Source organism: Rhodococcus sp. AH-ZY2 (assembly GCF_030916465.1).
Lineage (GTDB): Bacteria > Actinomycetota > Actinomycetes > Mycobacteriales > Mycobacteriaceae > Rhodococcus > Rhodococcus ruber.
Map to the genome: position 1 here is coordinate 3,426,297 of NZ_CP126458.1, position 110,792 is coordinate 3,537,088.

The window sequence follows — 110,792 nt, forward strand, 5'->3', positions numbered from 1 at the left end:
CGGGGTGATCTGCACGGCTTTGGCGTCGGCGGGGATGTCGACGCCGCGGTCGACACGCATGTCCACCCGCACCTGGTCCCCTTCCGGGACGACCGCGGTGACCTTACCGACCTCGACGCCGAGGACCCGGACGTCGGACCCCTCGTACACGCCGACGGCCTTGTCGAAGTACGCGGTGATCTCGGTGGTGCCCATGCGGTTGAAGACCCACCACAGCACGCCCGCGATCAGCACCACGGCCGCGACGATCGCGGCGATCAGCACGATCGGGCCGCGCCGTGAGCCGCCACCGGACTCGGCATGCGACATCAGTTCTCTCCCAACGTGCGAACCGGATCGCGGTATCCGGGGATCTCGGGCAATCCGGGCGGAATGAGGTTGACGACGACCTGGTCGAACCAGCGGCCGTTGCCGACGACGTTCGAGTACAGCCGGACGAACGGCTCGTACAGCTTCATCGCCCGGTCCAGATCGTCGTTGCGGTCCTGCAGGATCTGGACGACACCCCGCAGCTGGTCGAGCGCCGGACCGATCGTCGCCTCGTTGTCACGGACCAGGCCGGTCAACTCCGCCGACAGCCGCTGCGTCCCCGTCAGCAGCTGTGAGATGGCCTGCTGGCGGTTGTTGAGTTCGGCGATCAGCAGCGCTCCGTCGCTGATCAGCCGGTTGAACTCCGCGTTCCGGTCCGCGAGGATCTGCGACGTCCGGCCGGTCGCCTCGAGCAGCCGCTTCAGTTCCTGGTCCCGGCTCGCCACCGTCTGCGACAGCCTGGTCACGCCGTCCAGCGAGGCCCGGATGTCGTCCGGTGTCTCGGAGAACGCCTCCGAGAGGGTGTCGAAGCTCGTGGCCAGCTGCTCGGAGTCGATCTCGCCCAGAGTGGTGGCCGCCGACGAGAACGCCTCGATCACGTCGTACGGGGCGACGGTGCGCGACAACGGAATCCGATCGTCCGGATCGAGCACCTCCGTGCCCCGCGGCTCCAGGGCGAGGTACTTCTGGCCCAGGATGGTCTTGATCTGGATCGAGGCGGAGGTGTCGTCGCCGAGCCAGGCGTCCTTGACCTTGAACGACACGAGCACCCGGTCACCGTCGAGCTCGATGTCGGTGACTTGGCCGACCTTGACGCCGGCGATGCGCACCTCGTTGGTGGGTTTGAGGCCGGCCGCCTCGGTGAACTCCGCGCGGTAGGTGGCGCCGGCCCCGATGATCGGCAGCGAATCCAGGAAGAAGGCCGACAGGGTGGCCAGCAGGACCACGAGAATCCCGAGGGCGCCGGACACGGCCGGACTGCGACGTCTGCTCATCGTCCCTGCAACTCCTGCATCCCGTCCTGCGTACAGCGCTTCGCGGCATTGGTGTAGATCGGCTGGTTCACCGTGGGAAGACCCGTCGGCAGATTCAGGTACGGAACCGAACCCGGACCGGCGATCACGTCGATGCCGCACAGGTAGAACTGGAACCACGACCCGTAGCTCGCGACCCGGCCCAGCTTCTCGAGCTTGACCGGAAGGGTCGCAAGGATCTCGTCGACCGCGTCGCGGTTGTTGTTCAGGTTCGCCCCGAGCTGCTCGACCGCCGTGATCGAACCGGCGATCGCCGGCCGGGTCGGCTCGAGCAGATCGGCCGTCGCGTCCGTCAGCCCGGCCAGCGACTGTACTGCCGCACCCACCGTGTCGCGGTCGGCGGCCAGTCCGCTCACCAGCGCCTGGGTGTTGACGAGCAGCGAGTCGAGCTGCGCGTCCCGCTCGTTGATGTTGGTGAGCACCGAGTTCAGGTTGTCGATGACCGCGCCGATCACCCGGTCCTTGTCGGCGATCGTGTTGGTCAGGCTCGCCGTCGTGCGCACCAGGTCGTCGATGGTCCCGGATTCGCCCTGGAACACCTGGACGATCTGCGAGGACAGCGTGTTGACGTCCTCGGCGCTGAGGGTCTGGAACAGGGGGCGGAAACCGTTGAACAGGGTGGTCAGGTTCACGGCCGGTTTGGTGCGTTCCAGCGGGATGGTGTCGCCGTCGGTCAGCTTCATCCCCTGCATGCCCTCACCCTGGTCGAGAGCGATGTACCGCTGGCCGACGAGCGTGCGGTAGCGGATCGTCGCCGTGGTCGCGGCGGGCAGCCAGTCCCGATCGGACACCGAGAACGTCACGCGCGCCTCGCTGCGGTCCACGATCTCGATCTCCTCGACCTGGCCGACGCGGACGCCGGCAATGCGGATGTCGTCACCCTCGTTGAGCGAGGTCACATCCGAGAAGATGGCGTGGAACTTCGTCCCGCCCCCGCCGCCGAGGCTCGCGATGGTCGCCGCGAGCATCCCGGTGGCGAAGATCGTGACCACGGCGAAGACGATCAGCTTGATCAGTGGTGCTGCCAGGCCTCTCATCGGAAGCTCACCTCCGTTCCACGCAGTGCGGGCGCACCCAGGCGCGTCGTCCAGGTCGGCACGTCCTCGGGCGCGATGCCCGTCGCCTCCCCGTACACGACGTCGAGGGCGTCCTGCTCGGCCCGGGACCCGGAGTACGCGACCTGCGCCGTCGCCGGGGTCGTCCCGATCAGCTCGCCGACGTCGTTCGGCACCCCGGACCCCTCGGGCGCCGGGAAATACGACATGGACTCCGGCCCCGGATTCCGGGACGGCACCTGGTAGGAACCGTCGTTGATCGAGCCGCCGGGGTACTGCGGGAAGAACCGTCCCGGGGCCGTGACGTTGTCGTAGCAGGTGGGGCCACGAGTGTCGAGCAGGCGCGGCTCGTCCTGGTTCGGCAGGTACCGGCCCTTCGGATTGACGAACTGGATGCTCGCCCGGACGCCGGGGAACGGGTCGTCGGCCGCGAGCACGCCGGCGGCGGCGGGCGCCGCGTCGGCGAAGCCCTTCAGCATGCACGGGTACGACGGCGAGTACCGCGCCAGCAGCTGCAGAGCCTGCTTGGAGTCGGCGGCGATGCTGATGATCGAGGCGGCGTTCTGTTCGAGCAGCCCGGCGGTCGCCGACGACGCTCCCGTCGCCGTGACGAGCAACGTCTCGAGCTGGTTCTCCTGCTCGACCACCGTGTTGCCGGTGGTGCGCAGGTTGTCGAGGGCACTGATCAGATCGGGCGCGGCGTCGGAGTAGGTCTGGGAGAAGTCCGCGAGTCCGCGCAGATCCTCCTGCACGGCCGGGAGTTCCACGTTGACCTCGCGGAACACCTGTTCGAGCCGGTCCACGGTCTGCCCGAGGGTCTCGCCGCGTCCGCTCAGGCCCTGGGCCAGGGCGCCCAGGGTGTTCGCGAGGTCCTGCGGCGGGATGGCCTCCAGGAGGGGCAGCAGGCCGTCGAGCACCTCGCCGAGTTCGACGGTCTCGGCGCTCGTGTCCTGCACCAGGGTGTCCCCTGCCTGGACCGGGCGCGCCGGCTGGTCCGGCAGGATCAGCGAGACGTACCGTTCGCCGAACAACGTCTTCGGCAGCAGCTGAGCGGTCGCGTTCGCGGGGATCAGGGCGGCCTTGTCCGGTTCGAGCGCGAGATGCGCGGTCACCGTCCCGCCCTCGGCCGTCGTGCCGCGCACCTCGCCGACGATCAGCCCCCGCACCTTGACGTCCGCGTTCATCGGCAGCGCGTTGCCGATCTCGTCGGTCACGAGGTCCACCTCGACGACCTTCTTGAAGGTCTTGTTGTACATAGCGATCGTGACGAACAGGAACAACCCCAGCACGACGAAGAACATGAGGCCGAGGACCCTCCGCTTGAGGGTCGAGGGAGTCGGGTTCATCCGGCCACCCTCACGGTCGTGGAGGTGCCCCAGATGGCGAGGCTGAGGAAGAAGTCGAGCACGGCGATCGTAACGATCGCGGTGCGGACGGCACGGCCGACAGCCACGCCGACGCCGGCCGGACCACCGCTGGCGTTGAAGCCGTAGTAGCAGTGGATGAGGATCAGGAAGAACGCGAAGACGAGCACCTTCGCGAACGAGTACAGCACGTCCTCCGGTGGCAGGAACAGGTTGAAGTAGTGGTCGTACGAACCCGACGACTGCCCGTTGAACATCGTGCTGATCACGCGTGTCGCGAGGTACGCGGCGAGCAGGCCGATGATGTAGAGCGGGATGACGGCGACGAAACCGGCGATCATCCGGGCGGTGACGAGAAACGGCACCGACGGCACCGCCATCACCTCGAGCGCATCGATCTCCTCGCTGATCCGCATCGCACCGAGCTGGGCGGTGAAACCACAGCCCACCGTCGCCGACAGCGCCAGCGCCGCGACGATCGGCGCGAGTTCGCGCGTGTTGACGTATGCCGACAGGAAGCCGGTGAGCACCGAGGAGCCGAGTTGCTCGAGGGCGGCATAGCCCTGCAGACCCACGACGACGCCGGTGAATCCCGACATCATCGCGATCACGCCGATGGTTCCGCCGATGACGGCGAGCGCGCCGCTGCCGAAGGTGACCTCGGCGAGCAGCCGCAGCACCTCCTTGCGGTAGTGGACGAGGGTGCGTGGGGTCCAGGCGATGGCCCGCGCGTAGAACGACATCTGGTCGCCTGCCCGATCCAGCATGTCGAGAGGAGCGCGCACGATTCTGCGCCCGCGGAGCCAGATGACATCTCCGCGGCCCTTTGCGATTGTCATCGAGTCAGGATCCCTTCGCCGGAACGATCTGCAGGTACACCATCGTCAGGATCAGGTTCGCGAAGAACAACAGGAGGAAGGTGATGACGACGGTCTGGTTGACGGCCTCACCGACACCCTTCGGTCCGGCGCCGGGGTGCAGGCCCTTGTAGGCCGCGACGACGCCGGCGATGACACCGAAGATCGCTGCCTTGATCTCGGCCACGTAGAGGTCGGGTAGCTGGGCCAGGGCCGAGAAGGATGCCAGGTAGGCGCCCGGAGTTCCGCCCTGCAGGATGACGTTGAAGAAGTAGCCGCCGGCGATGCCGACCACGGACACCAGCCCGTTGAGCAGCAGCGCGACGAGCACCATCGCGAGCACGCGCGGGACCACGAGGCGTTGCACCGGGTTGATACCGAGCACCTCCATCGCGTCGATCTCCTCGCGGATCGTGCGTGACCCGAGGTCGGCGGTGACCGCGGAACCGGCCGCGCCGGCGATCAGCAGCGCGGTCACGATGGGACTGCCCTGCTGGATCACCGCCAGTACGCTGGCGGCGCCGGTGAACGACTCCGCGCCGAGCTGCTTGATCAGCGACCCGGTCTGCAGCGAGACGACGGCACCGAACGGAATCGCCACGAGGGCGGTGGGCAGGATCGTCACGCTCGCGATGAACCACGCCTGCTCGATGAACTCGCGGAACTGGAACGGCCGGCGGAACAGGTTGCGCACGACGTCGACGAACAACTCGACGATGTTTCCGGCCTGGGTGAGTGCACCGTGTATCGGACGCACGAACGAGCTGGTGCCCGAACCGACCCCCATGTGTTCTCCTAGCTGGTGTGGTGGCGGGCGGACTCGTCGTACCCGTCACCGGGGTACGCCGGAATGACCTGCGTGTCGTCGTCGCGGTAGGAATGGTCCTGATACGCCGGTGCCGCGTGCGATCCGTTGCTCTCCTCGAAGGATTCGAGGATGGCGTGCTGGGCGGGCTCGGGCAGGGTGTGGAGGATGTGCCGCACCCGGTCCTGCCGGCGGCGCACCGCCTGCCGCTCGGGCATCCCCGGGGTGGCTTTCATCTGCGGGACGATGCCCTCGATGTCGTCCACGCCACCGGCGTGATGCCCGGCCTCGACGAGCGCCTGTTCCTGCGCCATCGTGGCCTCGTCCTTCTCCTCCGACATCCCGATCGGCCCGATCATGGTGCCGTTGAGGAACTGCTTGACCACCGGCTCGTCGCTGGTGAGCAGCACCTCACGCGGACCGAACATCACCAGTTCGCGCCGGAACAGCATGCCGATGTTGTCCGGCACCGTGCGCGCCAGGTTGATGTTGTGCGAGACGATCAGGATCGTCGCGTCGATCTCGGCGTTGATGTCGATCAGTGTCTGGGAGATGTAGGTGGTCCGTACGGGGTCGAGTCCCGAGTCCGGCTCGTCGACCAGGATGATCTGCGGGTCGAGCACCAGTGCCCGCGCCAGCCCGGCGCGCTTGCGCATGCCGCCGGAGATCTCGCCGGGCAGCTTGTCCTCGGCGCCGAGCAGACCGACGAGCTCGAGCTTGTCCATCACGATCTTGCGGATGTCGGACTCGGACTTCTTGGTGTGCTCGCGCAGCGGGAACGCCACGTTGTCGTAGAGGTTCATCGACCCGAACAGCGCGCCGTCCTGGAACAGCACCCCGAACAGCTTGCGGATCTCGTAGAGCTCCTTGCTCGAGCACTGCAGGATGTCGGTGCCGTCGATGACGATCGAGCCCTGCTCCGGCCGCAGCAGACCGATCAGCGACTTGAGGAACACCGACTTGCCCGTGCCGGACGGGCCCAGCAGGGCACTCACCTCGCCCGCCGGGAGGGTCAACGTCACGTCCTGCCAGATCCGCTGAGACCCGAAGGACTTCGTCAAGCCCTCGACAGCTACTTCGACTCCCACCATTACCTCCGCACGGCTCGATGCTGTTCCCCACTGTGGATTGCGTCACTGTAGCGCATCGAAGTGTTACCTGTGACACGGGATCCTACTAGCGAGTAAGAACACAGGTCAACTCGGGCATAACACCCGTCGATCAGGGTGATGACCTGCGTCTTTGCCGTCCCCGTGCGGCATTGACGTCAACCTATCGCGGATGCATTCCGCGTGCCCGCCGAACCGGTCACGAATGCGCGAAAAGGCCGCTGCCCACGGACGTGAATCCGTGGGCAGCGGCCTTGCCGGATCGCTCGACCGGGATGCGGTCGGGCAGCCTCGTTCGTCTTACTTGACGGTGACCTTGGCGCCGGCCTCTTCGAGCTTCGCCTTGGCGGCGTCGGCAGCGTCCTTGGCGACCTTCTCCAGGATCGGCTTCGGAGCGCCCTCGACGAGGTCCTTGGCCTCCTTCAGGCCGAGGCCCGAAACGATCTCGCGGACGACCTTGATGACCTGGATCTTCTTGTCGCCGGCACCCTCGAGGATGACGTCGAACTCGTCCTGCTCGGACTCGGCCTCGGCGGCAGCGGCCGGGGCGCCGGCAGCGGCGACGGCGACCGGAGCGGCAGCGGTGACCTCGAAGGTCTCCTCGAAGGCCTTCACGAACTCCGAGAGCTCGAGGAGGGTCAGTTCCTTGAACGCGTCGAGCAGCTCTTCGGTGGTGAGCTTCGCCATGGTGGCGGTCCTTCCTTGTGGATCCCATGTCGCTGATCCGCGACCGGATGGGATACGCGCCGGGGCGCGCGGGGTGGGTGGGTCAGTGATTCGCGAGGGTGCGGATCAGCTTGCGGCAGACTCCTGGTCCGCCTTCTTCTCCTGCAGAGCGGCCGCGAGACGGGCCACCTGCGAGGCAGGAGCGTTGAACAGGCCGGCGGCCTTTGCCAAGTTGCCCTTCATCGCGCCGGCGAGCTTGGCCAACAGCACCTCGCGGGACTCGAGGTCCGCGATCTGGTTGACCTGTTCCACGGACAGCGCAGCGCCGTCCATGTAGCCGCCCTTGATGACGAGCGCCTTGTTGTCCTTCGCGAAGGTCTTCAGGGCCTTCGCAGCGTCGACCGGCTCGCCCTCGATGAACGCAATGGCGGTCGGTCCGACGAACAGGTCGTCAAGGCCCTCGACGCCCGCCTCTGCGGCGGCACGCTTGACCAGGGTGTTCTTGGCGACGGAGTAGGTGGCACCCTCTCCGAGAGCGCGTCGCAGCTGCGTCAGACTGGTCACCGACAGACCACGGAACTCCGTGATCACGGCGGCAGTCGAGTCCTTGAACTGCTCGGTGATCTCCGCAACCGCGGAAACCTTCTCAGGCTTTGCCATACTTCGCCTCCTCTCAGTAACAGTCGTTTTCCCGCTCGGGAAGTTCCACTCGAAATCCGTAAAATGCAAAACGCCCCGGTGCAGGGCACACGGGGCGTACAGAGAGAAGGACGGCATCGCGAACGATGTCGTATCTCCCCTACCTCGTCCTCCTGCGTGGGCCGCCGGGCAATCCCGGACCTTCAACCGAATCCGCACGCGGACCCGGTGACCAACGGTCTTGGGTAGAACATGATCGGGGTGAAGATCGGCACGCGCCGAACTCCGCGAGCCAGCGTACCCGACGGGACGCGCCGACGCAAAACGGCCGGCACGGAGCAGTTCCGTGCCGGCCGTTCGTGCGTTGCCTGCGAAGACCGGGTACCGGTCTCCTTACTCGGCGTCCTCGAGGAGGTTCCGGGTGCGCGACGGATCCACCGGGATGCCCGGGCCGGTGGTGGTCGCGATGGTGACCTTCTTGACGTAACGCCCCTTCGCGGTGGACGGCTTCGCACGCAGGACCTCGTCCAGCGCGGCAGCGTAGTTCTCCACCAGCTTCGCGTCGTCGAACGACGCCTTGCCGATCACGAAGTGCAGGTTCGAGTTCTTGTCGACGCGGAAGTTGATCTTGCCGCCCTTGATGTCGGCGACGGCCTTCGTGACGTCCGGGGTGACCGTGCCCGTCTTCGGGTTCGGCATCAGACCGCGCGGACCGAGGACACGCGCGATGCGGCCGACCTTGGCCATCTGGTCCGGGGTCGCGATCGCGGCGTCGAAGTCCAGCCAGCCGCCCTGGATCCGCTCGATCAGGTCCTCGGCGCCGACGGCGTCCGCACCGGCGGCCTCGGCCTCGGCGGCCTTCTCGCCCACCGCGAACACGATGACGCGGGCGGTCTTACCGGTGCCGTGCGGCAGGTTGACCGTGCCGCGGACCATCTGGTCCGCCTTGCGGGGGTCCACACCGAGGCGCATGGCGACCTCGACGGTGGCGTCGTAGTTCTTCGACGAGGTGTCCTTCGCGAGCCGAGCGGCCGCGAGGGGGCTGTAGAGCGTCGAGGCGTCGATCTTCTCAGCGGCGGCGAGGTACGCCTTGCTGCGCTTTGCCATTGTTCTGTCCTAACTTGTCACCGGAAGGTGAACGGTTCGGTCGTGGTTGTCGAGCCTGGCCGGCCCTCCCACGGATTACTGCTGCCGGGCACTGGGCCCTGCGGGTCCCGAGCGGCGCTGCGCTCAGCCCTCGACCGTGATGCCCATCGAACGCGCGGTGCCGGCGATGATCTTCGCGGCGGCCTCGACGTCGTTGGCGTTCAGGTCTTCCTGCTTGGTCTTGGCGATCTCGCGCACCTGGTCCATGGTGACCTTCGCGACCTTGGTCTTGTGCGGCTCGCCGGAGCCCTTCTGCACACCCGCGGCCTTCAGCAGCAGCTTGGCTGCCGGCGGGGTCTTGAGCTTGAAGTCGAACGAGCGGTCCTCGTAGACCGTGATCTCGACCGGCACGACGTTGCCGCGCTGCGACTCGGTCGCCGCGTTGTACGCCTTGCAGAACTCCATGATGTTGACGCCGTGCTGACCCAGCGCGGGGCCGACCGGCGGAGCCGGGTTGGCCTGACCTGCCTGGATCTGGAGCTTGATGAGCCCGGCAATCTTCTTCTTCTTCGGGGGCATCTCTATTCCTAGTTTCTTGCTCGGTGTGGTTCTTGCGTACTGCTATCGCAAGTTTGAGTGGGTCGGACCGTCAGATCTTCGACACCTGGTTGAAGGACAGCTCCACCGGGGTCTCACGACCGAAGATCGACACCAGGACCTTGAGCTTCTGCTGCTCGGCGTTGACCTCGCTGATCGACGCCGGCAGCGTCGCGAACGGCCCGTCCATGACGGTGACGGACTCGCCGACCTCGAAGTCCACCTCGATGGTGGGCTTGGCAGCGGTCGCAGCGCCTTCGGCGGCACTGGTCGCGGCGGCGGGCTTCTTCTTCGCCTGCTGCGGCAGGAGGAACTTCACGACCTCCTTGATCGTCAGCGGCGACGGGCGCGAGGTGGCACCCACGAATCCGGTGACGCCGGGGGTGTTGCGCACCGCGCCCCACGATTCGTCGTTCAGTTCCATCCGCACCAGGATGTAGCCCGGCAGGACCTTGCGGTTGACCTGCTTGCGCTGGCCGTTCTTGATCTCGGTGACCTCTTCGGTGGGCACCTCGACCTGGAAGATGTACTCCCCGAGGTCAAGGTTCTGCACGCGGGTCTCGAGGTTGGCCTTGACCTTGTTCTCGTAACCGGCGTAGGAGTGCACGACGTACCAGTCGCCGGGCTCGAGCCGAAGCTGCTTCTCGAGGGCCTCCGCGGGATCGACCTCCTCGGCCGGGGCCTCCGCGGGCGCCTCGGGCTCGTCACCGGCCGTCTCGTCGGTTTCGATGCCCGTCTCTGCCGTCTCGTCGGCCGGTTCCCCGGCCGTCTCGTCGGCCGGTTCCCCTGCCGACTCGTCGGCCGCGTCCACGGTCACGGAGTCGTCGACAAAGACCTCGTCCGAAACGCGCTCTTCGGCCGAGGGCTCGTAGGAGTCGTTCTCGGGGGTGCTCACCGGGCACTTTCCTCTCGTCGATCACATTTGCCGGCACGCTGACGCGCTAGCCGAACAACCAGCTGACGCCCTTCACGAACGCCAGATCCAATCCAAAGATGAACGCGGTCATGACCGCCACGAAGACCACGACGACCGTCGTGTACGTGACCAGCTGCTTGCGATTCGGCCAGATCACCTTGCGCAGCTCGGCGAGGACCTCACGGAAGAAGCGCCGCAGGCGCTTGAAGATGTTCTCGGTGCCCTGGGCACCGGAGCGAGCGGCGGACTTGGCCGGCTTCGATTCGGGCCGGCGACCTGCCGCCACCGCGGTCGACGCCGGAGCAGCGGAACGCCGCGGGGACTTCTTGCCGGTGGGGGCAGCGGATGCGGAGGAAGCGCCGGGGGTCGCGTCGGTCGCCGATCCGGCGTCCTCAGGGCTGGAAGTCCCTGCGGTACCGCCGTCGCGCTTACCGCGCTCCTCGCTCACATCGTTCCTCTCGGTCGCTGGCCGTCCGGGGGCAGGGGCGACAGGACTTGAACCTGCAACCTGCGGTTTTGGAGACCGCTGCTCTGCCAATTGAGCTACGCCCCTCTGGTCGATGCCTCCGCCGGAAAACCGGCGTCTCGATCGACCCATCTGCGACCACATGACATGCGCGCCACCCCGTGAGCCGTTACGGCCTTCGAGAGCAGCGCGCTGCGCTATGCGATCCCAGAAGTCTTAGTGTACTTCATAGCCCCGGGACAAACCCAATCCGCCGGCCGGTCAGGCCAGACGGACCGTTGCCGTGGCCCGCCCGAAGATCTTACGTCCCTCGGACTTCGCCACGATCGCGACCACTGCTGTCTTGCTGTCCGCGTCCACCGACTTGACCTTGCCGGAGAACTCCACCTCGGCGGCCCGGTGGGCCTCGACGTAGACCGGACTGGTGAACCGAACGTTGTACTCGGTCACCGCCCCTGGGTCACCGAGCCAGTCGGTGACGAAGCCGGCCGCGATGCCCATGGAGAGCATGCCGTGGCCGACCACGTCGCGCAAGCCGGCGAGCTTGGCGACCTCGTCGCTCCAGTGGATCGGATTGGGATCACCCGACACACCCGCGTAGTTCACGAGGTTGCCACGGGTGAGCGTCACCACCCGCACGGGCAGCTCCTCACCGACGGCGACGTCCTCGAACCTACGGCGCGACATGCATCATCACATCCTTGACTGCGTGGGCGATGTTCTCGTCCACCTCGCCACCGGTGCGGCCCACCAGGGTGGTCCACGAGGTCATCACGAGGTTGTCGTGCTGATCGGTGATGATGTTCTTGGTGGTGATGATGTCGCTGCCGGCAGCCTGACGGAAATCGTCGAGGTACACGTCGCAGAACAACCGATCGCCCACCTGGATGGGCCGGTGGAACACCAGCCGCTGGTCCGTCTGCATGATCTGGCTGAGGTCGTATCCGGTGACGACCTCGTCGAACAGCTTGCGCTGGGCGATCATGCCGACGATGGAGATGAAGGTGAGGGGCGCGACGAGGCCGTCGTAGCCGAGGCCCTTCGCCGCTTCCTCGTCGTGATGTGCCGGATTGTTGTCCAGCACGGCGCGCGCATACTCGCGGACCTTTTCCCGCCCGACCTCGTAGAAGTCCTCGACGCGATAGTGGTGACCGACCATCGAGGCCGCATGTGCCGCTACATCGAACTGGATCCCGGCCTGTTCGGTGCCGTCCACGACCGATTCTTCACTCACGAATGTGCCCGTCATACGCAGAACTCCCGCAACTTCGCCCGGACGCCGGCCGGCGTGGGCGATTGTGCGGGGAGCTCACGCGTCGACGTCGACCCTGTACGACTACTTCGACTCGCGGTGTGCGCGATGAGTGCCGCAGTTGGGGCAGAACTTCTTCAGCTCCAACCGGTCGGGGTCGTTGCGACGGTTCTTCTTCGTGATGTAGTTGCGGTGCTTGCACACCTCGCAGGCCAGGGTGATCTTCGGCCGCACGTCGGTGGAGGAGGCCACGGGATGCCTTCTTTCGCGTCAATCTGATCAACGACGATCAGGGTGGTTCATTCAACTGTGGTAGCGGTGACCGGACTTGAACCGGCGACGCAACGATTATGAGTCGTTTGCTCTACCAACTGAGCTACACCGCCTCGGTGTCGAGTGTCGCGAACAACGGCGGCACCACAATCCAGCGAGCCCCCTGACGGAATCGAACCGTCGACCTTTTCCTTACCATGGAAACGCTCTGCCGACTGAGCTAAGGGGGCGCGACCACCGTGAGCATCTCTGCTCGCTGCGGCCTCCAAAAGATTACACACACTCCTCTGCAGGAACAAAATCGCCAGTTCAGGGGCCGTAAATCGACTTTTTCACCCCTCGGCCGAACACCCGGAGGCGCTCTGAAGTCTGCGCCCGCCGAAACCCGGCGACTGGTCGGTACCGGAACGTCTGCGAACGCAGAACGGCCCCGATCCGTTCGGATCGGGGCCGTTCCGGTGGCAGGTGTAGGATTCGAACCTACGTAGGCGTAAGCCGACGGATTTACAGTCCGCTCCCATTGGCCGCTCGGGCAACCTGCCGGGCGCGATCGGGACCGTGTCCCTGGCGCGTTTGAAACAATACAACGCACACCCCCCTGTTGTGCAAACCGGGTGGACAGCGGCACTGCGCCACCCGATAGCGTCGGGGCGGCAACCCGTACAGAACCGATCCGAAGTGGAGTGCACGTGGCTGATTCGTCGTTCGATGTGGTGAGCAAGGTCGACCGCCAGGAGGTGGACAACGCGCTGAACCAGGCCGCCAAGGAACTCGGCACCCGTTTCGACTTCCGCAACACCGGGGCGGGCATCGAGTGGAGCGGCGAAGAGTCCATCACCCTGACCGCCGACACGGAGGAACGCGTCAAGGCCGCCCTCGAGGTGTTCAAGGAGAAGCTGATCCGGCGCAATCTGTCCCTGAAGTCCTTCGACGCCGGCGAGCCCACCCAGTCCGGCAAGGTCTACAAAATCAGCGGGTCCCTGGTGCAGGGCATCAGCACCGAGAACGCCAAGAAGATCTCCAAGCTGATCCGCGACGAGGGACCCAAGGGTGTCAAGGCGCAGATCCAGGGCGAGGAGCTGCGCGTGACCAGCAAGAAGCGCGACGACCTGCAGGCCGTGATCGCACTGCTCAAGAACGCCGACCTCGACATCGCGCTGCAGTTCGTCAACTACCGGTAGGCAGTGCATCGACTACCAGTGCGTCCGGTAGCCGGTGCGGGCGGTAGGCGGTGCGTCCGGTAGGCAGTGCGGGCGTCAGCCCCCGCGGGCCATGCGCTCGAGCCGGTCGATGCGCTCCGCCATGGGCGGGTGGGTCGAGAACAATCGGCTCACCCGCTCCCCCGGACGGAACGGGTTCGCGATCATCATGTGCGACTGCGCGGCGATCCGAGGCTCGGGGGGCAGGGGCGCCGCCCGGGTGCCCTGCTCGAGTTTGCGCAGCGCCGAGGCCAGCGCCAGCGGATCTCCGGTGAGTTCGGCGCCGGACTGATCCGCCTGGTACTCGCGGGAACGCGACACCGCGAGCCGGACGACGGTCGCCGCGATCGGACCGAGCAGCGACACCAGCAGCAGGGCCAGCGGATTCGTGCCCTGGTCGCGGTTGCCGAACATGTTCGCGAAGAACGCGAGATTCGCCAGCCCCGAGATCACCGCCGCCATCGCACCGGCCACCGAGGAGATCAGGATGTCCCGGTTGTAGACGTGCGACAGCTCGTGCCCGAGCACCGCGCGCAACTCCCGCTCGTTCAGGATCTGCAGGATCCCGGACGTGCAGCACACCGCCGCATGGCGGGGATTGCGGCCGGTCGCGAACGCGTTGGGTGCGCTGGTCGGGCTGATGTACAGCCGGGGCATCGGCTGATGCGCCGTGGTCGCCAGCTCGCGCACGATCCGGTAGATCACCGGCGCCTGTACCTCGGTGATCGGCTGGGCATGCATGGCCCGCAACGCCAGCTTGTCGCTGTTGAAGTAGGCGTAGGCGTTCATCCCGACGGCCAGGACGATCGACCCGATCAGGATCGTCGGGTTGCGGAACAGGGCGCCGATGAACACGATGAGGGCGGACATCCCGATGAGGAGCCCCGCCGTCTTCAGCCGGTTCGCATTCCCGTGCACGTCACGCCTCTTCCCGTCGATCTGGCCCGAGCGTTCAACGAAGCGGGGTGGGGCGCGGGTTCCCCGCCGTCACCGGCCGAAACGGCGTCCCGACGTGCGGGCCCCTACCCCACGCGCGCGATCGTGTAGTCGACGAGCCGGCGAAGGGCCTCGTTCGCCGGACCCTGCGGCAGCGACGCCAGCTCCGCGCGGGCCTTGTCCGCGTACTCGCCCAGCGTCCGCTTCGCCGCAGCCATTCCCGGCGACCGCGCCAGCAGCTCCAGCGCCTCGGTGACGGCGGCTTCGTCCTCGACCGGTCCGGCGAGCAGTTCGCGCAGCCGATCGGCTTCGGGCCCCGTCTCACGGAAGGCATACAGCACCGGCAGGGTGTGGACACCCTCGCGCAGGTCCGTTCCCGGCGTCTTGCCGGACTCCGTCGACGCCGACGAGATGTCGATGATGTCGTCGGCGATCTGGAATGCGGTACCGACGGCGTCGCCGAGCCGTTCCAGATGCGCGATCTGGTCCTGGTCGGCGCCCGAGAACGTCCCGCCGAAGCGTCCGCTCGTCGCGATCAGCGAGCCGGTCTTCTCCCACACGACCTTCAGGTAGTGCTCGACCGGGTCCCGATCCTTCCCGCTGCCGATGGTCTCGCGCATCTGCCCGGTCACGAGTTCGGCGAACGTCTCGGCGATGGTCCGTACCGCAGCGGGACCGAGCGTCGACACCAGCCGCGACGCGTGCGCGAACAGGAAGTCCCCGGCGAGGATGGCCACGCTGTTGCTCCACCGCGCGTTCGCGCTGGGTGCGCCCCGGCGCATGGTGGCCTCGTCCATCACGTCGTCGTGGTACAGCGTGGCCAGGTGCACGAGTTCGACCGCGGTCGCCGCCGTCACGACCGCCGGATCGTTCGGCTTCGGACCGAGCTGGGCGGTCAGGAGGGTGAACAGCGGACGGAACCGCTTGCCGCCGGCCTTGGCGAGATGCAGTGCGACCTCGGTCAGGAAGTCCTCGCCGTCGGAGAGCTCGGAGATCAGCACTTCCTCGACCCGGGCGAGACCGTCCCGGACGGCGCCCGCCAGGACCGGATCGCCGAGGTCCACCCCGGCCACCACCGTGTCCGACGTCGCGCCGGACGGACCGGCGGACTGCGCCGCCCCTTCAGTGCTCACGATGAGGTACCCATCCTGTTCTGTCGACCCGGCTACCGCTGTCCGCTGTCGAATCGGCTCCACGGTAGTGAACCTAGCCGCTCCGCCGGTCGGCTACCTCCCCGAGGCACCGAAGCCGTACCTGGAAGGATGGAGCCGTGGTGGCAGAACACGCTGGGTCCGAACCGCGGCCCGACCTTCCGGAGCTCCCCGACCGTACCGACGTGCTCGTCGTCGGCGCAGGTCCTGCCGGGTCGGCGGCCGCCGCCTGGGCGGCCCGCGCCGGCCGCGACGTACTGCTCGTCGATGCCGCGACCTTCCCCCGGGACAAGACGTGCGGCGACGGCCTGACCCCGCGGGCGGTGGCCGAACTCGACCGCCTCGGCCTCGGCGACTGGGTGCGCACGCGCACCGTCAACCGGGGCCTGCGGCTCGAAGGCTTCGGTCGCAGCCTCGAACTTCCGTGGCCGTCGGGTTCCTTCCCGGCCCAGGGCAGCGCCGTGCCACGCACCGAACTCGACGACCGGATCCGCCGCGTCGCCCTCGAGTCGGGCGCCGCGGCCGCCGAGGGAACAAAGGCCGTCGCCGTCGAGCGCGAGGGAACGCGGGTGACCGCGGTGACCTTCGCGACCGCGCGCGGTCCGCGCACCGTCGGGTGCGAACGACTCGTCGTGGCGGACGGGGTCCGTTCTCCGCTGGGCAGGCTGCTCGGCCGGCAGTGGCATCGCGACACCGCGTACGGGGTCGCGGCCCGCGCCTACGCCACCTCCCCCCGCAGCGACGACCCGTGGATCACGTCGCACCTGGAGCTGCGCGACGACGCCGGCACGCTGCACCCGGGCTACGGCTGGGTGTTCCCCCTCGGCACCGGGGAGGTCAACATCGGCGTGGGCACGCTCGCCACCTCCAAGCGGCCGGCCGTCGGGTCGCTGCGCCCGCTGATCGAGCTGTATGCGTCGCGGCGGCGCGGCGAGTGGGGACTCGGCGAGACGACCCGGGTGGCGTCGGCGCTGCTGCCGATGGGCGGTGCGGTGTCCGGTGTGGCGGGCCCGAACTGGGCCCTGGTCGGCGACGCCGCGGCGTGTGTGAATCCGCTCAACGGCGAGGGCATCGACTACGGCCTCGAGGGTGGGCGGCTCGTCGCCGGCGTCCTGGATGCGGACGATCTCACGCAGCTGTGGCCGGCCCTGCTGCGCGAGCGCTACGGGCGGGCGTTCTCCGCAGCCCGGCGACTGGCCGGGCTGCTGACGTTGCCGCGGTTTCTGCCGGCCACCGGGCCTGTGGGGATGAGTTCGACGTCGCTGATGACGGTGGCCGTCCGGGTGATGGGCAACCTCGTCACCGAGCGCGACGAGGATGTCGTCGCACGGGCGTGGCGGGCCGGGGGCGGCGCGTCGCTGCGCTGGGACCGCCGACCGCTCTTCGCCTGAGCCGCGTCCGGTCAGCGCACCGCCCGGTGCAGGGCCACGATCCCGCCGGTGAGGTTGCGCCACTGCACCGACCGCCAGCCCGCGGCCCGGATCCGCTCGGCGAGCTCGGGTTGCGCGGGCCACGCCCGGATCGACTCGGCGAGATAGACGTACGCGTCGGGGTTGCTGCTGACGGTCCGCGCGACCCGCGGCAGTGCCCGCATCAGGTACTCGAGGTAGAGCACGCGCAGCGGAGCCGAGACGGGTGTGGCGAACTCGCACACCACGAGGCGGCCGCCGGGTTTGGTCACCCGCGCGATCTCGCGGAGCCCGGCCTCGAAGTCGGAGACGTTGCGCAGCCCGAAGGAGATGGTGGCGGCGTCGAAGACCGCGTCGGCGAAGGGCAGGCGCATCGCGTCGCCCGCGACCATCGGCACCTGCCGGAACGCGCCCGCCTGCAGCATTCCCGTGGAGAAGTCGGTGGCCACCACCCACGCACCGGACCGGCCGAGTTCCACCGTCGACACCCCGGTGCCGGCGGCCAGATCGAGGACGCGCTCCCCCGGCCGCAGGTCCAGCGCCGCCCGGGTGGCTCGTCGCCAGCTGCGGTCCTGCCCGAAGGAGAGCACGGTGTTGGTGATGTCGTATCGCTGGGCGACGCCGTCGAACATCGACGCGACCTCGCGCGGATCCTTCGCGAGCGAGGCCCGCGACCCGTGAGTAGTTGCCACGGTCGAAACGTTACCGCTACGCGCTGTGCCGACGTTACCGCTACGCGCTGTGCCGACGTTACCGCTACGCGCTGCGCCGCAGCGTGCCCGGCCGGACCGAGCAGACCTGCTCGTAGTGCCCGAGCAGTTCGTGGCACACCGCGGGCCAGGTGCGGCCGAGCACACCGCGCCGCGCGGCCGCGCCGAACCGGGCGCGCAGCACCGGGTCGGCGAGTGCGCCGACCGCGCCCGGCAGCAGGTCGGTGAAGCCGTCGACCGGCAGCCGATAGCCGTTGCGGCAGTGCGCGACGAGATCGCGTGGGCCGCCCGCGTCGGGCGCGATCGCGGGGACGCCGCTGGCGAGCGCCTCCTGCACGGCCTGGCAGAACGTCTCGTGCTCGCCCGGATGGACGAACACGTCGAGGCTCGCGTAGGCGTCGGCCAGGGCGTCACCGCCGAGGTGGCCGGTGAACACCGCCCCGGGCAGGGCCGTCTCGAGCCGGGCGCGTTCGGGGCCGTCCCCGACGACGACGAGCCGGTAGCGGGGGTCGGCCGACAGGACCGCGAGACGGTCGACGTGCTTCTCCGGGGCGAGCCGGCCCACGAAACCCACCACGAGCCGGCCGTCCGGCGACCAGGCCCGGCGCAGCGCGTCGCTGCGCCGGGCCGGGGTGAAGCGTGCGGTGTCGACGCCCCGCGCCCAGCGGTGCACCCGGGGGATGCCGTGCGCGGCGAGGTCCGCGGCGGCGGCCGTCGACGGCGCGAGCGTGCGGTCACAGGCCCGGTGGATCCGGCGTGTCCACTGCCAGGCGGCCCGGGCCGCGAGGCCGAGACCGTAGCTGGACGCGAATCCGGCGACGTCGGTCTGGTAGACCGCGACGGTGGGCAGGTCGAGCCTGCGGGCCGCGCCGAGGCCGCCGGCACCGAGCAGGAACGGCGACGCCAGGTGCACGACGTCGGGTGCGAATCCGCGCAGGATGCCGGTGAGCGCGGGCTGTGGCAGCCCCACGGGCAGGGAGCTGACCTTCGGCACGTGCACCGCCGGCACCCGATGCACCGGGATGCCGTCGTGATGGGCGGGCGCCGGCGGCAGACCGGCGACGGTGTCGGGAGCGACGACCAGGGCCTCGTGGCCGTGGCGGTCGAGGTGCTCGAGCACGCGCAACACCGAGTTGGTGACGCCGTTGACGTTCGGGAGGAAGGATTCCGCGACGATGGCTACTCGCACCGGCCCAGCATCGCCGTGGCGGCGGTCCGGGCGGGGTGGTCGAGGTGTCCGCCGGGCGAAGTTCCGGCGAATCCTCCCGGCTGCACCGCTACGCGCGCGCCTCGCTGCGCCGCCGGAGATACGTGAGCACGGGGGCCGCGACCAGCCATGTCACCACGATCAGCGAGGCGGCGGGCACGAGGGCGACCCGGGCGTCGCGGCCGGTGACCCGCACGAGGTCGGGGTCACTGCGGGCGTATTCGACGGCGATCCGCTGCCCGGCCGTGAGTCCCGTCGGATACAGCACACCGAGCTCGGGATTGTGGGTGACACCGTCGGGGGTGACGAAGCTGATCGCCGAGCGCAGCGACCCGGCGGAAAGCACCTCTGCCGTGGCGGTGCCCATGTCGGAGGCGATCAGATGGTCGTTGCGCCACGCCGCGAGGACCAGGATCACGGCGAGCACCGAGATGCCGATCGCGACGCCGAGCACCGCCCGGCGTGCCCTGTCGATTCCGCTCATGCGTCCGTCACAGCTGGGCGCGCACGGCCGCGTGCAGTTCCCGCAGGCCGGAACGGTCGGTGATCACCTCGAGCACCCGGATACCGCCGGGGAGCTCGGCCCGGTCGGCCAGCGCGGCGGTCAGTGCGGGAAGGTCCACCCGCTCGTGCGGTACCCGGTACGCGGCACACAGCGCGGCGAGGTCCATGCCGTGCGGGGTGCCGAACACCCGCTCGAAGACGCCGGCGTACTGCGGGTCGCCCTGCTCGAGCAGCTCGAAGATGCCGCCGCCGTCGTCGTTGGCGACGACGACGGTCAGGTTCTGCGGTCGCGGTTCGGCGGTGCCGATCAGCAGCCCCGACGCGTCGTGCAGGAACGTCAGGTCACCCATCAGGGCGACGGTGCGGCCCTGCGGGTAGGCCAGGGCGGCGCCGACGGCGGTCGAGACGGTGCCGTCGATGCCCGCGACACCCCGGTTGGAGAGCACGCGCACCCCGTCGCGCGGGTAGCTCACCAGCGCCGCGTCGCGCACCGGGTTGGAGGCCCCGAGCAGCAGCTGGTCCCCTTCCCGCAGCGCGTCGGTGACCGTCGCCGCGACGTGCAGGCCGGTCGGCTTCGGATGGGCGTCGAGCTGGGCGCGCACGGCCTTGTCGGTGTGGGCGGACAGGTTCCGGCAGCGTTCCAGCCAGGCCGGATCGGGCCGGCCGGTGACGACGGCGCGGGTGCCGGTGGCTAGGACGTTGCCGGACACGTCGGGCCAGCGCGGTCCGGTGGTGAGGGCGTACACCGCCACCGACGGATCGGCGAGCAGCTTGGAGACCGGCCGGTGCAGAGTCGGCCGGCCGGTGATGATCGCCTGCCGCGGCTTCAGATGCGGCAGCGCCATCGGATGCAGCGGGACACCGTGGAGCGGCGCGGTGGGTTCGGCCACGGTCGGCAGTGCCGACAGTTCGGGCCGGTAGGCGGAGCCGTGCCCGGAGATCACCACGGTGTCGGCGGTGATGTCGAGGTCCATCGGCACGTCGAGGGTGGCGTGCACGGTGGTGGTCCAGGCGCTGCCGTCGGGGCGGCCCTCGGGTCCCGGGCCCTGGGCGTGCACGTCCGGGACGAGCGGCTCGCGCAGCGGGATGTCGAAGTGGACCGGACCGGCGTTGCCGGAGCGGGTGCCGCGGGCGGCGGCGAGGACGCGGCTGACCGCGGAGCGCCACTGGCTGTTCTGCTCGATCCCCTCGGCCAGGCCGAGGCTGATGGTGGCGCGGACCTGGGTGCCGAACATGCCGAGCTGTTCGACGGTCTGGTTGGCGCCGGTGCCGAGCAGCTCGTAGGGCCGGTTGGCGCTGAGCACCACGAGCGGCACCCGGGCGTAGTTGGCTTCGAGCACGGCCGGCGCGAGGTTGGCGACAGCGGTGCCGGAGGTCATCACGACGGGCACCGGACGGCCGGAGGCAACCGACAGGCCGATCGCGAGGAATCCGGCGGTGCGCTCGTCGATGCGCATGTGCAGCCGCAACCGGCCCGCATTGTCGGCGGCCTGCAGCGCGAAGGCGAGCGGTGCGTTGCGGGAGCCGGGGCACAGCACCACGTCGCGGACGCCCCCTCGGGCGAGTTCGTCGACGACGGCGGTGGCCTGGGCGGTGGACGGGTTCACGGAACCCAGAGTAGTGCGGGGCGGGCGGCGCGCCCCGGTCCCCCGGGCGGCGCGCCCCGGTCCCCCGGGCGGCGCGGGACGCGGGTCACAGCGACAATGGGCCGATGCGCACCGTCTTCGATCCCGGCGAGCTGGGCACCGGCCGCTTCTACCGACTGATGACCGCCACGATCGTGCCGCGGCCGATCGCGTGGGTGTCGACGGTGTCCGCAGACGGTGTGCCCAACGTCGCGCCGTACAGCTTCTTCACCGTCGCCGCCGTGGACCCGCCGGTGGTGCAGTTCACCTCGGTGGGGCGCAAGGACAGCGTCCGCAACATCGAGGAGACCGGCGAGTTCGTGATCAACGTCGCGACCGTGCCGCTGATGGAACGGGTGAACGCGACGTCGGCGGGATTCGCGCACGACGTGGACGAGTTCGCGACCGTGGGCCTGCGGCCCGAGCGCAGCGAGCGGGTGCATCCACCCCGGGTCGCGGAATCGCCGGCGGCGATCGAGTGCACTCTGCACCGGGTGATCGAGGTCGGGGACTGCTTCGTGGTGATGGGCGACGTGGTGGCCGTGTCGGTCCGGGCCGACGTACTGGCCGAGGACGGGCTGCCGGACGTGGCGGCTCTGGCACCGGCGAGCCGGCTGGGGCGGAACGAGTGGGGTCTGACACCGCGGGTGCGCCACCTCGATCGACCCGAATGATAGGTTAGCCTCCGCTGATTTTATCGTCGACCGAGTGTCGCCGACGACGCCCGGCGTCTCGGGACGGAGGTTATGTATGGCTGCGCGCACCACGACCCGGACGCCGCCCGCCACCCGCGAGATCGTCACCGCCCACGTCCTCGCGGCCGAACCACTCGGGGCGAGCTTCGTGCGCGTGACCGTCGGCGGCGACGGACTCGCCCGGTTCGCGCCGATGGGGTTCGACCAGTGGTTCCGGATGTTCCTGCCCGGTCCCGGCCGGCACGCGCCGACCCTGCCGGGAGCCGCCGACCACAGCTGGTGGCCGCAGATGCAGGCGATGCCGGAACAGATACGTCCGATCCTGCGCAACTACACGGTGCGCGACTACCGGGAGGCGGGCTGCGGCCGCTACGGGCCCGGAGCGGAACTCGTCGTGGACGTCGCGACCCACGGCGACACCGGACCGGCGTCGGCGTGGGCGCGGACAGCGGAACCGGGTGCGGCGCTCGCGCTGCTCGACGAGGGCATCATGTTCCACCGCCCGGCCGGGGCGACTTGGCAGATCGTCGTGGGCGACGAGAGTGCGCTGCCGGCGATCGCCGGGATCCTCGCCTCGTCGGCCGAGCGGAACGACGCGACGGTCACGGAGGTGTTCGTCGAGGTTTCCCACCTCGAGGACGTCGCGGCGCAGAACCTGGTGACGGGACCGCGGACCCGTGTGCATCCGGTGACCCGGACGGATGTGCGGCCCGGAGCGCAGGTGCTCGACGCGGTGCGCGCCGCGGAGCTGCCGGACGGGCCGGGCTACGGATTCGTCGTGGGAGAGTCCGGGTTGGTGACGGCGATGCGCCGTCACCTCGTGCGGGAACGGGGCCTCGAGAAGTCGGCCGTGACGTTCAGCGGGTACTGGAAGTACGGGGCCGCCGCGTACTGAGGCGGCGCCCTTCCGGCCCTGTGTGCGGGGACCGGAAGGGCGCCGTCGACGTCTCAGCCGGCGTGCTTCTGCACCAGCGCGCCCACGCGGGGCAGGGCCTCGACGACGTGCTTCTGCGCCGACGGACGCAGCTTGTCGTAGACCTTCTTGATCGCCGTGCGCGACGAGGCCGCGATGCGCGCGTCCGTCACCCCGAGCAGCGAGTCCGCCACGGTCTCGCCGCGCGCGGTGAGGTAGTCGGCGAAGTCACCGTTGCCGGCGTAGTCCTGCCAGAACGGCTGGATCTTGGCGACGAACTCCGGCAGCAGGCCCTCGACGGCGCTGGGCACGATCGACGGGCCGAGCTTCGTCACCGCCGCGTAACCGGCCTTGAGCGCGAGACCCGACGCGCCCTTCTTGTCCGCCACCTCGGCGTCGATCAGCGCCTCGACGTCGGCGACGACCGCCGGGACCTTGTCGGCGCCGAGCAGGGCATCATCCAGAGCTGCAACCACTTCCACTGCCTCCGTAATGTGACTCGTGAGTACGAACGCCCGGAACGATATACGACGACCCGAGCCGCACCTAGTCGAGCGCGGCGCGGCACCGCCGCACCCGGTCGAACCACCAGCGCGTCCGTTCGGGGTCGGCTCGCACCGTGTCGAGGAGCGCCGGATCCGGCGTCACCTGTCCCACCGGGAGCTGCCCGTCGGCCATCGTCCGTGGCGCTGCCACGTCGGCGGTGAAGAACCCGCCCGTGCCCAGTCCGCACGCGTAGGGCAGCGCGGGCAGCGCGGCCGCGGCGGCCAGTCCGGCCCCCATTCCGACGGCCGAGTCGAGTGCGCTCGACACCACCACCGGCACGCCGTGCCCGGCCAGCTCGTCGGCCAGTGTCAGCAGCCGTCGCATCCCGCCGAGCGGGGCCACCTTGACCACCGCCACGTCGGCGCCGCCGGCCCGGACCACGTTCAGGGGGTCTTCGGCGCGCCGGATGCTCTCGTCCGCCGCGATCGGCACGTCGGGCATGCGGCGACGCACCTCGACCAGTTCGGGCACGGTCGCGCAGGGTTGCTCGGCGTACTCGAGCGGGCCGTCGGCGACGAGTTCCCCGAGCGCCACGACGGCCTCGTCCACACTCCACCCGCCGTTCGCGTCGACGCGGACGTTCGGCACCAGCTCGCGCACGGCCCGCACCCGTGCGACGTCCTGCGCGAGGTCCTGTCCACGTTCGGCGACCTTGACCTTCGCGGTGCGGGCTCCGGGGAACCGGGCCAGGATCTGCGGTACGTCGCCGGGGCCGACGGCCGGGACGGTGGCGTTGACGGGGACGGTGTCCCGGCGCGAAGCCGGAGGCCCGAGCCACGCGGATTCGAGGGCCGAACGCAGCCAGTGGGCGGCCTCCTCGTCGGCGTACTCGGGGAACGGCCCGAATTCTCCCCAGCCGGCGGGACCTCGCACGAGCACGAGCTCACGTGCGGTGATGCCGCGGAACCGCACCCGCATGGGCAGCGACACCACGACGGCGGCATCGAGGATCTCGTCGAGGGGCGGCAGAGCCGCGGCGGTCACGGCTGGCCGGGCCGCAACTGGACCATCAGGGCCTCGCAGTCGGCGAGCAGCGTGCCGTCGACGTCGCGCAGCTCGGCCGAGCAGAACAACTTGCGCCCGTCGACCCGGTCGACCCGGCCCTCGACGACGAGTTCGGTCTCGAGCGGAGTGATCTTGCGGTAGTTCACGTGCAGGTAGGCGGTGCGGGCGATGGGATGACCGGCCGCGTGGACGACCATCCCGAACAGGTCGTCGAACAGCAGTGGCAGGGTTCCGCCGTGCGCCGCGCTGTTGCCGCCGCGGTGATAGACCCGGAACGTGCCCCGCGAGCGAACCGACTCGGCATCGAACTTCTCGAGCATCCACGGCAGCATCAGCAGGCTGCCGCGGCCGGGCAGGTCGACGTTGAAGCCGGCCGGAGACCGGCCTTCGGGCACGACGTGCGGCTCGAGCAGGTCCCCGAGCGCCTCGGCCTGCTCGATGGCGCGGTCGACTACGTCGTCGGGGAGATGGGTGGAGACGGCGAGATCCTGCAGCCGCCGCAGGGCCTCGACGAGGCGGCCGAAGTTCGGTCCGGCCTTCACGGGCGTGTACACCGGGAACCCGCCGTGATGTTCGTACTCGGCGTCCACCGTGCTGTCCGTCTGCTCGCTCATGCCTGCACGGTAACGCGTTCCAGCACGACGGTGCTCCGGCAGGACGGTGTTCCGGTCAGGACGGTGTTCCGGCAGGACGGTGTTCCGGCAGGACGGTGTTCCGGCAGGACGTCGGTGCCGCGGTGGCGCATCGGAGTTCTATGGTCGACGGGTGACTTTCCATTCCGAGCTGTGGCGGCCCGTACCCGGGTTCGAGAACCTCACCGACATCACCTACCACCGGCACGTCACGCAGGGCACCGTCCGCGTCGCGTTCGACCGGCCCGAGGTGCGCAACGCGTTTCGTCCGCACACCGTCGACGAGTTGTACCGGGCGCTGGACCACGCCCGCATGACGTCCGACGTCGGCGCGGTGCTCCTGACCGGCAACGGCCCCAGCCCGAAGGACGGCGGCTGGGCCTTCTGCTCCGGCGGCGACCAGCGGATCCGTGGGCGCAGCGGCTACCAGTACGCGAACGGCGAGACCGCCGACACCGTGGACAGGGCCCGGGCGGGCCGGCTGCACATCCTCGAGGTGCAGCGGCTGATCCGGTTCATGCCGAAGGTCGTGATCGCCCTCGTCAACGGCTGGGCCGCCGGCGGTGGGCACAGTCTGCACGTCACGTGCGACCTGACGCTCGCGTCCCGGGAACACGCCCGGTTCAAGCAGACCGACGCCGACGTGGGCAGCTTCGACGGCGGCTACGGCAGCGCGTACCTCGCGAAGATGGTGGGGCAGAAGTTCGCCCGCGAGATCTTCTTCCTCGGCGAGACCTACACGGCGGAGGAGATGCACCACATGGGCGCGGTCAACCGCGTCGTCGACCACGCCGAGCTCGAGAACGTCGCGCTCGAATGGGCCGCGAAGATCAACGGCAAGTCCCCGCAGGCCCAGCGCATGCTCAAGTACGCGTTCAACCTGCAGGACGACGGGCTCGTCGGCCAGCAGCTGTTCGCGGGCGAGGCCACTCGGCTGGCGTACATGACCGACGAGGCGGTCGAGGGCCGCGACGCGTTCCTGCAGAAACGCGAACCCGACTGGTCGCCCTACCCCTGGCACTACTGAGCGGAAGTTGCCCGCGCGGAGCGGGAGGTTGTCGCCTCGTCGTCCGAGTGCAGTGCACGCCAACCTCCCGCTCGTCGCGAGAACGTCCCGATTGAAACGGTCCGAATCGGGCACACTCCTGACCATGACGGATCGCGAGCAACCACTCCCCGACCACATCCGCCCCGCCGGCGTCTCCGACGAGACGGTCGCGGCCGCCGGCAAACTCTCCGAGGCGCTCGAGACGGTCGAGCAGGCCCGCGGCAACCTGTACGCCTTCCACCAGCTGATGGGCCGCGCCGACCTGCTGCTCGGCGACGCCGTCGACAAGCTCGCCGAAGCCGGTCACCGCGAACTCGCCGACCGGGTCCGGACGGAGATGGTCGGACGCAACGTCATCGAGGGGCGGTGGACCTTCCAGATCGTGGAGGACTTCGACGACGGCTACTGGACGGAGTTCCGTGAGCTCGACCGGCAGGTGCGCGACGAGCTGGTCGCCGGCCGCCGGCATCTGTTCGAGGCCGAGATGAAGGAGGACCGCCGCACCCACGGGCGACGCGGGCACGAGGCCAGACCGGTCGAGGACGGGTGAGATGGAGATTCTCGCCGGCCGGACGATCCTGCGGCCGTCGGACTACGACGTCGCCCTGAGGTTCTACGGCGAAGTCCTGGGTCTGGCGATCTACCGCGAGTATCCCGGCGGAACGGTGTTCTTCGCCGGTCAGTCGCTCCTCGAGGTGGCCGCGCACGGCGGCAGCGCCCGGCCGCAGCACTTCGAGGGCGCACTGTGGCTGCAGGTGCGCGACGTCTACGACGCGGAGGCCGAGTTGGTGACGAAGGGCGTCCCCATCGTGCGGGAGGCCCGGCAGGAGCCGTGGGGACTGCACGAACTGTGGATCGCGGATCCGGACGGCATCCCGATCGTGCTCGTGCAGATCCCGGCCGATCACCCCCTGCGCCGCGACACCCGCTGAGCGGTGTGTCCTTTGGGCTGCCCTGGCAGCCCAAAGGACACACCGGCCGCGTCAGCGGCGGGTCTCGAGGGCGGCCGCGATCTGCTCGGTGTGGGCCTGCGACTCGTAGAGCTGACGCAGCAGCCACAGCCTCAGCACCCGGGCGATCGCGCCGGCGACGTACAGCGCGGCGCCGAGGATCGCGACGATGAGCAACGCCGTGGCGAGGATCTGGTACGACGCGATGTTGCGCAGGTCCGCCTGGGTGAGCGAGGCGAAGTAGACGACGAACGCGGCGACGGCACCGCCGATCATCAGCACGAGCCCGCCGATTCGTGCGGGTCCGTCCCCCTTCGCGGATCCGGTGTCGAGCTTCAGCTCCGCCGCGTCCTGCCGGAACTTGGCGCGCCGCTCCTCGGTGAGTGCGGTCATGGTCATCCTCCTAGATAACTGGTCGAAAGTTCGTTCTCGATGTCGGCCGGATCCCCGATCCGCACGACGCGGCCCTGCAGCATCAGTGCGGCCGACGTCGCGATGGGCAGCACCGCCCGCGCGAACTGCTCGGCGACGAGGATCGACAACCCGTCCTCGACTAGCCGGCCGACGATGTCGTACATCTCGGTGACGATCCGCGGGGCGAGCCCCATGGACAGTTCGTCGAGCAGCAGCACGGTGGGAGCGGTGCCCAGGGCGCGCGACAGGGCGAGCATCTGCTGCTCGCCGCCCGACATCGAACCCGCGAGCTGGCCGCGCCGCTTCCCGAGGATCGGGAAGCGCTCGTAGGCGACGGTCTCGAGGTCCTCGAGCGACACGCCGGTGCCGGTGGCGACCCACAGGTTCTCCCGGACGGTGAGGTTGGGGAAGATCCCCCGCCCCTCCGGGATGGTGCAGACGCCGAGCCGGGCGAGCGCGGCGGCGTCGACACCGTTGACGACGCGGCCGGCGACGCGCAGTTCGCCGTGCTCGACGGGCAGGACGCCCGAGCACACCCGAAGCGTCGTGGTCTTGCCGCCGCCGTTCGGCCCGAGCAGGGCGACCACCGAGCCCGGCTGCAGCGTGAGGTTCACCCCGTGCAGCACTTCGATGGGTCCGTAGCCGGCCCGCACGTCGACCAGCTCGAGCAACGGGGTCGGTTCGTCGCCGGAGATGTCGGCGAGATCGGTGACGGGGGCGTTCATGCCACCTCCTCGGTTCCGATGTATGCGGCGATCACCGCGGGGTCGTTGCGGATCTGCTCCGGGCTGCCCGAGGCGATGAGGGCGCCGTAGTCGAGGACGTGGATGCGCGAGCACACCCGCATCACGAGCGGCAGGTCGTGCTCGACCAGGCAGATCCCGAGGCCGTCGTCGGCGAGCCGGCACAGCAGGTCCGCGAAGTCGTCCGTCTCCTGCTCCGTCTGCCCGGACGCCGGTTCGTCGAGCAGCAGCACGCGCGGCCGGGTCATCAGCGCCCGTGCGACCTCGACGACGCGGGCGCGGCCGGTGGGAATGTCGGAGACATCCATGTCCGCGACGTCGGTGAGTCCGGTCAGTTCGAGCAGCCGGTCGGTCTCGGCGTCGATGTCGTGGCGGGCACGGGTCGCGGTGCGGTGCATGTCGCCGGCGACCCGCAGGTTGTCGCGCACCGACAGCGACAGGAACAGCTCGAGCCGCTGGAAGGTGCGGGCCAGTCCGCGCCGGGCGCGCTTGTAGGGCGCGGCGCGGGTGAGGTCGACGCCGTCGAGCAGCACCTGCCCGGCGGTCGGCTTCTGCAGTCCGGTGACGGTGTTGAACAGGGTGGTCTTGCCGGCACCGTTGGGGCCGATCAGCCCCGTGACGGTGCCCGCGGCGACGGTGATGCTCACGTCGTCGACGGCGGTGTGCCCGCCGAACCGGACCGTGATGCCCCGGGTCTCGAGCAGGGTGTCAGACATGCGCGCTCAGCTCCTTCGCGACGCTCGCGGACGGTTCGGGCGCCGCCGGGGTGGGCCGCGCCGCGGGCAGGCCCAGTTCCCGGTCCAGCCGGTAGCGCCCCTCGGCGGTGTACGGCTCGTCGAGACCGACTAGTTCGGGCGGGGTGGTGCGGCGCCGTTCCACTTCGTCGGCTCCGAGTACCGCACCGGGCATGAGCCACTCGCCGACGACCGGCAGCAGGAACACGATCGTGATGGTCAGGGCCGCGAACCACCAGTTGCCCAGGACGCCCGTCAGGGCCAGGACGTAGAGCAGCGCGATCACGGCGCCGCCGCCGTAGAGCACCGGCCGGGCGGAGAGCAGACGGCGGTAACCCTCGACCATCTGGTGCACACTGCCGGACGGGTTGTGACCCACCCCGATGCCGATCAGCGCGGGGCTGACGGCGGCGATGTTGCCGAGCAGCAGGTACAGGCCCTCGAGTTCGGGCTGCGTCTTGGCGAGGTTGTTGAACGAGACCATGATGACCGCGAAGCCCACGCCGGCCATGACACCGCCGAACAGCGCGCCGCTGACGTATCCGATGCCCGCGACGACCGTGAGCATGAGCAGGGTCAGGCTCACGATGATGTTGAAGTTCTCGCCCGCGACGGCGCCGGTGGCGCTCGACATCAGCACCCCGCCGAGCCCGGCGATGGCGGCCGAGAGCATGAACACGCTCAGCTTGAGGGTGATCAGGTTCTGCCCGAGCATGGCCGAGGCGGCGGGACTGTCCTTCATCGCCGCCAGGCGACGACCGTAGCCCCTGTTGCGCAGTGCGACGACACCGACACCGAGCAGCGCGAACAACACCGTCGCCATCATGAGGAACGTCGTCTCGTCCTGCAGGTCGAGCGGGCCGATCCGCAGCGGCGGGATCACCAGCGAACCACCCGAGAAGATCGAGAACTTCACGCCGAACAGTTCGTGCTCGGTGGTGTCACGCAGCACCATGTTGGAGACGAAGACGCCGAACGCCATGGTGGCGAGCGCGAGGTAGAGACCACGCAGGCGTAGCGCCGGGAGGGCGACGAGCCCGCCGACGAGCGCGGTGACGGCCACGGCGAGCAGCACACCCCACACGGTCAACCGCTGGTCGAGCCCGGTGCCGGTGATCCCGAAGTGGAACACGACGATCGTGGCGATCGCACCGAACGACAGCGGGGCGAGATTCATCTCCCCCGCGTACCCGGTGAGCAGGGTCAGCGACAGCGCGACGATCGCGAAGGTCATGCCGAGGGTGAAGGTGGTGATCGCGGATTCCACCATGAGCAGCCGGATGAGGTAGACGATCGCAACGAGCGCGACCGCCCACACCACGGCCTTGCGCACGCTCGGCACGTGGTAGCGCTCGCGGGTGCGCATCGCTGCGCCGCGCAGCCGGTCCTGGGGCAGCACGATCAGCACCACGAACAGCGCCACCATGGGCAGCGAGACCCGCAGGTTCGACGTCCACGCCCACGAGGAGGGCGCGTAACCGATCAGGTAGGCGCCGGCGAGGCCCAGGACGAGGGCGCCGACGAAGGTGCGCGGGATGGAGCTGAGCCGGCCGAACATGGCGGCCGCGAATGCGTCGATGACGAGCAGGGTGAGCATGTTCGCCTCGAGGCTGCCGCCGCTGATCGGGGTGATCAGCACGCCGGCGAGGACGGCGAGGGTGGAGCCGAGCGCCCACGAGAACGCGGCGATCCGCTCGGGGTTGTGCCCGTTGAGCCGCAGCAGGTCGGGATCGTCGACGACGCCGCGCATCGTGGCGCCGGTCCGGGTGCGCTGGAAGAGCATGCGCAACCCGACCGCGATCCCGACGGCCGCGAGCACGCACAGGATCTCGTGGACCCGGACGAACGCCCCGAGCACCCTGATCCCTGTGTCGTCGCCGAAGAACATGCCCAGCGAGCGGGGCTTCTCGGGATGCCAGAACCACTGGGACAGGAACAGCATCCCCAGCATGATCGAGACGGTCACGACGATCTTGGTGACCTCGGCGGTGTCCCGCAGGCCCCGCATGATCACCACGTACAGCGCCAGGCCCATGAGCGGCCCCGCGAGGAACAGCACCACCAGCAGGGCCAGCGGGACGGGCAGCCCCCAGCCGGCCGTGAGCTGCCAGTAGAGGAATGCGCCGAGCATCGCCTGGGCGCCGTGTGCGAAGTTGAAGATTCCGGAGGTGTTGTAGGTCAGAACGAGCCCGGAGGCCGCGATCGCGTACACGGACCCGAGCACGAGGCCCAGGATCGTGAACGTCACGAATGTGTTCATGGTGAAGCCCTGTCGGTAGAGAACCGGTCGTGTGGAGGCGGGGCGGCGCCGCGCGGGCACCGCCCCGCCGGTCGGAGCAGGCCGGTCAGTCCTGCGGCGCGAGCACGTTCGGGTTCATGAACTTGGTGGCGATCCGGTCCGGACCGAGTTCGGTGCCCCACGTCTCGGGTGCGGTCGCGACGAGGTAGGAGTCGTTGCATTCGAACTCGGCGGAGGACTGCGGGAACGCCTGCGTGTATGCGTCGCCCTTCAGCGAGACCATCAGTCCGCACTTGGCGGGCATGTTGGCGCCGGGATCGGTGACGGCGTGCAGGCCGCCGCCGTCCCACTCGTGGATCTGCGAGAGCTCGTTGATCATGCACTGCCGGGTCAGGTCCGACCCGCACTCCTTCGCCGCGGTGGCCCACAGCAGGAACGAAGAGGTGGCCTGCATGCCGAGCAGCGCGGTCTTGCCGCCCTGCTCCTCGACGAGGTCGACGTACTGCTGCACCGCCGGCACCTTGTCGGCGTTCTCGAGCATCTGGAAGCCCATGCCCGCATACAGGTTGTCGAGCAGGCCACCGGCGTTGGCCTCCTTGACGGTCTCGCCGTACCAGGTGGCCTCACCCATCAGGACGGGATCGATGCCGACCTGCCCGAGCGCCTTGAAGAAGTTCAGCTCGTTCGGCACGGGCGACCGGGAGGTCCACAGGCCTTCGACGCCGCACTCTTTGAACTTCTCGGCGAACGGGACGTAGCTGGCCTCGCCGTCGTAGTTGATGGTGACGCCGCAGTTCTTCAGCTCGAACCCGGCGGCCTCGGCGATCGAGCGCACCTTCGTCAGGGACGTGACGATCGTCGGCATCGTGCTGCCGACGAGGTCGAACTTGTCCTTCAGGTCCGGCCGCAGCTGTGCCAGCTGGAACCAGGCCGAGCCGTTGGCGTAGTCCACGGGGAACGGCACGCCCTGGTAGGTCATCGGGCCGTTGGCCGCTTCCGGTGACACGGTGAACCCGGGCACCGCCGCGAGGTTGCAGGCCACGCGGGTCTGCTCGGCGGTCTGGTCCATCGCGAAGCCGTGACCGACCAGCATGAACTCGGAGCGGCACGCGTCCTGCATGACCGAGTTGGCCTGGGTCATCGCGGCGTCGTAGTCGGTGCCGACGATGGTGCGCCCGTTGATGCCGCCCTGGGCGTTGCACCAGTCGATCATCGCGGAGACGGCGTCGGACATCTCCTTGTTCAGGCCCGGGCTCTTGGCGTAGCCGCGGTCGTCGCCGTAGCCGATCCTGATCTCGGTGTCGGTCACGCCCTGGTCGGTGGCACCCGTGGCGTCGCCTTCGCCGCACGGCGAGTCCAGGGTGCCGAACTTGTCCACCGCGAGGGTGTCGGCCGCGGCGGCTCCGGTGCCGCCGGTGCCGGCCCCGCCCGACGGGTCGGCGCCGCGTTCGCCGGCACAGGCCGAGAGCAACGCGACAGAGGCCGTGAGCGCCAGCACGGTCCTGGCGAGTGTGTGCTTGTTCAAGGTCGGGTGTCTCCTTCGTCACAGCAACCCCTGTCCGGCGTTCGGCTCGGGAGGGGTGGTGCGGCGAAAGCTAGCCAGGGCCGCAGAGGCCGCGACGTGGGATTCCCGGTCAGTGAGACCTGTCGTGAAGTCGGTCACACGTCCATCAGTGAGTGAAACTCCGCACAGCGGGGAACCGGCGCGGGCACGCTGCCACCGGCGGAGCCGTCGAGGTATCGGTGTTCACCGATCCGTCGCTGTACTTTTACCCACCGGCTACCTCACAATCGGCAGATGTGACCGCAGAGCTTGTCGTCCTCCTGGTGGTGGTAGTCACTGCCCTCGCATTCGACTTCACCAACGGCTTCCACGACACCGGGAACGCGATGGCGACATCGATCGCCACCGGCGCCCTGAAACCGAAGGTCGCGGTCGCCCTCTCCGCCTCGCTCAACCTGGTCGGCGCATTCCTGTCGGTCGAGGTCGCCGCGACGGTCGCCAAGGGGGTGGTCAACCTCGACAGCACCGGCGGCGAGGCCCTGTTGCTCATCGTGTTCGCCGGTCTCGTCGGTGGCATCCTCTGGAACCTCGCGACGTGGCTGTTCGGCCTGCCGTCGAGCTCGTCGCACGCGCTGTTCGGCGGCCTCATCGGCGCGGCCCTGGCGTCGCTCGGAATCGGCGGCGTGGTGTGGGACGGGGTGATCGGCAAGGTGATCATTCCGGCGCTGCTGGCGCCGGTGGTCGCGGCACTCGTCGCCACCGTGGGCACCTGGTCGGTGCACCGCATCACCCGCGCGGTGCCCGACGAGACGCGCGGTCACGGCTTCCGCATCGGCCAGATCGGCTCGGCCTCGCTGGTCTCGCTCGCGCACGGCACCAACGACGCGCAGAAGACGATGGGCGTGATCTTCCTGGCGCTCGTCGCGCACGGCAGCATCACCGCCGACGCAGAGATGCCGTTCTGGGTGAAGTTCTCCTGCGCCGTCGCGATCGCCCTGGGCACGTACCTCGGCGGCTGGCGCATCATCCGCACCCTCGGCAAGGGGCTGGTGGAGATCGCACCCCCGCAGGGCATGGCGGCCGAGTCGTCGTCGGCCGCGATCATCCTCACCTCGAGCCACTTCGGCCTGCCCCTGTCGACCACCCACGTGGCGACCGGGTCGATCCTGGGGTCCGGACTCGGCACCCGGTCGGCGAACGTGCGCTGGGGCGTCGCCGGCCGCATGGCCGTCGCCTGGCTGATCACCCTGCCGTCGGCGGCCCTCGTCGGCGCCCTGTGCTGGGGGCTGGCCCACCTGATCGGCGGCCTGCCGGGTGTGGTGGTGGTGTTCGCGGTGCTGTGCGCGCTGTCGCTGCTGATGTACGTGCGCTCGCGCCGGCAGCCGATCGACGCCTCAAACGTCACCGCGGAGTGGGACGGCAAGCTCGCTCCCGCGCAGACCCCGGCCCCGGCCCCGGCGCCCGAGGACGTGCCGGCCGCACCGACCACTCCCACGGAGGGACGCCCGTGACCCTGTTGACGAACACCCTGAGCTCGCTGTGGCAGGTCGTCCTCGTCGGCCTCTTCTTCGGGGCGGGCCTGCCGGCGGTCTTCGCGCTCGGCATGCGCTCGCTCGTGGCGGGTCGCGCAGGTGAGCAGGCCCGGCCGAACCCGCTCGGCATCGCCGGTGCCGTCGTCTGCTTCGCCGTCGTGCTGATCGCGATCGTCGCGGGGATACTGTTGCTGGCCTCGGATTTCCTGTCGAGCACCTTCGGCCTCGACCTCTTCTGAGCCACCGCCCCGCCGTCCGTCCCACGAAAGAACGACATTGTCCAAGTACTCGCTCCGTTCGGTCCTCGACTGGCTGCGTACCGGCTACCCGGAAGGCATCCCGGCCAAGGATCACTTCGCGCTGCTCGCCGTGCTGCGCCGGCGTCTGACGGACGAGGAGATCGCCGAAGTGTGCGAGATGTCGATCGCCACGGCCCACGAGCATCCCGAGCGCCACGTCGACTACGACACGCTCAAGCAGATCATCGCCGGCGTGCTCCACGAGGAACCGTCGGAGGAGGACCTCGAACGAGTCGCCGGGCACCTCGCCGCGGGGGGCTGGCCGGTGGTCGCCGAGGACGGGACCGTGGTGACCGGCGACGACGGGACGGACTGAGGAGGTGCCCCCGTGACGCTTCCGCCGTTCCTCACCTCCATCATCGAATGGCTGCGTGCCGGTTATCCGGAGGGCGTGCCGGAACAGGACTACGTGCCGCTGTTCGCGCTGCTCAGCCGGCGGCTGTCGGAGGACGAGGTCGACCAGGTCGCGCACGCCCTCGTCGACGACGGGGACCTGCCCATCTCGAAGACGGACATCGCCGTGCTGATCACGAAGATCACCAACGAGATGCCGCTCGAACAGGACATCGATCGGGTGCGCCGGCACCTCGAGACCGGAGGATGGCCCCTCACCGGCCCCGCCACATGAACCTCGAGGTGCTGCCAGTCCCCTCCGGCGACGCCGTGCAGGCGGTCCTGCCCGCACTCCGGCGCATGCTCGACGGCGACGGACCGGCCCTGCTCCCGGTGCCGGCCGCCGACGACCGGGAGATCCGGCGACTGACCGGGGCCCTGCGCCCGGGCGAACCCGTCGACGACGGCATCGGTCTCGTCGTCGCCACCTCGGGCACCACGGGCACCCCGAAGGGCGCCCAGTTGACCGCCGCAGCGCTGCGGGCCAGCGGGGACGCCACGCACGAGCGTCTCGGCGGGCCCGGCTCGTGGCTGCTGGCGCTGCCCGCCCACCACATCGCCGGCATGCAGGTGCTGCTGCGGGGCCTGCTGGCGGGAACCAGGCCCGTGGTGATCGACGTCGCCGGCGGCTTCGATCCGGTCCGGTTGCCCGCGGCGATCGCCGCGATGCCCGCAGGACGGCGCTACACGTCGCTGGTGCCCACCCAGCTGATCAAGGCCCTCGATCACCCGGCCGCCGTCGCGGCTCTCGCCGAGCTGGATGCGATCCTGCTGGGCGGTGCCGCCACGCCCGCTCCGGCCCTGCGCCGGGCGCGGGACGCCGGGATCACCGTGGTCCGCACCTACGGGATGAGCGAGACGTGCGGCGGGTGCGTGTACGACGGCGTCCCGCTGGCCGGGACCACGGTCCGGGTCGACGCGCAGTCCCGGGTGTGGCTCGGCGGGGTCACCCTTGCCCGCGGCTACCGTGGTCTGCCCGATCATCCGGCGTTCGCGGAGCCCGGCTGGTTCCGCACGGACGACGCGGGCGAACTCGCCGACGGGATCCTGCGCATCCTGGGGCGCCTGGACGAGGCCGTCTCCACGGGCGGCCTCACCGTCGTGCCGCAGGTCGTCGAGGCCGTCCTGCTCGAGCACCCCGCGGTCCGCGAGTGCGCCGTGATCGGCCTGCCCGATCCGCGGCTCGGCCAGCGGGTGGCGGTCGTCGTCGTCCCGGAGGCCGGCGCCTCCCCCACCCTCGACGAACTGCGAGCCTGGACGAGCGCCTCGCTGGACGTCACCGCGGCCCCGCGGGCGCTGTACGTCGTCCCCGCCCTGCCGTTGCGCGGCCCCGGCAAGGTGGACCGGCGGGCGCTGGTCGCCCGGTTCTCGTAGGTCGACCCGTCACGGCCGAGCGGGCGGATCGGTCATCTCCCTCGGTCGTCTCCTCGGCCCGGCGGGATGCCCTATTCGCTCGATGGCAGGATCGACGCATGGCAACCGCTGGTCAATGGCTCGAAGGCGCCCGTCCGCGCACACTTCCCAACGCGATCGCCCCGGTCGTCGCCGGTACCGGCGCCGCAGCCGCGCTCGACGGCGCGGTGTGGTGGAAGGCGCTGCTGGCGTTGGTGGTCGCGCTCGCGCTGATCGTCGGGGTCAACTTCGCCAACGACTACTCCGACGGCATCCGCGGGACCGACGACGACCGCGTCGGTCCGCTGCGGCTGGTGGGTTCGGGCGCGGCGGCGCCGGCCGCGGTCAAGCGGGCCGCGTTCGCGTGCTTCGGAGTGGGCGCGATCGCCGGGATCGCGCTGGCGCTCACGAGCGCCTGGTGGCTGCTCCTGGTCGGTGCGGTGTGCATCGCCGGCGCCTGGTACTACACCGGCGGCCGCAGTCCCTACGGCTACAGCGGGTTCGGCGAGGTCGCGGTGTTCGTGTTCTTCGGGCTGGTCGCCGTGTCGGGCACGCAGTTCGTGCAGGCCGGCCGGATCGACTGGGTCGGGCTGGCGTGCGCGGTGGCAGTGGGTTCGTTCTCGAGCGCGGTGCTGGTGGCCAACAACCTGCGCGACATCCCCACCGACACCGTCTCGGGCAAGCGCACGCTCGCGGTGCGGTTGGGCGACCCGCGGACCCGGACGCTGCACCTGATCCTGCTGGCCGTGCCGTTCGTGGCGTCGCTGGCCCTGGTGGCGCGCACGCCGTGGGCGCTGGCGGGCCTGCTCGCGCTGCCGTTCGCGGTGCGTGCCCACGCACCGGTGCGATCCGGTGGTCTCGGTATGCACCTGATCCCGGCGCTGCGGGACTCGGGCGTGGCGATGCTGGCCTGGGCCGTCGCGACCGCGGCGGCGCTGTTCGTCGCCTGAGCGGTCGCGCCCGCAAACCTCACTTCCGGTCGGGCACCAGCAGGCCGAGCGCCCAGTTGACGATCGAGATGATCAGGGCGCCCCAGAACGCGGTCCAGAATCCCTCGACGGTCAGACCGTAGTCGGTGAACTCGCTCAGCCATGCGGTGAGCAGGAGCATCAGCGCGTTCACGACGAGGGTGAACAGACCCAGCGTCAGGATGAGCAGCGGTAGCGACAGCAACTGCACGAGCGGCTTGACGAATGCGTTGACGACGGTGAAGACGAGCGCGATCACCAGCAGGGCGATGATCTCGTCGGTGGCGCCGGTGCCGGATCCCGTGAAGTCGATGCCGGAGACCCACTGGGCCGCCAGCCAGATGGCGACGGCGTTGAGGACCAGCCGGACCAGGAAGTTGATCATGCCGACACTGTTCCACATCCGGCCCCCGGGGACGCCGTCGCGAATCCCGGACGGTCAGGCCGCCCGGCCCCGGTAGTCACGCAGACGGTCGCGCAGGACCCTGCGGGGGACGTGTGACTCGACCAGTGTGCGGGCACGATCGTCGTCGGAGCGCAGGATTCCGAGCAGCAGGTGCTCGCAGCCGATGACGCGGTCCCGCCGCGCGAGAGCTTCCCGCAGGGCGAGTTGCAGGGACTTCTTCGCGGCAGGATGGAACGGCAGATGCCGCGCGAACGGTCCCCGCCGGCCGCCGCCTGGTCCCCGATCGAGGACGCCCTCGCCGAAGCTCTCCTCGAGCCTCGCCCGGACGGAATCGAGGTCGATGCCGATGGCGCCGAGCGCGGCGGCGTCCTCGTCGCCGAGCATCCCGGCGTCCCGGACCAGTTCGCTGCGCACGGTCCCGGCGGTGAGACCCAGGTCGGCGAGCAGGTCACGGAGCGTCGTGTCCGCGGTGCCGAGGACGCCGAGCAGCAGGTGGGCCGGCTCGATCCGTCGGGCGTCCAGCTCCCGGGCCTCTTCCTGCGCGGTGACGACGGCGGCTCGCGCGCCGGCGGTGAATCGTTCGAACACGGCGGATCACCCACGCTTCCGGTTGTACTTCTGGTGGACGGCCTGCCTGCTCACCTCGAGCGCATCGGCGATCGCCTGCCACGACCAGCCCTGCCGGCGGGCGTTGTCGACCTGGATCGCCTCGAGCCGCTCGAGCAACCGTCGCAGGGCGCGCACCGCCCGCAGCCCCTCCGCGGGATCGGGGCTTCCGGCGGCGGCGGCGAGCGTGGTGGCCTCGGTCATGCCGTCAATTTACGTTGACAACCGGCGAACGTCAAGACAAGTTGACAGGACGGGTCCGGCCACCCGATCAGTACCGCGCGACGGCAGCGTCCACGGCACGCTGTAGTTCGTCCTGCACCAGGCGCGTGACGTCACGGACCCTGCCGTCGAGGTCGGTGACCGGGCCGGTGAGGAACACACTCGCCGGACGCGACGGGTCCTTGTCCGGCCCGTATCCGATCCCGACGCACACCAGGGCGGGCTGCGCCCCCAGGTCGCGCGCCCGGCGGACGATGTGGCCGATGCCGGTCCCGAGCGGCTGCAACCGCGTGGGGTCGCCCTCGTTGCAGGTGCCCTCCGGGAAGATCGCGACACTGTCGCCGCGATGCAGCCGGGCGGCGGAGACGTCCATCATCCGGCGTCCGGCGTCGGAGACCGCCCGCAGGCCGTGGTTCTTGGCCCGGAAGACCGGGATCCCACCCATCATGTCGACCTTGCGGCGTCGTGACTCGTCGGCGAACAGCTCGTCCTTCGCCAGCACCCGCGTCCTGCCGATCACCGGGCGCAGCGGCGAGCGCCACGCCGTCGCGGCGAGGACGTACTGATCGCTGTGGGTGAGATGGTTGGCGACGATCAGCAGGGGCGTCCCGCCCCGCACGAGTTCGCGGAGACGATCGCGGACGTCCCCTGCGCAGCACACCCGGGGGCGATACCGAGCGGCGAGCAGGGCGTAGGCCGCCCGGGCGACGGGCCGGCTCTGCCGGTGCCCGAGGTAGAAGTCGTACACGGCTTCGTAGTTGTCCAGGGACACGGCGGGGCGCTCCATGTCCTCACGATACCGAACCTACGCACCCGTAGGCTACGGACTCGTAGGGTCCGGGGCGGCGAGGCTCAGGCCGCCCATCTGCCGGTGGCCGCGAACTTCTCGAGCGTCGCGGTCGGGCCGGCGAGGTCCAGACCCTCCCCGGCCACCCACTCGTCGTCGAAATAGGTACCCGCGTAGCGTTCCCCGCCGTCGCACAGGAGGGTGACGACGCTGCCGTGCCGGCCGTCGGCGATCATCGCCGCGATCAGGCCGAACGCACCCCAGAGATTGGTCCCGGTCGAGCCCCCGACGCGGCGGCCCAGCGCTTCGCTCGCGTGACGCATCGCGGCGATCGAGGCGGCGTCCGGCACCCGGATCATCCGATCCACCACCTGCCCGACGAACGACGGCTCCACGCGGGGCCGTCCGATGCCCTCGATCCGCGACGGCATGCCCGTCGTGTAGTCCGCCGATCCCGTCTCGTACCCGCCGTAGAACGCGGAGTTCTCGGGATCGACGACGGCCAGCCGGGTACGGTGCCGGCGGTACCGGATGTACCGGCCGACGGTGGCGCTGGTGCCGCCGGTGCCGGCGCCGACGACGATCCACTCCGGGATCGGATGTTCCTCGAGCTGCAGCTGGGTGAAGATCGATTCGGCGATGTTGTTGTTGCCGCGCCAGTCGGTGGCTCGTTCCGCGTGCGTGAACTGGTCCATGTAGTGACCGCCCAGCTCGGCGGCGAGCCGGCGCGCCTCGGCATAGATCTCCGGCGGCCGGTCGACGAAGTGGCACTGCCCACCCTGCGCCTCGATGAGCGCAACCTTGGCCGGACTGGTGCTCCGCGGCATGACCGCGACGAAGTCGAGGCCGAGCAGCTTCGCGAAGTACGCCTCGCTGACGGCGGTCGAGCCGGACGACGCCTCGATGATCGGGGTGTCCGCACGCACCCAGCCGTTGCAGATGGCGTAGAGGAACAGCGATCGCGCGAGCCGGTGCTTCAAGCTGCCGGTGATGTGCGTGGACTCGTCCTTGAGGTACAGCTGCACGCCCCACTCGGGAGGCAGCGGATAGCGCAGGAGATGCGTGTCGGCGCTGCGCTGGGAGTCGGCCTCGATCAGCTGGACGGCACGATCCACCCACTCCCGCGACGCACTGCGGTCGACGACGCCTTCGCTCACCTAACGATCCTCGCCACGCAGCCGGGACTGGAGGTCGGCCCGGTCGGCGCGTCGGCGCGCGTCGACGGATGCGATGCCCGCGTTCACCCGGCGGCGCAGCGGCGCGAACACGACGAGCGAGAGCGGCAGCGCGATCAGCACCGCGAAGAGCGCGGCGACCAGCAACGGGATCTCCACCCCGAACAGGCGGGGAAGGTAGAGGATCACCACGGCGAGCACGAGGACGAGGCCCAGCCGGGCCAGCGAGTAGAGGGCGACGTCCCGGGCCAGGGTGCCTCTGTCGGTGCCGGCGTTGCCGGGCCGGCCGGGATTTCCGGGCTGGTCAGGACGGTTCTGCGATGCTTCACTCACCCGTCCAGGGTAACCGCCGCGCGCCGCGGCCCATCTGGTCGACCGTCCGTTTTGTCTATTACTTCCGCTTTACCAACCGTAGACCGTTCGAGCAACCAGGGTATTCGGTGTCAACATGGCCACGACGATCCGAACGAGACGAAACACCCGGAAGGACCATCGATGAGCGCACCCGCATTCAACGGCGCGAAGGAATCACTGCTGACCCCCGGCCAGGTCGCGGCGCTGTTCCACGTGGACCCGAAGACGGTCACCCGCTGGGCCCACGCCGGCCGGCTCGGCTCGCTGCGAACCCCGGGCGGGCACCGCCGCTTCCGGGAGTCCGAGGTGCTGGCGCTGCTGCGCTCCCTCACCACCGAAGCCACCCGCTGACCCGGGCCTACGCCGCATCGGGGACCCGGGGCGCACCGGCACCCTCGTCACAACGAATAGACTGAAGGAGCAGGCCCGGCCGGCCGCGGAAACGCCGGCGGACTGCTCGCGGCGAGGAGGTGCGTGGTGCTCTACCTGTTGGCCATAGTCGGTGCCCTCACGATTGCGGTGCTGCTGTGGAAGGCGTTCGGTCCCGGACTTCGCTCCCAGCCCACCCGCGTGATCGGCCCCGACGACGACCCGGACTTCCTCTGGAAGGTCGACCGGGAGTTCCGTCGCAGGTCCACCGACGGCACCCCCGGCCCCGATCAGGACCCCGGAGACTGACCTCGGGCCGCGGCGCCCGCTCCGTCGCTGCGCTCGCGCCGGAGTGATCCCTCGCTGCGCTCGCAGGGGTCATCCCCCGTCGCTGCGCTCGCCCAGGGTCATCCCCCGTCGCTGCGCTCGCCCAGGGTCATCCCCCGTCGCTGCGCTCGCCGAGGCCGCCTCGGCGCGGAAAGTCGGCGGCGACCCCCGCCGCCAGTTCCAGCAGCGCCCGCCGGGTGCGTGGCTGCAGTCGGGCCAGGTCGACCTCCGCGCCCTCCTCGAGGTGCGGATCGAACGGCAGCACGTGGACGGCGCGGCAGCGCCGCGCGAAGTGCTCGACCAACCGGTCCACGTCCACCTTGCCGGACCGGGGCCGCACGGCGTTGACCACAGCCACGGAACGGGCCACGAGGGCCCGGTAGCCGTGGGCGTCGAGCCAGTCCAGCGTCGCCGAGGCGCTGCGCGCACCGTCCACCGAGCCGGAACTGACCACCACCAGTGTGTCCGCGTTCTCGAGGATCGCCCGCATCGCCGAGTGCATCAGTCCGGTGCCGCAGTCGGTGAGCACGATCGTGTGGAAACGTTCGAGGATTGCCAGCGTCCGCTCGTAGTCCCGCGCGCTGAACGCCTCCGAGACGGCCGGATCGCTGTCCGAGGCCAGCACCTCGAGCCGATGCCGATTCTGTGCCGTATGGGCCCGGACATCGCCGTAGCGGCGGATGCTCGCCTCGTCGCGCAGCAGCGTGCGCACCGTCCCCGAGGTCCGGTCGGCGACCTTCTGGCTGAGCGTTCCCCGGTCGGGGTTGGCATCCACCGCGATCACCCGGTCGCCTCTCAGGGACGCGAACGTGGATCCGAGCGTGACCGTGGTAGTGGTCTTTCCCACCCCGCCCTTCAAGCTCAGCAGTGCGATCCGGTAGCAGCCCCGGAGCGGTCCGCGCACCTGCTCTGTCAACTCACGCCGCTGCCGGTCCCGCCGGCCGTCGCCCGGATCGATGCGCCCGCCGGTGCCGCGGTACACGGCCCGACGCCACCCCCGCGCGGGCGCCGACTGTACCCGGTTCACGAGCAGCGACGCGTCCAGATCCCGCGCCGACGGCTGTGCTGTCCCCGCCCGCTCGCCCTCCTGCGGCACCACGCTGTCGTCCCCCGTCCCCGGTCCCCCACGGCCCGGCCGACGCGGACGATAACAGATCAGTTCAGGCCGGCGTACGAATGCAGACCGGAGACCACCATGTTGATGATGAAGAGGTTGAACAGCATGGCGACGAACCCGGCGACGTTGATCCACGCCGCACGGGTGTTGCGCCAGCCCGACGTCGCGCGGGCGTGCAGGTACGCCGCGTACATCACCCAGGTGATGAAGGAGACGGTCTCCTTGGGATCCCAGCCCCAGAACCGGCCCCACGCGGCCTCGGCCCAGATCGCGCCCAGGATGATGCCGGCACCGAACAGCGGGAACCCGATGATGGTGGTGCGGTAGGCGAGACGGTCCAGGGTCTGCGCGTCGGGCAGGCGTTCGGCGATCCGGCCGAACACGCCGCGGCCCTCCTCGCCCTTCGGGAACCGGATGCGCAGCAGGAACAGCAGGCTGGCGACGCCGGAGACCAGGAAGATGCCGCTGCCGACGCTGATGATGGTCACGTGGATGGGCAGCCAGAACGACTGCAGGGCGGGCACGACGGGGGCGGCGTCGGCGTACAGCACGGTCGCCGCGAGGAACATCAGGATCAGCACCGGCACGAGCAGGTAGACCCACATGATCCGGTAGGCCGGCTTGCGCAGCACCACCAGCCCGAACAGCACCGCCGCGGCGCACGCCATGGCCACGAACTCGTACATGTTGCCGAGTGGGAAGCGCTCGGTGGACAGCCCGCGCAGCACGATCGACGTCACCTGCAGGGCAGCCACCACGACGACGAGCGCGCGCCCCATGTTGCCGAGACGCTCGGACAGCGTCCGGCCCCCCACCTCCTCGACCCGGCCCGGCCCGGCCGGCACCGGCGGCGGCTCGGCCGCCGCGCCCACGGCGACGAGTTTGCGCTCGCGCTCGGCGACGAGGTCGGCCCGGTGCGACGCGTACTCGGCGATCAGCAGCACCAGCGCGAGCACCAGTACCGCGAACGCCGATTCGAACGCCCAGTCGCTGTACTGCGCGAGGGTCTCGTTGAGGGTCATGCCTTCTTCTCCTGTGCTGCCTTCGCACGTGCGGTCGTGTCGTCGCCGAGCAGTCGGCCGGTCAGACGCTCGAACTCGTCACCCCATCCGGCCTGGTCGGTCCGGGCGAGACCACCGAGTTCTACTACGGTACGTCGTTCCCCGTCGGCCACTGTACCGGCCGGGTAGACCCGCACCCAGACGCGGCGACGTTTGATCAGCAGCGACACCAGCAGCCCCGCCATCATCGTGACGGCCGACACCAGCACCCACGTCTGCGCCGGGTCGTGGGAGACCTGCAGGTTCACGAAGTCGGTCGCGCCGTCGAACCGGATCTGCGTCCCGTCGGCGAGTGTCACGCTCTCTCCCGCATACAGGTTCACGCGGTCCTGCTTGACGAGCCGGCCCTGGTTGATCAGCTCGCCGTTGAGGGAGAACAGCGACTGCGGAGTGCCGGTGTCCAGGCCCGTGTCGCCCTTGTAGATGTCGATCGCGACGGCGGGATCGGTCAGCGCCGGGTAGCCGGAGGACAACAGGTTGCCGTGGAACACCGCGGTGGGCGCGAACAGCCCCTCGATCGCGATCTGGTTGCGCCGCCGCTCGTCGGCATCCGGGTACATTCCGCCCGGCGGGTCGAACCGCATCGCACCACTGCTGAGGAAGGTGGTCGCGTCGTCCGGTCGCCACTGCAGCGTCTCGGTGCGGGTCTCGCCGTCGGGCCATGTCACCGTGAAGGACGGCGCGAAACCGTGGCCCTGCAGGTAGACGCGGTCGCTGCCGACCCGCAGCGGGTGGTTGACCTTCAGCTGGGCCTCGCGCCAGGTGTTCGTCGCCAGGTCGGCGCCCGCCTGATAGTCGATGTTCGAGGTGAACATCTCCGCCTGGCCGTTGTCGAGATAGTCCGCGGAGAAGTCCTTCACGCGGATGCACATCGGAGTCAGGCCCGTGCCGTCGAGGGTGTTGCCCGCGCGGAAGGAGTCGAACGCCGCCGGCGAGCTGGTGCAGAACTCCTCACCGTCGGCGACCAGGATGCGCTGGCCCTCGTAGCCGAACAGCTTGCCCACCGCGACCGCGGCGAGCAGCCCCACCAGCGCGAGGTGGAACAGCAGGTTGCCGGCTTCGCGCAGGTATCCCTTCTCCGCGGAGAGGGTGAGTTCCCCGTCGCGCGCGCCCCGGCGGGCGGCCGTCTCGCCACGCTCGGCGACGCGCCAGCCCCGCAGCTGGCCCCGCACCCGGGCGAGCACCTCGTCCGGGGCGCCGTCGACCGTGGTCTCGAGATGGTGCGGCAGTCGCGACAGGTTGCGCGGCGCCGGCACGGGCCGGGTGCGCAGCGCCCGGTAGTACTCGGTGCAGCGCGGCAGGATGCAGCCGATCAGGGAGACGAACAGCAGCACGTAGATCGCGGTGAACCAGAAGCTGCCGAACACGTCGAACAGCTCCAGCCGGTCCATCAGCGGACCGAGGGTCGGGCGCGCGGCGATGTACTCGTCGACCTTGCCGGCGTTGAGGCTGCGCTGCGGCAGCAGGGCGCCGGGGATCGCGGCCAGCGCGAGCAGGAACAGCAGCACCAGCGCGGTGCGCATCGACGTCAGGCCGCGCCAGGTGTTGCGGACGAACGCCGCGGCGCGACCGGCCGGGCCCTGCCGCGGCGGGGTCGGTGACGGTGGGGCGGTGGGTGTGTCGGTGGCCGTCATATGGGGAGCGTGACCTCGGAAATGAAGGCGTCCCGGATCCAGGAGACGAACACGTCCCAGGCGCCGGTGACGAGGGCGATTCCGACGGCCACGAGCATGAAGCCGCCGACGAGCTGGACGGTGCGGGCGTGGGCGCGCAACCAGCCCACCCCGCGCAGGGCCCGGGCGGAGCCCAGCGCGAGTACGACGAAAGGCAACCCGAGACCGAGGCAGTACGCCACGATGAGCGCGACGCCCCGGGCGGCGGTGGCGCCCTCGGTGCCGGCGGCCAGGGAGATCACCCCGGCAAGGGTGGGACCGAGGCACGGCGTCCAGCCGAGGGCGAAGACGCCGCCGAGCAGCGGCGCGCCGGCCAGGCCGGAGATCCGCCGGGGTTCGGGGCGGGTGTCGCGCTGCAGCGCCGGGATCAGGCCGACGAAAACCAGGCCCATCACGATGGTGACCACCCCGCCGATCCGCATCAGCAGCTCGCGGTTGACGGCGAGCGCGGAGATCGCCCCGAACACCGACGCGGTGGCGAGGACGAACACCACCGTGAATCCGGCGACGAACAGCGCGGCTGCTCCGGCGACGCGCAGCCGTCCGTCGGCGCGGACGGTGGTGGTGCGTCCACGCGCCTCGGCGGCGGTGACCGCCGGCGCCTCGGCGCCCACGACCCCGGCCAGATAGGACAGGTAGCCGGGCACCAGCGGCACCACGCAGGGCGACGCGAAGGACACGAGCCCGGCCAGCAGGCACGCTCCGAGGGCCAGCAGCAGCGGGCCGGACGAGGCGACCGACTGGAAGGTGTCCCCGATGCCCGCGGCGAGGACGGCTTCGCTCACGAGCGAATTGCTGCTCACGACTGCACCACCCATGTCACTGCTCGGCGGGGGCTTCCGCGGCGACCCGCTCGACGACGGGCTGCAGATCGCTCGCGAGCAGTTCGGTGAGGAAGACCGCCGCGACGCGGTGGTCACGGTCGAGGACGACGGTGGTGGGGACGACCGACGTCGGGTAGTTCGCTCCCAGCGCCAGCAGCGAGCGCATCGACGGGTCGTAGATCGACGGGTAGCCGACCCGGTTGTCGACGACGAAGTCCTGGGCCTTGTCGCGCTGGTTGTCGCGGACGTTGATGCCGAGGAACTGCACGCCCTGGTCCTCGGTGGCCTCGTAGACCTGTTCGAGGTCGTCGGCCTCGCTACGGCACGGGGCGCACCACTGGCCCCACACGTTGAGCACCACCACCTGGCCGGCGTAGTCGTCGAGCGAGATCGTCTCGCCCTCGTTCATCAGGTCCTCCCCCGAGAGCGTCCCGAGGGTGCCGCGCTCGGCGGGCGGGTCGTAGAAGATGCGGGTCTGACCGCCCGGCGAGACGAAGTCGAAGGTGCCGCCGGTGGCGACGGCGTCGTCGCCGGTGGCGCACGAGGTGAGGACGCCGCAGGCCAGCGCCGTCGCCGCCAGCGCCGCCCGTCGCGTGGCCCGGCGACTCATGCGCCGTGGACGGTCGGGTCCGAGGCCCCGGCCGGTTCGGAGTAGACGATGTCGACCAGGGTGTCCCCCTGGTACACCAGCGAGGTCAGCGACGCCAGGCTGCACTGCCGGTGCTGCGGGTTGTGCCACAGCCGTTCCCCCTCGAGGAAGCGGCGGAGGGTCCACACCGGAAGCTGATGGCTCACGCACACGGCTTCGCGGCCCACGGCGGCGACACGAGCGGCGTTGACCGCGGCCAGCATGCGGTGCGCGATCTGCAGGTAGGGCTCACCCCACGAGGGGGTGAACGGGTCGCGCAGCTTCCACCAGTGCCGCGGGCGGCGCAGCGCCCCGTCGCCGACGGCCACCCGCAGGCCCTCGAACTGGTTGCCCGCCTCGACGAGGTTCTCGTCCGTCGCCACCGGCAGGCCGTGCTTGTCCGCGATGGGCTGGGCGGTCTGCTGGGCCCGCTCGAGCGGGGAGGCGACGATGTGCGCGATGTCGTGGTCGGCGAGGGCCGAGGCCACCGACCGGGCCTGCGCCTCCCCGGTCACGGACAGCCGGAAGCCGGGCAGCCGGCCGTAGAGGATGCCGCTGGGGTTGTGCACCTCGCCGTGCCGGAGCACGTGCACGATGGTGCGGGTCTCGGACGGGGCAGGTTCGGTCACGTGGGAGTTCCTCGGGTGTGCGGCGGGTGTGGACGGCCTGGAAGGGGCGCGCTCAGGCGGTGGCGGCGGCCGCCGCCTTCGCGGCGTGCGGCAGTGCGTCGGCGATGCGGGAAAACGCGTCGTCGTCGAGCGCGGACGAGACGAACCACGTCTCGAACGCGCTCGGCGGGGCGTAGACGCCGTGGTCGAGCAGGGCATGGAAGAACGCCGGGAACCGCCACGTCTGCGCGGCCTTGGCCTGCGCGTAGTCGGTGACCGGCTCCTCGGTGAAGAACACGCTGAGCATGGTGCCGGCGAACTGGACCCGGTGGGCCACGCCCTCCGCCGTCAGCGCCTCACCGAGCATCCGTCCGAGGGTGGTGGCGTTGCGGTCGAGCGCGGCGTAGGCGTCGCTGTCGGCGGCGCGCAGGCTGGCGAGGCCGGCGGCGACGGCGACCGGATTGCCCGACAGGGTGCCGGCCTGGTAGACGGGCCCGGCCGGCGCGAGATGGGCCATCACGTCGGCGCGGCCGCCGAACGCGGCCGCGGGCAGTCCGCCGCTCATCACCTTGCCGAACGTCATGAGGTCACCGGCGACGCCGTCGATGCCGTACCACCCGGCCGGTCCCGCCCGGAACCCGGTCATCACCTCGTCCATGATCAGCAGCGCGCCGTGCTCGCGGGTCAGCTCGCGCAGACCGGCGTTGAAGCCGGGCAGCGGCGGGACGGTGCCCATGTTGCCGGCCGCGGCTTCGGTGATCACCGCCGCGATCTTCCCCGGTTCGGCCGCGAACGCCGCGCGCACCGCCTCGAGGTCGTTGTACGGCAGGACGATGGTGTCCTCGGCCTGGGCGCCCGTCACACCCGGCGACGTCGGCAGCCCGAAGGTGGCGACGCCGGAGCCGGCGTCGGCGAGCAGGGCGTCGACGTGACCGTGATAACAGCCCGCGAACTTGACGATCTTGGTCCGGCCGGTGAATCCGCGTGCCAGTCGCACCGCACTCATCGTCGCCTCGGTACCGGAGTTGACGAGCCGGACCTGCTCGACGGGCTCGATGCGGGCCACGATCTCCTCGGCGAGTTCCACCTCACCGGCGGTCGGCGCGCCGAACGACAGCCCGGTCGTGGCGGCACTGCGCACCGCGTCGACGACGGCCGGGTGCGCATGGCCGAGGATCATCGGCCCCCACGAACACACCAGGTCGACATACGAATTGCCGTCCACGTCGGTCAGGGTGCAGCCGGATGCGGAGGCGACGAAGCGCGGGGTGCCGCCGACCGATCCGAACGCGCGGACCGGCGAGTTCACACCCCCGGGAATCACCTTCGACGCCCGGTCGAACAGTGCGGTGGAAACGGAGTCGCGGGCGCGAGATGCATCGGGGGTCGCAGTCACGACCTCCAGTGTCCCAGTTTCGCGGGATTTGCCAAAAGGCGCGGGCCCTGCAACGGCGGTCGTTGCGGTAGGAATGTGACCATGGTCTCGTTCGACGACGTCCGTACCGCCCTCGCCGACCGGTTCCGGGTCGTCACCGCCGCGTTGTCCGCCGACGGTCGTGAGGTACTTCTCACCGGACCGGTGGACGTCGGCCTGGAGGTCGGCGGATTCGCGGTCGTCGAACTCGACGACGAGCGCCGTCTCGCCGTGCAGGTCCGCAGCGTGCGCATCGTCGAGCGCGAGGGCGCGGACGTCGACGTCGCCGTGGACGAACCGGGTCTGCCGGTGCGCTCCGTGCGCGGCCGCGCCATGGTGCGGACGCTGGCGGGGTCCGCGAGTGTGCTGGGCGTGTTCGGCGACGACCGGTTCGCCGCCACGGCGGAAGTCGCCCCGTTTCCCGAGCGGCATGTGCGCCCGGCCACCGCGGCCGAGACGGCGACGCTCGCGGCCGCCCTCACCGGCAGTCTCGACGTCGGCACCCTGCTGCACGCCCCGGCCGTGGCGGCGCGGCTGCACCCGGCGGGCTTCGCCCGGCACACCTTCATGTGCGGCCAGTCCGGCTCCGGCAAGACGTACACCACCGGCGCGGTCCTCGAGCGGCTGCTCGCCGCGACGACCCTGCCGATCGTGGTGCTCGACCCCAACTCCGACCACGTACACCTCGGCCGGCTGCGGGATCCGGAGGACGACTCCCCCGCCGCGCAGCGGCATCGCGGGGCCGCCACCGGAGTGCGGGTGGTACGGGCCCGCGGCACCGGCTCCGACCACCTGCTGTGCCTGGACCTGAGCGACCTTCCCCTCGTCGCGCAGGCGCTGCTGCTGCGCCTGGACCCGGTGCACGATCTCGACGAGTACTCGGCCCTGCGCCGCGTCACCGCTGCCCTCGACGCGCCCTACTCCGTCGCGGACGTGCGGTCCGCGGCGGCGGCGGACCCCGCGACGGAGCGTCTCGCGACCCGCATCGACAATCTGGGGATCGCGTCGTGGGAGCTGTGGCGGCGAGGGGAGGAACGCTCGGCCGCCGAACTCGACGTGCGCACGGGCCGGTGCTTCGTGATCGATCTCGGCAGTCTGAACAGCCCCGGGGAGCGCGCCGCGGTGTCCCTCGGGCTGCTGGGCCGGCTGTGGATGCTGCGACGGCGGCGCCTGCCGATGCTCGTCGTGGTGGACGAGGCCCACAACATCCTGCCGTCGGTCACGGCGGATCCGTTGTTGTCGAGCACCGCGGATCTGGGGGTGCTCATCGCCGGCGAGGGACGCAAGTTCGGGCTGCACCTGTTCGTGGCGACGCAGCGGCCGGGGAAGGTGCATCCGAACGTCGTCTCCCAGTGCGACAACCTGCTCCTGATGCGGATGAACGGCAGCACCGACATCGAGGAGCTGTCCCACCTGTTCTCCCACGTCCCCCCGGCGATGCTGCAACGCGCCACCACCTTCGGACTCGGCCAGGCACTGTTCGCCGGGCCGATCGCCCCGACTCCGCTGCTCGCGCGCGTCGGCACCCGGGTCAGTCCGGAAGGGGGCGCGGACGTGCCGACGGACTGGGCGCATGCCGCAGCCGATACCGACGTTCGCACATACCCACACGACGGGCTCGAATCGTCCTAATGTCGGTCCATGACGACCACAGCTGAGCACATCCGCATCACCCTGGACGGCGCGTGGCGGCAGGCACGCGAGCGGGCACGCACGGACCTGGACCGGCCCGAGTTCGCCCCGCACTACACACCGGACCTGGACGAGGCCCGGGCGATCACGCTGAAGCAGATGCGGATGCTCGCGGAATCCGGCTACGCCCGGGCGGGCTTCGCGAAAGCGGTGGGCGGCGGCGGCGACGCCGGCGGCGCGGTGGCGTCGATCGAGATGCTCGCCATGTCGGACCTGTCCCTGATGGTCAAGGCCGGTGTGCAGTGGGGTCTGTTCGGCGGCGCGATCGAGAATCTCGGCACGGCCCGGCACCACGACCGCTACATCGGCCCGCTCATCGATCTCGATCTGCTCGGCTGCTTCGCGATGACCGAGACCGGCCACGGCTCCGACGTCCAGTCGCTCGAGACGACGGCCTCGTACGACCCGGGCACCGAGGAGTTCGTCGTCCACTCCCCGACCCCGTCCTCGCGCAAGGACTACATCGGCGGGGCGGCACAGCACGCGACGGTCGCCGCGGTGTTCGCACAGCTGATCACCGGCGGCAAGTCCCAGGGCGTGCACTGCTTCGTCGTGCCGATCCGCGACGAGAACGGCGACGATCTGCCCGGGGTCACCACCTCCGACTGCGGCCACAAGGGTGGCCTGCCGGGCGTGGACAACGGCCGGATCATGTTCGACCACGTGCGGATTCCCCGGGAGAACCTGCTCAACCGGTACGCCGACGTCGAGCCCGACGGCACCTACGTCTCGGCGATCGAGAATCCGAACCGCCGCTTCTTCACCATGGTGGGCACGCTCGTGCGGGGCCGGGTCACCGTCGGCGGCTCGGCCGGTGCCGCGGCCCGCGTCGCGCTGTCGGTCGCCACGCGGTACGCGCTGCAGCGCCGCCAGTTCAGCGCCCCCGGCGACGAGAAGGAAGTGCTGCTGATGGACTATCTGGTCCATCAGCGCCGCCTGCTGCCGCTCATCGCCAAGTCGTATGCGCTGACCTTCGCGCAGAACGAGCTGATCTCCACCATGGACCGGATCCAGACCACGCCCGTCGAGGAGGTGGATCCGCAGGAGCAGCGTGAGCTCGAAGGCCGCGCCGCCGGGCTGAAGGTCGCCAACACCGCCCACGCGACGCGCGCCATCCAGGAGTGCCGTGAGGCCTGCGGCGGTGCCGGGTACATGGCCGAGAACCGGCTCACCGCGCTGAAGGCGGACACGGACGTGTTCACCACCTTCGAGGGCGACAACCACGTGCTGACCCAGCTCGTCGCCAAGGAACTCCTCACCGCCTACGCGGACGAGGTCCGCGGCATGAGCCCGGTGGAATGGATGAAGTTCGCCGCGGTCACGGTGTCGGACATCGTCAAGAAGCGCACCGCCGCCCAGCAGATCCTCCAGACGCTCGTCGACACCCGGAAGGACAACGAGGAGGACGGCAGCCTCTTCGATCGGGGCACGCAGATGGCAATGTTCGAGGACCGGGAACAATACCTGCTCTCGACGGCGGCGCGGCGACTGCAGGCCGCGTCGAACCGCGAGGAGAACCTGTTCGACGCCTTCAACTTCGTGCAGGACCACGTGCTGCACGCGGCGCGCGCCCACATCGACCGGGTCGTGCTCGAGGCGTTCGTCGCCGGGATCGAGTCGTGTCCCGACGAGGAGGCCCGCGAGCTGTTGTCGGACCTGTGCGATCTGTACGCGCTCAGCGTCATCGACGAGGACAAGGCCTGGTACATGGAGCACCGGCAGCTGTCGGTGGAACGGGCGAAGGCGGTGCTGCGCGGCATCAACGAGCGCTGCCGGACCCTGCGTCCCCACGTGACGACCCTCGTCGAGGGCCTCGGCGTGCCGGAGCACCTGCTCGGGTCGGCGATGCTCGACGGCCCGGGCACGGACGCCGGTCGCCTCGGCTGACCCGCCGGGCCGGGTGCGGGATTCAGACCAGTGCCAGCACCCGGCACGGCCCACCGGTGCCGCCGGCGTGCTTCGGCGCGCCGACGACGACGGTCGCGCCGCGTGGCGGCACGGCCGCGAGGTTCGCCATCGCCTCGATGCCGTAGCGGCCCGCGCCGAGCAACTCCACGTGGGCGCCGACCTCGCCCGACCGGTCGAGGCTCAGGGTGTCGACGCCGAGCCCCACGACGTTCCGTTCGTGCACGAGCATGCGCACGGCCTCGCGGTCGAAGCCCGGTGCGTGCGGGATGCGCAGTGCGTCGGCGTTGACGAAGCGGCCGGGGTCGGCGAGGCGGGCCTCCCATCCCGAGTGCATCGCGACGAAGGCGGCCGGCGGGATCGGGCCGTGTTGCCGCTCCCACGTCGCCACGTCGTCGACGGTGACCACCGCGTCGTCGTCCTGCGCGGCCTTGCCGGCGATGTCGACGACGGCGAGCGGGGCCACGAAGTCGCGCACCGGCAGCGCCTCGACGGTCGCGCCGCCGCGCACGATGTGGGCCGGGGCGTCGAGATGGGTGCCGGTGTGCTCCCACAGCGACATCGCGTTGACGGCGAACCGTCCGGTGTCGAACGTGGCCACGGGACGCATCGCGAACCGCTCGTTGCCGGGCCACACCGGGAACTGCGGGGTCAGCGTGTGGGTCAGGTCGATCACCGCGTCGGCCCGCGCAGCGGCCGTGTCCCCGCCGGCTCGTGCCGGCGCCGCGGCGGCGGTCGCCGCGCCCAGACCCGCGGCGCTCACGCCCAGACCCGCGGCGCTCACGCCGAGGGCGGCGAGGAAGGACCGGCGGCCGAACCGCGCCCGGCCGTCCTCGATTTCGCGGTACACCCGGTCGAGCACGGTCGGTGAGCACATTCGTCTCGGCCTCTCAGTCGGCGGGTTCCACCAGCAGGACCCGGTCGTCGCGGCCGTTGTCCGTCGTGACGAGCAGCGCCCCGTCGGGTCGTGCGGTCACCGACCGCAGCCGGCCGAACCGCCCCTCGAGCGCCGTCGCGGTCTCGTCCACCGACCGGCCGTCGGCGGTGAGTTCGAGGAACAGCAGTTTCTCCTGCTGCTGGCTCGTGATCACCAGCGCGCCGTCCCAGCCCTGCCAGCCGGCGCCGGAGACGAACGTGCCGCCGGGAGTCGCGAGGGTGGGGGCACCGGAACTCCACACGGCCCCGATCGCTCCCGGCACGCGGGCCGGATCGGTCATGGGCACCGACTCGTCGTAGACGAACGGGAAGCGGTCGGGGCGGTACCCGTAGTTGCCGCCGGGCTGCAGGAGATTCACCTCGTCGTCGCGGACGGTGCCCTGCTCGACGGCATAGAGCTCGCCGCTCCCGGGACGCAGCGCCAGTCCCTGCACGTTGCGGTGCCCGAGAGTGAACACGGGGCTGCCCGGGTCGGGGTTTCCCGCCGCCGGAGTGCCGTCGGGATCGATGTGGAGCACCTTGCCGCCCAGGCTGTTCCGGTCCTGAGGCACCTGGGGGTGGGCGGTGTCGCCCGTCCCGACGAACAGCGACCCGTCGGGATGGGCGAGCAACCGGCACCCGCCGTGCCGGCCGCCCTGCCCGACCGGGATGCCGGCGAGCACCGTGGCGCCGCGGGTCAGCTCCGTCCATCCGGGATCGACCGTCCAGGACTGCACGCGGATGTCGGTGCCGTCGGGGCCGCGGTGGCCCTGACAGCTGTAGAGGGTCCGGCTCGTCCCGAAATCCGGTGCCAGCGCCAGACCCATCAGGCCGGTCTCGCCCTCGGCGTACAGGCTGGACAGGTCGGCGCGCACCTCCCGGATCCCACCGTCCGGATCCCGGACCACGAAGCGGCCCCGCCGTTCCCCGGTCAGGATCGTCCCGTCCGGAGCGGCGACGACGTCCCAGGGCTTGCTCAGCCCCTCCATCAGCGGCGTCACGGTCAGCTCGGGCAGCGCGCCCGCCTCGGGTGGCGCCGCGTGGGCGCTCGGCGTCCCGGCCGCGAGCACGCCGACTGCGATCGCCGCCGCACATCTCCCCGAGATTCGCACGCGCATCTCCTCGTCGTCGGATCCCGGCGATGCTACGGAAGACGATGCGCCGGACGGCGACGACACGCGCGGCGGCGTCAGATTCGTTCGGGTTCCGCTGCGGAGGCGTCCGCGGGTGCCGACCGGTTCCGGTGCGCGCGCGCCGGAACCGCGCGGCGCGCGGCGAGCACGCCGAGCACCGCCACGGCGGCGAACCCGAACAGCAGCAGCCGCGCCGAACGCACGTCGGACGGTTGTCCCGCGTTGACGAGGACTCCGGCCAGTGCTGCGCCGAACGCGTTCGCGATCAACTGGACGGTGTTGATCGCAGCGGACGCCTTGCCGCTGTCGCGCGGGTCGGCGACGGCGTTCATCGCGCCGACCGCGAGGTGCGGCCACGCGATGCCGATGCCCGCGCCCGCGACGACCAGTCCCGTGACCCACACCGTGACCGCAGCCGGTCCGGCCTCGTCACGCACGGCGGCCGCCATGAGCGCGAGACCGAGGCCGACGAGCACCGGAGCGCTCACCACGATGCGGCGCACGGTTCGGGGCGCGGACGCCGAGGCGCTCGGGATCTCGCCGAGCGTCCACCCCACCGCGAGGGCGGCGCCGAGGAAGCCGGCGGCCAGCGGCGCGAGGCCGGCGAGGCGCTGCCCGAACAACGGGACGAACGTCTCGGCGGTCGAGACGACCGCCAGCACTGCGATCGTCAGGTACACCCAGCGCAGCCGGGCGGTGGTGAACGTCGCCGCCGGCAGGATGCCGTGCGGGCTGCGGCGGTCGACGGCGACGAACGCGACCACGGCGGCGGACGCGACCGCGAGCAGGGCGATCGTGGGCGCACCGCCGGTCACGACGGCGGCCACGCCGACCGCCAGGGCCGCGGCGGTGAGCAGGGCCAGCGAAACGAGTGGAATCCTGCCGGCAGCGCGCGATCCGCGGGCGTGCGCCGGCAGGGCGAACGGCACCGCGGCTGCGACCGCGAGCGTGCAGACCAGTAACGCGCCGAACGCCCATCGCCAGGCGTGGAACTGGGCGAACACGCCGCCGACGGCGGGTCCCGCGAAGGTCCCCACACCCCACATCGCCGATACGAGCGCCGCGGCGCGGCTCCAGAGACGTTCCGGCAGAGCACTGTTCAGTACTGCGTAGCCGAGTCCGGCGAGCAGGCCGCCACCGAGCCCCTGGACCGCCCGGCCCGCCAGCAGCGCCTCCATGGACGGTGCGAGCGCGCACACGAGGGTGCCGGCCGCGAAAGACCCGAGCCCCACGAGGTAGGCGCCCCGGGGTCCGCGGACGGCGAGGGTCCGGGCCACGGCCGTCGAGGAGATCACCGACGCGAGCAGGAACACCGTCGCCGTCCACGCGTAGTAGGCGTGGCCGCCGATCTCCTCGACCGCGGTCGGCAGCAGGCTCGTGGTGAGGTACACGTTGGCGGCGTAGAGGGCAACTCCGCCAGCGAGAACCGCTGCCGTACCGAGGTATTCGCGTCCGAGAAGTTCCGACCAGGCGACGGCGCGAGTCGTGGATCCGTGCATGACGGTGACTGTAGAGTCTAAAGTGCACTCGAGATCAAGCGCGGGGAACGGAGTCGTGATGAGCCGCACGAGCGAAGAACTGCTGGCGATCGGTGAAGTCTCCCGGCGCACCGGAGCCGCCGTGTCTGCGATTCGCTACTACGAGTCGCTGGGACTCGTGACCGCACACCGCACCGCAGGCGGCACGCGCCGCTTCCCCCGGCACACGATCCGGCGCATCTCGATCATCCAGTTGGCGACCCGGTTCGGCATTCCGCTTGCCGAGGTGGCCGAGGTGTTCTCGGCGCTGCCGGCCGAACGGCCCCCGACCCGACGGGACTGGATGCGCATCTCACGGGCGTGGCACGAGCGACTCGAGGAGCGCAAGCAGGCGATCGACCGGATGCAGCGCGAACTGGCGGGGTGCATCGGCTGCGGCTGCCTGTCGCTGCAGGCGTGCACACTGTTCAATCCGGGCGATCGGCTGGGCAAGGACGGCGCGGGCGCGCGGCGCGTCGACCCAGGGGCACGTTAGACGGGGGCGATTCGCAGCACCCTGTCGTCGGAGCCGTTGTCGGTGGTGACGAGGAGCGAGCCGTCGGGCAGTGGGGTGAGCGACCGCAGGCGCCCGTACTCCCCCTCGAGCAGGTCGGTCGATTCGGTCACGCTGCGGCCGTCCTCGGACAGGCGCAGCAGCAGCAGCTTCTCGTCCTGCTGGCTGCTGACGACGAGCGCGCCGGACCACGGGCCCCACCCCGGTCCGGCCGCGAACGCCAGCGCGGGGGTGGCGATGGTGGGCGACCCGGAACTCCACACCGCCGGGATCGCGCCGGGGACGCGCTCGGGATCGGTCATCGGCACCGACTCGTCGTACATTCCGGGTTCCCGGTCGGGTCGCCAGCCGTAGTTGCCGCCCGGCACGAGCAGGTTGACCTCGTCGTCGCGGCTGCTGCCCTGCTCGACCGCGTAGAGCCGCCCGGTGCCGGGCTGCAGCGCCAGCCCCTGCACGTTGCGGTGGCCGAGGGTGAACACCACGCTGCCCGGGTCGGGGTTGCCGGGGGCCGGCGACCCGTCGGGGTTCAGGTGCAGCACCTTGCCGCCGAGGCTGCCGGGGTCCTGCGGCGCCGTCGGGCGGGTGGCGTCGCCCGTGCCGATGTACAGGGTGCCGTCCGGGTGCGCGAGGATGCGGCAGCCGGCGTGGCGGCCGCCGCGCGCGACGGGCAGCCCCTCCACGACGGTGCGCTGCCGCGTCATGGTGGTCCAGCCGGGATCGACGGTCCAGGCGTAGACGCGGACGTCGTCGGGGTCGCGGTGTCCCTGGCACGTGTAGACGGTGCGGCTGACCCCGAAGTCGACGGCGAGCGCGACGCCCATGAGGCCGGTCTCCCCCACCGCGTACAGGTCCGACAGGTCGGCGCGCAGCTCCTCGACGCGCCCGTCGGGCCGGCGGACGACGAACCGGCCCGAGCGTTCACCGGTCAGCAACGTCCCGTCGGGGGCCTGCACCACGTCCCACGGATGGTCGAGACCGTCGACGACGGTGGTGACGGTGACCCGCGGCGGGGTTCCCGCGTCGGGGACCGCGGTGGGTGCGCCCGAGAGCACCGTCCGCGCGGGCTCCTCCGACGCGCACGCGGTCAGCGCGCAGGCCAGCGCCGCAGCGCACAGTCCGTGGGCGATCCGCATGCCGATCGGCTCCTCGGTGGTCAGGGTTTGAGGACGAGGCGCGCTATGGCGTCCGAGGCCTCCTGGATCTTCGCGTCGGCCTCGGGTCCGCCCTGCCGGGCGGCGTCGACGACGCAGCCGGCCAGGTGCGCGTCGAGCAGCTTGAGCGAGACCGTCTGCAGGGCCTTGGTGACGGCGGAGACCTGGGTCAGGACGTCGATGCAGTAGCGGTCGTCCTCGATCATCCGGGCGATGCCCGCGACCTGCCCCTCGATGCGGCGCAGGCGCTTGAGCAGGTCCTCCTGGTGCGGGGTGTATCCGGCCATACTCGTATCGTACCCCTAGGGGGTATTAGAGCAAGGGCGGATCGGCGCGCTCGGCCAGCACCGCCTCGAGTTCGGACCGCAGCCGTTCGTGGTCCCGGGCCCACGCCCGCACCAGGGCGCCACCCCGCAACCGCAGGCCGACGGCCGTCCGGCCCCGCGGCACGTTCGCCAGCTCCCCCAACGGCCGGGCGGTCTCCCACCGCTCGGGATCCCGGGCCCGGGGATCGGCCGCGGACAGCACCGCCTCGATCTCCTCGAGCGGCAGTTCCTCGGTCCCGAGGCGCAGCGTCTTCGCGGTCAGCTCCACGCTCACGTGCCGCCGGGCCGCGACGACCATCACGTACGCGAAGCCGCTGAGCACCAGAGCGATCACCGGCAGTGCGACCCAGTGCACCACCGGCCCGGTCGCCAGTTCGACGACGAGCGCGACGAGGCACAGCACCGGCCCGAACGCCACGGTGCGCCAACGGCCACCGGGCTCGTGGAAGCGGGGCTCGGCCGACTCGTTCACGTCGTGATCAGGCGCTGAGCATGCCCGGAACGACGACCAGCACCAGCGTCACCACGCCCAGGACGGCGATGAGGCCGATCAGGACCAGCTCACGACGACGACCGTAGGGCCGGGGCTCCACCTGCATGAAAGTCCTCTTCGCTCGTCGGAAACGACCGCGCGGGCCGTGGGTCGTCAGACACCGTACTCCGCGCGCTCGTCGGGTCAGCTCGGGGGCAACCGGAGGAAGTACAGATTCGGCTCGCGGCGGTGCATGAGCACGATCGCCCCGACCGAACACACCCCCTGCAGGATGCTCACCAGACCGATCACGAGGCCGGCACCGCCGCCCAGCGCACCCACGCCGAACACCGTCGGGATCGCCGTGACGGTCAGGAAGACACCGATCATCGTGAGCAGCATGCGCGCCCAGTTCCGGCCGCGCCGCATCGCGAAGGCCACGAGCAGGAACAGGCCGGTGAACACGAGCCCCAGGACGGCGGTGATGCCGAATCCCAACGGCAGCAACGATTCCACCGTCTCGCGCGGCATGTCCACCGGTGGCGTCTGCCGGGCCAGTTCCGCCGTCATCTGGTCGACGAACTCGTCCCGGCGCTCCCACATCAGCAGCACACTCGCGCCGAGGTACACCAACCCCAGGACCGCGACCGCGCACCACAACTGGAACGCGGTCTCGACGTCCACGGGAGTGGGGCGCCGCTGCGCCGGTACCGGCCCGGGCGGGGTGTCCGGCGGCCCGGGCCACTGCGACGGTTCGGGCGTGCTCACGAGAGCCGGCCCGCGACCTCGGCCGCCCAGTACGTGAGCACGATGTCGGCACCGGCGCGGCGGATGCTCGTCAGCGACTCCAGGATCGCCGTGTCCCGGTCGATCCAGCCGTTCTGCGCGGCAGCGGTGATCATCGCGTACTCGCCCGAGATCTGATACGCCGCGACGGGCACGTCCGAGCGGTCGGCGACCTCGCGCAGCACGTCGAGGTACGACATCGCGGGTTTGACCATCACCAGGTCGGCGCCCTCGGCGAGATCGAGATCGACCTCGCGCAGCGCCTCCCGGCGGTTCGCCGGATCCTGCTGGTAGGTGCGCCGGTCGCCCTCGAGCGAGGACCCCACCGCGTCCCGGAACGGCCCGTAGAACGCGGAGGCGTACTTCGCGGAATACGCGATCTGCCCCACGTCCTGATGCCCCGCGGCGTCGAGCGCCGCGCGGATGGACGCGACCTGACCGTCCATCATCCCGCTCGGACCGAGCAGGTGCGCGCCGGCCTCGGCCTGCGCGACGGCCATCTCCGCGTACCGCTCGAGGGTGGCGTCGTTGTCCACCGCACCCGAGGCACCCAGGACGCCGCAGTGACCGTGGTCGGTGAACTCGTCGAGGCACGTGTCGGCCATCAGGACCGTCGCATCGCCGAGTTCGGCGCGCAGGTCCCGCAGCGCACGGTTGAGCACGCCGTCGGGGTCGGTGCCGCCCGAGCCGCGGGCGTCCTTGTCCTCGGCTCGCGGCACGCCGAAGAGCATCAGCCCACCCACACCGGCTTCGACCGCCGCGGTCGCCGCGGCGGGCAGCGAATCGGGGGTGTGCTGGTACACACCGGGCATCGACGGGATCTCCCGCGGCGCGTCGAGGCCGTCGGCGACGAACATCGGCAGCACCAGATGCCGCGGCTCGAGGGAGGTTTCGGCAACCAGCCGGCGCATGGCCGGGGTGGTGCGCAGCCTGCGGGGACGGACATCGGGGTACATCGGCGGACTCACCTTCCGGGCAAGCCGTGCGCGGTTCCGGTAGCGGGGGCTACCGGAACCGCGCACGGGGGTCAGCGGCGGGCGCGGGACTTCTTGCGGGGCGGCGGCAATGCGCCCTCGGCCCGCAGCCGGGCGGCGTGCTCGGCGAGCGCCTCCACCAGGGGACCGATCTGCGCGGTCTCCGGCTGCACGTCCACCCGCAGCCCGAACTCGATCGCGGTCTCCGCGGTCTTCGGCCCGATGCACGCGACGATGGTGCGCGCGTGCGGCTTACCCGCGATACCCACGAGGTTGCGGACCGTCGACGACGAGGTGAAGCACACCGCGTCGAACCCACCGGTCTTGATCATCTCGCGGGTCTCGGCCGGCGGCGGTGCCGCCCGCACCGTGCGGTAGGCAGTCACGTCGTCGATCTCCCAGCCCCGCTCGCGCAGGCCCTCCGCGAGGGTCTCGGTGGCGATGTCGGCGCGCGGCAGCAGCACTCGGTTGACCGGATCGAAAACGTCGTCGTACGGGGCGAATTCGGCCAGCAGCCCCTCGCTGGACTGTTCGCCCGAGGGCACCAGCTCGGGGGTGATCCCGAACGAGCGCACCTTGTCCGCGGTCGCCTGCCCGACACACGCGATCTTCACACCCGAGAAGGCGCGAGCGTCGAGGCCGAACGCCTCGAACTTCTCCCACACCGCGCGCACCGCGTTCGTGGAGGTGAACACCACCCACTGGTAGCGGCCGTCCACGAGTCCCTTGACGGCCCGCTCCATCTGGGCCGGACTGCGGGGCGGCTCCACCGCGATGGTCGGCACCTCGATCGGGATCGCTCCGTGCGTGACGAGCCGCTCGCTCATCTCCCCGGCCTGCTCCTTGGTGCGCGGCACCAGCACCGTCCACCCGTACAGGGCGCGGGACTCCCACCACGAGAGTTTGCCGCGCTGCGAGACGATCTTGCCGACGGTGACGACGAGCGGACCGACGAGCTCGGAACCGGCGTCGTTGAGCGTGGCGAGGGTGGCTTCGACGGTGCGCTGCTGCCGGGTCGTGCCACGGACGGTGATCGCCGCCGGGGTCTGCGGCGCGAGCCCGTGCTCGACGAGGGCGCTCGCAGTCTCCGCGAGATGACCGGACGTGGCGTGCAGCACCAGCGGGCCGGGCGCGGCGGCGAGCGCCGCCCAGTCCACCTCGCCGCGCACGTCGACCTCGGTGTGGCACGAGCCCAGCGCCATGCCGGCGTAGCTCGGCACGGCGGAGCCGGGGGTCAGGCCCGGCAGGACCTCGAACACCACGTGGGTGCGGGCGACGGCGTTGACCTCGGCGATCACCGAGTCGGTGGTCAGCGGGTCGCCGGCGACGAGGCGCACGACATCGTGGCCGTTCTTCGCCTCCGCGACGAGGGTCTTGGCGACCTCGGTGGGCTCGCCCAGCGCGGGACGCACCTCGGCGACGGGCTCCCCGGTCTCCGCGTCCCGGCCGGCGGTGGTGCCGACGAGCGCCACCACCCCCCTGTCGACGTCGGGGTCGGTGAAGGCGATCGTCGCGCCCGCGAGCACGTCGCGGGCGCGCACGGTCAGCAGAGCCGGGTCGCCCGGCCCAGCTCCCACGAACAGGATCCGTCCGGGATTGTGCTTACGGACTCGGCTCATCGGTCATTCTCCAGTGCGGTCGAATCTGCGGTAAAGGGAAACCTGGGGTGCGGGCGGACGGCGTCAAACATCGGCCGTGCCCTGTTCCGGCGCGTCGTCCCCCCGGCTGGTCATCAGCTCACGCGCACCGAGATCGAGCAACTCGCGAGCCACCGCCCGGCCCAGTTCCTCCGCGCGGGCGGTGGCGCCGACGGCGCTCGCGCGCAGCACATCCGAGCCGTCGAGGGCGGCGGCGCAGCCGCGCACGGACAGTTCCTCGATCACGCGGCCGTCGTCGTCGAGGGATTCGACGACCTCGGCAACGGCCCCGACGGGGGCGGTGCAGCCGGCCTCGAGCTCCGCGAGCAGCGCCCGTTCGGCGACGACCGCCGCGCGGCTGGCGCGGTCGTCGAGACCGGCGAGGATCTCGATCAGTGCGGTGTCCTCCGCGCGGCATTCGACCGCGAGAGCACCCTGGGAGGGCGCCGGCAGCATCTGCACCGGTTCGAGGGACTCGGTGATCCGGTCGAGGCGGCCGATACGCGAAAGTCCCGCGCGCGCAATGACGATGGCGTCCAGTTCGCCGGACGCGACCTTCCCGAGCCGGGTGTCGATGTTCCCGCGCAGCGGCCGGATGTCGAGGCCCAGACCCATGGCGGCGAGCTGGGCACGCCGCCGCGGCGCGGAGGTGCCCACCCGCGAGCCCGGCGGCAGCTCGCCGAGGACCAGCCCGTCGCGGGCGACGAGCGCGTCACGCGGATCCTCACGCGGCGGCACGGCGGCGATCACCAGTCGCGGATCCTGCGCGGTCGGAAGGTCCTTGTACGAATGCACGGCCAGGTCGACGTCGCCGGCGAGCAGCGCCTCACGCAGCTCGGCGGTGAAGACGCCGACGCCGATCCGCTCGACCGGGCCCGCGGTGACGTCACCCTTGGTGGTGATGACGACCAGTTCGGCGGGATGGCCGGCGGCGATCAGCGCATCCCGGACGGTGCCCGCCTGCGTCGTCGCCAGCAGGCTGCCGCGCGTTCCGATCCGCAGCGTGCGGCTGCCGGTTCCGGCTTCGATCCGGGTGTCCGATGCGACCTCGGCGCTCATGCCTGCCTTTCCTCTCGAGAAGCTCCCAGTGCTCCGGGCGACTGCTTCCGGGGCGACCGCAGCTCCGTGGTGACGGCCGGATCCAGCGCGGCCGACAGGTCGGTCGCGCCGGTCACGTCGGGAAGAGCACCGAGTTCCTTCGCCACCGGGGTGGCGACGGCCTCGGCGGCACCCGGCCGCAATTCGAACAGCTCGCGCAGCGCCTCGGCGTACTGGTCGCCGCCCGGGGTGGACGCCAGCTGCTTGACCCGCACCGTCGGCGCGTGCAGCAGCTTGTCGACGACGCGGCGCACCGTGCGGGCCACCTCCCCGCGCTGGCCGTCGTCGAGTCCCGGCAACCGGGACTCGAGCCGCAGCAGTTCGCCCTCGACGACCTCGGCGGCGCGCTGACGCAGCGCGGTGACGGTGGGGGTGACCTCGGCCAGACGCTGGGAGGCGAGATAGTCGGCGAGTTCGGCGGCCACGATCGAACGCGCGGCGTCCGTATCGGAGGCGGCGGCGCCGGCCGCGGGATCGCGCTGCAGCGACTCCATGTCGAAGACGGTGACGCCGGGCAGACCCGAGACGGCCGGCTCCACGTCGCGCGGCAGGCCGAGATCGCAGATCACCAGCGGACGGGTGCCGCGCTCGGGCTGGGCGAGGGCCCGGTGTGCGTCGGCGAGAGTGACGACCGTACCGACCGCACCCGTGCAGGTGACGGCCACATCGGCCTGCGACAACGCGGCCGCGAGCCGGTCGAACGGCAGCACGTCGGCCTCGATGCCGTTGCCGCGGGCGGTCTCGGCGAGCCGCTCGGCGCGCTCCCGGGTCCGGTTGACCACCACGATGCGCGCGATCCCGGCGCGGGTGAGGTGCGCGACGGCGAGCCCGCCCATCGCGCCCGCACCGATCACGGCGGCGGTGCGGCCGGCCAGACCGTCGAGCACGGTCGCCGCCTTGTCCAGCGCCACCGACACCACGGACGCACCCGCCGCGTCGATGCCGGTCTCGGTGTGCACTCGCTTGCCCACGCGCAGCGCCTGCTGAGCCAGCTCGTGCAGGGCCCGGCCGGCAGCCTGCTGAGCGTCGGCACTCGCGTAGGCGGTACGGATCTGGCCGAGGATCTGCTGCTCACCGACCACCATCGAGTCCAGGCCGCTGGCCACGGCGAACAGGTGCTCGGCGGCCGCCTCGCTGTAGCGCACGTACGCGTGCTTGTGCAGATCCACGAGGGTCAGACCCGAGTGCTCGGCCATGAGCTCGCTCACGTCGGCCAGCGCGCCGTGGAACGCGTCGACCACCGCGTAGATCTCCACCCGGTTGCAGGTGGAGACGATCATCGCCTCCGAGATGTGGCCGGAGGCCATCATCTTGTCGGTGAGCTTGGGTCGGTCGGTGTCGGTGACGGCCACCTTTTCGAGCACCGAGACGGGCGCGGTCCTGTGCGAGACCCCGACGAGGAGAACACTCACGGCGCAATCACCGATCCGTTTCTTGTCGCTGCCGAGGCCACTGGGCTCGGCGTTCCTGATGCGGTGAATCCGGTCGCGCCCGGCGCGGTGCGCCCGGTCGCGCTCGGCGCGGTGCGCCCGGTCGCGCTCGGCGCGGTGCGCCCGGTCGCGCTCGGCGCGGTGCGCCCGGTCGCGCTCGCTCTCTGGGCGGTGAGCCGGGACGCGCCGGTCGCGGCCCGTCGTGCTTCGCCCGACGCGACCCGGCGGATGTCGGGCAGACCGGCGCGACCGCCGTCCACCGGCGCGTCGTTGCGGGCGCTGTGAAACGAGAGGACCTGCATTTCCACGGACAGATCGACCCGCCGGACCTCGACATGGTCGGGTACCTCGAGCGGTGCCGCGGCGAAGCTCAGCACGGACCGGACGCCGGACCGCACCAGCAGGTCGCATACGCCCTGAGCAGCGTCGTCCGGGGTCGCGATCACGCCGATCGTGGCGGCGAGTTCGCGGGCGGCCGCTTCGAGTCCGTCGACGTGCCGGATGGTCAGGTTGCCCACCCGGGTGCCCACCCGCGCCGGGTCGGCGTCGAACAGTCCGGCCATCGTGAAGCCGCGGCGGTCGAACCCTGCGTAGCCGGCCAGTGCGCGACCGAGATTGCCGACGCCGACGAGGACCACGCGGTGTCCCCGGTCGAGGCCGAGCGCGTTCTCGATGCGGGCCTGCAGGCGCAGCACGTCGTACCCGACGCCACGCACCCCGTTGGGCCCGAGGAAGGACAGATCCTTGCGGAGTTTCGCGGAACCGACCCCGGATGCGGTGGCGAGTTCCTCGCTCGAGACGATGAGCGTGCCTTCGTCGGCGAGCATTCCGAGGACCCGCAGGTACGTCGCGAGACGCGTCACAGTAGCCTGGGGGATGTCCCGCACGGGGACACCGGGAGACGCACCCCCGTCGACTTCGGCGACGCCGCCGCGGGCGGCATCGCCCTGCGGGGGGTGCAGCTCTGTCACGTTCGTGGCTCCTCGTCCGGCCGACGGGTACACGTCGGTCCTCACGGTGATCCGGGGGATTCGTTCACACCACGGTAACCGCTTGTGAAGCCCTGCACAAAGTTGCTCGAACGGCCCCGAATGTGCTTCTCACCTGCACCACGGTTCCGCCCGACGGTGTTCAACCGGCCAGATCGGCCCGCAATCGTGCCTCGTCGACCTCCCAGTAACTGTGCTCCCGGCTGTCGAGCAGCACCACCGGCAGACGATCGCCGAATTCGGCGCGCAGGTCGGGATCCGTCGAGGCAGCCCGATCGACATCGATGCACGTCAGGCCCGCGCCGAACTCGTCGCACAGCTGCTCGAGCAGCGCCAGCGCGGGAGCGCAGGCGCCGCAGCCGGCTCGGACGAGGAGAGTGATCTCGTGGCGGGCGCCGGGTGTGGCGGCGGGCCCGGACAGGTGTTCGCTCATGAGGTCAACTGTGCGCCATACCCCGCCGAGACGAATGTCACACCCCCGGTCCACATGCGGCAACGCGCGGAGCGGGGCACGGCGCGGGCTAGGCTGAGGCGGTCTGCCACACACGACGGCCGGCCGCCGGCAAACCCGGCCGGCAGCACTCGACGGCACGGCCGTCGCGCAACAGGGAGGTGCAGGTGCCGGAACGTCCAGTGCCACACGGCTGGGGATTCGGCGAGAACCTGGCCGGTCGCGTCAGCGAGACCCTGGCCGGTCTGATCCGGCCGGGCCGGCGCCGGCTGTGGAGCAAGTTCGGCCCCAGCGAGGCCGAGGTCCGCGCGAACCTCGCCGGACAGGCGAGTGCCGATGCCGCGCTCGCCCTGCAGGAGGCCCGCACCGAAGCCGAGCCCGTCGGCATCTCGACGACTCCCGTTCCGCAGGATCTGACCGCGGCCGCGTTCTTCGACGTCGACAACACGATGGTGCAGGGCGCGTCGATCATCCACTTCGCGCGCGGACTCGCCGCCCGCGACTACTTCACCAAGTCCGACCTGGCCGAGTTCGCCTGGCAGCAGGTCAAGTTCCGGGTCACCGGCAAGGAGAACTCGGACGACGTCGCCAGCGGCCGCGAGAAGGCGCTGTCGTTCGTCGCCGGCCGGTCCACGGCGGAGCTGGCCCGCCTCGGCGAGGAGATCTACGACGAGATCATCGCGGACAAGATCTGGCCCGGCACTCGCGCGCTGGCGCAGATGCACCTCGACGCCGGGCAGCAGGTGTGGCTGGTGACCGCCACCCCGGTCGAACTGGCGAATGTCATCGCCGAGCGCCTCGGTCTGACCGGCGCCCTCGGCACCGTCGCCGAGTCGCAGGACGGCGTGTTCACCGGCCGTCTCGTCGGCGACATCCTGCACGGCCTGGGCAAGGCCCACGCGGTGCGGGCCCTGGCGATCCGCGAGGGACTGAACCTCAAGCGCTGCACGGCGTACTCCGACAGCCACAACGACGTACCCATGCTCTCGCTCGTCGGCACGCCGGTCGCCGTCAACCCCGACGCCGACCTGCGGGAACTCGCGAAGACCCGGGGGTGGGAGATCCGGGATTTCCGCACGGCCCGCAAGGCGGCGCGCATCGGCGTTCCGACGGCGCTGGCTCTCGGTGCCGCGGGGGGCGCGCTCGCCGCCGCTCTCGGCCGTCGCCGCGACTCCGCGGCGTGACGGCCGGACTCAACCGAGGAATACGTTGCGCCGTTTGGTGAGCAACCGGTACAGCGTCTGCTGGATGGTCTCCCGCACGTGGTCGGTCACCTCGAACAACACCATCGGATCCTCCACCGCGGCATCGTCGTAGACGTCGGTGGCGATCGGACTACCGAACTCGATGTACCACTTCGAGGGCAGCGGCACGATGCCCAGCGGGCCTAGGGCCGGGAACAACGGGGTGATCGGGAAGTACGGAAGACCGAGGAGCCGGGCGATGGACGTCAGGTCGGCGATCTTCGGGTAGATCTCCTCCGAACCCACGATCGAGCAGGGCACGATCGGTGCCTTCGTCTGGAGCGCAGCCGAGACGAAGCCCCCGCGCCCGAACCGCTGCAGCTTGTAGCGTTCGCTGAACGGCTTGCCGAGACCCTTGTACCCCTCGGGGAACACCGCGACCACCTGATCCTCGCGCAGGAGCCGCTCGGCGTCCGGATGGCACGCGAGGGTGTGCCCCGCCTTGCGGGTGACGCTGCCGACGACCGGCATACCGAAGGCGAGGTCGGCGGCGAGCATACGCAGGGGACGGTGGGCGAGGTCGTGCACCGCGACGGAGGTCATCAATGCGTCCACGGGCAAGGTGCCGGCATGGTTGGCGACGATCAGCGCGCGCCCGTCGGCCGGGATGTTCTCGATGCCCCGCACTTCGACACGGAACCACTTCTCGAACAGCGGCCGCAGCGCCGGCAGCAGGACGTTGTCGGTGAAATGCGGGTCGAAGCCGAAGTCGTCCACCTCGTAGTCGCCGGTGATCCGTCGCCGCAGGAACTCGGCGGTGCCGGTGATCTGCCCGACCAGTTTGTGCCGCAGGTCGTCGAGGAACCCGTCCGCCGCCGTCTCCTGCACCGGCGCCGCGGGCGGTTCGGGTGGGATCGGGGAGCCGTACGTCGACGGGTGACCGGAACCGGCGCCCGGGCGTGCACCCGCCCGTCGTGCCGACCCCGCTCCCCCGTGGAGTGGAATCACCTTGGCCACTTCTGTCATCGCGCCTCCATTCGCTCTCCGAGCGCCGAGAGCAGGATCGACTCGGTTCGATCGACCCATTCCGTCCTGACGACCTGCCGCAGCCCGACGCTGCGAGCGTAGTCGTCGAGGGCCTGCCTCGTGGTCCACCTCGGCTCGAAGCCGAGTTCGGTGCGCATCCGCGTGGTGTCCAGCCCGCGCCCGAAGTGGAAGTAGTCGAGTTCTTCCTTGTTGAACGACTTCATCACCGGCCCCATCAGCGCCTGCCCGACGGTGCGGAACAAGCCGTAGGGCATCGGCACGGTCAGTCCGCCGGCCCGCCGCACGGCCTGCGACATCATCACGATGCCGTCCCCGGCGACGTTGTAGGTCCCGGACTGGCCGGCGACGGTGGCTCGCTCGAGCGCCGAGAGCGCATCCTCCTCGTGCAGCAACTGCAACCGGGCATCGCGGCCGAGAATGGTGGGCACGATCGGGGAGGTGAGGTATCGCGAGACGGAGCCGGGCAGGTGGTTGCCCACCGTCGGGGCCAGGCGCAGGATCGTCGCCGCGATGTCCGGCCGCCGGCGTGCCATCCCGCGCAGGTAGCCCTCGACCTCGATCATGTCGCGGGCGAAGGCGCCGGTCGGACGGCGGCGCGCGCTCATCTCCTCGGTGAACTTCGCGGGGTCCTTCGCGCTCGATCCGTACACCACCGACGACGAGCGCAGCACGACGCGTCGCACGGACGGGGTCTTCTGGCACACGGCGAACAACTGCATCGCGCCGAGGACGTTCATGTCCTTCATGGCGGCGCGACTGCCGGACTTCGGCGCCTTGGTGAGGGTGGACGTGTGGACGACGGTGTCGACGTCCATGTTCCGGATGACCTTGCCGATGAGGGGGTTGCGGATGTCGGCGAGCACGAACTCGGCGCGGCCCATGCGCCGCAGCATGTCCTTGGTGGGCGACTGGGTGTCGACCGCGATGACGCGTTCGACGTCCGGGTGCTGGGCCAGACGGGTGACCAGGTACCCGCCGAGGAATCGGCTCGCGCCGGTGACCAGAGCCACCCTCGGCGGGTCGATGCCGTCGATCTCCGAACTCACCCACTCACCCCCTGCTGTCACTCCGGTCTCTCACGATACGGTGACTCTCGCAACAAAGCATTACACCGGCGTAACCGATCACTGGAAAGACCCGGAGGCGGGACGTTCGTCCTCAGCCACCCGGACTCCGCATACCACCCGGATCGGGCGTTCCGCGGACGACCTCGTGACGGGCCGTCGGCACAGACGCTCGATGCCCGCCACCACACGGGTGACGGGCATCGGGGAATCGATCTACTTGCCGAGTTTACGACGCTGCACTCGGGTGCGGCGGAGCAGCTTACGGTGCTTCTTCTTCGACATGCGCTTGCGGCGCTTCTTGATCACAGAACCCATCTGGGTTTCCCTCACGTTCTCTCTAGCGTTCCTGCGCGCACGCCGGTGACGTACGCCTGTAGTCGACGCTGGGCCGCGTGGTGACGAGCTCAGCGCCTCACGACACCGGGTGGCCGGTACGACGACAAGCAATCGTACCGGGGCGGGTTTCGAGTAGTGAAACCGAGGTCCGCTCCGGGCTCCGATTGCGGCCGTCGACCGCTCAGCCGACGTCGAAGTAGGACGTTTCCAGGTAATCGTGCACGGCCTTGGCGTGCACCCGGAACGAACGTCCCACTCGCACGGCGGGCAGTTCCCCGCTGTGCACCAGCCTGTACACGGTCATCTTCGACACCCGCATCAGCGCCGCCACTTCGGCGACGGTGAGGAACTGGGTGCCGGAGAGAACCGACTGACCGTCCTCGGGTTGACCCTTCGACGGTTTGCTTCCAGATACCATTACACACCTCCGGCACGTCCCGCGCCGCCGGCTTCCCCTCCGGCGGAACAGACACGCACGTGCTCAATCGAGCTTAGCGTGACCAATGGTTCCCGTGCGACGATGCGGACGACCAATTTCCTCAATCGGCGGACGAACCGAGTGCCGCAGAGCGGTCCCGGGCGGCCGCGAGGGCCTCGTAGAACGCCGTCCGCACGCCGCCGCGCTCGAGTTCCCGGATCGCCGCCGCGGTGGTTCCACCCGGCGATGTCACCGCCGCGCGCAGGTCGGCGGCGTTCTCCCCCGACCGGGCGAGCATGGCCGCCGAGCCGGTCATCGTCTGCACCACGAGCTCGGTCGTCGTCGCCCGCGTCAGTCCCAGGGCGACGCCCGCGTCGATCATCGCCTCGGCGACGAGGAAGAAATATGCCGGACCGGAACCGGACACAGCGGTCACCGCGTCGATCTGGGACTCGGGAACCACCGTCACGGTCCCCACCGACTCCAGGACCTCACGTGCCAGCGCCAGGTGGTCGGGCTTGACGTGCCGGCCGGCGGCGATCACGCTCGCGCCCTCCCCCACCAGCATCGGGGTGTTGGGCATGACGCGCACAACCGGCGATCCGGCCGGCAGCCGGTTCTCGTACCGGGACGTGGGCACGCCGGCGACCAGCGACATCAGCAGCTTCTCGCGTTCGCTGTCGAGGTCTGCCTTGCCCAGATCGGCGAGCACGACGTCGACGTCGCCCGGCTTGACCGCGATCACCAGCACGTCCGCACCTTCGGCCGCGTCGGCGATCGAGTCGGTGACCCGGATCGAGTACTCGGCGGTGAGCTCCTCGCTCCGCGCCGGGAACTTCTCGACGACCACCAGATCCTTGGTCGCGAATCCACTCTGCAGCAGCCCCGAGACCAGCGCCTCACCGATCCTGCCGCCGCCGATCACCGCAATTCTCGTCATGGGCAACAGCCTGCCACGGCCGCTGCCGGGGCCCGCATCGCCCCGACGATCAGCGCGGGACCATGGCGAGCTGACGGCTCTGCACGACGACGGCGCCGGTGGCATCGACGACGGTGTGGTCCTCCTCGAACCAGGCGTTGCCCAGGACCGTGCTGTCGGCCATGATCCGCAGCCAGCCGGGCGCCGGCAGTCGCCGCAGGTACGCGGTGAGCTGCACGGTCGGCGCCCAGCCGAACAGGCCCCGGTTCATGGTGACCGGAGCCGAGATGTCCCCGGCCATGAGCGCGAACAGCGCGGCGGTGTCGACGTCGGCCTCGTCCCCCGGCCACGGCCGCGCCCACATCCGCACCACCGGTTCACCCTGCTCTCCCGCGAGGAAACGGGCACTGGTCTCGTCCACCACGAGGTCGGCGCCCCCGCACAGGTTCACCACCTGGGCCATCGGGTGGCCGGGGCCGATCAGCGGCGCGTCCGCGGGCGGCTGCACCGACAGTTCGGCCACCGGATGGGCAGTGGTGTATCGCGGCTCGCCGGTGTCGGGCCGACCGAGCGTCACCGAGGCACGGACCGCGACCCGATCGCCCTGCGAGAGCTCCACGTCGACGAGCCCGACCTGCTTCCCGAGCTTGCGGACGATGGTGGTCAGCTGGACGTCGCCCGGGTCGGGGGCGGCAACGAACCCGGCGCTGACCGCAAGAGGTTGCACCGCCGGATCGGCTCCCGCCGCCTGCGCCGCCGACCGGGCCGCCGCGGCGCACACCGCGAGCATGCAGCCCCCGTGGACCTTGGGGCCGATCGTCCAGACCGGGGCGATGTGCGCGAGCCAACGGTCGTCGCCGGCGGCGTCGAGCGTCGTCAGGTCGCGGAAGGGGTGGTTGCCGGGATCGGGCACGGTGTCGGTCATTGCTGCTCCTGTGAATCGGGGACGGGTCCGTCCGGTGAATCGGGGACGGGTCCGTCCGGTGAATCGGGGACGGGTCCGTCCGGTGAATCGGGGACGGGTCCGTCCGGTGAATCGGGGACGGGCGGGCCGGACTCGGTGAGGCGACGGGCGGCAAGGTGCTGGTGTGCGAGACGGCGCATCGCGGTGAGGACGGGTTCGTACAGGGCGGTGCCGAGGACCGCCGCCTCGACCGTCGCCTCCCGGGAGCGGGTGGGCAGCAGGTCGATGTCGATCTCGGCGATGCCGAGCACGTGCCGTCCGTAGACGTCGATGCGCTCGTCGCTCATCGTCAGGCCGGCGGAGTCGAGGGCGGCGAGGGCCCGCTCGAGCTGTGCGACGGCGGCGAACCGGGGGTCGTAGAGCTGACCGAGCCGTTCGAGGACGTGCCGGGCGCGCGGATAGTCGTGGGGTACGGACTCGCCGTCGCCCGGCGGGTAGGGCGGCAGCGCCGCGATGGCCCGGCCGAGGGCGACGAACAGCGACTCGTCGGTGCCGTCGAGGAGGCGGACGATCTCGCGGATGCGCGGCAGCGGCAGCCCCTGGGCGGCGAGCGCACGGATCAGCGCGAGGCGCCGCACGTGCCGCCCGTCGTACCGGGCCTGGGTGGCGCTGGTCGCCTCGCCCGGCATCAGCAGCCCCTCGCGCAGGTAGTACTTCACGGTCGCCAGCGGGACGCCGGTCCGGTCCACCAGTTCCGAGATCCGCATTGCCACCTCCCCTTGACAGTGGATAGTACAACTATCCAGTATTGGATACTGTAACTATCCAATACTCCGCGAGGAGGATTCCGTGCACCCCGTACTCGTCGTCGCTCTCGGCGCCACCCTGCTCACCGTCACCGGGATCGCCTTCGGCGGCACGTTCCTGCTGCGCGTCGCGGGCGGGCACGTGCCGGCCAACGACCTGCAGAAGTCCTTCTTCCGCGCCGGTCACGCCCACGCCGGCGTCCTCGTCACCTTGGGGTTGCTGGTCGCCGTGCTCACCGACGCCGTCGGCGCCTCACCCGGATGGGCCGCCGCCGGCGCGATCGCAGTGCTCGGCTCGGCGATCCTGATTCCCGCCGGGTTCTTCCTGTCCGTGCTCGGCCCGGACCCCAGGCGGCCGGGCGCCATGATCGCCTGCGTATGGCTGGGTGCCGCCGCCCTCGTCGCCGGCGTGACGATCTCAGGAGTCGTGGTTCTCGGCGCCGGACTCGGTGCTCTGGCCTGACGGGTGCACCTGCTCGATCGTCGTCGCACGCGGATGCTCGGGCCCGGTGGTGATCGCCAGGCGGGGGGCCCGGTGCAGATGCTCGCGCGCGAAGGCCAGCGACCGGGTCAGCGCTCCCGCCCGCGCGGACCGCGTGCGCGCCCCCTGGGTACTGACCTCCAGGACGACGTGCCCGGTGAAGTCGCTCTCGGCCAGTAGCCGGCACACCTGCTCGCACGGCTGGCCGCCGTCGCCCGGGAGCAGATGCTCGTCCGTCGACGCGCCGTGACCGTCCGCGAGGTGCAGATGAGCCAGACCGCCGCCCATCCGCTCGGCGAGGGCCATCGCGTCCATCCCCGCCGTGGCCGTGTGCGACAGGTCCAGTGTGTAGTGCGCGAAGCCGGTGTCGGTGGGATCGATCGACGGGCTGAAGGCCGACACCGCACGGCCGGGCCCGCCACGCCGTCTCATGCGCTGCGCGGTGCGGTCGCGGCCGCCGAAGAACACGTCGGCGCGCATCGGGTACATGTTCTCCACCGCCACGACCACGTGGCTGCGGTCCTCGAGGTCCGCGACCTGATCCGCGAAGCCCTCCGCGTACCGGCGCTGCCATCGGAACGGCGGATGCACCACCACCGACGCGGCCCCGAGCGCTTCCGCTGCGCGCACCGACCGCTCGAGCTTCGCGGCCGGATCCGAACCCCACACACGCTGCGAGATCAACAGGCACGGCGCGTGCACCGCCAGCACCGGTATGCCGTACTTGCGCACCAGCGCCTGCACCGCACGCACGTCCTGGCTCACCGACTCCGCCCACACCATCAGCTCCACGCCGTCGTAGCCGAGTTCGGCCGCATAGCGGAAGGCCGCCTCGGTGTTCTCCGGGTACACCGAAGCGGTGGACAGTCCGACCAGGATCTCTCGCGACAGGGTGCTCATGACGATGTGCCGGGTCAGCCGGTGGGCAGCAGGAACAACAGCGGACCGAACGTCACGAAGGCACCCACGGCGAGGGCGATGAGCTGGCTCGCGATGTCGTCGGTGCGGCGCAGGATGCGCACCATCGCCACCAGGCCGACGATGACCAGCAGGGCGAGTGCGAACGCCACCCACGGCAACGCATCCCACAACTGCTCGAAGCCCTTGAACAGCAGGGCGCCCGCGACGATCGCGACGACACCCTCGCCGATCAACCGGGACCACTGCGCGATCGCGCTGCGGGACTCGCCGGTGCCGGACGGGACGTCGGACTCCGCCGCGGACGGGGTCTCCGCCGCTGCGGCGTCGCTGCGACGGGACGCGGGCTTCTCCCGCTGCTCCACGTCCGGCTCGTCCGCGGCCACGGCCTTGCCGATCGTCTCGGTCTCGCCATCGGCGGTGTCGTCGCCGCTGCCCCGCAGGTCGCTCGCGGGCCCGGACAGCAGCCTCGGCTCGGGGGTATCCGCGGGCCGCGCCGGAGCACTCACGGCCACCTCGGCGTGCGCGCGCGCTCGTCGCGGCAGGACGGCCGGACGGATGATCTCGGTCGGCGACTCGACCTTCACCGGCACCCGCTCGGCCGCCGGCTCCTCGCGCGTCCGGGGCGGGGACGTCGGGGCCGGGGTCCCGGGCCCGGTCGCCTCGGTCTCGGACGGTTCGGGTTCGGGCTCGGGTTCGCGACGGTCCGGCCGCCGCGGCACCGGCGCCAGCGCTTTCGGAGCCACCGGCGCCTGCGTCGTCGAGGGCACCGGCGCCTGCGCCTTCGGCGGAGCGGACACGACGGGTTCGGCCTCCGGGGCCTCGCTCTCCGGGGCCTCGCTCTCCGGAGCCTCGGTCTCGGGGGCCTCGGTCTCGGGAGCCTCGGTCTCGGCAGCCTCGGTCTCGGGGACGTCGGCCTCGGAGACTCCGGTCTTCGGCGCCTGGGCCGGTTCCGGGGCGGTCACGGGAATCTCGCCGGTCAGTTCCGCAACCGAGATGCCGCCGCTGACGCCACGGCGGCGGCGTCCGCCGGCGCGGGAATTCACCTTCTGGCCGTTGCGGGCCAGCAGCTCCGCGACGGAGATCTGCCCGGTGTCGGTGCTGCTGCCGTCCGTCATTGCGAAACCACCATCAGTTCGCCCCCCATCTCGGTGTCGAGCTTGCGGAGAATGAGCCCCTCGCGCAGGGCCCAGGGACAGATATCGAGAGTTTCCACTCCCAGCGCGCGCATGGCGGCCTCCGCGACGAGGGCACCGGCGACGATCTGCTGCGACCGGTCGGAGCTCACGCCCTCGAGCTCGGCACGGTCCGCGGCCGTCATGCGGGAGATGAATGCGATGAGCTGACGCAACCCGGCGGCGGTCAGGGTGCGCCGCACCCGGGGGCCCGCCGACGACGGGGCGGCACCGGTCAGCCGTGCGAGGGTGCGGAAGGTCTTCGAGCTCCCCACGCACAGGTCGGGAACACCGGCCGCCCGCAGCTCCTCGGCGGGCCGGACGAGTTCGGCATCGAGCCAGTCCCGCAGCACCGCGACGCGCCGCTTACCGGGCGGGTCCTCGCTCAGCCAGTCCCGGGTCAGGCGCCCGGCACCGAGCTGCAACGAGAACGCCACGTCGGGGTCCTCGTCGCCGCCGAAGGTCAGCTCCAGGGAGCCGCCGCCGATGTCCAGGCACAGGATGCGTCCCGCGCTCCAGCCGTACCACCGCCGCACCGCGAGGAACGTCAGCCGGGCCTCGTCCACACCGGAGAGCACCTCGAGCGCGACGCCGGTCTCGGCGCGGACGCGACTGAGCACCGCGTCGGAGTTGGTGGCATCGCGCACCGCGGAGGTCGCGAACGCCATCAGCTCCTCGCATCCGGAGGTGCGGGCGATGCCGGCGAAGTCGGCGACCGTCTCGACCAGCCGGTCGGCGCCCTGCGGGGTGATGTCACCGCGGTCGTCCGTGTTCTCGGACAGGCGTAGGGTTGCCTTCGTCGAGCTCATGGGGGTGGGATGGCCACCGCGATGAGCGTCCACCACGAGTAGATGAACGGTGTTGCTTCCGACGTCGAGTACCCCAAGGCGCACATACATACGGTACTGGGTCTACCGTCGGGTCCTGTGACAGCAGGTATGCCCGGTGCCGCACACAAGCAGGTCCCGGCCCCCGAAGTGCCCCTCGATTTCCCGCGCGAATGGGTGGAGTTCATCGACCCGGACAACAGCGAGCACGTCGTCGCCGCCGACCTGACGTGGCTGCTCTCCCGCTGGACCTGCGTGTTCGGCACGCCCGCGTGCCAGGGCATCATCGCCGGCCGGCCGGACGACGGATGCTGCTCGCACGGCGCGTTCCTGTCGGACGACGACGATCGCGCCAAGCTGGACGCCGCAGTGAGACATCTCACGCCGGAGGACTGGCAGTTGATGCCGAAGGGACTCGGCAAGAAGGGCTATCTCGAGGAGGACGACCTCGAGGACGAGCCGGCCCTGCGCACTCGCCGCTACAAGGGGGCGTGCATCTTCCTCAACCGGCCGGGCTTCGCCGGCGGCATCGGCTGCGCGCTGCACAAGATGGCGCTGCGACGCGGCATCGAGCCTCTCGAGGTGAAGCCGGACGTGTGCTGGCAACTGCCGATCCGCCGCACCCAGGACTGGGTCGAGCGTCCCGACGGCACCGAGGTGCTGCGCACCGTCGTCACCGAGTACGACCGGCGCGGTTGGGGCGAGGGCGGCCACGACCTGGACTGGTACTGCTCCGGCTCGCCGGACGCCCACGTGGGGGCCGCACCGGTCTGGCAGTCGTACGCACCGGAACTGCGCGAGCTGATCGGCGACGCCGCCTACGACGAACTCGCGCGGCTGTGCCGTCGTCGCGAGGGGCTGGGCCTGATCGCCGTGCATCCCGCGACGACGGCCGCCGCCGAGCGCACCCCGGGGGCGGGCCCCTACCCCTCGAGCTTGTAGCCGAGGCCGCGGACCGTGACCAGGTGCTGCGGCTTGGCGGGGTCGGCCTCGATCTTCGAGCGCAGCCGCTTGACGTGCACGTCGAGGGTCTTGGTGTCGCCGACGTAGTCGGCACCCCACACCCGGTCGATCAGCTGGCCGCGCGTGAGCACCCGGCCGGAGTTGCGCAGCAGGTACTCCAGCAGGTCGAACTCCTTGAGCGGCAGCGTGACGGGATTCCCGGCCACGTGCACGACGTGCCGGTCCACGTCCATCCGCACCGGCCCGGCCTCGAGGATCCCGTCGTCCTGCGTCGCCTCGGCGTCGTTCTCCCCGCCGCGGCGCAGCACCGCACGGATGCGGGCGATGAGTTCGCGCGCCGAGTACGGCTTGGTGACGTAGTCGTCCGCCCCCAGTTCGAGGCCGACCACCTTGTCGATCTCGCTGTCGCGCGCGGTCACCATGATCACCGGCACGCCGGACCGGTTGCGCAGCTGCTTGCAGACATCGGTGCCGCTCATGCCGGGCAGCATCAGGTCCAGCAGGACGATGTCCGCGCCGGCGCGGTCGAATTCCGCGAGCGCCGACGGTCCGTCACCGACGACGGTGGTCTCGAAGCCCTCCTTGCGCAGGAGGAACGCGAGCGGATCCGCCAGCGATTCCTCGTCCTCCACGATCAGCACACGCGTCACTGCTGGTCCTCCGTACCCTTTGTCACCTGGTGCATCCGGCTCATTTCCGATTCTCGTCGTAGGTGTCGGCATGGTCGCCCCGCTCCACCGTCACCGCTCGCCCGTCACCGCTCCACCGTCAGCGCGGGGCCGCCCTCGTGGCGAGGTGTGGCTCCGTGGGATTCGCGGGGATCGGGCGAACAGGCGGGGATGAGGAGCGTGAACGTCGACCCGGTTCCCGGCTGGCTCCACAACCGGATCTCCCCGTTGTGGTTGGCGGCGACGTGCTTGACGATCGCCAGCCCGAGACCGGTGCCACCGGTGGCGCGGGAACGGGCCTTGTCGACCCGGAAGAACCGTTCGAAGACGCGCTCCTGGTCCTCCTTCTCGATCCCGATGCCGCGGTCGGTCACCGCGATCGCGACCTTGCCCGCGCGCAGGGACCGGCTGACCGACACCGGCGAACCCGGAGACGAGTAGGCGATCGCATTCTCGATCAGATTGGCCAGCGCGGTGACGAGCAGGGTCTGGTCGCCGAGGACCTCGTACCCGCCGGCGGCGTCGGTGGTGACGGTGATCTGCGCGTTCTCGGCGGTCAGGCGGGTGCGGCGCAGCGCCTCCTCGACGACGTCGTCGACCTCGACCACCTCGAGGTTCGGCAGCTTCTCGGCCCCCTGCAGGCGCGAGAGCGCGATCAGTTCGGTCACCATGTTGCCGAGCCGGTTGGCCTCGCTCTGTAGCCGGGTTCCGAAGTGCCGCACGGATTCCGGGTCGTCGGCGGATTCGAGCAGGGCTTCGGCGAGCAGGGCCATCGCGCCCACGGGGGTCTTGAGTTCGTGACTGACGTTGGCGACGAAGTCCCGGCGGGTGGCCTCCATCCGGACCTGCTCGGAGTCGTCGTAGGCGTAGAGCGCGACGAAGCGCGCGTCGTCGTCGAGCAGACGCCGCGCGACGCAGCGCACCGCCACGCGCTCGCGACCGCGGGGCGTCTTCGCGGTGAGGTCGAGCTCGGCGGGTTCACCCGTCTCGAGGACACGGGTGGCGGCGGCCCAGGCCGAGTCCTCGACGAGCCGGTTGCGGACCAGGCCGAGTTCCTCCGCACGCGGATTGAACAGGACGACGTCGTGGAACCGGTCGACGACGGCGATGCCGGTGTCCGCGCCGAAGACCACGCGATCGAGGACCTGCGCCATGGTGAGGTCGGCGTCGGTGCGGTCGGCGGCCCGGCGCCGGAGGAGCCGCATCAGCACGATCGCGGACACGGCACCGAGGACGGCGGCCCCGGCGAGCAGCACGGCCTGCGCAACAGTCACGTCTCGAATCGTACGTACGCGCGGCGCGGCGGTGACAGCGGGTCGGGGCATTCCGCCGCACGTCACACCGCATGTTCGCAGCATTTGCCGCGTGTTCACCGCCCGTTTCCCGGGGCCGCGGACAGTCGCCCGCGGCCCCTGGGAACTACCGGCCGCCCTGACCCGCGACGGCGGCGGCACCCGCCGCGGCCGCCTCGGGATCGAGGTACGTGCCACCCGGGTTCAGCGGGCGCAGGTTCTCGTCGAGGTCGTAACGCAGCGGGATGCCGGTGGGGATGTTCAGCCCGGCGATCTCCTCGTCGGAGATCCCGTCGAGGTGCTTGACCAGAGCACGCAGCGAGTTGCCGTGGGCCGTGATCAGGACGGTCCGGCCGGCCCGCACGTCCTGGGAGATGGTCTCCTCCCAGTACGGGATGAGGCGATCGACGACGTCCTTCAGGCACTCGGTGAGCGGCACCTCGTCGACGTCCGCGTACCGGACGTCGCTGTCCTGGCTGTACTTGCTGCCGGGCTCGATCGGCGGGGGCGGGGTGTCGTAGCTGCGGCGCCACAGCATGAACTGCTCGTCGCCGAACTCCGCCTTGATCTCCGCCTTGTTCTTGCCCTGCAGCGCACCGTAGTGCCGCTCGTTCAGGCGCCAGTCGCGCACGACCGGAATCCAGTGCCGATCCGCGGCGTCGAGCGCGTAGTTGGCGGTGCTGATGGCGCGGCGCAGCAGCGACGTGTAGAGCACGTCCGGCAGGAGATCGTGCTCGGCGAGCAGTTCGCCGGCCCGCTTGCCCTCGGCGATCCCCTTGTCGGTCAGGTGGACGTCCACCCATCCCGTGAAGAGGTTCATCGCGTTCCATTCGCTCTCGCCGTGGCGGAGCAACACAAGTGTTCCGTTGGTCATGGGCCAATCCTGGCACGCCCGCGTGGCAACGCTACGTCGGCACCGTTCAGTGAATTCCCCGCGCGAGACGCACACATCGGATATATGTGACAACGGTTGTTTTCAGAACGACGTCCGGATGGGGGCTTCTCGTGTTCGACACCCGACTTTCCCGCCGCACCTTCCTCACCGCCCTGGGCGCCCTCGCGGTCGCGCCCGCCCCCGCCCACGCCGCCCCGCGCTCCCCGGCGCTGCGCTCGACGGGCCGCCGCGTCGCCGTGCTCGGCGGCGGGGTGGCGGGCCTGACGGCCGCCCACGAACTGATCGAACGCGGCTTCGACGTCACCGTCTTCGAACCGACCGCCCTGGGCGGCAAGGCCCGCAGCATCCCGTCGCCGGGCACCGCGGCCGGCGGCCGCGCCGACCTGCCCGGCGAGCACGGATTCCGCTTCTTCCCGGGCTTCTACCAGCACATCCCCGACACGATGCGACGGATCCCCTTCCCGGGCAATCCGAACGGCGTGTTCGACAATCTCGTCGCCGGCGCCGCCTTCCGGATGGCGATCCCCGGCGGGCCCGACCTCATCGCCCCGGCGTCGATCGCCCCGCTCCCCCACGGCGTCCTCGATCCCGCCTCGCTGCAGGAATCCCTGGCCGCGGCCTTCTCCCTCGGCAACGCCATCCCCCCGCACGAACTGGCCGTCTTCACCCGCAAGCTGGTGATGTTCCTGACCAGCAGTCTCGAACGACGCGACGGCCAGTGGGAACACCGGACGTGGTCGCAGACGCTCGAGGCCGACGGCAAGTCGTCGGCCTACCGCGACATCCTCGTCTCGGCCCTGACCCGTCAACTGGTGGCCGCCCGGCCCACCGTCGCCTCCACCCGCACCATCGGCATCATGGGCCAGGCGTTCATGTGGAACGCGATGGGCACCGTCCCCGCATACGGCCATCTGGACCGGGTCCTGGCCGCTCCCACCGACGAGGCGTGGATCGGCCCGTGGGCCGCGCACCTGCGCGACCTGGGCGTCGTATTCGAAATGGGTTGGGCGGCAGAAGCACTCGACATCGCGTCCGGTTCGATCACCGGAGTGCGGCTGGTGGACGGCAACGGCACCCGGTCCGTCGCCGAAGCCGACTGGTACGTCGCGGCGATGCCCGTCGAACGGGCCGCGCCCCTGTGGTCACCGCGGATCCTCGCCGCAGATCCTCGCCTCGAAGGCATGCGGAACCTGCAGACGGACTGGATGGTGGGCATCCAGTACTTCCTGCGCCGGCCCACCCCGATCGCCGCCGGCCACGTCGCATACCTCGGCTCGCCGTGGGCACTGACCTCCATCAGCCAGGGCCAGTTCTGGCGCGGCGACTTCGCCGGCCGCTACGGCGACGGCAGCGCCCACGACTGCCTGTCCGTGGACATCTCCGACTGGGACACCCCGGGCGTCCTCCACGGCAAGACCGCCAAGGAGTGCACGGCCGAGGAGATCGCCCAGGAGACGTGGGCCCAGATGTCGGCATGCCTCGACGACACCGGCACCAGCGTCCTCGACGAGGACGACATCGTCTCGTGGTTCCTCGACCCCGGCATCCGGTGGGATCCCGCGCAGGGCCGCAACACCAACGCCACACCCCTGCTCGTCAACACCGTCGGCTCCCTGTCCGACCGGCCCGACGCCCGCACCGCGATCCCGAACCTCTTCCTGGCCGGGGACTACGTCCGCACCGACATCGATCTCGCGACCATGGAGTCGGCCGGCGAATCCGCGCGTGCGGCCGTCACCGCGCTGCTCGAAGCCGCCGACTCGCCCGCCGCACCGCCGGCGCTGTACCGACTGCACGAGCCACCCGAACTCGAACCGATGCGCCGCATCGACGCCGACCGCTACCGCGCGGGCCTGCCGCACCTGCTCGACGTGTGACGGCGCGCGTTCCGGCGCCGGGCACCGCTCACGTCGAGGATCCGGATGCGGCGAACAGGCCCGCGCGGCCGCCGAATTCCGACATACTGCCCTCGAACGCGACGAAAGGGCATGCCCATGAGCGAGACCTCGGTACTCGTGGTCGGCGCCGGCCCGGTCGGACTGACCGCCGCGCTGGAACTGCGCCGGCGCGGCGTCGACGTCGTGATCGTCGACCGGCTGCCGGAACCGCCGCAGTACGCCAAAGCGGTCGGCATCCAGCCGCGCACCCTCGAGGTCTGGGACGCGATGGGCGTGGTCCGCCCTTCGCTCGACGTGTCCGCGCCGATGCACGGGCAGATCGTCTACGTCGACGGCCGGCAGGTGATGCGCCTCGAACTCGAACTGCCCGAGGACGTGCCGTACCGGTTCGTCTGCATGCCCCAGTACGCCACGGAACGGGTGCTGACGCAGGCCCTGGCCGAGCACGGCACCGTCGTGCGCCGCGGCATCGAGCTCACCGGGTTCGAGCAGACCGCGGACGGCGTGGTCGCCGACCTGCGCGACGGCGACGACACGACGCGGCTGGCGGCCCGCTACCTGGTCGGCTGCGACGGTGCGCACAGCGCCGTACGGAAAGGACTCGGGGTGTCCTTCGACGGCGACGCGTTCCCCGAGGAGTACATGCTCGCCGACGTCGAACTGGACTGGTCGATGCCGGGCGGCTACGGCATCCGCGCCTCGACGACGAACGACGGCACGACCACGGACATGATGGTGTGCATCCCGCTGCCCGGCACCGGCCGCTACCGCCTGTCGACCTTCGTCGCGCCGGACCTGGCGACCTCCGCGTCCGGCAGCGGAGCCGTGGCGCACGGACTCGAGGGCGGGCGCCGGCCCACCCTCGGCCACATCCAGGCCGTGCTCGACCGGCTGGCGCCCGAACCGACCCGGGCCGGTGCGCTGCGCTGGTCGTCGGTGTTCCGGATCAGCCACCGCCTCGCCGGGAGCTACGGCGGGGGCCGGGTGTTCCTGGCCGGGGACGCCGCGCACATCCATCCCCCGACCGGGGCACAGGGCATGAACACCGGCATCCAGGACGCCTACAACCTCGGCTGGAAGCTCGCCCTGGCGGTGCAGGGACGCGCCGCCGACGGCCTGCTCGACAGCTACGACGCCGAGCGCCGGCCCGTCGGGGCGGAGGTGGTGGGCCGCACCGTGCGGCACGCCCGGCAGGGCCTCGGAGCCGGCGAGACGGACGCCGCGACCGCGATCGCGCGCGAGGCCCAGCTGCTGCTCGGTTACCGGGACAGCCCGCTCGTCGGTGAAGACGTGCCGACCAGCGGCGGTGCAGACGTGCCGACCAGCGGCGGTGCAGACGTGCCGACCAGCGGCGGTGCAGACGTACCGCACAGCGGCGGTGCAGACGTACCGCACGGCGGCGGTGCAGACGTGCCGCACGGCGGCGGTCCGGCTCCCGGCGATCGCGCCCCCGATGCGACGGAGTTGCGGCAGGACGCCGTCGCCTCGCCGCTGCGGCTGCACGAGCTGCTGCGCCATCCCGGTCACACCGTGCTGCTGTGGGCGCCCACGGCGCAGGCGCTGCAGGCGCAGCGAGAGCTCGCCGAGCGGGCGACGGACCGCTTCGGTGACGCGCTGCGGGCGTACGTGCTTGTGGCGGGAAGCACCGGGAGCCCGGCCGACGGCCGGGTACTGCGCGACGACGCGGGCCGCGCCGCGCGGGCGTACGGTTTCGACGGTGCCGCCGCGGCTGTGGTGGTGCGGCCGGACGGCTACGTCGGGTTCCGGGCGCAGGATCCGACGATCGAGGCGCTCGCGGCGCATCTCGGCCGGATCCTGCGGCCCGGGCAATGACCGGCTACGTCGCCGGGGTGCGCAGATCCTTCCGGAGGATCTTGCCGGCGGCGGACTTCGGGACGATGTCGATGAACTGCACCTGCCGCACCTTCTTGTGCGGCGAGACCCGCTCGGCGACGAACTCGACGACCTCGGCCTCGGTGAGTTCGGCGTCCGGCTGACGCACCACGAACGCCTTGGGCACCTCCTCGCCTTCGTCGTCGAGCACACCGATCACCGCGACGTCGGCGATCTTCGGGTGGGTCAGCAGCAGCGCCTCGAGTTCGGCGGGCGGCACCTGGTAGCCCTTGTACTTGATCAGCTCCTTGAGCCGGTCGACGATGGTGACGTTGCCGGCCGCATCGACCGTGGCGATGTCGCCGGTGTGCAGGAACCCGTCGGCGTCGAGGGTCTCCGCGGTGGCCTGCGGGTTGCCGAGGTAGCCGACCATGACGTTGGGGCCCTTGCACCACAGCTCACCCGGCTCGGAGACACCCTCACCGGTGGGGTACTCGACCTCTTCGCCGGTGGTCGGGTCGACGAGCTTGCACTCCATGTTGGCGATCGTCGGTCCCACCGAGTCGAGTGGCACGTCGTCGCCGTCGAACGGGATGGCGTGGCTGACCGGGCTCATCTCGGACATGCCGTACCCCTGACGGACCTTCCATCCCAGTCGCGCGGCGACCGCGTTCCCGAGCGCCCTGTCCAGCGGCGCCGCGCCGGAGAACACGGTGTGCACGCTCGAGAGGTCGTACTGGTCCACGAGCGGGTGCTTGGCCAGGGCGACCGCGACGGGCGGTGCGATGAACACGTAGGTGCACTTCTGTTCGGAGACGATCCGCAGGAACTCCGGCAGGTCGAACTTCGGCATCGTCACCAGCGACGCGCGGTTGAACAGGGCGGCGTTGAGAAGAACGGTCATGCCGTAGATGTGGAAGAACGGCAGGACGGCGAGGATCCGGTCGTCGGGGTCGATCCTGATCGGGGACTTGATCTGGCACACGTTGGCCACCAGGTTGGTGTGCGTGAGCATCACGCCCTTCGGGCGACCGGTGGTGCCGGACGAGTACGGCAGCACCGCCAGATGGGTGGCCGGATCGAACGACACCTCGGGGGCGGGGGCGTTCTCGGCGAGCAGGTCGCGCAGGGAGGGATGCCCCTCGGCGCCGTCGAGCACGACCAGACGATCGTCGGGGATACCGACCGCGGCCGCGGCCTCCTTCGCGTGCGGCAGCAGCGGCGAGACCGTGAAGAAGAACGTCGCCTTGGAATCCTCGAGCTGCTTGGCGATGTCCTCGGCGGTGTAGAGCGCGTTGACGGTGGTCGCGGTGGCCCCCGCCCGCAGGATGCCGTGGAACACGGTCGCGAAGGCGGGCACGTTCGGCGAGAGCAGGCCGACGACGTCGCCGACTCCCACACCGCGCGCCGCAAGAGCACCCGCGATCGCGTCGATCTGCCCGATCAGGGTCCGGTAGTCGGTGACGGCCCCGGTCGTGCCCTCCATCAACGCCGGGCGATCGAGGTCCGACTCCGCGATCGAACCGAACAGGAAGTCGTAGACACTCAGTGCCGGGATGTCGACGTCGGGAAAGGGACTGCGAAAGCTCATTGGTTCTCCTCGGGGGCAGGAATCTGTGGCACGCCGTGCCAGACGTGCCGGGAGTACGGTATCCGACGGCTGTGAAGGCAGTCACAGGCATGCCGGACACTACCGGGTCGGGGACCGTCGCGGGCCCGGTCACGCGCCCCGGAGCCCGGCCGATCGGGCAGTGTCGGCGGCCGGTCCGGCACCCTAGGCTCGACCGGATGACGGACGTCGTGCACTCGCTGGACCCGTTCTCCGGCCGCGGCTCCTCGCCCGCGACGGTCTCGACCGACTGGGACGAGATCCGGACGTGGTCGGACCGGGTGTACATGCCCTATCGCGTGCGGCCGAGCGGACGCCTGCTGCACCCGCGATCGAGCATGTTCTCGGCGTCGATCGGCGACATCGTGCTCACCCGGTTCCGCTACGGCATTCCGGTGACCGTCGACCGGCTCTCCGCCGAGGCCGGCAACATCCTCGTGCTCACGACGATCCGTGGGCACGCGCGGCACCGCGTCGGAGCGGGCGAGGTGGAGGTCGATTCCGGCGCCACGTTCGTGGCCGACTGCAGCCGCATCGAGCATCGCGTCGACTTCGACGACGAGCACCTGCAGCTGAACCTGACGGTGCCGCACCGGCTCGTCGCCGACCTCGCCGACCGCTGGTTCGGCGTCGTCCCCGACGATCGCCTGTGGCAGCACAAGTGCGTCGTCGGGACCGGGTCGTCGGGCTGGAACACGCTGCTCGCGTATGCGGTCCGCGCGATCCGGGCCGATCCGGTGCGGATCGCGCAGGGCCGGCCGGGCGCCCATCTGCAGGAGTTGCTCCTCGGTCACCTCGTCACCGAATGGGCCGCCGCGGCGGGCGTCGCGCTCGACCCCGGCGAACCGCCGGCCGCCCCGGCGTACGTCCGGCACGCGGAGCGCTACATCCGCGAGCACGCCGCGGACCTGCCCACGGTCTCCGAGGTCGCTGCCGCCGTGGGTGTCAGCGTGCGCGCCCTGTCGGGGGCGTTCCGCCGCCACCTGGACACCACGCCGAACCGGTACCTCACCGACGTGCGATTGCGGCACATCCGCGACGAGCTCTCCATCCCGTCGGCCGAGTGCACCGTCTCGGCGGTGGCGGCCCGGTGGGGCTACGTCAACATGGGGGTCTTCGCCGCCGCCTACCGTCGCCGATTCGGCGAGAATCCGTCGCGCACGCTCGCCCGGGCCCGCGGGCGCCGAGTGCCGTAATCCGACAACGCGTGCCGATCCGAGGTGGCCCGCGTCACAGCTCCGTCCGTAGCGTCCCCCTCCGACGCCGGCCGGCGGACCGCACACAGGAGGAACCGTGACAGACGACTTCGCGACCACGATGGACGCAACCCTGCGAGAACTCACCCACCGCCCGACGGGCGTGCCGGGCGTGGTGGCCATGCTCACCGACCGGGACGGTGTCGTGTACGAGGGGGTGGCCGGGGAACGCGCAGCGGGCTCGGGCTCGGCGATGACGGCGGACACCGTGTTCGCCGCCTTCTCCACGACCAAGGCGATCACCGGCACCGCCGCACTCCAGTGCGTCGAGGAGGGCCTGCTCGACCTCGACGCCCCCGCCGCCCGCTACGTCCCGGAGATCGGGGAACTCCAGGTTCTCGAGGGCTTCGGAACGGACGGCGCGCCCCTGCTGCGCGCGCCGAAGCGCGACATCACCACCCGCATGCTGCTGCTCCACACGGCCGGTCTCGGATACGACTTCTTCGACGAGAACTACCGGCGTCTCGCCGAGGAGCACGGTCAGCCCAGCGTGATCACGGGATCGAAGGCCGCGCTGACGACACCGCTGCTGTTCGATCCCGGCGACCGGTGGATGTACGGCTCGAACATCGACTGGTGCGGTCTCGTGGTGGAGGCCGTGCGGGGCCGGCGCCTCGGCGAGGTCATGCGCGAGCGGATCTTCGAGCCGCTCGGGATGGGCGACACGGCGTTCGCACTCACCGACGACATGCGCGCGCGGCTGGCCGTCGTCCACCAGCGCAGCGAGGACGGAGCACTCGCGCCGATGCCGGAGATGGTGCTGCCCCAGGACCCGGAGATCCACATGGGAGGGCACGGGCTCTACACCACCGTGCCGGACTACCTGAAATTCATCCGGATGTGGCTGCGCGACGGCGCGGCCCCCGGCGGTGACCGGGTTCTCTCGCCCGCGACCGTCGCCGACGCGGTGCGTGGCGGCCTGGACGGGCAGCAGGTGACCGCGCTGCCAGGGGTCGTCCCGGCGCTGTCGAACGACGCGGAGTTCTTCCCCGGGCTGGCCAAGAACTGGGCGTACACGTTCCTGGTGAACGAGGAGCCGGCGCCGACGGGCCGCCCGGCCGGTGCCCTCGGCTGGGCGGGTCTGGCGAATCTCTACTACTGGATCGACCGGGAGAACGGGCTCGGCGGCTTCTGGGCCACGCAGATCCTGCCGTTCGCGGACGCCGTGTCGTTCCAGGGCTATCTCGACTTCGAGACCGCCGCCTATCGAGGTGCGGCGATCCGGTGAGATGCGACGAGCCCCGCGTGCGGTGCACGCGGGGCTCGTTCGGCTGCTACGGGCGCGAGCCCGGGCACGTGTCCGAGTGTCGGATCAGAGGTACTGACCGCACACCGGCCACGCGCCGCGACCCTGGCCGTCCAGGACGTTCTCGGCGATGGCGATCTGCTGCTCCCGGGTCGCCTGGTCGGCGGTGGGGGCGTACTGCTGGCCGCCGTAGGCGTTCCAGGTGCTCGGAGCGAACTGCAGGCCGCCGTGGTAGCCGTTGCCGGTGTTGATCGCCCAGTTCCCGCTGCTCTCGCACTGCGCGACGGCGTCCCAGTTGCCGGACGCGGCGTTGGCGGTGCCGGTGCCGAGGGCGAGCGGGGTGACGGCCAGGGCCGCGGTGGCGGCGACGGTGCCGAGGGCGCGCTTGAAGGTGAAGTTAGCCATGATGCGGTTGAATTCCTCTCGCGTCTGCTGGCGAGGCACTGCGGCGGCCGACGATGTCGATCCCGCTGCCCGGATTCGGAGCTGTGCCTCGTCCCTGCCCCTCGATCAGGTATCGAGTTCCGGTCCCGCGGGGCAGAGTCAGCGGCGACGGGCCGGTCTTGCTTGCCCGGTGGTATCGGGCTGATTACGACGCTAGAGAGTCATCACGGATCGGTCACGCGCTGTTTTCCGGCACGTGCGTCCCACATTCCAAGATCGGGCGGCGCCGTTTTCCCAGGTGACGTCGGAAGTATCGCCGTTTCGACACCGCGTAGTTACACGGCCGTTATGTGACCAGGCTCACAGTAATATTGTGGGACGGGTCACCGATATCGCGCCGTTACGGCTGCGCGTCCTCCACCACGAAGGGCCGGCCGTCCTCGATCAGGTGCCGGAAGGGTTCGAGGTTGCGCAGCGACTCGCCCCGGGAGACCCGCCACTCCCACTCCCGCTTGATGGAGGCGAGGAAACCCAGCCCGAGGATGACGTTGAAGTCGTGATCGGCGGCCTCGAGCACCTGGCCGAGCACCGCGTCCAGTTCGTCCGGAGTGACCGATGCCTCCGACATCCGGCCGACGAGGTAGATGTCCCCGATCTTGTCGAGGGTGTACGCGACCCCGTACAGCCGCCGATTGCGCCGGAGCAGGAACCGGTACACGCCCTCGAAGTTCTCGTCGGGCTTGCGGCACACGAACGCCTCGACCCGCAGGCCGTGGTTGCCGAGGGAGAGCAGGGTCGTCGTCTTGAGCTTGTTCTCCCCCGGCAGGTCGACGACGAAGTGCCCACCCTCCTTGCGGGAGAACTCGAGGCCGCGATCGCGCAGCGTCGCCTCGATCGTCTCGCTCAGTCGCTCGCTCACGCCCGCACCCCCGTCGTCCGCCGGATCTTCCACACTCCGCGCTGCCGGCGCAGCGGAAACTCGCCGCTCGCGAGGGAGCGGTCCCGCAGCGCACCGGCCTTACGGTAACTGGCGAGCAGCCCGTCCGCCGTGTGCTCCCAGGAGAAGTTCTCCGCGTGCAGGGGCGCCGCCGCCGCCAGCACGGCCCGCCGACCCGGATCCGTGACCAGCGAGCGCAGCGCGGCGGCCCAGTCGCTCGTGCGATGCCCGTCGACGAGCAGCCCGGTCTCGCCGTCGCGCACCGCGACGCCGAGGCCGCCGACGTTCGCCGCCAGCACCGGGGTCCCGCACGCCTGCGCCTCGATCGCCACCAGGCCGAACGACTCGGAGTAGCTCGGCACCGCCACCACGTCCGACGCGCGGTAGACCTGCACGAGCCGTTCGGGAGGTTGCGGGGGCAGGAACGTCACCCGGGCGGCGATCCCGAGCTCGGCGGCCAGGTCGATCAGCGAGTGCGGGCGCTCGAGCCCGGTGCCCGAGGGCCCGCCCACCACCAGCACCCGCAGGGGCACCTCGGGGTCGGCGGCCATCGCCGCCGCGGCGGCGCGCAGCAGCACGTCGGGTGCCTTGAGCGGCTGGATCCGGCCGACGAATGTCACGATCGTCTCGTTCGGGTCCAGCCCCAGCTCGGCGCGGGCGAGCGCCCGGTCCCCCGGCCGGTAGCGGGACAGGTCCGCGCCCGGCGCCACCACGTCGATCCGTGACGGGTCGGCACCGTAGCTGCGCTCGAGCTGCGCCGCTTCGTCGATCGTGTTGGCGACGAGCCGGTCGGACTCGGCGACCACCTGCTGCTCGCCGATCTGCCGGGCCGCCGGCTCGGGCACGTCACCGTCGGCGAGCGAGGCGTTCTTCACTGCGGCGAGAGTGTGGGCGGTGTGCACGAGCGGGACGCCCCACCGGTCGCGGGCGAGCCAGCCCACCTGGCCGGACAGCCAGTAGTGCGAGTGCACCAGGTCGTAGTAGCCCTGCGGGTGCCGGGCCTCCTCCCGCAGCACCCCGGCGGCGAAGGCGCACAACTGCGTGGGCAGGTCGTGCTTGTCGAGTCCCTCGTAGGGACCGGCGGCGACGTTGCGTACGAGCACGCCCGGTGCCGCCTCCTGCACCACGGGGTCCGCCGACGAGGTCGCCCGGGTGAAGATCTCCACCTCCACCCCGCGCCGCGCGAGCTGCACGGCGGTCTGCAGAACGTAGACGTTCATTCCGCCGGCGTCCCCGGTGCCGGGTTGGGCGAGAGGCGAGGTGTGGACCGACAGGACGGCCACGCGGCGGGGACGGCTGTTCGACTTCGACGTCACTTCTCCATACTGCCCTGCCGGGCATCCCCGTCCGGTTCCGCCCTCCCCTGCGCTCCGTCCCGCTGCGCCCCGACCGGGCTCGTCTGCGCGACGTCGCACCCGGCCGGTCAGGACCGCTCGCCCGTCTCGGAACCCGTGACTGCGCGGCGCACCGCGGCGTGGAACGGGCTCCACAGGAACCAGACGCCGAACCCGCGCACCAGCGCGGCCGGCCCGTGCAGTCGCACGCTGCCGTCGTCGAGCGCCTCGATCAGCGTCCGCGTGCCGGCGAACACGCGCATCAGGGCCACCGGTTCCGCGGTCACGTACACGTCGACGTCGAAGCCCGGATGCTTCCGGCACACCGACGGCTCGCCGCGGTCCAGGACGATCCACAACCGGATCGGGGCGGGACCGGTGTAGTCGAACTCGATCACCACCCGTTGCGGCGGCACCCGGTCCCGGTCCACCCGCCGGTGCATCCACCAGGTCAGTGTCACGGGGTCGACCTCGGCGGGCAGGGGCTCGGAGAACAACCACTTCACCGCCCACTCCCCGATCGCGACGAGGATCGGGGCGAGTTCGCGGCCGGCCGGGGTGAGGTGGTACTCGCAGCCCCGCGCCTGCGGGACCCGCTCCAGCACGCCCTTGCGCTCGAGGTGCCGCAGCCGGGTGGCGAGGAGGGTGCGCGAGATGCCGGGCAGACCGCGTTCGATCTCGTTGAAGCGGGTACTTCCGTAGACCATTTCGCGCAGGATCAGCGGGGTCCACCGGTCGGCGAGCACCTCGCTGCCGATCGAGACCGGACAGTACTGCCCGTACTCGCGCACACCTCCAGAGTAGGTCCAGAACGTGCACTGGGCGGTATCGATCCGTGCTCCTACCGTCGAGACATGACCACCGTAGACATCACCCAGTACCCCCGATCCCGGCCCCGCGAGGAACTCGTCGCCGGCGCCGACGAACTCGGCCGGCGGATCGCCCCCTACGCCCGCGCCCACGACCGCGACGGCACGTTCGTCGCCGAGGCCTACGAGATCCTGCGCTCGGAGGGCCGTCTCGCCCTCGCCGTCCCCCGCGAACTCGGCGGCGGCGGCGCGACCGTGCGCGATGTCGCCACCGTGCAGCGCACCCTGGCACACCACTGCGCGGCGACCGCGCTCGCCTCGGCCATGCACCACCACGTCGTGCTCGCCGCCGCGTGGCGGTACCGGCACGGCGCGCCCGGCGCGGACCGGATGCTGCGCCGCGTCGCCGAGGAGGCGCTCGTGCTCGTCTCCACCGGCGGCGCCGACCAGACCCACCCCCGCGGGTCCGCCCGGAAGGTGCCCGGCGGCTACCGCGTCGACGGCCGCAAGGTGTTCTGCAGCCAGGCCCCCGTCGGCGACGTGCTCGCCACCATGTTCCCGTTCGACGACCCCGACGAGGGCCGCATCGTGCTCAACATGATGATCCCGATGAACACCGACGGGGTACGAGTCCACGACAACTGGGACTCACTGGGCATGCGCGGCACCGGCAGCCACGACGTCGAGCTGACCGACGTGTTCGTCCCGGACGCGGCCGTGGTCGCCCGCCGCCCCTACGGGGTGATCGACCCGCCGTTCCAGCTGGTGCTCAGCGTCGCCATGCCCGTGGTCGCGGCCGTCTATCTCGGCGTCGCCGAGACCGCGCACGCGACCGCGAACGCACTCGTCGCCGGAACCCCGCGGGCGAACGACCCGACGGTGCGCCGCCAGCTCGGGGTGGCGGCCACCCGCCTGCAGGTCGCGTCGTGGGCCCTCGACGGTGCCCTCGACACCGTCGGCGACGATCCGGTGCCGTCGATGAGCACGGTCGCCGCGGTGATGACCGCCAAGGCCGAGATCGCGCGGACCGCGATCGAGGTGTGCGACCTGGCGCTCGACGTCGCCGGGGGCCGCGGCTTCTACCGGTCGAGCCCGCTCGAACAGTGCTATCGCGACGTGCGCGGGGTCAAGTTCCACCCGCTCACACCGGAGGAGACGCTCCTGCTCGCCGGGACGCAGGCGATCGGGTCGGTGGACGCTACAGCGATCCCGCGAAGCGCGTGACCTCCGCGGCGAACCGCTGCGGGTCCTCGACGAACGGGCCGTGGTCGGTGCCCTCCCAGTACGACGTCGTCGCGTTCGGCAGCAGTGCCGCCGCGTGCTCGGCGGCCGAGACGTCGACGACCGAGTCGGCGGTGCCGTGCAGGACGAGCACCGGGATGTCGAGACTGCGCAGCAGCTCGTCGTTGCTCACCGTCCGGGCGAACATCGCCGCCCGCACGCGGGGCGGGGTGCACAGGCTGGTGCCGAACAGCGCCTGCGCCGCGACGCCCGTGTCCGCCCCGGTCCCGGTGAGGGCGGTGCCGAAGGCACCGAGTGCGCGGATCGCCGTCGCCGCATCCTCGGACATCGCGTCGGGGACGGCGGCGCGCATGGCCGACCCGACCTTGCCGCCCTTCTCACCGCGCCCGATGCTGGTGATCGCGCCGACCAGCACGATCCCGGCGACGCGGTCGGTGCCGTGCGTCGCGAGGTAGTCGCAGATCACCAGGCCGCCGTAGGACCAGCCGAGCAGCACCGCGTCGTGGGCGTCCTCGGCGCCGAGCACGGCCTGCACGTCCCCGGCCCACAGTTTCGACTCGTCGTATCCGGTCTCCGGGGCGCCCGAGTACCCGTGTCCGCGGAGGTCGACGGCGATCACCCGGTGGGTGCGGGCCAGCTCGTCGAGCACGGACTCGCCCCAGCACCGCGACGACTGGGCCCATCCGTGCAGCAGGACCAGCGGGCGGTGGGCGGGATCGCCGGTGACGCGGTAGACGATGGGGGTGCCGTCGGAACTCTCGACCTCACGGATTGTCATGCGGGTCACCCTAGCCGGGCGAGCCGGGCCACTCCCACGGCACACGCGCACCCGACGAGCGCGGCCACGACGGCGACCGCGATGCCCGCACTCGGCCCGGACCGGTCGATGACCTGACCGACGACGGCGGAGCCGACCGCGACCCCGACCCCGAGTCCCGTGACCGTCCAGGTGATGCCCTCCGTGAGCCGGCCCGGCGGCACGATCCGCTCGGTCAGGGAGGTCGCGACGATCATGGTGGGGGCGACGGCCACCCCGGCCGCGAGGTAGAGCACGGCGAGGGCCGGCACGGTGCCGGCGAGCAGCAGCGGCCACAGCAGCACCGCGACGGCCGTCGTCGCCCCGAGTAGCTGCCGCGTCAGCGGCGCCCGCAGCCGCACCGCACCGAAGACGAGGCCGCCGAGCGCGGATCCCGTCGCGAACATCGCCAGCACCACGGTCGCGGCGCCGGGCACGCCCTGCTCGGCGGTGAACGCGACCCCGACCACGTCGACGACACCGAAGATCGTGCCCATCGCCGTCATCGCGACCACCAGCACGAGCAACACCGGGATCCGCAGCACGCTCACCCCGGGCGCACCCCGGGCGACCGGGCGCGCGGGAGGTTCGGTGCCGCGCTGCACGGCGAGGGCGACGGTGCCGATCACCAGCAGCACCGCCCCGAGCAACGCGCCCGCCTCGGGGAACGCGGCGACGCTCAGCCCCACCGACAGCACCGGCCCGACGATGAAGCACAGTTCGTCGATCACCGCCTCGAGCGCGAACGCGGTCCGCAACCGATCGGTGCCGCGGAGCAGCTCGGTCCACCGGGCCCGGACCATGGCACCGATCGTGGGCATCAGTCCCGCCGGGATCGCGCACGCGAACAGCAGCGCCTCGGGGGCCTCCCACCGCACCCCCGCCAGCATCGCGGCGGTCGCGGCCGCGCTGATCCCGGCGGCGACCGGCAGGACGCGGAACTGTCCGTGCCGGTCGGCGGCCCGCGAGACCAGCGGGGTGAGCGCGGCGTAGGACAGCGCGAACACCGCGGCCAGGGCGCCGCCGAGGCCGTAGTCGCCGCGCAGCTGCGAGAACATCGTCACGATGCCGATGCCGACCATCGCGATCGGCAGCCGCGCGACGAACCCCGCCAGGCAGAACGCGGCGGCGCCCGGCGCGGTGAACAGTGCACGGTAGGAGCGCATTCGTGCCAGCATGCAGTACGTGAGCGTGCTGGTGTGTTTCCATGCCCATCCCGACGACGAGGTGTTCACCACCGGCGGGGTGATGCGCCTGGCCGCGGACGCGGGGCATCGGGTGGTGCTGGTCGTGGCCACGGACGGTGCCGCGGGCGAGGTTCCCGACGGCCTGCTCGGTCCCGGCGAGTCCCTGGCCCAGCGCCGCCGCGCCGAACTCGAGGCGTCGGCCGAGACGCTCGGGGTCGCCCGCCTGGTGCCGCTCGGCTACGCCGATTCGGGCATGGCGGGGACGCCGCGGAACTCGGACCCGGCGGCGTTCTGCAACGTCGATGTGGAGGCGGCCGCGGCCCGGTTCGCGGCCGTGCTCGAGGAGGAGAGCGCCGACGTCGTCACCATCTACGACCCCAACGGCGGGTACGGGCACCCCGACCACGTGCAGGTGCACCGCGTCGGTGCCCGGGCCCAGGAGCTGACGGCACATCCGTCGGTGTACGAGGCGGCCATGAACCGGGACCACATCCGTCGCCTGCTCGCCGCCGCCCCGGAGGTGAGCCCGGACGCGGCACCACCGGACCTGGACACGTTCGGCCTGCCGGAGGCCGAGATCACCACCACGATCGACGTGTCCGCGACGATCCCCGCGAAACGGGCGGCGATGCTCGCGCACGCCTCGCAGGTCGGTGACTTCGGGCCGATGCTGGCGATGACGCCGGAACAGCTCGCGAGCGCGTTCGGGCTCGAGTGGTTCCGCCGGCGCGGCGCGGAACCGGCGCTGCGCGAGCACGCCCTGCCCCTGTGACCGATCCGACCGAAGGAGCACGAATGGGCCACCACATCGAGCTGAGCCGTTCCGTCGACGCCCCACCCGACCGGGTGTGGCGGGTGCTCACCTCCGTCGACTCGGCCCCGCAGGTCCTGAGCGGGGTGGACAGTGTCGAACGGCTCGCGGGCGTCGGCTACGAGGTCGGCACCCGCTGGCGCGAGACACGCACGATGTTCGGCAGGGCGGCAACCGAGGAGATGACGGTGACGGCCGTGGAGCCGGGGCGGCACACGGTCGTCGAGGCCGAATCCGGCGGGGTGCGCTACCGCACCGAATTCGACGTGGCCCCGGATCGGGCCGGCACGATGCTGACCGTGCGGTTCTCCGCGGACGACGGACGTCCCGGCCGGATCCGGCGGGTACTGACGGCGCTCCTCGCTCCGCTGGGCCTGCGGGCGACGCGCACGGCGCTGCAGCGGGACCTCGACGACATCGCGGCCGCGGCCCGGGCCGGGATCTGAGCGCCGTGTCGCTGTACTCGCGCTACCGCGCCACCGGCGCCGACCTGCCCTTCGGCGACCCCCTGACGGCCCACGACGTCGCGATGGAGGGGTACTTCTGGCGATTCACCCAACCCGGAACCGAACGGGTGGTGATCGCGCTGTGCGGCGTCAACCGCGCCGGCGACGGGTCGTGGGCGACGCTCGGCCTGGCGGCGCACCCGGGCGGGTTCCTGCGGACGACGGCGCATCCGGACGGATTCGCCGACCCCCTGCGGCTCGGCGCCTCGGCGGGCACGGCGTTCCGCGGGGAACCCGACCGGCTGCGCGTGGACCTCGGCGACGACGCACGCCTCGACGTGCGAGTAACGGCGCCCCGGCCGTGGCCGCGTCGCCGATTCGGCGGCTCCAGCGTCTTCCACGCGGTTCCCGCCCTCAACCAGTACTGGCACCCGTGGCTGCTCGACGGGCGGGCCGAGGGCGAGGCCGTGCTCGGCGGCGAGACGTGGAACCTCGACGGCGCGCAGGTGTACGCGGAGAAGAACTGGGGCAGGGGCGGTTTCCCGGAGTCGTGGTGGTGGGGCCAGGCACACGGCTTCGCGGACTCCGCCGCGTGCGTCGCCTTCGCCGGTGGGCAGGTCCACGCCGGTCCCCTGCGGACCGAGGTGACGGCCGTGGTGGTCGCCCTGCCGGACGGGCCCGTGATCCGGCTCGGCAACCCGGTGGTCTCGCCGGTGCGGGCCCACGTCACCGACGAGCGGTGGTCGCTGTTCGGGCGCGGGCCGCGGTGGACCGTCGAGATCGAGGGGACCGCCCCGCTGGGCGACGCGCACGTGCTGCCGGTCCCGCTGCCGCTCGAACGCCGCAACGTGCCCGGCTCCCTCGAGCACCTGGCGGGCTCGTTGAGCGTGACGGTCCGAGACCGCGGCACCCCGGTGTGGGCGGACGAGTCCCCCCTCGCGGCACTCGAACACGGCGGTCTGGCGCGCGCACGGGCCGAACTGGACCGTCGCGCTGCGCCGGCGGACGCCACGGACGGCCCGCCCCTGCGCAGCCGATGACCGGCGGCCCCGGATCCGCGCACTTTCCGGCCACACGCGAATGAAATCGTATGCTCGGATGGATATTTCGTGCGCATATCAGCCCAGCGCCCGACGCATCGCTCCGAGCGGGTCGGAGTACAGCGAACTCAGGGACACCACGCTCGCGGCGTGCGCCTGTACCCGGTCGCCGAATCCGGTGACGCGGACGTCGGCGCCCGACGTCGACCCGAGCGCGCGCGCGACGTGCGGCGCCGCCGCCGGGTACGCGGTGAACGCCTGGCCGCCGAGGATCACCCGGTCCGGATTGAACAGGTCGCGCAGCATCGCGACGGACCGCCCCAGCACCTGCGCGCGCTCCGCGAGGATCTCGTGCGCCTCGCGAGAGCCGTTGCGGGCCAGCGCGTACAGCGCGGCGACGGACGTGGCACGCGCGTCGAGCAACCCGGCGGCACGGGCCCGGGCCAGCACCGCCCGGTCGGCGACGGTGGCCTCGAGGCAGCCGCGGGCACCGCAGGCGCACGGCACGGACGATCCGGTGGGCAGGTGCGAGACCGAACCCGGGCCACCGCGCGGCGTGTGCACCCGGCCGTCGAATGCGATTGCGATACCCACGGTTTCACGGGCATAGAAGTACAGGGTGGCGCCCTCGACGTCGGCGGTGTCGCGGTCGGGGGTGAGCAGCAGCTCCGACGCGGCCATCGCCTCGACGTGCGCGGCGACGGAAACCGGCAGGCCCAGACCCCGGCTCACCACCGCGCCGACGGGCGCATCCGTCCAGCCGAGCCGCGGGTGGTCCACGGTTCCGGTGGCCGAGTCGACGCGCCCGCCGAGCGCGACGCCCGCCCACAGCGGCATGCGCCGATGCCAGCGCGCCGCGAAGGCCCTCGCACTGCCGGTGATCGTCCCGAGCGCCGCCTCCTGGCCGCCGCGCGGAGTGGGGATCTCCACCCCGCCGATCACGCGCCCGCGCAGATCGCTCGCGACGATACCGGTGACGGCCGCCCCGACGTGGATCCCGACGGTCAGGTAGCGCTCGTGGTCGGTCTCGAACGGCACCCGGGGCCGGCCCACGGCGCCGGACTCGATCAGCTCCGGCCGCTCCCGCAGCAGTCCCGCGGCGAGCATCGCGGAGACCTGTCGGTTGACGGTGGCGATGCTCGCGCCCGTCGCCGCTGCCGCCTGGTCGCGGCAGATCGGCCCGCGCGCCGCGGCGGTCCGGAACACGGCCGCGGCGGTGCCGTCGGCGATCTTCAGTTCGGGCGGCACGATCTGCACGCGCGCCGTCGGCTGCACGCGGGCGGCGGCGCCGCGGGACCGGGCACCGGTCTTCGGACGGACGACATTGGGGTACAAGACATTCGATGTGGTTGCTGCAGACACTGCGGCTCTTCCTCGGGGACGGGTTCGAGGACCCGGGGCGTGACGGGGAGGCGCCGATCCGCTCGACCGTGGCGATCCGCCGGGTGACGGCGGGCGACGAAGCGGGGCGCGAGGTGCGGTGTCAGCGACAACACAGGTCGCGCGCCAGCGGCAGCCGCGAGCCCAGCGCGGCGGTCACATAGGTGACCCGCGGAGCACGGAGACGGCGAGCTGACATACCCGCAACCTAGCCGCCGCGCGCCGCCGTGTCCACTCCGCCCGGCGACGCGCAGGCAACCATCCCGATCAGGGTGACGAAAACCCTTACGCCGGAACATCACCGGTGATGAGGTCGACGGTACCGATATCCGATCCACGAAAGGTCCTTCATGTCTGTCGATTTCGATACCCGCACCGCACCCGCTCGCGACGTGACCGTGGTCCGCCTGGGCGGGCACGTCGGTGCCCGCATCGACGGAGTCCGGCTCGGCGGCGACCTCGACGGGCGCACCGTCGAAGCGATCCGTCGCGCGCTGGCCGAGCACAAGGTGATCTTCTTCCGGGACCAGCACCACCTCGACGACGCGTCGCAGTACGCGTTCGCCGAGTTGCTCGGCACACCGACCACCGCGCACCCGACGGTGACGTCGCGCGGGGCGCACGTGCTGCCCATCGACTCCGACTACGGCACAGCGAACAGCTGGCACACCGACGTCTCGTTCGTCGACCGCATCCCGAAGGCGTCGATCCTGCGCGCGGTGGAACTGCCCCCCTACGGTGGTTCGACCACGTGGGCCTCCGGCGTGGCGGCCTACGAGGGCCTGCCCGGACCGCTGAAGACACTGGCCGAGAACCTGTGGGCCACCCACACCAACGTGTACGACTACGCCGCCGAGAGCGCCGAGCACCTCCGCGACGGCGCCGACGAGCGGGTCGCCGAGTACCGCGCCGAGTTCCGGTCCGAATACTTCGCGACCGAGCATCCCGTGGTGCGCGTGCACCCCGAGACCGGGGAGCGGTCGCTGCTGCTCGGCCACTTCGTCGAGGGCTTCGTCGGGTTGAGCGGCCGGCAGTCGCAGGCGCTGTTCCGGCTGCTGCAGGACCACCAGACGCGGCTCGAGTACACCACCCGCTGGCACTGGGCCGCCGGCGACGTCGCGATCTGGGACAACCGGGCCACCCAGCACTACGCCGTCGCCGACTACGACGGCCGGCATCGTCGGCTGCACCGCATCACCCTCGCCGGCGACGTCCCGGTGAGCGTCCACGGCGAGACGAGCCGGTCCGTCGCCGGCGACGCGGGCGCCTACTCGATCATCGAGACGCCCCGGCCGCTCGCGTCGTAGCGGGTGCCGCGGTCGCGCGGACCCCCGCGCGACCGCACCCGGGGCACCCTAGGATCGCTCGCATGACGATTTCTCCCGATTCCCCCGTCGCCGTCGTCACCGGTGCCTCCTCCGGCATCGGCGAGGCCACCGCCCGCACCCTCGCAGCCCAGGGCTTCCACGTCGTCGTCGGCGCTCGCCGCGTCGACCGGATCGAGAAGCTCGCGGACGAGATCGGGGGCACGGCCCTCGAGCTGGACGTCACGGACGAGGACTCGGTGACCGCCTTCACGACGGTGCTCCCCCGGGTGGACGTCCTGGTCAACAACGCGGGCGGCGCCAAGGGCATGGCCCCGGTCGCCGAGGCCGACCTCGACGACTGGCGCTGGATGTGGGAGACCAACGTCCTCGGCACCCTGCGGATGACGAAGGCCCTGCTGCCCAAGCTCGTCGACTCCGGCGACGGCCTGATCGTCACGATCACGTCGGTGGCGGCGTTCCACGCCTACGACAACGGCGCGGGCTACACCTCCGCCAAGCACGCCCAGGCGGTGCTGCACCGGACGCTGCGCGGTGAGCTGCTCGGCAAGCCGGTGCGCCTGACCGAGATCGCGCCGGGCGCGGTGGAGACCGAGTTCTCCCTCGTGCGGTTCGAGGGCGACGCCGAGCGCGCCGCCAAGGTGTACGAGGGGATCACCCCGCTGGTGGCCGAGGACATCGCGGAGATCGTCGGGTTCGTCGCGTCGCGCCCGTCGCACGTGAACCTGGATCAGATCATCGTGCAGCCGCGCGACCAGGCCAGCCCCATGCGCTTCCACCGCCACTGAGTCCCGATCCCCTGAACCGCAGTCCACCGAGTCGCGGTGCACCGACGAGACGAGTGGCGTGCGCGTGCCGGAGTACTGCAGTCATTCCTGCCACGCAACGACGTCGCGCGGAACTCCACGGCATGCGGCTCGGGCATGATGATCGTCCGTCCACGGCAGGGGGACGGACGATCTCGGGTCGAAGGTCCACCCGAGCCGTGACATTCCCGTCCGTCAGTGCGGTTCCGTCCGGTCGGAGACCGTGGACGGGGTGTCCGGTAGCCGATTCATTCGGAACGAGTTGAACAGCCCGAGGAGACCGGCCAGGAGCGGAACGAGCAGCGCCACCTGCAGGGCGAGAGGCCGCGCGTCCGTGTTGATGCGGATGATCTCGTCCTGAACGTCCGGGGGCTGATCGGCGAGCAACTCCGTGAGCTGGGTGTTGCTCATGACCTCGGCGTCGTCCTCGAGCACCTGTGCCACCTGTTGCTGCTCGGCTGGGGGAAGGACGGTGCTCGATTCCGCCATCGCGGTGAACGTGATGGACAGCGTTGCCAGCATGATGGCACCGGCGAACGCCAACCCGAACGACAACCCGAACGATCCGGCCGCCGAGTTCACACCTGCTGCCTCGCTGACACGCTCCTGCGAGATCGGAGCCAGCGTGTAGTTGTTGAGTTGCGACACCAACAGCCCCAGACCCGACCCCGCGATCATGAGGGGGACCACCAGGGCCCAACCGAACTCTGCCCGGGGCACGATCGGGATCAGCGCCACGATCCCGATCGTGAGCAGAACGAATCCCCACCGGATGATGCTGCTGGGGCGCCGATCGCCCGCCTTCTTCCCCGCGAGCAGCGCCACTGCGAACATGCTGAGGGAGAGGGGTGCGAGGGACAAACCCGCCTGCATCGCATTGTATTCGAGCACCATCTGCAGGTAGATCGGCAGCGCAATCATGGTGCCACCCAGCGCTATCTGCTGGAGCATCTGCTGGGAGATCCCCAGTCTGAAGATCTTGGACGTGAACAGATCCGGGTCCAGCAGGCTGGGTTCGCCTCGCCGCTTGCGCCGCCCGAGCCAGTACGCCAGTCCGGCCAGGGCCGCCGCACCGCTCACCAGGAGCGCGGCGACTGCCTCGCCGCCCTCCTGCCACACCAGGATTCCCAGCACGATGCCGCCCATGCCCAACACCGAGAGCACGGCACCGACTGTGTCGACGCCCCGAGGTCCTGTGTACGGCACATCTCGGACGAGTCTGATGCCGGACAGCACGATCGCAATGATGACGACCTCGAGCACGAACGCGAGGCGCCAGGAAAGGTAGGTGGTGATGAAACCTCCGAGCAGCGGTCCGACGGCCGCGGCGATCGCGGCCGCCGCCCCGACGAGGGCGTAGACCTTCTTCTGATCGTCTCCTTCGAAGTTGCCGTGTATGAGGGACTGCATCGCGGGCAGGAGGAGTGATGCGCCGATTCCACCCAGAAGTGCCCAGAAGACGATGACCGCCGTCAGGCTCTGCGCGAGTGCCATCGCCGCCGCACCTACGGCGTAGCCGAGCAGACCCAGCACGTAGGCACGTTTGCGTCCGATCAGATCGCCGACCTTGCTACCTATCAGGATGAACGCCGCCGACACCAGCGCCTCGAGCGCGATCGCCGCCTGGACGCCGCTCACGGTCGTCTCGAGATCCCGGACCACCGACGAGATCGAGACGTTCATCAGTGACGTGTCGACGACCAGCACGAACATCGCCATCGCCAGCAGGATGGCCAGCAGTCGTTGCGGGCGCGCTGCCCCCGCGGAACCGGCGGCGGTCGATTCTTCGGTCACGGCAGACCCACCCTCCTCGCATCCGTGGACGTGGTCGAACGCCCGGTCGCCCGCGTCGGGCTTGCGGGGGCGGGTGCGTGTCCACCAGGGCCGGGTCCACCCAGCCGCTCCCGGTCGTCGTCACCACGACCGAATCGCCGCGCTGGAAACCCCGACCCGGGTCAGGCCCTCGACTGCCACGGCCGCCCGGCTCTCGGAGTCCTCGGCCGAGGTGAGCCCGGCATAGCTCCGAATCGGCTCCAGGGCCGGGCGGTCGGCGAACGCGCGCCACACGAAGGCTGCGAGCACGCCCGGCCCGTATCCGATCGCGGCAGTGATCCCGCAGATCATGCCCTGCAGGAGCCCGCCGCGCGGGAGCGAGCGACGGCGTGAACGACAGACACGCGAAAACGAGTGCACCCCAGCACCCCGGAAAGGTGACGTACAGCAGCTTCCGGCGTTCCCCGGCCTCGGGCGGCCCACCAGCGTCGGTGCCGGCGGCATTCCGGACCGCCGCGGCACCCTGCCCGGTCTCGAGCCGAACTCCATGGTCGTCCGGTGCCTCTGGGGTGCTCGGCAGCGAACCGCCGCGCGAACCCGGGACCTTCGGTTCCATGGTTACCTCCGCCTACATGATCACCCTCACGCCGTCCCGTCGCCGGCGTTTCGGATGCGATCGGTCGCGATCCCACAAGCACGACCGGGTCCCTGATTGCCCGCGTCGGGAGCTTCTGCACCTCGGCACCGAAGAGCTTTTCCAGCACGTGAGAATTCAGCGGATACTCGGTGGCCACCGACGACGCGCGGTCCCCCCGACAGCGCCGCAGCCTGCACCCGTTGCCGCTCGGTGCCGCCCCGGTTCCGGCGGGTTTCTACAGCGCGGACATCGACTGCCAGGTGGGCCAGTCGATCGCCCAGTCGTACAGGTCGCCGTCCGCGGCGGACAGCTCGATCGACGTTCCGGACACCTCGACCGGGTCGCCGTACATCGCCGTCGCGAAGTACTCCTGGGCGTCCCCGAGCGAGAGGTTGATGCAGCCGTTGGTGACGTTGGTCGCGCCCTGCTGGCCGAGGGTCGCGGGGTTGGCGTGGATGAACTCGCCGTTGTTGGAGATCCGCACCGCCCAGCGTTCCCGCACGTTCTCGTAGTACGGCGGGTTGGACATCAGGAAGTCCTCGTGCTTCTCGGTGACCACGTGGACGCCGCTGCGGGTGACGTTGCGGGCTTGGTTGCCCTGCCCGTAGCTCACCGGGATGTCCATGATCGTCACCCCGTCGCGCACGACCTGCATGCGGTGCGACGTGGCGTCGGCCACGACGACCTGGCTCCGGCCGACGGTGAAGTCGAGGGTGAGGTCCTCCGCCCCGTAGGCGCCGTCGCCGTAGTCGAGGCCGTAGAGCCGCGCGTCGAGGTGTACCGCGGTGCCCGGCGTCCAGTACTGCTGCGGGCGCCAGTGCGCGCGGGCACCGCCGTTGTCGTCGGGCAGCCACGCCCAGCTGCCGACGGTCGGCGGGTCGGTGCCGACCACCATGGCCTTCTCGACGGCGGCCTTGTCGGTGATCGGGCCGTCGAACTGGACGATGATCGGGGCGGCGATTCCGACCGGCTGTGCGTCGGCGATGTTCAGGTTCGCGGAGACGACCCGGTCGGGGTCGACGGTGTCGAAGCTGCCCTCGACGGCCACGGTCTCGTCGTCGGAGCCGACGGCCGTGCCGGACCAGCGGTAGGTCGCGCCGTAGCCGAGCGGTTCGGCGACGGTGTAGCTGCGGCGGTCGGCGGCGAGGGCGCCACGCACGACGGCGCTCGTTCCGACGTTCGTGAGGGCGACGTCGGTGAGCTCGCCGTCGGTGACCGAAACACGGACCGGGGCGGTGGGGTTCACGTCGGTGGCGCCGTCGGCGGGGTCGGTGACGATCGACACGACGGGCCCGGTGCCGGCGGGTACCGCGCTCCCGCCGGGACCCGACGAGCACGCCGCAAGCACCGCGACGAGTGCGAGCAGCCCGAACCACAACAACCGACGACTTCGTTCACCCAGGTGGAGCACTCCGACGAGGGTACGCCCGCCGCGCTGTCGCGTCGCAGCGCGGCGGCAGGTCTGGCAGACCGGCTCTCAGATGAAGCAGCCCACGGTCACCGGCTCCGGCTCGAGCCGCACCCCGAACGCGTCCTGCACGCCGTCGCGCACCTCCCGGGCGAGGGCCACCAGATCGGCGGTGGTCGCGGCTCCCCGGTTGGTGAGTGCGAGGGTGTGCTTGGTGGACAGCCGCACCGGTGCGTCGGCCCCGGGGAAGCCCTTGCCGAACCCGGCTCGCTCGATCAGCCATCCCGCGGAGAGCTTGGTGCCGCCGTCCGCGGGGAATCGCGGGATCCGCACGTCGGGCCCGACGCGTTCCTCGACGACCGCGAGCACCCGGGACAGCTCGTCGTCGGAGAGCACCGGGTTGGTGAAGAACGATCCGGCGCTCCAGGTGTCGAGGTCGCCCGGATCGAGCACCATGCCCTTGCCGCGGCGCAGCGTCAGCACCTGCTCACGCACCTCCGCCGCCGGGCGCCGCTCCCCTTCCTCGGCGTGCAGCGCCGACGCCAGTTCCCGGTAGCCGAGCGGTGCGCTCGCCCCGTCCGGCCGCACGGCGAGGTCCACCTCGAGCACCAGCGCGTCGTCGGAATGTTTGAGGACGCTGGTGCGGTAGCCGAGCCCGAGTTCCCCGGGGCCGACCCACCGGACGTCGCCGCTGGTGCGGTCGAGCAGCCGTACGGCGCGCAGGACCGATCCGACCTCCACCCCGTAGGCGCCGACATTCTGCACCGGGGTCGCGCCGGTGGAGCCGGGGATCCCCGACAGGCACTCGAGTCCCCCGAGACCGGACTTCACGGTGAGGGCGACGACGTCGTCCCACACCGCGCCCGCCTCGGCGCGGACGGTGTCCTCCCCCGGTTCGATCCCGGTGGTCGCGATGCGCACCACCACGCCGTCGAATCCGGCGTCGCCGATCACGAGATTGGAGCCACCCGCCAGGACCAGGGTGGGGACGCGGGCCGCGTCGAGCAGGCGGACGACGTCGACGAGGGTGTCGGTGGTGGTGCACTCGGCGAGCCACCGCGCCGGACCGCCCAGCCGCAGCGTGGTCAGCGTCGACAGCGGCACGTGCTCGGACACAGCGGCGCCCGCCTCGACGAGTTGGGCCCCAATACGCGGATCAGACACCCGCAAACGGTAGCGTGCCGACCATGGGCAGCCGCATCGACCATTACTCGCACTACGCGTTCCCCGTCGCCACGGTGCACGCGGCGCTCGTCGACGAGAACTACTGGCGGACCCGGCTGGCGGAGATCGGCGGCCCGGGCGCGACCCTCGAGGACGTGCGCATCGGCGACGGGACGATCGACCTGCACATGACGCAGTCCATCCCGGCCGAGCACCTGCCGAGCTTCGTCACCAACTTCCATCCCGGCGACCTGGTCATCCATCGGCACGAGTCGTGGCAGCCGCTGAGCGGGGACCGCGCGACGGGCAGCTTCTCCGCGCACGTGGACGGGCTGCCCGGCAAGGTGGACGGCACGTCCACGATGGCCCCGGACGGCTCGGGCACCATCGTGGAGATCGACGGCACCGCCGAGGTGCGGATCCCCTTCCTCGGCGGCAAGATCGAGGGCATCATCGTCGAGCAGATCGTCGAACTGTTCGACGTCGAGCGCACGTTCACAGCGCAGTGGCTGTCCGAACCGCACTGACGGCTGTCCGAACCACACTGACCGCTGTCCGAACCACACTGACCGCTGTCCGAACCACACCGACGGCTGTCCGAACCACACTGACGTGCCGTTGCGGAGCCGTGACGATTTCCGTGGTTCGGTAACGAACCGGTAACCTCGGCTGTCATGGCACGGCGAATCGACTACTCCGCCCGCTATCCGTACAGCCCGGAGCAGGTGTACGAGGCGCTCTCGGACCGCACGCACTGGGAGGCGCGCATCGTGGAGATGCGCAAGTACTCCGAGAACCATCTCGCCGAGTTCGAGGTGTCGGACGACGGTATCGACCTGGTCCTGCACCACGTCCTGCCCCGCACGGAACTGCCCGAGATCGCCCGGACGGTGATGAAGAAGGACATGGTCATCACCCGCAAGGAGACCTACACCCCCCTCGGCGACACGATCACCGGCAGCTACCAGGCCTCGGTCCCCGCCGGGCCCGGCAGCCTCACCGGCACGATGGAACTGTTCGCCTCGGACGGGGGCAGCACCCTGCGCACCACGTCGGAGGCCAAGGTCTTCCTGCCGTTCATCGGCGGCAAACTCGAGCAGCTCATGCTCGTCAACCTCGTCGACCTGTTCCGCACCGAGGCGGAGATCACCGCCGACTGGCTCGCGCGCCGGTTCGGGTAGTTCCCCCCGTGCGCGTACCGCGCCCGGAAGGTGTCGTCACCCGCGGCACCACGGGCATCAATCGCCTGCGCCGCAGCGACCGGTGGCTGATGCACCATCCCGACGTCGCCCGCGTCCTGCACTCGCGGGACGATGCGCTCGTCGTCGACCTCGGTTACGGCGCGATGCCGGTGACCACCCTCGAACTGGCCGCGCGGCTGCGCACGGTGCGCCGCCGGCTGCGGGTGGTGGGTCTCGAGATCGATCCCGGGCGGGTGGTGCCGGGCCGCGACGGCGTGGAGTTCGCCCGCGGGGGCTTCGAGCTGGCCGGGCTCCGGCCGGTGCTGATCCGCGCATTCAACGTGTTGCGTCAGTACCCGGAGGAGGCGGTGGCGCCGGCGTGGGCTCGGCTGCGGGCCGGGCTCGCACCGGGCGGGCTGCTGCTCGACGGCACGTGCGACGAACTGGGCCGGCGGTGCGCATGGGTGCTGCTCGACGAGCACGGCCCGCGCACGCTCACCCTCGCGTGGAGCCCGTTCCATTCAGCTGCACCGTCGGACCTGGCCGAGCGGTTGCCGAAGGCGCTGATCCACCGCAATGTGCCGGGGGAACGGATCCACGAGCTGCTGCAGGTGGCGGATCGGGCCTGGGCGGCGGCGGCCCCGCACGCGGCGTTCGGGCCGCGCGTGCGCTGGCGCGCGACCCTGGACCTGCTGCGCGCCCAGGGGGTGCCGGCGGCGCCGCAACGCCGTCGCCTGCGGGACTGTGTGCTGACCGTGCCGTGGGACTTCGTCGCCCCCGCGCAGACTCAGCCGGCCGCGAGCAGCGCGAGCTCGATGCGGTCGGCGACGGCCGCGGGCTGATCGACGACCGCGGCGTGCAGCTGCGCCGAGGTGACCCGTCCGATGGCGATGGCGTCGCCGACGAGCTCGTCGAGCACCTCCTGGGAGACTCCGCCCGCCGCCAGGTCGACGGCGGTCCGCGCGGGGGTCGTGATGCGGAAGCACCCCACCTGCTCGCAGTCCTGCTCGCGCAGCTGCCGGTGGTGCAGGGCGAGCCGGTTGCTCGGCACCGTCCGCTGGTCGGCTGTCGACAGGTGCAGGAAGCGGGGTTGCAGGTGGCCCATGCCGTGCAGGTCCGCCGCGCTCTGGTGGGAGACCACCGCGGCGCCCTCGTACCAGGCGCACCACTGCGCGAATTCGTCGAACTTCGTGTGCGGGCTGTCACCGAGCCGGAACAGATCCGTCTGGATCCGGACCCAGTGCCCGGCCGCGATCCGGCCGACGAAGTCGATCGTGGCGATGCCGTGGGCCACGGCCTGCCGCGTGGTGAAGAAGCCCGCCTGGGCGAGCGCGGTGTGTCGCAGGGCCTCGTCCGGATCCACCCGGCCGGAGGCGTCGTGTTCAGGTTCCGTCCAGCCCGTCATGCCGCCACAGTACCGAACAACTGTGGTACACCTCACACTTTCCGGTCCCGGCGGCGCATCTTCACAGACCTTCCTCAGAGTTCTTCGGGAGAATCCGGAACCATGACGAACCGGAAGCGTGTCCCCTTCGCCACCATCGGCATCGTCCTCGCCGTCGCGCTGGTCGCGGTGCTCGTCGGCGCCGAGGTCTACGTCCGCAACCGTGCCACCAACTGCCTCGCGCAGTCGTTCGAGAGCGAACTCGGCACGAACGTCGACGTGGATCTCGGGTGGAAACCGGTGCTGCTCTCGCTCGTGGACAAGCAGGTCTCGTCCGTCACGCTCGACAGCGACGACACGGCGTTCGGCCCTGCCCAGGAGATGCAGGTACACGCCGTGGTCCGCGACGTGGACCTGCGGGAGAGCGCCGCCGGCGCCGGGACCATCGGCAGCTCGAGCGCGGAGGTCGTGTGGCCGTCGTCGGGCATTCTCGCGACGGTGCAGACGCTGCCCCTCGGCTCGCTGATCACCGACGTCACCCCCGACGCGGACGCCGGCACCCTCCGATTCACCGTGGGCGGCGCCGGGCTGGCGGAACTGACCGTGCGACCGGAGGCCCGGAACGGGGCAATCGCGATCGAGACGGTGGATGCGTCGCTGTTCGGCATCGGCTTGCCGACAGCGCTGGTCGACGGCATCGTGCAGATCCTCACCGAGAGCCTGCAGCAGTACCCGCTGGACATGCAGGCGACGTCCGTGTCGGTCACCGACTCCGGCATCGAGGTGACGCTCGAGGGCGGCGCCTACACGATGCCCGAGCCGCCGGCCGGCCAGCAGTCGCAGAACCAGCTCGACTGCTGAGGCCGCAGCCCGCTCACTCGGGCAGGCCGTCGAGCACCGCGCGGGTGCCGGACAGGCCGAGCCGGGTGGCACCGGCCTCGATCATGGCCAGCGCCGCCTCGGCCGTGCGGATGCCGCCGCTGGCCTTGACGCCGAGCCGGCCGCCCACGGTCTCGGCCATCAGCCGCACCGCGTGCACGGACGCGCCCCCGGCGGGATGGAACCCGGTGGACGTCTTGACGAAGTTCGCGCCCGCCCGCTCGGCGCACCGGCACGCCTCGACGATCGCCTCGTCCGACAGGGCCGCCGACTCGAGGATCACCTTCAGCACGGGCTCGAACCCGATCGCCTCCCGGACGGTGAGGATGTCGGCGAGCACCGCGTTGTAGTCCCCCGCGACGGCCGCGCCGATGTCGATCACCATGTCGATCTCGGCGGCGCCCTGATCCACGGCGAGCCGGGCCTCGGCGCCCTTGATCAGCGAATGGTGCTTGCCCGACGGGAAGCCCGCCACGGTGGCGACGACGAGTCCGTCCGCCCGCAGCGGCAGCATCGACGGCGACACGCAGACCGACCAGACCCCGAGTTCGCGGGCCTCGTCGACGAGCGCGCGCACGTCGGCGCCCGACGCCTCGGGTTTGAGCAGGGTGTGGTCGACCATCGCGGCGACCCGGGCACGGGTGAGGGTGGTCTCCGGCATGCCCGTCAGCTTTCCACAGCGATATTCCGTTGCCCGGCCCGGCGCCGGTGTCCACACTGCTCTCGTGTTCATCCGACGAGAACGTCCCGCCGACATCCCTGCGATCAGCGACGTGCACCGCGCCGCATTCGCGCCGCTCGCTCCCGCCGGCGTGGAGCCGGTCGAGCCCGGCCTCGTCGAGGCGCTGCGTGCCGGCCCGGCGTGGTTGCCCCGGCTCTCGCTCGTCGCAACCGGAGCCGAGGGCTCGGTCGTCGGGCACGTGTGCGTCACCCGCGGCACGGTCGACGGCGAGCCGGCGCTGGCGCTCGGGCCGATCGGGGTGCTGCCGGCGTGGCAGCGCGCCGGCGTCGGGGGCGCCCTGATGCACGCGGTGCTCGGCGCGGCGGATGCCCTCGACGAACCGCTCGTCGTGCTGCTCGGGCACCTGGACTACTACCCGCGTTTCGGGTTCGTCCCGGCCGCCGAGCTCGGTGTCGATCCCGACGTGCCCGAATGGGCGTCGCACCTGCAGGCCCGCGCCCTCACCGCGCACCGGCCGCAGCTGCGCGGCGTCTTCCACTACGCCCCTCCGTTCTACGAGATCGGCTAGCGCGGGGGATCGTCGGGGCGGCAATCGCGGTGTCGCGATGCGCTCGATCCGGTGTTCCCCGGAGTGGGAGGACTCACGTGTCCTCCGGTGTTGCGGACGGCTGTGGTGCTGTGTGCAGCCGATCGAGGAAGTGGGCGAGGGCGGGGCTGATGCTGCGGTCGTGCCGGTCCGCACCGACCCGTCGAACGAGTTCTCGCACAGCGGGTCCGGTATCGAGGACCGGCTGGACCAACCCCGACCGTGCACACTGCTCGAGGACGGGCAGCAACACTCGTTCCGCTTCCTCGAGTGAGCCGACCGTGACAAGGCACTCGGTCAGCAGCAAGCGGGCATAGAGGGACGCTCGGGGCCGGTCGGTGGCGCTGATCGACTCGGTGAGGATTCGGGCGCGCCGGCACGCGTGTGTCCGGTCACTGTCGGAGCCGGCGGCGAGCAGCAGCCGGATTGCCGCCTCTTCCGTGGTCTCGGCCGTGACCTGGGCGATCCCGTCAGGAACGTCGCTCGGAAGCCCGGGAGGAAAGGCGTCCGGGGAGACCTGCGGTATCCCGATGCCCGTCCGGATGCGCTCGTTGGTGATATGTACCGCCAGACGGGGCAGTTGCAGTGACAGTGCCAGCCGCTCCCCTTCGGCCAGTCGCCCGGCGGCCTGTTCGTGCTGCCCCAGGCGATGCTTCAGGCGAGCGCCGATGACGTACGTGGCGAGCATGAACTCGACGGTTCCGCCTTCGGCGCCGAGGCTGTAGCTCTCGTCGAGCAGGCCTTCGGCCTCGGCGAGGTTTCCCTGTTCGTACAGCATTTCCCCGAGGAGGGCACCGGTGAGGCGGGAGCTGTAGGAATTGTCTTCGTCGGAAGCGGTGGCCAGGTGCATGGCGTGGCGCAGGCTCGTCTCGGCGCCGTCGAGATCGAGTTGTTCCCGTGCGGCCACTGCATCGAGGCAATAGCCGTAGATGACACTGAACGGCCCGGAGGCGCGGCGGTGGTACGGGCGTGCCCATTGCTGCCAGCGCCGGGCCTCGTCGAAGTCGAACCGCTGGATCTCGCGGAACGAGGCCACATCGGCAACACCGCACAGAATCCACGGACGGAGTCTGTCGGCGCGGGCGATGCATGCCTCGAGTGCCTCACCGAGGTGGTCGAGAC

The 110,792-nt window shown here is 70.9% G+C and carries 119 protein-coding genes, 4 tRNA genes and 1 pseudogene (2 of these 124 cut by a window edge); 36 read left to right on the plus strand and 88 right to left on the minus strand.

Annotation, left to right across the window (positions count from 1 at the left end; translation table 11 throughout):
• The 20 genes from QNA09_RS16525 to QNA09_RS16620 all read right to left on the minus strand — a co-directional run.
• Positions 1 to 309: the 5' end (the start) of an MCE family protein gene (locus QNA09_RS16525; protein WP_010592013.1), read on the minus strand. Its footprint begins 939 nt before the window's first position; only the first 309 of its 1,248 coding nucleotides appear in the window; its start codon is at positions 307 to 309; its stop codon lies off the left edge, out of view.
• Positions 309 to 1,304, minus strand: a complete 996-nt coding sequence (locus tag QNA09_RS16530) for an MCE family protein (protein ID WP_010592014.1) — start codon at positions 1,302 to 1,304, stop codon at positions 309 to 311. Before QNA09_RS16530 ends, QNA09_RS16525 begins: the two co-directional genes overlap by 1 nt.
• Positions 1,301 to 2,380, minus strand: coding sequence for an MCE family protein (locus QNA09_RS16535; RefSeq protein ID WP_040271964.1), 1,080 nt, complete (start codon positions 2,378 to 2,380; stop codon positions 1,301 to 1,303). The genes QNA09_RS16530 and QNA09_RS16535 overlap by 4 nt, the downstream gene beginning before the upstream one ends.
• Positions 2,377 to 3,744: an MCE family protein gene (locus QNA09_RS16540; RefSeq protein ID WP_010592016.1), complete on the minus strand. Its 1,368-nt coding sequence runs from the start codon at positions 3,742 to 3,744 to the stop codon at positions 2,377 to 2,379. Before QNA09_RS16540 ends, QNA09_RS16535 begins: the two co-directional genes overlap by 4 nt.
• Positions 3,741 to 4,601: an ABC transporter permease gene (locus QNA09_RS16545; protein WP_026137591.1), complete on the minus strand. Its 861-nt coding sequence runs from the start codon at positions 4,599 to 4,601 to the stop codon at positions 3,741 to 3,743. The genes QNA09_RS16540 and QNA09_RS16545 overlap by 4 nt, the downstream gene beginning before the upstream one ends.
• Before the next feature lie 4 nt (positions 4,602 to 4,605).
• Positions 4,606 to 5,406, minus strand: coding sequence for an ABC transporter permease (locus QNA09_RS16550; RefSeq protein ID WP_010592018.1), 801 nt, complete (start codon positions 5,404 to 5,406; stop codon positions 4,606 to 4,608).
• An 8-nt stretch (positions 5,407 to 5,414) separates the two neighbouring features.
• A complete protein-coding gene (locus tag QNA09_RS16555) occupies positions 5,415 to 6,515 on the minus strand; it encodes an ABC transporter ATP-binding protein (protein WP_026137592.1) in 1,101 nt (366 codons plus the stop codon).
• Positions 6,516 to 6,833: 318 nt separating this feature from the next.
• Positions 6,834 to 7,220, minus strand: coding sequence for a 50S ribosomal protein L7/L12 (gene rplL / locus QNA09_RS16560; protein WP_003937621.1), 387 nt, complete (start codon positions 7,218 to 7,220; stop codon positions 6,834 to 6,836).
• 105 nt (positions 7,221 to 7,325) lie between these two features.
• Positions 7,326 to 7,859: a 50S ribosomal protein L10 gene (rplJ, locus tag QNA09_RS16565; RefSeq protein ID WP_308071982.1), complete on the minus strand. Its 534-nt coding sequence runs from the start codon at positions 7,857 to 7,859 to the stop codon at positions 7,326 to 7,328.
• Between the two features lie 372 nt (positions 7,860 to 8,231).
• Complete coding sequence (gene rplA / locus QNA09_RS16570; RefSeq protein ID WP_010592020.1) at positions 8,232 to 8,945, minus strand: 50S ribosomal protein L1; 714 nt, start codon at positions 8,943 to 8,945, stop codon at positions 8,232 to 8,234.
• Between the two features lie 123 nt (positions 8,946 to 9,068).
• The gene (rplK, locus tag QNA09_RS16575) at positions 9,069 to 9,503 is read right to left on the minus strand and encodes a 50S ribosomal protein L11 (protein WP_003937618.1); all 435 of its coding nucleotides are present in this window, start codon (positions 9,501 to 9,503) and stop codon (positions 9,069 to 9,071) included.
• Positions 9,504 to 9,573: 70 nt separating this feature from the next.
• Positions 9,574 to 10,416 (minus strand): transcription termination/antitermination protein NusG, encoded by an 843-nt coding sequence (nusG, locus tag QNA09_RS16580; protein WP_102031344.1) that lies wholly within the window; start codon positions 10,414 to 10,416, stop codon positions 9,574 to 9,576.
• A gap of 46 nt (positions 10,417 to 10,462) precedes the next feature.
• Positions 10,463 to 10,885 (minus strand): preprotein translocase subunit SecE, encoded by a 423-nt coding sequence (gene secE, locus QNA09_RS16585; protein ID WP_010592022.1) that lies wholly within the window; start codon positions 10,883 to 10,885, stop codon positions 10,463 to 10,465.
• A 32-nt stretch (positions 10,886 to 10,917) separates the two neighbouring features.
• Positions 10,918 to 10,990 (minus strand) — tRNA-Trp (locus tag QNA09_RS16590).
• A gap of 174 nt (positions 10,991 to 11,164) precedes the next feature.
• Positions 11,165 to 11,590: a (3R)-hydroxyacyl-ACP dehydratase subunit HadB gene (gene hadB / locus QNA09_RS16595; protein WP_010592023.1), complete on the minus strand. Its 426-nt coding sequence runs from the start codon at positions 11,588 to 11,590 to the stop codon at positions 11,165 to 11,167.
• Complete coding sequence (hadA, locus tag QNA09_RS16600) at positions 11,577 to 12,152, minus strand: (3R)-hydroxyacyl-ACP dehydratase subunit HadA (RefSeq protein WP_010592024.1); 576 nt, start codon at positions 12,150 to 12,152, stop codon at positions 11,577 to 11,579. The genes hadB and hadA overlap by 14 nt, the downstream gene beginning before the upstream one ends.
• A gap of 87 nt (positions 12,153 to 12,239) precedes the next feature.
• Positions 12,240 to 12,407, minus strand: a complete 168-nt coding sequence (rpmG, locus tag QNA09_RS16605) for a 50S ribosomal protein L33 (protein ID WP_003937613.1) — start codon at positions 12,405 to 12,407, stop codon at positions 12,240 to 12,242.
• Between the two features lie 58 nt (positions 12,408 to 12,465).
• Positions 12,466 to 12,541 (minus strand) — tRNA-Met (locus tag QNA09_RS16610).
• A gap of 44 nt (positions 12,542 to 12,585) precedes the next feature.
• Positions 12,586 to 12,658, minus strand: a tRNA-Thr gene (locus QNA09_RS16615).
• A 229-nt stretch (positions 12,659 to 12,887) separates the two neighbouring features.
• Positions 12,888 to 12,970, minus strand: a tRNA-Tyr gene (locus QNA09_RS16620).
• A 147-nt stretch (positions 12,971 to 13,117) separates the two neighbouring features.
• Here QNA09_RS16620 and QNA09_RS16625 point away from each other — a divergent pair.
• Entirely contained in the window at positions 13,118 to 13,609 is a 492-nt protein-coding gene (locus QNA09_RS16625; RefSeq protein ID WP_010592025.1) for a YajQ family cyclic di-GMP-binding protein, read from the plus strand.
• 75 nt (positions 13,610 to 13,684) lie between these two features.
• Here the strand turns inward: QNA09_RS16625 and htpX are convergent, their stop codons facing one another.
• Complete coding sequence (htpX, locus tag QNA09_RS16630; protein WP_010592026.1) at positions 13,685 to 14,545, minus strand: zinc metalloprotease HtpX; 861 nt, start codon at positions 14,543 to 14,545, stop codon at positions 13,685 to 13,687.
• Positions 14,546 to 14,649: 104 nt separating this feature from the next.
• Positions 14,650 to 15,696, minus strand: a complete 1,047-nt coding sequence (locus tag QNA09_RS16635; RefSeq protein WP_003937610.1) for a polyprenyl synthetase family protein — start codon at positions 15,694 to 15,696, stop codon at positions 14,650 to 14,652.
• 137 nt (positions 15,697 to 15,833) lie between these two features.
• Here QNA09_RS16635 and QNA09_RS16640 point away from each other — a divergent pair, with 137 nt between their 5' ends.
• Complete coding sequence (locus QNA09_RS16640; RefSeq protein ID WP_010592028.1) at positions 15,834 to 17,105, plus strand: geranylgeranyl reductase family protein; 1,272 nt, start codon at positions 15,834 to 15,836, stop codon at positions 17,103 to 17,105.
• An 11-nt stretch (positions 17,106 to 17,116) separates the two neighbouring features.
• Here the strand turns inward: QNA09_RS16640 and QNA09_RS16645 are convergent, their stop codons facing one another.
• From QNA09_RS16645 to menD, 4 genes are all read right to left on the minus strand, one after another.
• Complete coding sequence (locus QNA09_RS16645; protein ID WP_026137594.1) at positions 17,117 to 17,815, minus strand: demethylmenaquinone methyltransferase; 699 nt, start codon at positions 17,813 to 17,815, stop codon at positions 17,117 to 17,119.
• 64 nt (positions 17,816 to 17,879) lie between these two features.
• On the minus strand, positions 17,880 to 19,022 hold the full coding sequence (locus tag QNA09_RS16650; RefSeq protein ID WP_017680024.1) for a glycosyltransferase family 1 protein: 1,143 nt from the start codon (positions 19,020 to 19,022) through the stop codon (positions 17,880 to 17,882).
• A gap of 88 nt (positions 19,023 to 19,110) precedes the next feature.
• The gene (locus QNA09_RS16655; protein WP_010592032.1) at positions 19,111 to 19,524 is read right to left on the minus strand and encodes a DUF3592 domain-containing protein; all 414 of its coding nucleotides are present in this window, start codon (positions 19,522 to 19,524) and stop codon (positions 19,111 to 19,113) included.
• Positions 19,525 to 19,531: 7 nt separating this feature from the next.
• Positions 19,532 to 21,151: a 2-succinyl-5-enolpyruvyl-6-hydroxy-3-cyclohexene-1-carboxylic-acid synthase gene (gene menD / locus QNA09_RS16660; RefSeq protein ID WP_010592033.1), complete on the minus strand. Its 1,620-nt coding sequence runs from the start codon at positions 21,149 to 21,151 to the stop codon at positions 19,532 to 19,534.
• 104 nt (positions 21,152 to 21,255) lie between these two features.
• On the opposite strand from menD, the gene QNA09_RS16665 reads away from it, so the two are divergent.
• Together QNA09_RS16665 and QNA09_RS16670 are read left to right on the plus strand one after the other, a co-directional pair.
• On the plus strand, positions 21,256 to 21,843 hold the full coding sequence (locus tag QNA09_RS16665) for a flavin reductase family protein (RefSeq protein WP_010592034.1): 588 nt from the start codon (positions 21,256 to 21,258) through the stop codon (positions 21,841 to 21,843).
• A 76-nt stretch (positions 21,844 to 21,919) separates the two neighbouring features.
• Positions 21,920 to 22,759: a siderophore-interacting protein gene (locus tag QNA09_RS16670; RefSeq protein WP_010592035.1), complete on the plus strand. Its 840-nt coding sequence runs from the start codon at positions 21,920 to 21,922 to the stop codon at positions 22,757 to 22,759.
• Between the two features lie 53 nt (positions 22,760 to 22,812).
• On the opposite strand, the gene QNA09_RS16675 is transcribed toward QNA09_RS16670, so the two are convergent.
• From QNA09_RS16675 to QNA09_RS16685, 3 genes are all read right to left on the minus strand, one after another.
• A complete protein-coding gene (locus QNA09_RS16675; RefSeq protein WP_026137595.1) occupies positions 22,813 to 23,253 on the minus strand; it encodes a hypothetical protein in 441 nt (146 codons plus the stop codon).
• Between the two features lie 70 nt (positions 23,254 to 23,323).
• Complete coding sequence (locus QNA09_RS16680) at positions 23,324 to 24,307, minus strand: o-succinylbenzoate synthase (protein WP_119699924.1); 984 nt, start codon at positions 24,305 to 24,307, stop codon at positions 23,324 to 23,326.
• On the minus strand, positions 24,304 to 24,942 hold the full coding sequence (locus QNA09_RS16685) for a PaaI family thioesterase (RefSeq protein WP_010592038.1): 639 nt from the start codon (positions 24,940 to 24,942) through the stop codon (positions 24,304 to 24,306). Before QNA09_RS16685 ends, QNA09_RS16680 begins: the two co-directional genes overlap by 4 nt.
• A gap of 151 nt (positions 24,943 to 25,093) precedes the next feature.
• Between QNA09_RS16685 and QNA09_RS16690 the strand changes: the two genes are divergently transcribed.
• The 3 genes from QNA09_RS16690 (at position 25,094) to QNA09_RS16700 (ending at position 26,940) form a co-directional block, all read left to right on the plus strand.
• On the plus strand, positions 25,094 to 25,987 hold the full coding sequence (locus QNA09_RS16690) for a 1,4-dihydroxy-2-naphthoyl-CoA synthase (RefSeq protein ID WP_003937599.1): 894 nt from the start codon (positions 25,094 to 25,096) through the stop codon (positions 25,985 to 25,987).
• A 124-nt stretch (positions 25,988 to 26,111) separates the two neighbouring features.
• Complete coding sequence (locus QNA09_RS16695) at positions 26,112 to 26,558, plus strand: hypothetical protein (RefSeq protein ID WP_048774141.1); 447 nt, start codon at positions 26,112 to 26,114, stop codon at positions 26,556 to 26,558.
• Between the two features lies 1 nt (position 26,559).
• Complete coding sequence (locus QNA09_RS16700; RefSeq protein WP_010592040.1) at positions 26,560 to 26,940, plus strand: VOC family protein; 381 nt, start codon at positions 26,560 to 26,562, stop codon at positions 26,938 to 26,940.
• A 51-nt stretch (positions 26,941 to 26,991) separates the two neighbouring features.
• On the opposite strand, the gene QNA09_RS16705 is transcribed toward QNA09_RS16700, so the two are convergent.
• The 5 genes from QNA09_RS16705 to QNA09_RS16725 form a co-directional block, all read right to left on the minus strand.
• Positions 26,992 to 27,351, minus strand: coding sequence for a hypothetical protein (locus QNA09_RS16705; RefSeq protein WP_102031347.1), 360 nt, complete (start codon positions 27,349 to 27,351; stop codon positions 26,992 to 26,994).
• Between the two features lie 2 nt (positions 27,352 to 27,353).
• Entirely contained in the window at positions 27,354 to 28,097 is a 744-nt protein-coding gene (locus QNA09_RS16710) for an ABC transporter ATP-binding protein (protein WP_119699925.1), read from the minus strand.
• A complete protein-coding gene (locus QNA09_RS16715; RefSeq protein ID WP_003937594.1) occupies positions 28,094 to 28,831 on the minus strand; it encodes an ABC transporter ATP-binding protein in 738 nt (245 codons plus the stop codon). Before QNA09_RS16715 ends, QNA09_RS16710 begins: the two co-directional genes overlap by 4 nt.
• Entirely contained in the window at positions 28,824 to 31,109 is a 2,286-nt protein-coding gene (locus QNA09_RS16720) for an ABC transporter permease (protein WP_119699926.1), read from the minus strand. Before QNA09_RS16720 ends, QNA09_RS16715 begins: the two co-directional genes overlap by 8 nt.
• An 85-nt stretch (positions 31,110 to 31,194) precedes the next feature.
• Positions 31,195 to 32,613 carry an ABC transporter substrate-binding protein gene (locus QNA09_RS16725; protein ID WP_119699927.1) on the minus strand — a complete coding sequence of 473 codons (1,419 nt, stop codon included), beginning with the start codon at positions 32,611 to 32,613 and terminating at the stop codon, positions 31,195 to 31,197.
• 275 nt (positions 32,614 to 32,888) lie between these two features.
• Between QNA09_RS16725 and QNA09_RS16730 the strand changes: the two genes are divergently transcribed.
• The 6 genes from QNA09_RS16730 to QNA09_RS16755 all read left to right on the plus strand — a co-directional run bounded on the left by QNA09_RS16730 (position 32,889) and on the right by QNA09_RS16755 (position 37,158).
• Complete coding sequence (locus tag QNA09_RS16730; RefSeq protein WP_010592046.1) at positions 32,889 to 34,103, plus strand: inorganic phosphate transporter; 1,215 nt, start codon at positions 32,889 to 32,891, stop codon at positions 34,101 to 34,103.
• The gene (locus QNA09_RS16735; protein WP_017680030.1) at positions 34,100 to 34,363 is read left to right on the plus strand and encodes a hypothetical protein; all 264 of its coding nucleotides are present in this window, start codon (positions 34,100 to 34,102) and stop codon (positions 34,361 to 34,363) included. The genes QNA09_RS16730 and QNA09_RS16735 overlap by 4 nt, the downstream gene beginning before the upstream one ends.
• 37 nt (positions 34,364 to 34,400) lie before the next feature.
• A complete protein-coding gene (locus QNA09_RS16740) occupies positions 34,401 to 34,739 on the plus strand; it encodes a DUF3349 domain-containing protein (RefSeq protein ID WP_119699928.1) in 339 nt (112 codons plus the stop codon).
• A 12-nt stretch (positions 34,740 to 34,751) separates the two neighbouring features.
• Positions 34,752 to 35,051, plus strand: a complete 300-nt coding sequence (locus QNA09_RS16745; RefSeq protein ID WP_010592049.1) for a DUF3349 domain-containing protein — start codon at positions 34,752 to 34,754, stop codon at positions 35,049 to 35,051.
• A complete protein-coding gene (gene menE, locus QNA09_RS16750) occupies positions 35,048 to 36,190 on the plus strand; it encodes an o-succinylbenzoate--CoA ligase (RefSeq protein WP_010592050.1) in 1,143 nt (380 codons plus the stop codon). The genes QNA09_RS16745 and menE overlap by 4 nt, the downstream gene beginning before the upstream one ends.
• Positions 36,191 to 36,288: 98 nt before the next feature.
• Positions 36,289 to 37,158: a 1,4-dihydroxy-2-naphthoate polyprenyltransferase gene (locus tag QNA09_RS16755; RefSeq protein WP_010592051.1), complete on the plus strand. Its 870-nt coding sequence runs from the start codon at positions 36,289 to 36,291 to the stop codon at positions 37,156 to 37,158.
• Positions 37,159 to 37,177: 19 nt separating this feature from the next.
• On the opposite strand, the gene QNA09_RS16760 is transcribed toward QNA09_RS16755, so the two are convergent.
• The 6 genes from QNA09_RS16760 to QNA09_RS16785 all read right to left on the minus strand — a co-directional run bounded on the left by QNA09_RS16760 (position 37,178) and on the right by QNA09_RS16785 (position 40,624).
• Positions 37,178 to 37,561, minus strand: coding sequence for a phage holin family protein (locus tag QNA09_RS16760; protein ID WP_010592052.1), 384 nt, complete (start codon positions 37,559 to 37,561; stop codon positions 37,178 to 37,180).
• 54 nt (positions 37,562 to 37,615) lie between these two features.
• On the minus strand, positions 37,616 to 38,170 hold the full coding sequence (locus tag QNA09_RS16765) for a Clp protease N-terminal domain-containing protein (RefSeq protein ID WP_010592053.1): 555 nt from the start codon (positions 38,168 to 38,170) through the stop codon (positions 37,616 to 37,618).
• A 6-nt stretch (positions 38,171 to 38,176) separates the two neighbouring features.
• Positions 38,177 to 38,392, minus strand: coding sequence for a hypothetical protein (locus QNA09_RS16770; RefSeq protein WP_003937583.1), 216 nt, complete (start codon positions 38,390 to 38,392; stop codon positions 38,177 to 38,179).
• A 67-nt stretch (positions 38,393 to 38,459) separates the two neighbouring features.
• The gene (locus tag QNA09_RS16775; protein ID WP_010592054.1) at positions 38,460 to 39,197 is read right to left on the minus strand and encodes a 1-acyl-sn-glycerol-3-phosphate acyltransferase; all 738 of its coding nucleotides are present in this window, start codon (positions 39,195 to 39,197) and stop codon (positions 38,460 to 38,462) included.
• A gap of 65 nt (positions 39,198 to 39,262) precedes the next feature.
• Positions 39,263 to 40,354, minus strand: coding sequence for a PLP-dependent cysteine synthase family protein (locus tag QNA09_RS16780; RefSeq protein ID WP_017680034.1), 1,092 nt, complete (start codon positions 40,352 to 40,354; stop codon positions 39,263 to 39,265).
• The gene (locus tag QNA09_RS16785) at positions 40,355 to 40,624 is read right to left on the minus strand and encodes a DUF4229 domain-containing protein (protein WP_172603578.1); all 270 of its coding nucleotides are present in this window, start codon (positions 40,622 to 40,624) and stop codon (positions 40,355 to 40,357) included.
• A 243-nt stretch (positions 40,625 to 40,867) separates the two neighbouring features.
• On the opposite strand from QNA09_RS16785, the gene QNA09_RS16790 reads away from it, so the two are divergent.
• Positions 40,868 to 41,077 carry a BldC family transcriptional regulator gene (locus tag QNA09_RS16790; RefSeq protein WP_006935908.1) on the plus strand — a complete coding sequence of 70 codons (210 nt, stop codon included), beginning with the start codon at positions 40,868 to 40,870 and terminating at the stop codon, positions 41,075 to 41,077.
• 126 nt (positions 41,078 to 41,203) lie between these two features.
• Positions 41,204 to 41,404, plus strand: a complete 201-nt coding sequence (locus tag QNA09_RS16795) for a hypothetical protein (RefSeq protein ID WP_010592058.1) — start codon at positions 41,204 to 41,206, stop codon at positions 41,402 to 41,404.
• Positions 41,405 to 41,531: 127 nt separating this feature from the next.
• Here QNA09_RS16795 and QNA09_RS16800 read toward each other — a convergent pair.
• The 7 genes and pseudogenes from QNA09_RS16800 to hemL form a co-directional block, all read right to left on the minus strand.
• Positions 41,532 to 42,542, minus strand: a pseudogene (locus QNA09_RS16800) (MinD/ParA family protein); the annotation flags it as partial.
• A 35-nt stretch (positions 42,543 to 42,577) separates the two neighbouring features.
• Positions 42,578 to 43,561: a c-type cytochrome biogenesis protein CcsB gene (gene ccsB / locus QNA09_RS16805; RefSeq protein ID WP_010592060.1), complete on the minus strand. Its 984-nt coding sequence runs from the start codon at positions 43,559 to 43,561 to the stop codon at positions 42,578 to 42,580.
• Complete coding sequence (locus tag QNA09_RS16810) at positions 43,558 to 45,234, minus strand: cytochrome c biogenesis protein ResB (protein ID WP_040271941.1); 1,677 nt, start codon at positions 45,232 to 45,234, stop codon at positions 43,558 to 43,560. The genes ccsB and QNA09_RS16810 overlap by 4 nt, the downstream gene beginning before the upstream one ends.
• Positions 45,231 to 46,091 (minus strand): cytochrome c biogenesis CcdA family protein, encoded by an 861-nt coding sequence (locus tag QNA09_RS16815; RefSeq protein WP_017680037.1) that lies wholly within the window; start codon positions 46,089 to 46,091, stop codon positions 45,231 to 45,233. The genes QNA09_RS16810 and QNA09_RS16815 overlap by 4 nt, the downstream gene beginning before the upstream one ends.
• Position 46,092: 1 nt before the next feature.
• The gene (locus QNA09_RS16820) at positions 46,093 to 46,707 is read right to left on the minus strand and encodes a TlpA disulfide reductase family protein (RefSeq protein ID WP_040271939.1); all 615 of its coding nucleotides are present in this window, start codon (positions 46,705 to 46,707) and stop codon (positions 46,093 to 46,095) included.
• Positions 46,704 to 47,354: a histidine phosphatase family protein gene (locus QNA09_RS16825; protein WP_003937572.1), complete on the minus strand. Its 651-nt coding sequence runs from the start codon at positions 47,352 to 47,354 to the stop codon at positions 46,704 to 46,706. The genes QNA09_RS16820 and QNA09_RS16825 overlap by 4 nt, the downstream gene beginning before the upstream one ends.
• A 52-nt stretch (positions 47,355 to 47,406) precedes the next feature.
• Entirely contained in the window at positions 47,407 to 48,729 is a 1,323-nt protein-coding gene (gene hemL / locus QNA09_RS16830; RefSeq protein ID WP_010592064.1) for a glutamate-1-semialdehyde 2,1-aminomutase, read from the minus strand.
• 81 nt (positions 48,730 to 48,810) lie between these two features.
• On the opposite strand from hemL, the gene QNA09_RS16835 reads away from it, so the two are divergent.
• Positions 48,811 to 50,379, plus strand: a complete 1,569-nt coding sequence (locus tag QNA09_RS16835; protein WP_010592065.1) for an ATP-binding protein — start codon at positions 48,811 to 48,813, stop codon at positions 50,377 to 50,379.
• A gap of 9 nt (positions 50,380 to 50,388) precedes the next feature.
• Positions 50,389 to 52,326, plus strand: coding sequence for an acyl-CoA dehydrogenase (locus tag QNA09_RS16840; RefSeq protein WP_017680041.1), 1,938 nt, complete (start codon positions 50,389 to 50,391; stop codon positions 52,324 to 52,326).
• 22 nt (positions 52,327 to 52,348) lie between these two features.
• On the opposite strand, the gene QNA09_RS16845 is transcribed toward QNA09_RS16840, so the two are convergent.
• From QNA09_RS16845 to QNA09_RS16855, 3 genes are all read right to left on the minus strand, one after another.
• Entirely contained in the window at positions 52,349 to 53,221 is an 873-nt protein-coding gene (locus QNA09_RS16845; protein WP_102031352.1) for a cyclase family protein, read from the minus strand.
• A gap of 13 nt (positions 53,222 to 53,234) precedes the next feature.
• On the minus strand, positions 53,235 to 54,377 hold the full coding sequence (locus QNA09_RS16850) for a sorbosone dehydrogenase family protein (RefSeq protein WP_162919328.1): 1,143 nt from the start codon (positions 54,375 to 54,377) through the stop codon (positions 53,235 to 53,237).
• Positions 54,378 to 54,448: 71 nt separating this feature from the next.
• Complete coding sequence (locus QNA09_RS16855) at positions 54,449 to 55,891, minus strand: MFS transporter (RefSeq protein ID WP_119699930.1); 1,443 nt, start codon at positions 55,889 to 55,891, stop codon at positions 54,449 to 54,451.
• A gap of 58 nt (positions 55,892 to 55,949) precedes the next feature.
• Between QNA09_RS16855 and soxR the strand changes: the two genes are divergently transcribed.
• The gene (gene soxR, locus QNA09_RS16860) at positions 55,950 to 56,405 is read left to right on the plus strand and encodes a redox-sensitive transcriptional activator SoxR (RefSeq protein WP_010592070.1); all 456 of its coding nucleotides are present in this window, start codon (positions 55,950 to 55,952) and stop codon (positions 56,403 to 56,405) included.
• Here soxR and QNA09_RS16865 read toward each other — a convergent pair.
• The 10 genes from QNA09_RS16865 to QNA09_RS16910 form a co-directional block, all read right to left on the minus strand.
• On the minus strand, positions 56,402 to 57,556 hold the full coding sequence (locus QNA09_RS16865; RefSeq protein ID WP_010592071.1) for a sorbosone dehydrogenase family protein: 1,155 nt from the start codon (positions 57,554 to 57,556) through the stop codon (positions 56,402 to 56,404). The genes soxR and QNA09_RS16865 overlap by 4 nt on opposite strands.
• Positions 57,557 to 57,576: 20 nt before the next feature.
• On the minus strand, positions 57,577 to 57,861 hold the full coding sequence (locus QNA09_RS16870) for a metal-sensitive transcriptional regulator (protein WP_003937563.1): 285 nt from the start codon (positions 57,859 to 57,861) through the stop codon (positions 57,577 to 57,579).
• 25 nt (positions 57,862 to 57,886) lie between these two features.
• Complete coding sequence (locus QNA09_RS16875) at positions 57,887 to 58,372, minus strand: DUF3093 family protein (protein ID WP_010592072.1); 486 nt, start codon at positions 58,370 to 58,372, stop codon at positions 57,887 to 57,889.
• Between the two features lie 204 nt (positions 58,373 to 58,576).
• The gene (locus QNA09_RS16880; protein ID WP_119699931.1) at positions 58,577 to 59,140 is read right to left on the minus strand and encodes a hypothetical protein; all 564 of its coding nucleotides are present in this window, start codon (positions 59,138 to 59,140) and stop codon (positions 58,577 to 58,579) included.
• Complete coding sequence (gene hemB / locus QNA09_RS16885) at positions 59,137 to 60,114, minus strand: porphobilinogen synthase (protein WP_010592074.1); 978 nt, start codon at positions 60,112 to 60,114, stop codon at positions 59,137 to 59,139. The genes QNA09_RS16880 and hemB overlap by 4 nt, the downstream gene beginning before the upstream one ends.
• A gap of 71 nt (positions 60,115 to 60,185) precedes the next feature.
• Positions 60,186 to 61,751 (minus strand): bifunctional uroporphyrinogen-III C-methyltransferase/uroporphyrinogen-III synthase, encoded by a 1,566-nt coding sequence (locus QNA09_RS16890; RefSeq protein ID WP_017680048.1) that lies wholly within the window; start codon positions 61,749 to 61,751, stop codon positions 60,186 to 60,188.
• A gap of 63 nt (positions 61,752 to 61,814) precedes the next feature.
• Positions 61,815 to 62,828 carry a hydroxymethylbilane synthase gene (hemC, locus tag QNA09_RS16895; RefSeq protein ID WP_010592076.1) on the minus strand — a complete coding sequence of 338 codons (1,014 nt, stop codon included), beginning with the start codon at positions 62,826 to 62,828 and terminating at the stop codon, positions 61,815 to 61,817.
• Positions 62,825 to 64,279, minus strand: a complete 1,455-nt coding sequence (locus tag QNA09_RS16900; RefSeq protein WP_010592077.1) for a glutamyl-tRNA reductase — start codon at positions 64,277 to 64,279, stop codon at positions 62,825 to 62,827. Before QNA09_RS16900 ends, hemC begins: the two co-directional genes overlap by 4 nt.
• Entirely contained in the window at positions 64,276 to 65,268 is a 993-nt protein-coding gene (locus QNA09_RS16905; protein WP_208643850.1) for a redox-sensing transcriptional repressor Rex, read from the minus strand. The genes QNA09_RS16900 and QNA09_RS16905 overlap by 4 nt, the downstream gene beginning before the upstream one ends.
• Positions 65,269 to 65,428: 160 nt before the next feature.
• Positions 65,429 to 65,719, minus strand: a complete 291-nt coding sequence (locus tag QNA09_RS16910; RefSeq protein ID WP_010592079.1) for a glutaredoxin family protein — start codon at positions 65,717 to 65,719, stop codon at positions 65,429 to 65,431.
• Positions 65,720 to 65,904: 185 nt separating this feature from the next.
• On the opposite strand from QNA09_RS16910, the gene QNA09_RS16915 reads away from it, so the two are divergent.
• Positions 65,905 to 66,921 carry an HAD family phosphatase gene (locus tag QNA09_RS16915; RefSeq protein WP_026137603.1) on the plus strand — a complete coding sequence of 339 codons (1,017 nt, stop codon included), beginning with the start codon at positions 65,905 to 65,907 and terminating at the stop codon, positions 66,919 to 66,921.
• 9 nt (positions 66,922 to 66,930) lie between these two features.
• Here the strand turns inward: QNA09_RS16915 and QNA09_RS16920 are convergent, their stop codons facing one another.
• The 7 genes from QNA09_RS16920 to QNA09_RS16950 all read right to left on the minus strand — a co-directional run bounded on the left by QNA09_RS16920 (position 66,931) and on the right by QNA09_RS16950 (position 72,379).
• Positions 66,931 to 67,947, minus strand: coding sequence for a lysophospholipid acyltransferase family protein (locus tag QNA09_RS16920; RefSeq protein ID WP_040270916.1), 1,017 nt, complete (start codon positions 67,945 to 67,947; stop codon positions 66,931 to 66,933).
• Positions 67,944 to 69,014 (minus strand): NAD-dependent epimerase/dehydratase family protein, encoded by a 1,071-nt coding sequence (locus QNA09_RS16925; RefSeq protein ID WP_017680052.1) that lies wholly within the window; start codon positions 69,012 to 69,014, stop codon positions 67,944 to 67,946. The genes QNA09_RS16920 and QNA09_RS16925 overlap by 4 nt, the downstream gene beginning before the upstream one ends.
• 234 nt (positions 69,015 to 69,248) lie before the next feature.
• Complete coding sequence (locus tag QNA09_RS16930; protein ID WP_003402602.1) at positions 69,249 to 69,350, minus strand: 30S ribosomal protein bS22; 102 nt, start codon at positions 69,348 to 69,350, stop codon at positions 69,249 to 69,251.
• 202 nt (positions 69,351 to 69,552) lie between these two features.
• Complete coding sequence (locus tag QNA09_RS16935; RefSeq protein WP_003937551.1) at positions 69,553 to 69,789, minus strand: helix-turn-helix domain-containing protein; 237 nt, start codon at positions 69,787 to 69,789, stop codon at positions 69,553 to 69,555.
• A gap of 121 nt (positions 69,790 to 69,910) precedes the next feature.
• Positions 69,911 to 70,729 (minus strand): pyrroline-5-carboxylate reductase, encoded by an 819-nt coding sequence (gene proC / locus QNA09_RS16940; RefSeq protein ID WP_026137606.1) that lies wholly within the window; start codon positions 70,727 to 70,729, stop codon positions 69,911 to 69,913.
• A gap of 49 nt (positions 70,730 to 70,778) precedes the next feature.
• A complete protein-coding gene (locus QNA09_RS16945) occupies positions 70,779 to 71,633 on the minus strand; it encodes a thioesterase family protein (protein WP_017680054.1) in 855 nt (284 codons plus the stop codon).
• On the minus strand, positions 71,630 to 72,379 hold the full coding sequence (locus tag QNA09_RS16950; RefSeq protein WP_119699932.1) for a MerR family transcriptional regulator: 750 nt from the start codon (positions 72,377 to 72,379) through the stop codon (positions 71,630 to 71,632). Before QNA09_RS16950 ends, QNA09_RS16945 begins: the two co-directional genes overlap by 4 nt.
• Positions 72,380 to 72,461: 82 nt before the next feature.
• Here QNA09_RS16950 and QNA09_RS16955 point away from each other — a divergent pair, with 82 nt between their 5' ends.
• A complete protein-coding gene (locus tag QNA09_RS16955) occupies positions 72,462 to 72,881 on the plus strand; it encodes a hypothetical protein (RefSeq protein ID WP_017680056.1) in 420 nt (139 codons plus the stop codon).
• Here the strand turns inward: QNA09_RS16955 and QNA09_RS16960 are convergent.
• The 3 genes from QNA09_RS16960 to QNA09_RS16970 are packed head-to-tail and all read right to left on the minus strand — an operon-like array spanning position 72,837 to position 75,885.
• Entirely contained in the window at positions 72,837 to 73,799 is a 963-nt protein-coding gene (locus tag QNA09_RS16960; RefSeq protein WP_017680057.1) for a sugar phosphate isomerase/epimerase, read from the minus strand. The genes QNA09_RS16955 and QNA09_RS16960 overlap by 45 nt on opposite strands.
• 14 nt (positions 73,800 to 73,813) lie before the next feature.
• Positions 73,814 to 74,935: a hypothetical protein gene (locus QNA09_RS16965; protein WP_064065777.1), complete on the minus strand. Its 1,122-nt coding sequence runs from the start codon at positions 74,933 to 74,935 to the stop codon at positions 73,814 to 73,816.
• Positions 74,932 to 75,885 carry a Ppx/GppA phosphatase family protein gene (locus QNA09_RS16970; protein ID WP_082752488.1) on the minus strand — a complete coding sequence of 318 codons (954 nt, stop codon included), beginning with the start codon at positions 75,883 to 75,885 and terminating at the stop codon, positions 74,932 to 74,934. The genes QNA09_RS16965 and QNA09_RS16970 overlap by 4 nt, the downstream gene beginning before the upstream one ends.
• A gap of 45 nt (positions 75,886 to 75,930) precedes the next feature.
• Here QNA09_RS16970 and QNA09_RS16975 point away from each other — a divergent pair, with 45 nt between their 5' ends.
• Entirely contained in the window at positions 75,931 to 76,761 is an 831-nt protein-coding gene (locus QNA09_RS16975) for a hypothetical protein (protein ID WP_010592091.1), read from the plus strand.
• Here QNA09_RS16975 and QNA09_RS16980 read toward each other — a convergent pair.
• From QNA09_RS16980 to QNA09_RS16990, 3 genes are all read right to left on the minus strand, one after another.
• Complete coding sequence (locus tag QNA09_RS16980) at positions 76,743 to 77,432, minus strand: response regulator transcription factor (protein WP_010592092.1); 690 nt, start codon at positions 77,430 to 77,432, stop codon at positions 76,743 to 76,745. The two genes, QNA09_RS16975 and QNA09_RS16980, sit on opposite strands and share 19 nt — an antisense overlap.
• Before the next feature lie 104 nt (positions 77,433 to 77,536).
• Positions 77,537 to 78,724, minus strand: coding sequence for a cell wall metabolism sensor histidine kinase WalK (locus QNA09_RS16985; RefSeq protein WP_010592093.1), 1,188 nt, complete (start codon positions 78,722 to 78,724; stop codon positions 77,537 to 77,539).
• 145 nt (positions 78,725 to 78,869) lie between these two features.
• Positions 78,870 to 79,616 carry a phosphoglyceromutase gene (locus QNA09_RS16990; protein ID WP_010592094.1) on the minus strand — a complete coding sequence of 249 codons (747 nt, stop codon included), beginning with the start codon at positions 79,614 to 79,616 and terminating at the stop codon, positions 78,870 to 78,872.
• A 131-nt stretch (positions 79,617 to 79,747) separates the two neighbouring features.
• On the opposite strand from QNA09_RS16990, the gene QNA09_RS16995 reads away from it, so the two are divergent.
• Positions 79,748 to 81,514, plus strand: a complete 1,767-nt coding sequence (locus QNA09_RS16995; protein ID WP_119699933.1) for an FAD-dependent oxidoreductase — start codon at positions 79,748 to 79,750, stop codon at positions 81,512 to 81,514.
• Positions 81,515 to 81,631: 117 nt separating this feature from the next.
• Positions 81,632 to 83,368, plus strand: a complete 1,737-nt coding sequence (locus tag QNA09_RS17000; protein WP_119699934.1) for an FAD-dependent oxidoreductase — start codon at positions 81,632 to 81,634, stop codon at positions 83,366 to 83,368.
• Between the two features lie 4 nt (positions 83,369 to 83,372).
• On the opposite strand, the gene QNA09_RS17005 is transcribed toward QNA09_RS17000, so the two are convergent.
• Positions 83,373 to 84,959, minus strand: coding sequence for an AMP-binding protein (locus QNA09_RS17005; protein WP_119699935.1), 1,587 nt, complete (start codon positions 84,957 to 84,959; stop codon positions 83,373 to 83,375).
• A 197-nt stretch (positions 84,960 to 85,156) separates the two neighbouring features.
• Between QNA09_RS17005 and QNA09_RS17010 the strand changes: the two genes are divergently transcribed.
• Together QNA09_RS17010 and QNA09_RS17015 are read left to right on the plus strand one after the other, a co-directional pair.
• Positions 85,157 to 86,173, plus strand: coding sequence for an AraC family transcriptional regulator (locus QNA09_RS17010; protein WP_040270895.1), 1,017 nt, complete (start codon positions 85,157 to 85,159; stop codon positions 86,171 to 86,173).
• 121 nt (positions 86,174 to 86,294) lie between these two features.
• Positions 86,295 to 87,461, plus strand: a complete 1,167-nt coding sequence (locus tag QNA09_RS17015) for a serine hydrolase (RefSeq protein WP_048772321.1) — start codon at positions 86,295 to 86,297, stop codon at positions 87,459 to 87,461.
• An 84-nt stretch (positions 87,462 to 87,545) separates the two neighbouring features.
• Here QNA09_RS17015 and QNA09_RS17020 read toward each other — a convergent pair whose 3' ends face one another.
• The 4 genes from QNA09_RS17020 to QNA09_RS17035 form a co-directional block, all read right to left on the minus strand.
• The gene (locus QNA09_RS17020) at positions 87,546 to 87,884 is read right to left on the minus strand and encodes a transglycosylase family protein (RefSeq protein WP_017681788.1); all 339 of its coding nucleotides are present in this window, start codon (positions 87,882 to 87,884) and stop codon (positions 87,546 to 87,548) included.
• A 379-nt stretch (positions 87,885 to 88,263) separates the two neighbouring features.
• Positions 88,264 to 88,782: a YbjN domain-containing protein gene (locus QNA09_RS17025; protein ID WP_026138013.1), complete on the minus strand. Its 519-nt coding sequence runs from the start codon at positions 88,780 to 88,782 to the stop codon at positions 88,264 to 88,266.
• Positions 88,779 to 90,116 carry a D-inositol-3-phosphate glycosyltransferase gene (gene mshA / locus QNA09_RS17030; protein ID WP_119699936.1) on the minus strand — a complete coding sequence of 446 codons (1,338 nt, stop codon included), beginning with the start codon at positions 90,114 to 90,116 and terminating at the stop codon, positions 88,779 to 88,781. Before mshA ends, QNA09_RS17025 begins: the two co-directional genes overlap by 4 nt.
• Positions 90,117 to 90,223: 107 nt before the next feature.
• Entirely contained in the window at positions 90,224 to 90,925 is a 702-nt protein-coding gene (locus QNA09_RS17035; protein ID WP_040270891.1) for a helix-turn-helix domain-containing protein, read from the minus strand.
• Between the two features lie 63 nt (positions 90,926 to 90,988).
• On the opposite strand from QNA09_RS17035, the gene QNA09_RS17040 reads away from it, so the two are divergent.
• Positions 90,989 to 92,167 carry an acyl-CoA dehydrogenase family protein gene (locus QNA09_RS17040; protein ID WP_203010968.1) on the plus strand — a complete coding sequence of 393 codons (1,179 nt, stop codon included), beginning with the start codon at positions 90,989 to 90,991 and terminating at the stop codon, positions 92,165 to 92,167.
• Here the strand turns inward: QNA09_RS17040 and QNA09_RS17045 are convergent.
• On the minus strand, positions 92,142 to 92,963 hold the full coding sequence (locus QNA09_RS17045) for an alpha/beta fold hydrolase (protein ID WP_119700324.1): 822 nt from the start codon (positions 92,961 to 92,963) through the stop codon (positions 92,142 to 92,144). The two genes, QNA09_RS17040 and QNA09_RS17045, sit on opposite strands and share 26 nt — an antisense overlap.
• 5 nt (positions 92,964 to 92,968) lie before the next feature.
• The gene (locus QNA09_RS17050; RefSeq protein ID WP_010592107.1) at positions 92,969 to 94,159 is read right to left on the minus strand and encodes an MFS transporter; all 1,191 of its coding nucleotides are present in this window, start codon (positions 94,157 to 94,159) and stop codon (positions 92,969 to 92,971) included.
• Between QNA09_RS17050 and QNA09_RS17055 the strand changes: the two genes are divergently transcribed.
• From QNA09_RS17055 to QNA09_RS17065, 3 genes are read left to right on the plus strand one after another with little or no spacing between them, the layout of a single operon-like run.
• On the plus strand, positions 94,158 to 94,940 hold the full coding sequence (locus tag QNA09_RS17055) for a PIG-L family deacetylase (RefSeq protein WP_010592108.1): 783 nt from the start codon (positions 94,158 to 94,160) through the stop codon (positions 94,938 to 94,940). The genes QNA09_RS17050 and QNA09_RS17055 overlap by 2 nt on opposite strands.
• 23 nt (positions 94,941 to 94,963) lie before the next feature.
• Positions 94,964 to 95,425, plus strand: coding sequence for an SRPBCC family protein (locus QNA09_RS17060; protein WP_010592109.1), 462 nt, complete (start codon positions 94,964 to 94,966; stop codon positions 95,423 to 95,425).
• A 5-nt stretch (positions 95,426 to 95,430) separates the two neighbouring features.
• Entirely contained in the window at positions 95,431 to 96,465 is a 1,035-nt protein-coding gene (locus QNA09_RS17065; RefSeq protein WP_010592110.1) for a tocopherol cyclase family protein, read from the plus strand.
• Positions 96,466 to 96,543: 78 nt separating this feature from the next.
• Here the strand turns inward: QNA09_RS17065 and QNA09_RS17070 are convergent, their stop codons facing one another.
• Positions 96,544 to 97,800 (minus strand): ROK family protein, encoded by a 1,257-nt coding sequence (locus QNA09_RS17070; RefSeq protein WP_140189152.1) that lies wholly within the window; start codon positions 97,798 to 97,800, stop codon positions 96,544 to 96,546.
• Between the two features lie 395 nt (positions 97,801 to 98,195).
• Between QNA09_RS17070 and QNA09_RS17075 the strand changes: the two genes are divergently transcribed.
• Positions 98,196 to 99,152, plus strand: a complete 957-nt coding sequence (locus QNA09_RS17075) for a TauD/TfdA family dioxygenase (protein ID WP_040270874.1) — start codon at positions 98,196 to 98,198, stop codon at positions 99,150 to 99,152.
• 62 nt (positions 99,153 to 99,214) lie between these two features.
• A complete protein-coding gene (locus tag QNA09_RS17080; RefSeq protein ID WP_203010969.1) occupies positions 99,215 to 99,958 on the plus strand; it encodes an SDR family NAD(P)-dependent oxidoreductase in 744 nt (247 codons plus the stop codon).
• Positions 99,959 to 100,171: 213 nt separating this feature from the next.
• On the opposite strand, the gene QNA09_RS17085 is transcribed toward QNA09_RS17080, so the two are convergent.
• The 4 genes from QNA09_RS17085 to QNA09_RS17100 form a co-directional block, all read right to left on the minus strand.
• Entirely contained in the window at positions 100,172 to 101,770 is a 1,599-nt protein-coding gene (locus tag QNA09_RS17085) for an MFS transporter (RefSeq protein WP_010592115.1), read from the minus strand.
• A gap of 120 nt (positions 101,771 to 101,890) precedes the next feature.
• Complete coding sequence (locus QNA09_RS17090) at positions 101,891 to 102,100, minus strand: hypothetical protein (protein ID WP_010592116.1); 210 nt, start codon at positions 102,098 to 102,100, stop codon at positions 101,891 to 101,893.
• A gap of 521 nt (positions 102,101 to 102,621) precedes the next feature.
• Positions 102,622 to 103,797 carry an Ig-like domain-containing protein gene (locus QNA09_RS17095; protein WP_043804083.1) on the minus strand — a complete coding sequence of 392 codons (1,176 nt, stop codon included), beginning with the start codon at positions 103,795 to 103,797 and terminating at the stop codon, positions 102,622 to 102,624.
• 66 nt (positions 103,798 to 103,863) lie between these two features.
• Positions 103,864 to 104,910 carry a UDP-N-acetylmuramate dehydrogenase gene (locus QNA09_RS17100; protein ID WP_010592118.1) on the minus strand — a complete coding sequence of 349 codons (1,047 nt, stop codon included), beginning with the start codon at positions 104,908 to 104,910 and terminating at the stop codon, positions 103,864 to 103,866.
• A gap of 71 nt (positions 104,911 to 104,981) precedes the next feature.
• Between QNA09_RS17100 and QNA09_RS17105 the strand changes: the two genes are divergently transcribed.
• The 3 genes from QNA09_RS17105 to QNA09_RS17115 all read left to right on the plus strand — a co-directional run bounded on the left by QNA09_RS17105 (position 104,982) and on the right by QNA09_RS17115 (position 106,981).
• Positions 104,982 to 105,485: a DUF2505 domain-containing protein gene (locus QNA09_RS17105; protein WP_010592119.1), complete on the plus strand. Its 504-nt coding sequence runs from the start codon at positions 104,982 to 104,984 to the stop codon at positions 105,483 to 105,485.
• A 147-nt stretch (positions 105,486 to 105,632) separates the two neighbouring features.
• Positions 105,633 to 106,139 (plus strand): DUF2505 domain-containing protein, encoded by a 507-nt coding sequence (locus tag QNA09_RS17110; RefSeq protein WP_003937518.1) that lies wholly within the window; start codon positions 105,633 to 105,635, stop codon positions 106,137 to 106,139.
• A gap of 8 nt (positions 106,140 to 106,147) precedes the next feature.
• A complete protein-coding gene (locus QNA09_RS17115) occupies positions 106,148 to 106,981 on the plus strand; it encodes a hypothetical protein (protein ID WP_010592120.1) in 834 nt (277 codons plus the stop codon).
• Here the strand turns inward: QNA09_RS17115 and QNA09_RS17120 are convergent.
• Entirely contained in the window at positions 106,927 to 107,544 is a 618-nt protein-coding gene (locus QNA09_RS17120) for a hypothetical protein (protein ID WP_010592121.1), read from the minus strand. The genes QNA09_RS17115 and QNA09_RS17120 overlap by 55 nt on opposite strands.
• 102 nt (positions 107,545 to 107,646) lie before the next feature.
• Here QNA09_RS17120 and QNA09_RS17125 point away from each other — a divergent pair, with 102 nt between their 5' ends.
• Positions 107,647 to 108,384: a DUF2993 domain-containing protein gene (locus QNA09_RS17125; protein WP_102031366.1), complete on the plus strand. Its 738-nt coding sequence runs from the start codon at positions 107,647 to 107,649 to the stop codon at positions 108,382 to 108,384.
• A 13-nt stretch (positions 108,385 to 108,397) separates the two neighbouring features.
• On the opposite strand, the gene deoC is transcribed toward QNA09_RS17125, so the two are convergent.
• Positions 108,398 to 109,063: a deoxyribose-phosphate aldolase gene (gene deoC, locus QNA09_RS17130; RefSeq protein ID WP_010592123.1), complete on the minus strand. Its 666-nt coding sequence runs from the start codon at positions 109,061 to 109,063 to the stop codon at positions 108,398 to 108,400.
• A gap of 64 nt (positions 109,064 to 109,127) precedes the next feature.
• Between deoC and QNA09_RS17135 the strand changes: the two genes are divergently transcribed.
• A complete protein-coding gene (locus QNA09_RS17135) occupies positions 109,128 to 109,652 on the plus strand; it encodes a GNAT family N-acetyltransferase (protein WP_203010970.1) in 525 nt (174 codons plus the stop codon).
• Between the two features lie 73 nt (positions 109,653 to 109,725).
• Here QNA09_RS17135 and QNA09_RS17140 read toward each other — a convergent pair whose 3' ends face one another.
• On the minus strand, positions 109,726 to 110,792 hold the final stretch of the coding sequence (locus QNA09_RS17140) for a serine/threonine-protein kinase (RefSeq protein ID WP_203010972.1). It continues 2,353 nt past the right edge of the window; 1,067 of the gene's 3,420 nt are visible here — the last part of the coding sequence; the start codon falls outside the window, past its right edge; the stop codon is at positions 109,726 to 109,728.

Coding starts and splice junctions, on each gene's coding strand:
- QNA09_RS16920 (WP_040270916.1), bottom strand. CDS start 67,947: ATGACAGAAGTGGCCAAGGTGATTCCACTCCACGGGGGAGCGGGGTCG.
- QNA09_RS16530 (WP_010592014.1), bottom strand. CDS start 1,304: ATGAGCAGACGTCGCAGTCCGGCCGTGTCCGGCGCCCTCGGGATTCTC.
- proC (WP_026137606.1), bottom strand. CDS start 70,729: ATGACGAGAATTGCGGTGATCGGCGGCGGCAGGATCGGTGAGGCGCTG.
- QNA09_RS16695 (WP_048774141.1), top strand. CDS start 26,112: ATGACGGATCGCGAGCAACCACTCCCCGACCACATCCGCCCCGCCGGC.
- QNA09_RS17120 (WP_010592121.1), bottom strand. CDS start 107,544: ATGACGGGCTGGACGGAACCTGAACACGACGCCTCCGGCCGGGTGGAT.
- QNA09_RS17015 (WP_048772321.1), top strand. CDS start 86,295: ATGGACGCAACCCTGCGAGAACTCACCCACCGCCCGACGGGCGTGCCG.
- QNA09_RS17110 (WP_003937518.1), top strand. CDS start 105,633: ATGGCACGGCGAATCGACTACTCCGCCCGCTATCCGTACAGCCCGGAG.
- rplK (WP_003937618.1), bottom strand. CDS start 9,503: ATGCCCCCGAAGAAGAAGAAGATTGCCGGGCTCATCAAGCTCCAGATC.
- QNA09_RS17055 (WP_010592108.1), top strand. CDS start 94,158: ATGCAGTACGTGAGCGTGCTGGTGTGTTTCCATGCCCATCCCGACGAC.
- hadA (WP_010592024.1), bottom strand. CDS start 12,152: ATGACGGGCACATTCGTGAGTGAAGAATCGGTCGTGGACGGCACCGAA.
- QNA09_RS17060 (WP_010592109.1), top strand. CDS start 94,964: ATGGGCCACCACATCGAGCTGAGCCGTTCCGTCGACGCCCCACCCGAC.
- QNA09_RS17090 (WP_010592116.1), bottom strand. CDS start 102,100: ATGATCTGCGGGATCACTGCCGCGATCGGATACGGGCCGGGCGTGCTC.
- hemB (WP_010592074.1), bottom strand. CDS start 60,114: ATGTACCCCGATGTCCGTCCCCGCAGGCTGCGCACCACCCCGGCCATG.
- ccsB (WP_010592060.1), bottom strand. CDS start 43,561: ATGACCCTCAACGAGACCCTCGCGCAGTACAGCGACTGGGCGTTCGAA.
- QNA09_RS17080 (WP_203010969.1), top strand. CDS start 99,215: ATGACGATTTCTCCCGATTCCCCCGTCGCCGTCGTCACCGGTGCCTCC.
- QNA09_RS16960 (WP_017680057.1), bottom strand. CDS start 73,799: ATGAGCACCCTGTCGCGAGAGATCCTGGTCGGACTGTCCACCGCTTCG.
- QNA09_RS16705 (WP_102031347.1), bottom strand. CDS start 27,351: ATGACCGCACTCACCGAGGAGCGGCGCGCCAAGTTCCGGCAGGACGCG.
- QNA09_RS16910 (WP_010592079.1), bottom strand. CDS start 65,719: ATGAGCGAACACCTGTCCGGGCCCGCCGCCACACCCGGCGCCCGCCAC.
- QNA09_RS17000 (WP_119699934.1), top strand. CDS start 81,632: ATGAGCGAGACCTCGGTACTCGTGGTCGGCGCCGGCCCGGTCGGACTG.
- QNA09_RS16715 (WP_003937594.1), bottom strand. CDS start 28,831: ATGTCTGACACCCTGCTCGAGACCCGGGGCATCACGGTCCGGTTCGGC.
- QNA09_RS16930 (WP_003402602.1), bottom strand. CDS start 69,350: ATGGGTTCTGTGATCAAGAAGCGCCGCAAGCGCATGTCGAAGAAGAAG.
- QNA09_RS16855 (WP_119699930.1), bottom strand. CDS start 55,891: ATGCACGGATCCACGACTCGCGCCGTCGCCTGGTCGGAACTTCTCGGA.
- QNA09_RS17005 (WP_119699935.1), bottom strand. CDS start 84,959: ATGAGCTTTCGCAGTCCCTTTCCCGACGTCGACATCCCGGCACTGAGT.
- QNA09_RS16775 (WP_010592054.1), bottom strand. CDS start 39,197: ATGGAGCGCCCCGCCGTGTCCCTGGACAACTACGAAGCCGTGTACGAC.
- QNA09_RS16700 (WP_010592040.1), top strand. CDS start 26,560: ATGGAGATTCTCGCCGGCCGGACGATCCTGCGGCCGTCGGACTACGAC.
- QNA09_RS16965 (WP_064065777.1), bottom strand. CDS start 74,935: ATGACGGACGGCAGCAGCACCGACACCGGGCAGATCTCCGTCGCGGAG.
- hadB (WP_010592023.1), bottom strand. CDS start 11,590: ATGTCGCGCCGTAGGTTCGAGGACGTCGCCGTCGGTGAGGAGCTGCCC.
- rplJ (WP_308071982.1), bottom strand. CDS start 7,859: ATGGCAAAGCCTGAGAAGGTTTCCGCGGTTGCGGAGATCACCGAGCAG.
- QNA09_RS16845 (WP_102031352.1), bottom strand. CDS start 53,221: ATGTGCTCACCGACCGTGCTCGACCGGGTGTACCGCGAAATCGAGGAC.
- QNA09_RS16840 (WP_017680041.1), top strand. CDS start 50,389: ATGACGACCACAGCTGAGCACATCCGCATCACCCTGGACGGCGCGTGG.
- QNA09_RS17010 (WP_040270895.1), top strand. CDS start 85,157: ATGACGGACGTCGTGCACTCGCTGGACCCGTTCTCCGGCCGCGGCTCC.
- QNA09_RS16685 (WP_010592038.1), bottom strand. CDS start 24,942: ATGAGCGAGCAGACGGACAGCACGGTGGACGCCGAGTACGAACATCAC.
- QNA09_RS16865 (WP_010592071.1), bottom strand. CDS start 57,556: ATGCGGATCGCCCACGGACTGTGCGCTGCGGCGCTGGCCTGCGCGCTG.
- deoC (WP_010592123.1), bottom strand. CDS start 109,063: ATGCCGGAGACCACCCTCACCCGTGCCCGGGTCGCCGCGATGGTCGAC.
- menE (WP_010592050.1), top strand. CDS start 35,048: ATGAACCTCGAGGTGCTGCCAGTCCCCTCCGGCGACGCCGTGCAGGCG.
- QNA09_RS16835 (WP_010592065.1), top strand. CDS start 48,811: ATGGTCTCGTTCGACGACGTCCGTACCGCCCTCGCCGACCGGTTCCGG.
- QNA09_RS16870 (WP_003937563.1), bottom strand. CDS start 57,861: ATGGCCGGATACACCCCGCACCAGGAGGACCTGCTCAAGCGCCTGCGC.
- QNA09_RS16760 (WP_010592052.1), bottom strand. CDS start 37,561: ATGATCAACTTCCTGGTCCGGCTGGTCCTCAACGCCGTCGCCATCTGG.
- QNA09_RS16945 (WP_017680054.1), bottom strand. CDS start 71,633: ATGACCGACACCGTGCCCGATCCCGGCAACCACCCCTTCCGCGACCTG.
- QNA09_RS16655 (WP_010592032.1), bottom strand. CDS start 19,524: ATGAGCGGAATCGACAGGGCACGCCGGGCGGTGCTCGGCGTCGCGATC.
- QNA09_RS16820 (WP_040271939.1), bottom strand. CDS start 46,707: ATGAGTCGCCGGGCCACGCGACGGGCGGCGCTGGCGGCGACGGCGCTG.
- QNA09_RS16815 (WP_017680037.1), bottom strand. CDS start 46,091: ATGGGTGGTGCAGTCGTGAGCAGCAATTCGCTCGTGAGCGAAGCCGTC.
- QNA09_RS16755 (WP_010592051.1), top strand. CDS start 36,289: ATGGCAACCGCTGGTCAATGGCTCGAAGGCGCCCGTCCGCGCACACTT.
- QNA09_RS16890 (WP_017680048.1), bottom strand. CDS start 61,751: ATGAGCCGAGTCCGTAAGCACAATCCCGGACGGATCCTGTTCGTGGGA.
- QNA09_RS17075 (WP_040270874.1), top strand. CDS start 98,196: ATGTCTGTCGATTTCGATACCCGCACCGCACCCGCTCGCGACGTGACC.
- QNA09_RS16555 (WP_026137592.1), bottom strand. CDS start 6,515: ATGGTGGGAGTCGAAGTAGCTGTCGAGGGCTTGACGAAGTCCTTCGGG.
- QNA09_RS16710 (WP_119699925.1), bottom strand. CDS start 28,097: ATGAACGCCCCCGTCACCGATCTCGCCGACATCTCCGGCGACGAACCG.
- QNA09_RS16665 (WP_010592034.1), top strand. CDS start 21,256: ATGCGCACCGTCTTCGATCCCGGCGAGCTGGGCACCGGCCGCTTCTAC.
- soxR (WP_010592070.1), top strand. CDS start 55,950: ATGAGCCGCACGAGCGAAGAACTGCTGGCGATCGGTGAAGTCTCCCGG.
- QNA09_RS16975 (WP_010592091.1), top strand. CDS start 75,931: ATGCCCGGTGCCGCACACAAGCAGGTCCCGGCCCCCGAAGTGCCCCTC.
- QNA09_RS16935 (WP_003937551.1), bottom strand. CDS start 69,789: ATGGTATCTGGAAGCAAACCGTCGAAGGGTCAACCCGAGGACGGTCAG.
- QNA09_RS16850 (WP_162919328.1), bottom strand. CDS start 54,377: ATGCGCGTGCGAATCTCGGGGAGATGTGCGGCGGCGATCGCAGTCGGC.
- QNA09_RS16545 (WP_026137591.1), bottom strand. CDS start 4,601: ATGACAATCGCAAAGGGCCGCGGAGATGTCATCTGGCTCCGCGGGCGC.
- QNA09_RS17050 (WP_010592107.1), bottom strand. CDS start 94,159: ATGCTGGCACGAATGCGCTCCTACCGTGCACTGTTCACCGCGCCGGGC.
- QNA09_RS17105 (WP_010592119.1), top strand. CDS start 104,982: ATGGGCAGCCGCATCGACCATTACTCGCACTACGCGTTCCCCGTCGCC.
- QNA09_RS17020 (WP_017681788.1), bottom strand. CDS start 87,884: ATGGCTAACTTCACCTTCAAGCGCGCCCTCGGCACCGTCGCCGCCACC.
- rplL (WP_003937621.1), bottom strand. CDS start 7,220: ATGGCGAAGCTCACCACCGAAGAGCTGCTCGACGCGTTCAAGGAACTG.
- QNA09_RS17125 (WP_102031366.1), top strand. CDS start 107,647: ATGACGAACCGGAAGCGTGTCCCCTTCGCCACCATCGGCATCGTCCTC.
- QNA09_RS16790 (WP_006935908.1), top strand. CDS start 40,868: ATGAGCGCACCCGCATTCAACGGCGCGAAGGAATCACTGCTGACCCCC.
- QNA09_RS16535 (WP_040271964.1), bottom strand. CDS start 2,380: ATGAGAGGCCTGGCAGCACCACTGATCAAGCTGATCGTCTTCGCCGTG.
- QNA09_RS16950 (WP_119699932.1), bottom strand. CDS start 72,379: ATGCGGATCTCGGAACTGGTGGACCGGACCGGCGTCCCGCTGGCGACC.
- QNA09_RS16550 (WP_010592018.1), bottom strand. CDS start 5,406: ATGGGGGTCGGTTCGGGCACCAGCTCGTTCGTGCGTCCGATACACGGT.
- QNA09_RS16810 (WP_040271941.1), bottom strand. CDS start 45,234: ATGACGGCCACCGACACACCCACCGCCCCACCGTCACCGACCCCGCCG.
- QNA09_RS16670 (WP_010592035.1), top strand. CDS start 21,920: ATGGCTGCGCGCACCACGACCCGGACGCCGCCCGCCACCCGCGAGATC.
- QNA09_RS17045 (WP_119700324.1), bottom strand. CDS start 92,963: ATGACAATCCGTGAGGTCGAGAGTTCCGACGGCACCCCCATCGTCTAC.
- QNA09_RS16990 (WP_010592094.1), bottom strand. CDS start 79,616: ATGACCAACGGAACACTTGTGTTGCTCCGCCACGGCGAGAGCGAATGG.
- QNA09_RS17040 (WP_203010968.1), top strand. CDS start 90,989: ATGACCACCGTAGACATCACCCAGTACCCCCGATCCCGGCCCCGCGAG.
- QNA09_RS16770 (WP_003937583.1), bottom strand. CDS start 38,392: ATGACCGAGGCCACCACGCTCGCCGCCGCCGCCGGAAGCCCCGATCCC.
- QNA09_RS16540 (WP_010592016.1), bottom strand. CDS start 3,744: ATGAACCCGACTCCCTCGACCCTCAAGCGGAGGGTCCTCGGCCTCATG.
- QNA09_RS16720 (WP_119699926.1), bottom strand. CDS start 31,109: ATGAACACATTCGTGACGTTCACGATCCTGGGCCTCGTGCTCGGGTCC.
- rplA (WP_010592020.1), bottom strand. CDS start 8,945: ATGGCAAAGCGCAGCAAGGCGTACCTCGCCGCCGCTGAGAAGATCGAC.
- hemC (WP_010592076.1), bottom strand. CDS start 62,828: ATGAGCGCCGAGGTCGCATCGGACACCCGGATCGAAGCCGGAACCGGC.